This window comes from Plasticicumulans lactativorans, assembly GCF_004341245.1.
GTDB classification, from domain to species: Bacteria; Pseudomonadota; Gammaproteobacteria; order Competibacterales; family Competibacteraceae; genus Plasticicumulans_A; species Plasticicumulans_A lactativorans.
In genome coordinates this window covers 111,625-211,464 of the sequence record NZ_SLWY01000007.1, presented here as the reverse complement: position 1 = coordinate 211,464, position 99,840 = coordinate 111,625, and the positions used below count along the sequence as shown (strand labels likewise).

The window sequence follows — 99,840 nt, the reverse complement described above, 5'->3', positions numbered from 1 at the left end:
CCACATGGACCAGCACTTCGGGCCACAGCGCCAGTTGCTCGACTCGGTCAAGGGGGTGGGGCCCGTGACCATCCTCACGCTGACCGCCATGCTGCTGGAGCTCGGGCAGCTCGGGCGCCGGCAGATCGCCAAGCTCGTGGGCGTTGCGCCGCTGGCCAACGACTCGGGCAAGCGGCGGGGCAGGCGGCTGACCTGGGGCGGGCGGGCCCAGATTCGTTCGGTACTCTACATGGCCGCCCTCGTGGCGATGCGGCACAACCCGGTGATCCGCGCGTTCTACGAGCGACTGATCGCCGTCGGCAAGCCCAAGAAGGTTGCCATCGTGGCCTGCATGCGCAAGCTGCTCACGATCCTCAATGCGATGCTGCGGGATCAGACAACTTGGAATGCCGCGCGCCACATCAACTTGGCCATCAGCGCTTGACTTCGAAGACAGTTGCTCTCCCTGAGGGAGAGGGGTTGAAGGTGACCGGCGGGGCGGTCGTGGGACGGTGGTCGGCCGCGCCAGTCACCGGACACAGTTCGCCGGTGCGCGCGGTGGGGGCGCTCCTATATCGTGTCGGTGGTCGGGGTGCGCCGTGGCGTGCCGCCGGCCGCACGCGTCGCCGCCACCGAGAAAGCCCATGTCACCGGGTGCCCGCTACACCGAACTGCCTGCCACCCACCGTTCGCACCTGCAGAACGTGCGCGCGCTGCTGCCCTACCTGTGGGCCTTCCGCGGGCAGGTGGCGCTCGCGCTCGGCTGCCTGCTCGCGGCCAAGTTCGCCACCGTGGGCGTGCCGCTGCTGCTGAAGGCGATCGTCGATGCGCTCGCCGCGCGCCCGGGCGGGCAGGCGCTGCTGCCGGTGGCGCTGCTCGCCGGCTACGGCGCGCTGAAGCTCGCGGCGACGCTGTTCAACGAGTTGCGCGACGCGCTGTTCGCGCGCGTGCGCTACCGGGCGATCCGCCGCATCACGCTGCTGACGCTCGAACACCTGCACCGGCTGAGCCTGCGCTTCCACCTCGAACGCAAGACCGGCGCGATCGCGCGCGACCTGCAGCGCGGCTCGCAGTCGCTGTCGACGCTGCTGAACTACCTGGTGTTCTCGATCCTGCCGGCGCTGGTGGAGCTGGCGCTGGTGTGCGGGGTGCTGCTCGGCGCCTACGACCCGGTGTTCGTCGGCGTGATCCTCGGCAGCATCGTCGCCTACGTGGCGTTCACGCTGGCGGTGACCAACTGGCGCATCGACTACCGCCACGACATGAACCGGCTGGAGTCGCAGGCGCAGAACGAGGCGGTCGACGGCCTGATCAACTACGAGACGGTGAAGTACTTCGGCAACGAGCGCCTGGAGCTCGAACGCTGCGACACCACGCTGGCCGGCTGGGAGCGCGCCTCGGTCGACTCGCAGGGCTCGCTCGCGCTGCTCAACTTCGGCCAGGGTGCGATCATCGCGCTGGCGGTGACGCTGATCATGTTCGTCGCCGCCGGGCAGGTGGTGGACGGGCGGCTGAGCCTCGGCGACCTGGTGCTGGTCAACGCCTTCCTGCTGCAGTTGTTCATCCCGCTGAACTTCCTCGGCGTGGTCTACCGGATGATCCGCTACGCGCTGGCCGACATGGACCAGCTGGTGCGCCTGCTCGGCGAGCGCGCCGAGATCACCGACGCCGCCGATGCGCGCGCGCTGGCGGTGCGCGCCGGCGAGGTGCGCTTCGAGGCGGTGGACTTCGCCTACACCGCCGACCGGCCGATCCTGCACGGCGTCGACTTCGTGATCCCGCCGGGGCGCAAGCTCGCCGTGGTGGGGGCGAGCGGGGCGGGCAAGAGCACGCTGGCGCGACTGCTGTTCCGCTTCTACGACGTGCAGCGCGGGCGCATCCTGATCGACGGCCAGGACGTCCGCCACGTCACCCAGGCCAGCCTGCGCGCGGCGATCGGCATCGTTCCGCAGGACACGGTGCTGTTCAACGAGACGCTGGAGTACAACCTGCGCTACGCCCGCCCCGAGGCGAGCCGCGCCGAGATCGAGGCCGCGGCGCGCGCGGCGCAGCTCGACGGCTTCATCGCCAGCCTGCCGCAGGGCTACGACACCGTGGTCGGTGAGCGCGGCCTCAAGCTCTCCGGCGGCGAGAAGCAGCGCGTGGCGATCGCCCGCGCGATCCTCAAGCGCCCGCGCATCCTGGTGTTCGACGAGGCCACCTCGAGCCTCGACTCGCGCTCCGAGCAGGCCATCCTCGCCGCGCTGAAGGACGTCGCGCGCGGCCACACCGCGCTGGTGATCGCGCACCGGCTGTCGACCGTGGTCGACGCCGACGAGATCCTGGTGATGGCGCAGGGGCGCATCGTCGAGCGCGGCACCCACGCCGCGCTGCTCGCGCTGGGCGGGCAGTACGCCGAGCTGTGGGCGCTGCAGCAGCGCGAGCGGCGCACCGGCGCGGCCGCCTGAAGCCCCCTGCCGGGCATTTCCACCCCTAGCGGCGCTGCCGGCGGTGCGGCCGGGCGCCGCGGAGTCTTCCATGCGATTGCGTTTGTCCGCGTACTACTTCCTGGCGCTGGCCGCCTCGGGGATCTTCACCGCGTTCTGGCCGCTGTACCTGCAGTCGCGCGGCTTCGGCGTCGGCGGCATCGGCCTGCTGGTCGGCCTGGCCACCGGCACGCGCGTGGTGGTGCCGAGCCTGTGGGGCTGGGTGGCGGACCGCAGCGGCCGCCACATGGGCGTGGTGCGGGTGGCCGGGGCGATCGCCGTGCTGATCTTCCCGGCGGTGATGCTGAGCGCCGCCGGCCCCGGCGGGCTGACGCTCGCGAGCTTCCTGTTCATGGTCTGCTCGCCGGGGACGCTGTCGCAGGTCGAGGTGACCACGCTCGGCCACATGGGCGCCGACACCGGCGGCTACGGGCGCGTGCGCCTGTGGGGCTCGCTCGGCTTCATCGCCGCGGTCAGCGGGCTCGCGCCGCTGGTCGAGCACTTCGGCGTGCAGATCGTGCCGGCACTGCTCGCCGCGCTGCTGCTGTGCGTGTGGCTGACGAGCCTGGGCATCGCCGAGGCGCCGCACGCCGCCGCCGCTGCCGCCGCGCCGGGCGGGGGGCTCGGCGAGGTGCTGCGCCGGCCCGAGGTGCTCGCGATCCTCGGCGTGACCTGCGCGATGCAGCTGGCGCACGGGCCGTACTCGACCTTCTACACCATCTACCTGCGCGAGCACGGCTACGGCGCGACGGCGATCGGCGCGCTGTGGGGGCTCGCCGTGGTCGCCGAGATCTGCGCCTTCCTGCTGGTGCCGACGCTGTGGCGGCGCTACACCGCGCGCGAACTGCTGCTCGGCGCGATCGCGCTGTCGGTGCTGCGCTGGCTGCTGATCGCCGGCGCCGCGGAGCACCCGCTGGTGCTGATGGCGGCGCAGACGCTGCACGCGGCGAGCTTCGGCGTCTGCCACACGGTGGCGATCCAGCTGGTGCTGCGCTGGTTCGGGCCGCGCCACGCCGGGCAGGGGCAGGCGCTCTACGCCAGCGCCGGCGGCGGCCTCGGCACCGCGCTCGGCGCCGGGCTCGCCGGCCTGCTGTGGCCGCGCTTCGGCGGTGCGAGCACCTTCGTGCTGGCGAGCGCGGTGACCGCGCTCGCCTGGGTGGCGGCGCAGCGCTGGGTGCGCGGGCCGGGCGCCGAACGGCCGTTGTCGCGCGCCTGAGCACGCGGTCGTCGCGTCCGCCGCGGGGGGCTACCATGGCCGCTCCCGCCGTCCGCCTGGAGGACCGCCCACCGATGTCCAGGGTCTTCGCTTCCATTCCCGTGCCGGAGCGCCTCGCCCACGACCCCGCCGCCGAAGCCGAGGCGGCGGCGGAGCGCCGCCGCAGGCGCCTGCTGTTCGCCGCGGTGTTCGTCGTCGGCAGCGTCGTCGGCCTCGCCTACACCTTCGCGCGCCCGGCGCAGTACCGCAGCGAGGCCACGCTGCGCGTCGACGCCAGCACCACGGCCCCGGCCGGCGCCGACGGCGCGGAGCGCGCGGCGGCGGTCGAGCGCGAACTGCTGAGCGACCACGAGTTGCTGAAGACGGTGCTCGAGCGCGTCGGCAGCGGCCCCGGCGTGCCCGCCTCGGTGGTCGCGCTCGGCGAGGCGCTGAGCGTGCAGCGCGTCGAGGACACCGGGCTGCTGCGCCTCGCCGCGGTCGGCGACGATCCGCGGCGGCTGGCGCGGCTGGTCAACACCTGGCTCGACGTCTACCGCGAGCGCCAGGTCGCCAGCCGCGACGCCGAGGCCGCCGCCGCCGACGGCGAGCTGCAGCGCCAGCTCGCGGCGCTGGAGCAGCAGGTCACCGAGCGGCGTGCGGCGCTCGAACGCTTCCGCGAGGCCAACGACATCAGCTCGCTGCAGCGCGACGAGAACCAGGTGCTGGCGCGGCTCAAGGGCCTCAACGAGGCCCTCGCCAAGGCCACCCAGACGAGCGTCGACGCCCGCGCCAGGCTCGGCGCGGTCCGCGACGCCGAGGCGCGCGGCCAGCCGCTGGTGCGCGAGCAGGACCGCGCCACGCTGGCGACGCTGCAGCGGCAGGCGGGCACGCTGCGCGCGCAGGTCGAGACCTACCGCAACAAGTACACGCCGCAGTACATCGCGATCAATCCGGAGATGGCGCACGCGGTGCGCGACCTCGACGAGGTCGAGAAAGAGATCCGCCGCCTCACCCAGAGCAGCGCGCAGGCGCAACTGATCGAGGCCGAGCAGAACCTGGCCGCCGCCCGCGCCGCCGAGGCCGACCTGCAGGCGCAGATCGGCGCGCAGAAGACGACCGTCGCGCGCTTCTCGGCGCGCTTCGCCGAGCACGAGGCGCTGCAGAAGGAGCTGGAGCAGCTGGAGACGCTGCTGCGCGACACGCGCACCCGGCTGGCGCAGGCGCAGGTCGACCGCGACGGGCGCTTCGCCCGCGTCGGCATCGTCAGCCGCGCGTTCGTGCCGGATGCGCCGTTCTACCCGCACTACGGCCGCGACGCGGTGCTCAGCGTCGTCGCCGCCGCGCTGCTCGGGCTGCTCGCGGTGGCACTGCGCAGGCTGTTCGTCGCCCCCCCGGCGCCGGCGCCGACGACGCTGACCCAGCTCATCGCCGTCGCCGCGCCGGGTGCAGGCATGCTGCCGCTCCCCGGCGCGACCGCCGCCGCCGCGCTGCCGGCAGCCCCCGACCTCCCGCGCCTCGGCCAGGCGCTGCCGCGCGAGCTGACGCTGCTCGAAGTCCGTGCGCTGCTCGATGCCGCCGACGAGCCGACGCGCTGGCTGGTCATGCTGCCGTTCTGCGGGCTGAGCCGCGACGAGGTGGCGTCGCTGAGCTGGCAGCACCTCGACCTCGACGCCGGCCGCGTGCGCGTACCGGGGCGCGGCGAACGCGTGCTGGCGCTGCCGGCGCTGCTCGCCACGGCGTTGCGCGCCGCCGCCGGGCCCGCCGCGGCACCGCTGTGGGCCGACGCCGACGGCCAGCCGCTCGACGCCGCCGAGCTGGAGGCGATGCTCGCCTGCGCGGTGTGCGACGCCGGGCTGTCGCGCCCGGCGGAGATCGGCCTCGACGCGCTGCACCACAGCTACCTCGCCTTCCTGGTGCGCCAGGGGCTGCGGCTGTCGGAGCTGCGCAGGCTGGTCGGGGCGACCTCGAGCGCCCGCCTCGCCGGCTACGGCGTGCTGTCGCCGCCGATGCCGGGGCTCGCGCTGGAGCAGATCGACACCACCTACCCGGCACTGCGCCCGCCGGCGCTGCCGGCGGCGTGAAGGGCGGCGGCGGCTTCAGGCCACGCTGCGCACGGCGCGGCGCAGGCGGTGGCGCAGGTAGGCGCCGGCGGCCCACAGCGCGAGCCACGGCAGCGCCGTCGCCAGCGCCCAGCCGACGGCGAGCTCGAGCGCCCAGGGGCTGCGCGCGCCGTCGCGCCAGGCCCAGGCGTTGCCGACGTAGCCGGCGGCGAGGCTCGCGGCGCGCGCGTTGTACAGCAGCCGTTCGCGCAGCACGCGCAGGCTGTCCACCCAGTCGGCGAGCTTGTCGCGGTGGGCGGCCCAGGCGGCGGCGAGGGTGTCGCGCTCGTCGGCGTCGAGCCGCACCGGTTGCCGCGGGGTGTGCGGGCCGGGTGCGGCGGCGGGGTCGGTGTAGCGGCCGACGCTGGTGATGACGTCGCCGTCGGGCTGCACCAGGGTGTGCACGCACAGGCACGGGTGGCCGGCGGGCGGGGCGTCGACGACGAGGTGGCGCCGGCTGGCGCCGTCGCGCTCGCACAGCGCGAAGGTGACGAGGGCGTGGCCGCCGTGGCGGTAGAAGCCGAGCCAGTCGCGGACCCGCCAGCGCAGCGGCGCCCGCTCCCGCGCTGCGCTCACGGCTGGCGGGCCCTGGTCTCCACCCGCCCGGCGAGGGCGCCGAAGAAGCTCACCACGGTGTCGATCAGGCCGGTCCACATGCGGATCGCGGTCTTGGTGGAGTCCTCGTGCACCTGCAGCAGGAAGGTGTCGCTGGCGTGCGCCTTGCTGATGCGCGTGAGCACGTCGCCGTCGAGCTGGATCACCGTCTGCGCGACGACCTCCTCGGTGCCGAGGTCCCAGATCTTGCGCAGCTCGATCATCTCGCGGTAGCCGAGGTCGAGCGCGGCGGCCTTGCCGGTGGCGGCGCCGGCGTGGCCGAGGATGTCGAGGACCTGGGTGCAGCTGCGGTGCACGCGGCGCAGCCGGCGCGCGGCCTCCAGCGGCTCGACCGGGCGGTCGCGCCGCAGCCACTCGCGCGCGGCGGTGCCGTCGGCGCCGATGGCGCGCCGGGCGAGCTGATGCAGGGTCTGGAAGTCGCCGATCAGCGCGTCGACGTCGAGTTCGCCGTCGCTGGCGAAGTCGAACCCGCCGTTGCCGTGCCGTGCCGCGGTGTTGCAGGTGAGCGCGGCGAGCGGTTCGTCGACCGCCCCTGCGTCCAGCAGCGTGCGCAGCTCGCGCTCGTAGCCGTCGATGATGTCGCGCAGCGCGGTCGGCACCGGCGGCATCTTCAGCGCCGTCATGTGCTCCTTGAGCACGGTGTTGATTTCCAGCGTGGTCAGGTCGCGGGCGATCTCGTACAGCGCCTCGTGCGCACGGCTCATCGTCCGCGCCTCACTGCGGCTCGCCGCCGCCGCCCGCCGGGGCGCTGCCGGGCGTGCCGGAGCGGCCGAGCTCGAGCAGGCGCGCCAGCGCGTCGAGGTTGTGCTGGATGATGGCGTGGCCGCGCTGCTCGCGCTCGGCGTGGAAGTCGCGCAGTTCCTTGCGGTTGTCGGCGAGGAACTCGGCCGGGATCACCGTGGTGACGTCGCCCTGCACCAGGTCGATGCGGGTCAGCATCGCGTCGGCGTCCGCCTCGATCGGCGGCCGGTAGCCGTCGCCGTGCTCGTTGGGCACGGGCCTGCCGACGACGGTGGCGATCTCGAGCGTCACCAGGCGGTCGAGCTTCTCGGCGATTTTGCCGAGCAGGTCGTTGCGGCGCATGCCGATGGGGTCCGGCAGCAGGCGCGGCGCCAGCGCGTCGAGCAGGCGCTGGCGGCGTTCGGGGTCGGTTTCCTGCTTCGCCTGTTCGAGCTGCGCGGCGAGCGCCGCGAGGGCGGCCTCGAGTTCCTGTTCGCTTGCCATGTCGACGTCTCCCCTGCGGGTGTGGTGGTGCCGCGGTTCAGGTTTCCGCCGGCGGGGCCGGCGGCAGCGCGCGCGGCCGCCGGCCCTGGTCGAGCGCGACGAAGGCGAAGGTGGCCTGGGTGACCTTGATGCGGTCCTCGCCGTCACGCGAGCGGCGCCAGGCCTCGACGTGGATGCGCATCGAGGTGCGGCCGGTTTCGATCACGTGGGCGTACAGCGTCACCTCGTCGCCGACGTACACCGGGCTCAGGAAGTTGATGCGGTCGACCGATACGGTGACGCAGCGGCCGCGCGCGCGGCGGGCGGCGACGTTGCCGGCGGCGAGGTCCATCTGCGCCATGATCCAGCCGCCGAAGATGTCGCCGGCGGGATTGGCGTCGGCCGGCATGGCGATGGTGCGGATCGCCGGTTCGCCGTGGGGCAGGGGGTCGGAATCGGGCATGGGCAACCTCTCGGGACAGGGGGCGGCGGCGGCGGGGGGCACGCCTTACAGTTTGAGCGGGATCACCACCATCTGCCTGCCGGCGAGGTGCAGGCGGCGCTGCATGGCGAGCGCGGTCTGGTTGTGCAGCCAGGGCGCGAACCATTCGTCCTCGGGCAGGATCAGCTTGGCGGCGAAGCACACGCTGTTGGGGAATTCGTCCATCGTCGCCAGCGCGAGCTTTTCGAGCTCGTCGACCGGGTCGGGGCCGTAGGCGGCGCGCGCGACTGCCGGCATGCCCTGGCGCCGGCAGACGCGGATGAAGTAGTGCAGCGAGTTCTCGATGCGGTACTTCAGCGACCTCAGCGCGCCCTGGCCGAAGAAGCTCTTCGAGTCCACCTCGCCGACGTTGAGGAACACGAAGTTGCGGAAGTGGCCGGGGAACATCCGCAGCACCCACAACAGCGTGTGCATGCCGACGCCGCGGTTCTTGCCGATCAGGAAGATCGCGGTGGGGGCGTCGGGGTCGAGCGGCTGGGCCGCGGTGGCGCTCTCGTCGTCGTCCTCGGGGCCGAGCGCGGGGCCGAGCGCGGCGTCGATCTTCGCCAGCTCGGTGCGCACCTTCTCGTAGTGGCGGCGCACCAGCGCGCACAACGCGATCACCGCGCTGGTGATCAGCACGGTGAGCCAGCCGCCCTCGGTGAACTTCTCGACCAGGGTCACGGCGAGGATGCCGGCGGTGACGCAGAAGCCGAGCCCCGCCAGCAGCAGCCGCGACTTCCAGCGCGCCTCGTCGAGGCGGTTGCGCCACCAGTGCCGCACCAGCCCGGCGAGCGACAGCGAGAAGGTCAGGAACACGTTGATGCTGTACAGCACCACCAGCACCGACACGTCGCCGTTGGTCCACAGCAGGATGCCGAGCGCGGCGACGCCCATCAGCAGCACGCCGTTCTGCGTCACCAGGCGCGCCGACAGGCTGCGGAAGTGGCGCGGCACCCAGGAGTCGACGGCCATGTTGGCGAGCACCGCCGGCCCGCCGAGGAAGCCGGTGTTGGCCGCCACCACCAGCAGCCCGGCCTCGAGCGCGAGCACGACGATCAGCGTCAGGTGCTCGACCACGGTGTCGCCGATGTGCCAGCTGGAGATGATCGCCTGGAACACCACGGCGTTCAGCGTCTGGCCCTCGATGTAGCGGGCGTCCCACAGCAGGTAGAGCAGGATGATGCCGCCGGCGGTGAACGACAGCGACAGCGCCATGTACACCATCGTGTACTGGCCGGTCTTCACGCGCGGCTCGGCGAGCATGTTGACGTTGTTCGACACCGCCTCCAGGCCGGTGTAGGTGCCGCCGCCGAGCGAGTAGGCCTTGAGGAACAGCGCCGCCACCGGTACCCAGCCCCACAGGTGGGTCAGCTCGCGGGTCTCGTGGATCGCGTCGCCGAAGATCTTCGGCAGCGCATCGCCGTGCGACCACACGCCGTAGAGGATCAGCCCGGCGTGGGTCAGGAAGAAGCCGAGGAAGATCGGCAGCAGCACCTTCACCGATTCCTTCATGCCGCGCAGGTTGAGCACGATCAGCAGCGCGACCATCGCCAGCGTGGTCACCAGCTTGAGCGGGTGCAGGCCGAGCGGCAGCAGGCTGAACAGCGCATCGGCGCTCGCCGCCACCGAGATCGCGATGGTCAGCGCGTAGTCGACCAGCAGCGCCGCGCCCGACACCAGCCCGGCGCGCCGCCCGAGCAGTTGCGTGGCGACCTTGTAGCCGCCGCCGCCGGAGGGGAAGAGCTCGATCACCTGGTTGTAGCCGAGCGAGATCACGAACACCGTGACCGCGGTGGCGAGCGCGAGGTAGAGCGCGAGCTGGGTGTGCGTGCCGAGCGCGAGGAAGGCCTCGGCCGGGCCGTAGCAGGCCGACGACAGGCCGTCGGCGCCGAGCCCCACCCAGGCGAGGAAGGCGACCAGCGCGAGGTTGTGGTGGGCCTCGGGATGCAGGGCGTCGCGGGGGGCGCCGATCACCAGTTGTCGGATTCTTTTTATGCTGGGCATCTGCATCTGGCGGGGTGTCGACGGGAACGGCGGCCGTCGGAAGGCGCGCATTCTTGGGGCCGCGGCGATGGCGCGCAACGTCCCCGTGCCGCCCAAGCATAGCCGCGTGCCGCCGGCGTGCCGCCCGCGGCCTACACTCGGCGCATCGCCGTCCACCATCGGAGCCCGAGTCATGCCCCATGCCCGCGCCTGGGTCGATGCCGCCGTGCGCACCATCGAAGCCGATTTCCGCCGCTCGGCCGACACCCACCTGATCCACGTCGAGCTGCCGTTCCCCGGCATCCGGCTGTACCTGAAGGACGAATCGACCCACCCCACCGGCAGCCTCAAGCACCGGCTGGCGCGCTCGCTGTTCCTCTACGCGCTGTGCAACGGCTGGATCGGCGAGTCCACCACGGTGGTCGAGGCCTCCTCGGGCAGCACCGCGATTTCCGAGGCCTACTTCGCGCGCCTGCTCGGGCTGCCGTTCATCACCGTGGTGCCGGCCACCACGCAGGAGGAGAAGATCGCGCAGATCGCCTTCCACGGCGGGCGCTGCCAGCTCGTCGCCGACGGCCAGGCGATCTCCGCCGAGGCGGTGCGCCTCGCCGCGCAGTGCGGCGGGCACTTCATGGACCAGTTCACCTATGCCGAGCGCGCCACCGACTGGCGCGGCAACAACAACATCGCCGAGAGCATCCTCGGCCAGATGCGCGACGAGCCCGACCCGGTACCGCGCTGGATCGTGATGAGCGCCGGCACCGGCGGCACCTCGGCGACGCTCGGGCGCTTCATCCGCTACCGCCGCCTCGCCACCCGGCTCTGCGTGGTCGACCCCGAATACTCGGTGTTCCACGCCTTCTACCGCAGCGGCGACCGCACGCTGCTCGCCGCGCGCGGCTCGCGCATCGAGGGCATCGGCCGGCCGCGCGTGGAGCCCTCGTTCATCCCCGGCGTGATCGACCGCATGCTGAGCGTGCCCGACGCCGCCTCGCTCGCCGCGATCCGCTTCCTCGAACGGTTGCTCGGGCGCAAGTGCGGCGGTTCCACCGGCACCAACCTGATCGGCGCGGTCTGCCTGATCGCCGGGATGCTCGAACGCGGCGAAACCGGCAGCGTGGTGACGCTGATCTGCGACGGCGGCGAGCGCTACCTGAACACCTACTACGACGACGCCTGGCTCGCCGCGCAGGGGCTCGACCTCGCCCCCTGGCTCGCGCGGCTGACGGCGTTCTGGGCCTCGGGCCGCTTCGATCTCGCTGAGGACTGAGGCGGGCGCGCCCGCGCGCCGCCGCCTGGCCCGACCCCCTCGCAACCCCGGAGATGCCCATGAACGTGTTGTTCTACAGTGCCGGCGGCGACCGGCCGGCGGAGTGGGAGGCGGCGCTGCGCGCGCACCTGCCGGAGCTGGTGTTCCGCGTCTGGACGCCCGACGCCGCGCCGTTCGCCGCCGACTACGTGCTGGCGTGGCAGCCGCCGGCGGCGCTGTTCGCCGGGCAGACGCGGCTGCGCGCGGTGTTCAACCTCGGCGCCGGGGTCGATGCCGTGCTCGCCGCCGACACCCTGCCGGCGCATGTGCCGCTGATCCGCCTCGAGGATGCCGGCATGGGCCAGCAGATGCTGGAGTACGTCGCCCACGCGGTGCTGCGCCGCTACCGCCGCTTCGACGTCTACGAGGAGCAGGCGCGCCGGCGCGAGTGGTGTCCGCACGCGCTGGTGGCGCGGCCGACGCTCGGCGTGCTCGGCCTCGGCGTGCTCGGCCGCGCGGTCGCCCGCGGCATGCACGCGCTCGGCTTCACGGTGCGCGGCTGGAGCCGCTCGGCGCAGGCGCTCGACGGCATCGCCTGCTACGCCGGCGCGGCGGAGCTCGACACCTTCCTCGCCGGCAGCCAGGTGCTGGTGTGCCTGCTGCCGCTGACCGCCGACACCGCCGGCATCCTCGGCCGCGACACCTTCGCCCGGCTGCCGCGCGGGGCCTACCTGATCAACCTCGCCCGCGGCGGCCACCTGGTGGAAAACGACCTGCTCGAAGCCCTCGCCACCGGGCAGCTCGCCGGCGCCTGCCTCGACGTGTTCGCGCGCGAGCCGCTGCCGCCGCAGCACGCCTTCTGGACCCACCCGCGCATCAGCGTCACGCCGCACGTCAGCGCGCTGACGCTGCTCCCCGACGCGGCGCGCCAGATCGCCGCGAAGCTGCGCGCGCTGGAGGCCGGCGAGACGGTCGGCGGCGTGGTCGACCGCGCGCGCGGCTACTGAGTGCGCTACGCCGCCGGCCTCGCCCACCTCGCCGCGGTCGACGCCGACTTCGCGCGCGTGCTGCCGCGGCTCGGCGAGCTGCCCGAGCGGCGCCTGCCGACAGGGCTGCCGGGGCTGCTGCGGGTGATCGTCGGCCAGCAGGTGTCGGTGCACGCGGCGCGCGCGATCTGGGAGCGGCTGCAGGCGCGGGTGGCGGCGCCGGCCGATGCCTGCGCCTGGCTCGCGCTCGACCCCGGGGCGCTGCGCGACTGCGGGCTGTCGCGGCAGAAGGTCGCGAGCGTCACCGCGGTGGCGCAGGCGGTGGCGGGCGGCGCGCTCGACCTCGACGCGCTCGCCGCGGCGCCCGACGACGATGCCGTCGCGGCGCTGGTCGTGCTGCGCGGCGTCGGCCGCTGGACCGCCGAGAACTACCTGATCTTCGCGCTCGACCGGCCCGACCTGTGGCCGGCGCACGACCTCGCGCTCGCCGAGGCGGTGCGCCGCCTCAGGCGCCTGCCCGAGCGCCCCGGCTGGCGTGCGCTCGATGCGCAGGCCGAGGCATGGCGGCCGTGGCGCGGCGTGGCCGCGCGCGCGCTGTGGCGCTACTACGCGCTGTCGGCGCAGCCGGGGTGGGAGGCGCTGTGAGCGCTCCCGCTCACAGCGCGTCGGCGAAGTAGCGGCGCAGGTACTCGTCGAAGGGCAGGGTGTCGGCGGCTTCGAGCGCCGCCTGCTCGGCGAGCGAGCGCCGCGCGAGTTCGGCGTAGGCCGCCTCCTGCGCGTCCGCCAGCGGCCGCGCGCGCAGCGTCGCGGCGTGGGCGTCGGAGCAGTGGCGGACGAAGCCGACGAAGCCGGTGGCGTGCTCGCGCATCCACGCCAGCACGCGCGCCGACGGCGTGCGCGCCGGGTCGGCGACGCGCGCGCGCATCTCGGCGAGCGCGGCGGCGTAGGGGGCGTCGCCGCGCCCGGCGTCGAGCGCCTCGCACAGCGGCGCCAGGGTGTCGAGGATCTCGCCGGCCCAGGTGGCGAGCGCCACCGGCCGGCCCGCGCGCACCAGCTCGAGCGCCGGGTCGCGGCCGCCGAGCGCCACGCGTTCGAGGTTGCCGTTGTTGGCGTAGTCCTCGTCGGCGTCGAGCAGCGGGCTGTCGGCGAGCGCGCAGCCGAGCAGCAGCGCTTCGAGGAAGCGCAGCGCCGGCGCCGACACGCCGATCGGCTCGAACGGGTCGAGATCGAGCGAGCGCAGTTCCACGTAGGCCACGCCGCGGTCGCGCAGCGCGTGCACCGGCTTCTCGTTGCCGCGCGGCGGCTGCTTGGGCCGCATCGTGCTGTAGTACTCGTTCTCGATCTGCAGGATGTTGGCGTTGAGCTGGCGCCAGTCGCCGGCGACCTGGATGCCGATCGCCTGGTATTCGGGGCAGGGCGTGGTCACCGCGCGCTCGAGGCTGCTGACGTAGGTGTCGAGGCTCGAATAGCTCACGTGCGTGCCGCAGCGCTTGCTCTTGCGGTTCTGGTAGCCGATGCCGCTCATGCGCAGCGAGGTCGCGAACGGCCGGTAGGCGGTGTCGGCGTCGTAGCGCTCGAGCGGCGCCGGCTTGCCGGCGAGGAAGGAGCTGCACACCGCCGGCGAGGCGCCGAACAGGTAGGGCACCAGCCAGCCCACCCGCTGCAGGTTGCGGATCAGCCGGAAGTAGCCGGCGCTGGCGTAGTCGCGCGGTGCGAGCGGGCTGCCCTCGAGCTCGCGCAGCAGCGGCCACAGCGGCTCGGGCAGCGAGAAGTTGAAGTGCACGCCGGCGATCACCTGCATCAGCTTGCCGTAGCGGTAGCCGAGGCCGCGGCGGTAGACGTGCTTCATGAAGCCGGGGTTGGAGCGGCCGTACCAGCCGATCGGGATGCTCGCCTCGCCGTCCAGCACGCAGGGCATGCTGTTCGCCCACAGCACCTCGGCATCGGGCAGGTGGCGCAGGGTGTAGCGGTGGATCGCGTCGAGCTCGTCCAGGCAGGTTTCGAGCGCTGGCGCCGGCGCGGTGACGAATTCGAGCAGGGCCTCGGAGTAGTCGGTGGTGATGCTCGGGTGGGTGAGCGCGGCGCCGAGCGCCGGCGGATGCGGAGTGCGCGCGATGTGGCTGCGCGGCGTCACCCGCAGGGTTTCCTTTTCCAGGCCCTTGAGGCCGCCCTGCAGGATCTGGGGGTCGGCGGCGGCGAGCAGCCGCTGCAGGCGCGTGACGGATGAGGGATGCACGGCACGGGATCTCGCTGGTGGCTGGCGGCGCCCGCGCCGCGGGCGCCCGACCGCGCCGATGATAGACGATGCGCGCGCCTGCTCCGGTGCCTCGCCGGTGCATGGCCGCCAGGCGCCGTGGAGGCACCCGCCGCGGGGCCGCGCCGGCGCGGCCCTTGCTTGCGACCGGGACTACACGAAGGCTACAATCCGCGCGCCTTGCGCCTGATTCGCTTGGAATTTTTCACCTTTCGAAAGCGTTTCCGGCGCTCGAACGTCTCCCACCGTTGCGGAATGTATCGACCATGAGCCAAGCAGAGCAGGATCGGATTTTGCAGGACTGGAAGGGCCGCCAGGAACTCGCCGAGGAAATGCTGCCGGTGATCGGCAAGCTGTATCGCGATCGCGGCATCGTGCTGCTGGTGTACGGTCGTCCCATCGTCAACTGCTCGACCATCGAGATCATCAAGGCGCACCGCTACGTGCGCCAGCACGAGGGCGTCGAGCTCTCGGTGCACGACAGCGCGCGGGTGCTGCGCGCGCTCGCCGGCATGGACCTCTGCCCGGCGCGCATCGACCTCGGCAAGCTCACCCTCGGCTACCAGCGCGAGGGCGGTGGCCGGCCGCTCGCCGACTACCTCGCCGAGAAGCTCGCCGAGGTGGTCGGCGACAACCCGCAGAAGGCGCTGACGCCGAAGGACGTGGTGCTGTTCGGCTTCGGCCGCATCGGCCGCCTGCTCGCGCGGCTGCTGGTGGAGCGCGCCGGCGCCGGCAACAAGCTGCGGCTGCGCGCGATCATCGTGCGCAAGGGCAAGGGGGCGGACCTCGAAAAGCGCGCCAGCCTGCTGCGGCGTGACTCCGTGCACGGCCCGTTCAACGGCAGCATCACCGTCGACGCGGCGAACAACGCGATCATCGCCAACGGCACCTTCATCAAGGTGATCTACGCCGACAAGCCGGGCACCGTCGACCTCACCGAGTACGACATCCACGACGCGCTGGTCGTCGACAACACCGGCAAGTGGTCCGACCTCGACGGCCTGAGCCAGCACCTGCAGAGCCAGGGCGCGAAGAAGGTGCTGCTGACCGCGCCGAGCAAGGGCGAGGGCATCAAGAACATCGTCTACGGCGTCAACCACACCGACATCGGCGACGACGACCGCGTGGTCTCGGCCGCCTCGTGCACCACCAACGCGATCACCCCGGTGCTCAAGGCGCTCAACGACCGCTACGGCATCGAGAACGGCCACGTCGAGACGGTGCACTCGTACACCAACGACCAGAACCTGATCGACAACTACCACGGCTCGGAGCGCCGCGGCCGTGCCGCGCCGCTGAACATGGTGATCACCTCGACCGGCGCGGCCAAGGCGGTCGCCAAGGCGCTGCCCGAGCTCAAGGGCAAGCTGACCGGCAACGCGATCCGCGTGCCGACGCCCAACGTGTCGATGGCGATCCTGTCGCTCAACCTGAAGAGCGAGGTCACCAAGGAGGGCCTCAACGCCTTCCTGCGCGAGACCGCGCTGTACTCGCCGCTGGCGCAACAGATCGACTACACCGCGTCGACCGAGATCGCCTCGACCGACATCGTCGGCTCGCGCCACGCCGGCGTGGTCGACTCGCAGGCCACCATCGCCGCCGACCGGCGCTGCGTGCTGTACGTGTGGTACGACAACGAGTTCGGCTACAGCACCCAGGTGGTGCGGGTGATGCAGGAGATGGTCGGCATCCGCCTGCCGTCGCTGCCGCACTGAGTTTCGCGTCGCCGTGCGACGGGCCGGCCCTCGGGCCGGCCCTTTTTTTGTCCGCGCGCCGCGCTCAGTGCGCGTAGACCCAGCGCAGCAGCGCGTCCTGCGCGTTGCGGGCGGCGAGCGCGTCGAGGCGCGGGCGGTTCTGCAGGCACACCAGCACGAAGCGCCGCCCGCTGCGCGCCTGCACGTAGCCGGCGAGCGCGCGCACGCCGTCGACGGTGCCGGTCTTCAGGTGCGCGCGGCCGCTGAGGGCGTCGTCGCGCAGGCGTCCGCGCGCGGTGCCGTCGACGCCGAGCAGCGCGAGCGAGGCGACGAACTCGGGCATCGCCGGGTGCTGCCACGCGGCCTCGAGCAGGCGGCCGACGGTCAGCGCGCTGACGCGGGTCTCGCGGGCGAGACCGGAGCCGTTGTCGAGCACCAGCCCCGCGGTGGGCACGCCGTTCGCCTGCAGGCTGGCGAGCACCGCGGCGCGGCCCTTGGCGAGCGTGCCGGGGGCGCCGCCGAGTTCGGCGCCGAGCGTCAGCAGCAGCATGCGCGCCATCACGTTGTTGCTGAACTTGTTCAGCGGGCGCACCACCTCGGCGAGGGTCGGCGACGGGTGGCGGTAGAACGGCTCGGCCCCGGCCGGTGCGCGCCCGCTGCGCACCCCGCCGGCGAAGTGCCCGCCGGCGCCCTCCCACAGCGCCTGGAACACCGCGCGGGTGTGCTCGGCGGCGGGCAGCAGCACGCGGTTGAGGCTGGCCTCGCCGCAGCTCGCGGCGTAGTCGCCGCTGACCGTCACGTGGCCGGCGTCGAGCTGCACCGCCGGCGGGCGCGGCGTCTCGCGGCACGGGCCGGGCAGCACGTGCAGGCGGTTGTCGACCGCCACGCCGGCGAGCGGCGGGCGCAGGTCCACGGCGACGCCGCCCGCGCTCGGCAGCAGCGTCACCGCGGTGGCCTGGAAGTTGAACAGCGTCGCCGCCGGCGCGACGTTGTAGGCGCGCTCCGGGCGCCCGTCGAAGGCGCCGGGGTCTTCGGCCGCCACCGCGAAGTAGCGGTTGTCGATCACCAGGTCGCCGCCGATGTCGCGCAGGCCGCGGCTCTGCAGCGCCCGCACCAGCAGCCACAGGCGCTCCTCGACCAGCCAGGGGTCGCCGTGGCCGGCGATGATCAGGTCGCCGTCGAGGCGCCCGTCGTGCAGCGGCCCGCCCAGGTAGACGTCGGTGGACCAGGTGTGGCCGGGGCCGAGGCGGTCGAGCGCGGCGAAGGTGGTCAGCAGCTTGATCACCGAGGCCGGGTGCAGCGGGGTGTCGGTGCCGATCGCGACCAGCGGCTCGGCGGCGCCGAGTTCGCGCACGTACACGCCGAGCCCCTGCGCCGCGGGTTCGTCCTGCGCCAGCGCGGCCAGCAGCGCCGGTGGCAGCGGCGCGTCGGCCGCCGGCGCCGCCGGCACCAGCAGCCAGGTGGCGAGGAGCAGCGCGAGCGCCCTCACGGTGCGGCCCCGGCGTCGGCGGCGAGCGCGGCGAGCACGTGCGCGGCGGCGAACAGCCCGAAGGTCGCCGTCACCGCCACCGCCGAGCCCAGGCCCGCGCAGCTGAGCCCGCCGCCGGCCCGCGCGTCCGGTGGCAGCTGCAGCGGCGCGTCGGCGTAGACGCAGGGCACGCCGAAGCGCCGGCGCGGGTCGCGTGGAAAGCCGTGCTCCTTGCGCAGCCGCTGGCGCACCTTGGCGAGCAGCGGGTCCTGCGCGGTGCGGGCGAGGTCGGCGACGCGCACGCAGCCGGGGTCGGTGCGCCCGCCGGCGCCGCCGACCGTCACCAGCGCCAGCCCCTGCCGCCGGCAGTGGGCGATCAGCGCGACCTTGGCGCGCACGTGGTCGATGGCGTCGACGACGTGGTCGAAGCCGCCGGCGAGCAGCGCGGCGCAGTTGTCGGGGTCGATGAAGTCGTCGACCGGCGTCACCGCGCAGGCGGGGTTGATCGCCTGCACCCGGGCGCCCATCGCCTGCACCTTGGCCTGGCCGAGGGTGGCGTCGAGCGCGTGCACCTGGCGGTTGACGTTGCTCTCGGCGACGTGGTCGAGGTCGATCAGCGTGAGCCGGCCGACGCCCGAGCGTGCCAGCGCCTCCACCGCCCAGGAGCCGACGCCGCCGATGCCGATCACGCACACGTGTGCGCGGGCGAAGCGCGCCGCGGCGGCGGCGCCGTAGAGGCGGGCGATGCCGCCGAAGCGGCGCTCGGGGTCGGCGGGCGGTGCGGGGGCGGGCAGGGCGTCGGGCATGGCCCGACACCTTACGGCAGCGCCCCGGCGGCGCCAAGACGTTGCGCCGGCCCGCCCGCGGCAGGAAGATCGCGCACCTTTCCGCATAGCCGCGAGCCCGCGCCATGACCGACCGTTACGCCGTGATGGGCAACCCGATCGCCCACAGCAAGTCCCCGCGGATCCACGCGCTGTTCGCCGCGCAGACCGGGCAGGACCTGGTCTACGAGGCGATCCTCGTCGAGCCCGGCGGCTTCGCCGCCGCCGCCGACGCCTTCCGCGCCGCCGGCGGGCGCGGCCTCAACATCACCGTGCCGTTCAAGCAGGACGCCTGGGTCTACGCCGACCGTCTGAGCGCACGCGCCGAGCGCGCCGGCGCGGTCAACACGCTGGTGTTCGGCACCGACGACGTGCTCGGCGACAACACCGACGGGCTCGGCCTGGTCAACGACCTCGAGCGCAACCTCGGCTGCAGCATCGCCGAGCGGCGGGTGCTGGTGCTCGGCGCCGGCGGGGCGGTGCGCGGCGTGCTGCAGCCGCTGCTGGCGGCGGCGCCGGCGAGCCTGACGATCGCCAACCGCACCGCGGCGACCGCGGCCGAGCTGGCGCTGATGTTCGGTGACCTCGGCCGCGTCTACGGCGGTGGCCTCGACATCCTCGACGGCAAGCGCTTCGACCTGGTGATCAACGCCACCGCCGCCGGCCTCACCGACGAGGTGCCGCCGCTGCCCGACGACCTGCTCGCCGACGGCGCCTGGTGCTACGACATGGTGTACGGCGACCGCCCCACGGCCTTCGTGCGCTGGGCGCACGCGCACGGCGCGGCGCACGCGGTGGACGGGCTCGGCATGCTGGTCGAGCAGGCCGCGGGGTCGTTCCGGCTGTGGCGGGGGGTGGAGCCCGCGACCGCGCCGGTGCTGGCGGCGCTGCGCGCGGGCTGAAACGGCAGGGTGCGCCCGCCCGTTGCCGGGCGGGCGCCGGCGCTCACTCCTGGATCGCCTGTTCGTATTCCTCGCGCGTCAGGTAGCCCTTGGCGCCGGCGTGGCGGTTGAAGGTGCCGGTGAGGATGCCCATGTCCTTCGCTTCCGGGCGCTCGATGCGGCCGTTGTGGTTGCGGTCGGCCCACTCGAAGCTCAGGTCCGGTGCCTCGGGTGCGCGTTCCTGCTTGGTCACGCTGGTCTGCTCGCCGCCGCCGGGCAGCGGCGTGACGGTGATCACGGTCTCGGTCACCGCCAGCACGGGGGCGGCGGCGCTGCTCAGCGCGGCGATCAGGACGGCCTTCGTCAGCGTCTTCAGTGCCATGATGCTTCTCCTTCAGTTACGTGGCATGACGCCACTTCACAGGACTTTTTCGACCTGCCCGCGCGCGTTTTGGTTCAGGCACGGGTCCGGCACCGGCGCGACGGGAATAAGTCGCGCCCCCTTGTGTAGACGAACGGCGACGCGCGTGGCGCGAGCCGGGCGGCGGGAGGGGCCGATGGACGACAGACTTCGACGAGGCGCGGATGGCGGTGGGGGGCGGCGATGAGCCGCGAATTCGGCGCTGCGCTGGTGGCCGAGATCCCGCGCCTGCGCCGCTACGCGCGCGCACTGACCGGCGATGCCGCGCGCGCCGACGATCTGGTGCAGGACTGCCTCGAACGCGCCTGGTCGCGGCTGCACCTGTTCCGTGCCGGCAGCGCGCTGCGCCCGTGGCTGTTCAGCATCCTGCACAACCTGCATGCGAACGCCGCGCGCGCCTTCAGCCGCACGCCGCCGGGCGTCGACCTCGACCCCGACGCGCTCGGCGAGGCGGTCGCCCCCGCGCACGACGTGCAGATCGAGCTCGGCGAGCTCGAGCGGGCGCTGCACCGCCTGCCCGAGGAGCAGCGCGCGGTGCTGTTGCTGGTGGGGCTGGAGCAGCTCAGCTACCAGGAGGCCGCCGAGGTGCTCGGGGTGCCGATCGGCACCGTGATGTCGCGGCTGTCGCGGGCGCGCGAGCGCCTGCGCGGGCTGCTGGGCGGGGTCGAAGGGCCGCGCCTGAGGAGGGTGAAATGAACCGCCGGCCGGTTTCCGAGGCCGATCTGCACGCCTGGCTCGACGGCGAACTGCCGCCGGCGCGGCGCCTGGAGGTGGATGCCTGGCTCGCCGAGCAGCCCGAGGCTGCCGCGCGCCTGCGCGCCTACGCCGAGATCGACCACGGCCTGCACGTGCTTTACGACGACGTGCTCGCCGAGCCCGTGCCCGCGCGCCTGCGCGCCGCGGCCACCGCCGCGCCGCCGCGCCGCCGCGCCGCCGGCTGGGCGCGTGCCGCGGCGGCGGCCGGCTGGCTGCTGCTCGGCGGCGTGGCCGGCTGGAGCGGGCACACCTGGATCGGCCCCGACGGCATCGGTGGCGTGAGCGAGCTCGAAGTCGCCCACGAGGCGCTGGCGGCACACGTGGTCTACGTGCCCGAGGTGCGCCACCCGGTGGAGGTCGAGGCCGCGCAGGGCGCGCACCTGGCGGCGTGGCTGTCGAAGCGCATGGGTCACCCGATCCGCCCGCCGGCGCTCGAGGTGCTCGGCTTCCAGTTGCTCGGCGGCCGCCTGCTGCCCGACGGCAGCGGCCAGCCCGCCGCGCAGTTCATGTACCAGGACGCGACCGGGCACCGGCTCACGCTGTACGTCACGCGCTGCGACGACGTGCGCGAGACGGCGTTCCGCTTCACCAGCCGCGACGGCCTCGATGCCTTCTACTGGGCCGACGGCGTGCTCAACTACGCGCTGGTCGGCGACATCGGTCGCGAGGCGCTGGAGGGCGCGGCGCACGAGGTGTACCGGCAGCTCGAACTGTAGGCGCGGCCACCTCATCACGGCGGCCGGCGCTCCACCCGCCACCACGGAGCGCACCCCGAAAGCCCCCGCCGGCGTTACCGACGGGGGCTTTCGATTGGGGCGGGGGCGTGGCCGACGGGGCCGCCAACGCCGGTGCGGGGGATCAGTGCCTGGGGTTGCGTCGCGTCGCGCAGGGCCTCGCCCTCGGCAACGCGGCCGCGCGCTTCGGCGAGGTCGTGGGCGTCGTCGGCGCCACGCGGGGCTTCGCCCTCGGCAATGCGGCCGCGCGCCTCGGCGAGGTCGCGGGGGCTGTCGGCGCCGCGCGGGGCTTCGCCTTCGGCGTCGCGGCCGCGCGCTTCGCCGACGTGTTCGCCGCCGCTGCGGCCATGCCCGCCGGCGCCTTCGCCACCGTCTCCGCTCCTGCCACTGCTGCCGTCGCCGCCCCGGCCGCTGCCGCCTTCGCCACCGCTCTTGCCGCTGCCGCCGCTGCCCTTGCCGCCGCCACCGCCCGAACCACCGCCGCCGCCTCCACCCCCCTTGCCGCCGCCCTCCTTGGCGAGTGCGCTGCCGTAGTCGAGATGCAGCGGATCGAGCTTCAGCGCGAGCGGCGCGGCGAGCAGCGCGGCGCCGATCAGGCCGGTGAGGACGAACAGGCGGTGACGACGAACGGGTAGCGACGAGTGCATGGCGAGACTCCTGGTGAGCGCAAGGCCCCGACGGGGCCGGGGGATAGGGGGGCGTGCTGCGGCGCGCCGTGGCCCGGTGCGAGGCGGGAGATCACGGGCGGTTCGGGCCGCCTCTCGTCGATCTCTACACCGGGGCGTGCGCCCTATTCCGCCGCGCCGTTCAGCCGGCGCGGTGCTGCTCCTTCAGCCGCACGTAGTTCTCGGCGGAGTAGGCGAGGAACTCGCGCTCGCGCTCGCTCAGCGGGCGCATCCGCTGCGCCGGGCTGCCGACGTACAGGTAGCCGCCCTCGAGGTGCTTGCCGGGGCCGACCACGCTGCCGGCGCCGAGCATCACGTGGCGGTCGAGCACGGCGCCGTCCATCACGATCGCCCCCATGCCGATCAGGCAGAAGTCGCCGATGGTGCAGGCGTGCAGCATCGCCTGGTGGCCGATGGTGACGTCGTGGCCGATGCGCGTCGGCAGCCCGCCGGGGCAGAAGCGGCTGTCGTGGGTCACGTGGATCACGGTGCCGTCCTGGACGTTGCTGCGTGCACCAATGTGGATCGACTGCACGTCGCCGCGCACCACGCACAACGGCCAGATCGAGGCGTCTGCACCGATCTCGACCGCGCCGATCACCACCGCGGTGGCGTCGACGTAGGCACTGGCGGCGATTTGCGGGGCGTGGCCGGCGAAGGGACGGATCGGCATGGGTAGGTTCCTCGGGCAGCGGGCTGGCGGCATCGATTCTGCATCAAGAACCGACCGGTGCCGGCGGGCCCGGCCGTTCGCGTTGTCCGGTCGGCAGGATTTCGTTATTTTCGGCAATGATCGGCACAGAAAACATTTATCTGATCAATCGATAGACAGCGCTACCGCAGGAGAACCCATGAGCGAACGCACGGGCCGCAAGATCCGCCGCATGCTGGTCGCCAATCGCAGCGAGATCGCCATCCGTGCGATGCGCGCGGCGGCGGAACTCGGCATCACCACCATCGCGATCTACTCCGAGGAGGACCGCTTCGCGCTGCACCGCTTCAAGGCCGACGAGAGCTACCGCGTCGGCCAGGGGCAGAAGCCGATCGCGGCCTACCTCGACATCGCCGACATCCTGCGGGTGGCGAAGGAAGCCCATGCCGACGCCATCCACCCCGGCTACGGCTTCCTCTCGGAGAATCCCGACTTCGCCGAGGCCTGCGCGCGCGAGGGCATCACCTTCATCGGCCCGTCGCCCGACGTGATGCGCACGCTCGGCAACAAGGTCGCCGCGCGCAACATGGCGGTGAGCGCCGGCGTGCCGGTGATGCCGGCGACCGGCCCGCTGCCCGACGACCTCGACGAGGTCAAAAAGATGGCCGCGGCGATCGGCTACCCGTTCATGCTCAAGGCGAGCTGGGGGGGCGGCGGGCGCGGCATGCGCGTGATCGAGTCCGAGGCCGACCTGGCGGGCAACATCGAGGTGGCGCGGCGCGAGGCCAAGGCCGCCTTCGGCAACGACGAGGTCTACCTCGAAAAGCTGGTGCGCCGCGCGCGCCACGTCGAGGTGCAGGTGCTGGGCGACCGCCACGGCAACGTCGTGCACCTGTTCGAGCGCGACTGCACGGTGCAGCGGCGCAACCAGAAGGTGGTCGAGCGCGCGCCGGCGCCCTACCTCGATGCCGCCACCCGCGCCGAGCTGTGTGAGTCGGCGCTGCGCCTGGCCCGCGCCGTGGGCTACTCGGCCGCCGGCACCGTCGAGTTCCTGATGGACGCCGACACCGGCCGGTTCTACTTCATCGAGGTCAACCCGCGCATCCAGGTCGAGCACACCGTCACCGAGCAGGTCACCGGCATCGACCTGATCAAGGCGCAGATCCGCGTCTGCGAGGGCGCGGCGATCGGTACCCCGGAGAGCGGCGTGCCGGCGCAGGCCGACATCCGCCTGAACGGCCACGCGCTGCAGGCGCGCGTGACCACCGAGGACCCGGAGAACGGCTTCACCCCCGACTACGGGCGCATCACCGCCTACCGCAGCGCCGCCGGCTTCGGCATCCGCCTCGACGGCGGCACCGCGTACTCGGGCGCGGTGATCACGCCGTACTACGACTCGCTGCTGGTCAAGGTCACCGCCTCGGGCGCGAGCCCCGACGAGGCGATCCGGCGCATGGACCGCGCGCTGCGCGAGTTCCGCATCCGCGGGCTGTCGACCAACCTCGCCTTCCTCGAAAACGTCATCAACCACCCGCAGTTCCGCGACGGCAGCTACATCACCCGCTTCATCGACGAGACCCCGGAGCTGTTCCACTTCGCCCGCCGCCGCGACCGCGCGACGCGGCTGCTGCGCTTCATCGGCGAGGTCACCGTCAACGGCAACCCCGAGGTCGAGGGCCGCGCCGCCGCCGAGAGCCGCCAGCCGGCGCCGCTGCCGTCGGCGCTCGCCGGCGCGCCGCGCCCGGGCAGCCGCGACCGCCTGCTCGAACTCGGCCCGGCGGCCTTCGCGCAGTGGATGCGCGCCGAGCAGCGCGTGCTGCTCACCGACACCACGATGCGCGACGCCCACCAGTCGCTGCTCGCCACGCGCATGCGCTCGGCCGACATGTGGGCGATCGCCCCGCACTACGCGGCGCTGCTGCCGGAGCTGTTCTCGCTCGAATGCTGGGGCGGGGCGACCTTCGACGTCGCCATGCGCTTCCTGCGCGAGGACCCGTGGGAGCGCCTCGGCGTGCTGCGCGCGAAGATCCCCAACATCCTGTTCCAGATGCTGCTGCGCGGCGCCAACGCGGTCGGCTACACCAGCTACCCCGACAACGTCGTGCGCCACTTCGTGAAGACCGCGGCCGAGGCCGGCATGGACGTGTTCCGCGTGTTCGACTCGCTGAACTGGGTCGAGAACATGCGCGTGGCGATGGACGCCGTGTGCGAGAACGGCAAGCTCTGCGAGGCGACCATCTGCTACACCGGCGACATGCTCACGCCGGGGCCGAACAAGTACGACCTCGCCTACTACGTGAAGATGGCCAAGGCGCTCGAGGCCGCCGGCGCGCACACGCTGGCGATCAAGGACATGGCCGGCGTCGCCCGCCCGGCGGCGATCCGCAGGCTGGTGACGACGCTGCGCGAGGAGGTCGGCCTGCCGCTGCACTTCCACACCCACGACACCTCGGGCATCGCCGCGGCCAGCGTGCTCGCCGCAGTCGAGGCCGGCTGCGACGCCGTCGACGGCGCGATGGACGCGATGAGCGGGCTGACCTCGCAGCCCAACCTCGGCTCGATCGTCGCCGCGATCGCCGACACCGAGCGCGACCCCGGCATCGACCGCGGCGCGCTGCGCGCGATCTCGCACTACTGGGAGGGCGTGCGGCGCTTCTACACCGGCTTCGAGAGCGACATCCGCGCCGGCACCAGCGACGTCTACCGCCACGCCATGCCCGGCGGCCAGTACACCAACCTGCGCGAGCAGGCGCGCTCGCTCGGCATCGACCACCGCTGGCCCGAGGTCGCCGAAGCCTACGCCCAGGTCAACGAGCTGTTCGGCGACATCGTCAAGGTCACGCCCACCTCCAAGGTGGTCGGCGACATGGCGCTGATGATGGTCACGCAGGGCCTGAAGCCCGCCGACGTCACCGACCCCGAGCGCGAGATCGCCTTCCCCGAGTCGGTGGTGCAGCTCTTCCACGGCGACCTCGGCCAGCCGCCGGGCGGCTTCCCGCCGGAGCTGTCGAAGAAGGTGCTGCAGGGCGGCAGCCCGCTCAGCGTGCGCCCCGGCGCCGATCTGCCGCCGGCCGACCTCGAGGCCGTGCGCGCCGAGGCCACGGCCAAGAGCGGCCGCGAGATCGCCGAGACCGACCTCGCCTCCTACCTGATGTACCCGAAGGTGTTCACCGACTACGCCAAGGGTCGCAGCCAGTACGGCAACCTCAGCGTGCTGCCGACGCCGGTGTTCTTCTACGGCATGGAGCGCGGCAGCGAGATCGCCGTCGACATCGACCAGGGCAAGACCCTGGTGATCCGCTACCTCGCCGTCAGCGAGCCCGACGACGAGGGCTGCCGCAAGGTGTTCTTCGAACTGAACGGCCAGCAGCGCACCGTGCGCGTGGTGCAGAAGGGGATGGAGTCGAAGCTCAAGGTCCATCTCAAGGCCGAGGACGGCAACCCTCACCATGTCGCCGCGCCGATGCCCGGGCTGGTGGTCAGCGTCGCGGTGCGCCCGGGGCTCAAGGTCGAGCGCGGCGATGCGCTGCTGTCGATCGAGGCGATGAAGATGGAGACCGTGATCCGCGCCGAGCGCGCCGGCACCGTCAAGGACGTCCACGTCGCCGTCGGCAGCCAGGTCGACGCCAAGGACCTGATGGTGGTGCTGAGCTAGGCACCGCCGCAGGCCGCGGGGTAGCGCAAGGCCGCGCCGGGGGGCAACCCGGCGCGGCCTTGCCGTTTGCGGGCCCCTGGTGGTCACCCGTCGGCTACCTTGTGCGGAGCGTCGCCGCAGGCGGCGCCGAGGGTCCGGCCCGGCCGCTGCCGCCGCAGCGCGCAGGCCGTTCCGCACCCGCCCGAAACCCCCAGCGGAGCGCCGGCATGCTCTACTCGATGAACCAGATCGCGCTGTACCTCAACCTGGCCAGCGGCCGCATCAAGAAGGACGGTGGCCGGCTCACCTACCTGACCGACACCGACTCGCCGGTGCTGGCGGCGACGGCCGGCGACGGACAGGAGACGCAGATCCTGTTCGTCCGCGACGCGCTGTGGATCGCCAACAACGACGATCAGGACTCCCTGCTGCAGCAGGAACTGCTGAACAAGCTCGGCATCAAGACGCCGGAGCAACTGGTCCAGCACGTCGAGACCTACCAGGGCCGGGTGTTCGCGCGGATCAAGATCAAGGGCGCCTACGAGTACGCGGAGCCGGACTCGCCCGGCAAGCTGGCGCTGTTCGAGCTGGCCTCGCGCAACGAGAAGGGCGAGCCGCAGGCGGTGGCCTACCCGGCGCCGATCACGGTCTTCCCGAAGGCGGTCGCCAACCCCAAGTACACGCTGGTCGAGCCCGACGGCGACGGCACCAAGCCGCCGGTGGCGGGCATCGTCTTCGTCGTCGGCAACTACGCGGGGGCCAACACCGGCGTCAACGAGCACGCCGAGCAGAAGCTGCTGGCGGCGCTGCTGCACGTGCCCGACAGCATCACCGGCACGCTGCCGCTGTACGGCTGCAAGCGCCAGTGCGCGGTGTGCGAGGGCGTGTTCAAGAAGGCCATCCCGCGTCTGAAGAGCCGCAGCCGCTACCTCAACTGCACCGCCCACGACGACCGCACGGTGGAGCACTACCAGCAGCAGGCCCACCCGTCGAACATCAAGGCGCTCGACGTCGACAAGTACTTCCCCGCCTGAGCGCCCCGCGGCGCTCAGGCCCAGCGCGCCCCGTCCGCGAACGCCTCGCGCAGGAAGTCGACGAACACGCGGATCGCCAGGAACGCCTGGCGGTGCTGCGGGTACACCGCCCACACCGCCTCGGGCGGCGGCGCGTAGGCGTCGAGCACCGTCACCAGCGCACCGGCGCGCAGCGCCGGGCCGACGATGAAGGTCGGCAGCAGGGCGATGCCGAGGCCGGCGATCGCGGCGTCGCGGGCGAGTTCGCCGTTGTTCACGCGCAGCCGGCCGGAGACCGCGACCGGCCACGGCGCGCCGTCGCGCGCATAGACCCACTCGACGCTGCGGCCGTGGCCGTAGGGCAGGCAGTCGTGCGCGCGCAGCGCGTCCGGGGTCGCCGGCGCGCCACGGCGGCGCAGGTAGTCGGGGCTGCAGCAGCTCACCAGCGGCGCCGGGGCGATGCGCCGGGCGACCAGCGCCGAGTCGCGCAGCGTGCCGATGCGGATCGCCATGTCGTAGCCCTCGCCGACCAGGTCGACCAGGCGGTCGTTGAGGTCCAGCTCCAGCCGCACCTCCGGGCAGCGGGCGAGGAAGTCCGGCACCACGCCGCCGAGGTGCAGCGTGCCGAACGACATCGGCGCGGACACCCGCAGCGTGCCGCGCGGGCTGCTGCTGCCGCTGCCGACGACGTGCTCGGCCTCGCTGACGGCTTCGAGGATCTGCGTCGCCCGCGCGTGGTACTCGTGGCCGAGCGCGGTGACGCTGAGCCGGCGCGTGGTGCGGATCAAGAGGCGCACGCCCAGGCGCGCTTCGAGCGCCATCAGCCGGCGGCTGACGAACTGCTTCGACAGCCCCAGGCGCTCGGCGGCCGCGGTGAAGCTGCCGGCGTCGACGGTGGCGACGAAGAGCTGCATGTCTTCGAGTGCGCTCATTGTCTCTCCCGGGTGGACGATGTGACGCATTCTGGCCGATTTATGCGAAGGATGTACCCGCGTAGAGTGCACCCATCGGCAAGGCACCGGCAGCACCGGCCCGCCCGCACCGGCAACCCGATCACGCGACTCACGAGGACCTGCCCATGAACACCACGACCGCCCCGTCCCCCCTGCTCACCGCCATCGTCCCGGCCAGCGGCCGTGCGCTGCTCGGCGCCCTGTTCCTGGTCAGCGGCGTCGGCAAGCTCGCCGCGCCGGCCGCCACCCAGGCCTACATCGCCGCCGCCGGCCTGCCCTTCCCGCTGCTCGCCTACCTCGGCGCGCTGGCGGTCGAGATCGGGCTCGCGCTGGCGCTGGTGCTCGGCTACCGCACGCGCACGGTCGCCGCGCTGATGGCCGCGTTCACGCTGGTCACCGCGTTCGCCTTCCACTTCAACCCCGCCGACCAGGGGCAGGTGATCCACTTCCTGAAGAACCTGGCGATCACCGGCGGGCTGCTGCAGGTCACCGCCTTCGGCGGCGGTGCGCTGAGCCTCGACGCGTGGCTCGGCCGCCGCGGCGATGCCGTCGGCGCAAAGGCCTGAACCCCCACCCGCGGGCGGCCGACGCAGCGGCCGCCCGCCCGACCGGAGCACGAACATGATCGAATTGCGCAAGGCATCCGACCGCGGCGTGGCCGAGCACGGCTGGCTCAGCTCCCGCCACACCTTCTCGTTCGGTGGTTACGACGATCCGCGCGAGCGCGGCTTTTCCGACCTGCGGGTCATCAACGACGACCGCGTCGCCCCGGGGCAGGGCTTCGGCCTGCATCCGCACCGCGACATGGAGATCTTCTCCTACGTGCTCGACGGTGCGCTGGAGCACCGCGACACGCTCGGCAACGGTTCGGTGATCCGCCCCGGCGACGTGCAGATGATCAGCGCCGGCAGCGGCATCGCGCACAGCGAGTTCAACCCCTCGGCGCAGGCGCCGGTGCACTTCCTGCAGATCTGGATCATCCCGGCGGTGCGCGGTATCGCCCCGCAGTACCAGCAGGCGCACTTCGGCGCCGAGCGCAAGCGCGGGCGGCTGCAGCCCATCGTCTCGGCCGATGGCCGCGAGGGGTCGCTGCGCCTGCACCAGGATGCGACCGTCTACGCCGGCTTGTTTGCGGGAGACGAAACGGCGAGATTGACGCTCGCCGCAGGACGGATCGCCTACATTCATCTGGCCCGCGGCAGCCTGCAGGTGAACGGTGTCGAACTGCACGCCGGCGACGGCCTCAAGCTGCGCGACGTGTCGGAGCTGCACGTCGCCGCCGGCCGCGACGCCGAGGTGCTGGTGTTCGACCTGCGCGCCGACACCGCGCGGCACTGACGTCGTGTCCACCCTGCGCCGCCTCGCCCGTCACCGCCTGCGGGCGGGCGGCGCAGCCCGTCAACCCTGCCTTTCGTCCCGGAGTCCGCCGCGTGCGGCTCCACCCGACCTCGAGGAGCATCGCGATGAACATCCTGTACACCACCGAAGCCACCGCCACCGGCGGCCGCACCGGCTCCGCCCGCACCGCCGACGGCGCCTTCGCCGTCACGCTAGTTACGCCGAAGGAGCTGGGCGGCCCCGGCGGCGCCGGCAACAACCCCGAGCAACTGTTCGCCGCCGGCTACTCGGCCTGCTTCCTCGGCGCGGTCAAGTTCGTTGCCGCGCAGCAGAAGGTGAAGATCGCCGACGACAGCACCGTCACCGCGACGGTCGGCATCGGCCCGCGCGACGACGGCACGGGCTTCGGCCTCGACGTCGCGCTGGCGGTCAGCCTGCCCGGCCTCGACCGCGAAACCGCCGAGGCCGTCGTCGCCCAGGCCCACATCGTCTGCCCGTACTCCCACGCCACCCGCAACAGCCTCGACGTGCGGCTGAGCGTGAAGTAAGCGCCGCCCTGAGCCCCTCTCTCCCATTGGGAGAGGGGAGGAGACGGCAGCGATCGGGCGTCTCCGCGCGCCTGCCCCGACGGAGTACGTTGAACCCCTCTCCCGCTGGGAGAGGGGAAGGGGTGAGGGTGCTTCCCACCGTCACCCCACCCGATGGCGCGCGCCACCCGACGGCCGACGCAGAACACCCTCACCCCCGGCCCCTCTCCCCGAGGGAGAGGGGAATCAGGACGCCCGCCGGCGGCGGTGCGCGAGCGAGGGCACGATGGCATCCCGCGATTCCGACGCCGCGCGCTACCGCGCGAACCTGCAGGGCGAGATCGACAGCGCCGCGCTGTACCGGGCGATGGCGACGGCGGCCGACGATGCCGCGCAGGCCGAGCTGTACCGCAAGCTGGCGGCGGTCGAGGAGGCGCACGCGGCGTTCTGGCGCCGGCGGCTCGCCGGGCTCGGCGCGAGCGCCGGTGAGCCGCGACCGGGCTGGCGCACGCGCGTGCTGATCGCGCTGGCGCGCCGCTTCGGCGCCGACCTGGTGCTGCCGGCGGCGCGCTCGCTGGAGGCGATGGACCAGACCAGCTACGACCACCAGCCGGAGAGCGCCGGCACCGTGATGCCGGCGCAGGAGCGCTCGCACGTGCGCCTGCTCGGCCAGCTCGCGCGCCGGCCGCGGCCGGGCTGGAGCGGCGCGGCCTACGCGCGGCTCGAAGGCCGTCACGGCGCCGGCGGCGGCAATGCGCTGCGCGCCGCGGTGCTCGGCGCCAACGACGGCCTGGTGTCGACGCTGAGCCTGGTGATGGGGGTCGCCGGCGCCAACGCGGACTCGCGCACCATCCTGCTCACCGGCGTCGCCGGTCTGCTCGCCGGCGCCTGCTCGATGGCGATGGGGGAGTGGATCTCGGTGCAGAGCGCGCGCGAGCTCTACGAGCGCCAGCTCGCCGCCGAGGCCGAGGAGCTCCAGCAGGTGCCGCAGGAGGAGCGCGCCGAGCTGGAGCTGATCTACCGCAGCAAGGGCTTCACCGCCGACGAGGCGCGCACCATCGCCGAGCGCGTGATGGCCGACCCCGACACCGCGCTGGCGATGCTCGCGCGCGAGGAACTCGGCATCGACCCCGACGACCGCGGCGGCTCGCCGTGGGCCGCGGCGACGGCGTCGTTCCTCGTCTTCGTCGTCGGTGCGGCGCTGCCGGTGCTGCCCTTCGCCTGGCTCGACGGCGCGCGCGCGGTGCAGGCCAGCGCCGCCGCCGGCGCCGCCGGGCTGTTCCTGATCGGCGCGGCGATCACGCTGTTCACCGGCCGCCACGCGGCGTGGTCGGGGCTGCGCCAACTGCTGATCGGCCTCGCCGCGGCGGGGGTCACCTGGGTGGCGGGGCGGCTGTTCGGCGTCGCGCTCGGCGGCTGAGCCGCGCGCTCAGTGCATGCCTTCGAGCATGTCGAGCAGCAACTGGTCGGCGGCGTCGATGCGGATCATGCCGAGGCGCGGGAATTCGAGGTCGAGGATCACGTACAGGCTCAGCGACAGGATCGTCGCGAAGGCGAGCGAATGCAGCAGGCTGCGCTTCCTGCTCGCCGCCATGTCGTAGCCGACCAGCAGCGCGGCGATGCAGCTGAGCCCGGCGAGCAGCACGAAGATCGGTATCGGCGGGTGGTTGCGGGTCGCCGCCCAGCGCGTGGTGGTGATGTCGAACATCTCGTTCAGCGCCGGCAGCAGCAGGATCGCCGCCGGTGCCGGGGTGTCCGGCCGGCGGCAGGCCGCCATCGCCTGGCCCCAGATCGCGTTCTGCAGCGCCGCGCTCTCGGTCAGTTTGGCCTGCGTCGCCGCCTGGTCGGCGGCGCTGCGGAACACCGCCGCGCGCAGCTCCACGTAGCGGCGGAACAGCGCGCGCAGGTCCGCCTGCGCGTCGCCCGGCAGCAGGTCCAGGCGCAGGTAGGCGGTGCCGATCGCGTTGGTCTCCTGCGTGATCAGGTGCCGGCGCTCCTCGAAGCGCGTCGCCGCGCCGGAGAAGGTGAACGCGATCAGCAGGCCCAGCAGGCCGAACACCGCGCCTTCGGCGGTGCCGACGCCCTGCGCGAGCCCGTCCGGGTCGTGCGCCAGGCGCACGCGGCCGAGGCGCCGGCCGACTTCCAGGCAGACCAGCATGCCGAGCAGCACGCCCGCGGCGGCCAGGGATGCGTACAGGGTGAGATTCGTCATCTGCAGACCTCGCGTGCCTCGGAGTCGGCGGCCGTGCCGGATGTGCGTCGCGACGGCCGTGCCGCTAACCATAGGCAGCGGCGCCCGTGGCGCAATGCCGCGCGCCCCGCAGGCCGGCACGCGGTCGCCCGGCGTTCGCCGGCCCGGCGGAGGTACGCCCGGAGCCTCGCGGGAAACCGCTTCGGCGCAGGAGGGCATGTCCGTTATCCGTTCTGCACGGATGAATCTGACGGGACGGCTCGAATCAACGCTGCGAATGTGGCAATGCGGCCTTCGGCGGGTACAGGGGAAATCGGGCCTTCGCCCACGGCGTTCCGGGAGGCGGCGCGGAATTGACGGCGGGCCAATAGCGCCCAGGCGTCCCTGAAAAACATCCGCGCCGACTCATTCTGGTGCGGCGCCGACACTTCTCGGAGCGGTGGCGGGGTTCTGGGGGACTGCGCCGATGCTTTATGCATTGGCGAAGCATTTCCCGGCATCTCCGTCGCTGTTTTTTTCACCGGCGCCGATGTTCCGAATACCTTTGCGGATATCCGGACGGCCCGGTCCGATGCTTTTTGGTGCAGTGTCGGTTCCCCGAATATCGGCGCCGGTGCCGCGAATCCGAATGTGCACCGAGCGGATGCGCGCGCCGGTGCATGTTGGTGCCGCGTGGACCCTGCGGCATTCCCCGTCGGGTTTTCGACCCCCGGTTGCCCTGTCCTGGACATCGCCGGCGACCGCGGCCGGGCCGCGCCGATAACCATGGCCCTTGCCAAGGGTCGGGCGAATGGCGATTACATCCATCGGTACGGCAATGGCGCCATTCGATTCCACCGGTTCGATCCAGCATTCATCATTTGTACTGCTGCATCATGGGGATGCGCGTCGCTCCCGATCGTTGCAGGGGGCCATTGGTCCGTGGCAGCGGGGGGCACGTGTTAGCATGAGCCTCCATTGATGCAACGCGGCACGAGGCGGGTTCGAATGAATATCAGGGTGGGATATGAACTGATCTACGATTGTCCGCAACCGACGCCGATGATTCTGACGCTGAACATCCATTACACGCGGGTATCGGATATCCGCATTCCCGATCATATCGTCACCGATCCGGCGCTTCCGATCACGGCCTATCGCGACGGTTTCGGCAACTGGTGTTCGCGGATCGTGGCACCGGCGGGGCGTTTGCGGATTTCCACCCATGCGCTGGTGCACGATTCCGGCAAACCCGACGCGGTGGTGCCCACGGCGCAGGAACACCGGGTCCAGGACCTGCCGGCGGAAACACTGGTGTACCTGCTGGGCAGCCGCTACTGCGAAACCGACCGGATGTCGCAGATCGCCTGGGACCGTTTCGGCAAGGTGCCGCCGGGCTGGTCGCGGGTGCAGGCGATCTGCGACTTCGTGCACCAGCACATCACCTTCGGCTACGAGCACGCACGGCCGACCAAATCGGCGTTCGAGGCGTATTACGAGAAGGTCGGGGTGTGCCGCGATTACGCGCACCTCGCCATCACCCTCTGCCGCTGCATGAACATCCCGGCGCGCTACTGCACCGGCTATCTCGGCGACATCGGCATGCCGCCGCCGTACGGCCCGATGGATTTCGCCGGCTGGTTCGAGGCCTACCTGGGCGGCCAGTGGTACACCTTCGACGCCCGCAACAACGTGCCGCGCATCGGGCGGGTGCTGATCGCGCAGGGGCGCGATGCCGCCGACGTCCCGCTCAGCAACGCGTTCGGCGTGAACACCCTGGTGGGCTTCAAGGTGTGGACCGACGAGGTGCCCGAGCCTTACGTGCCCAGCTGATGCCGTCGCCGGCGCGGTGCGCCGGGCTCAGGGCTCGCCGGCCTCGCGCGCCTCGCGGAGCGCCGCGGCGGTGCGATCGAGCCCGATCGGGTGCAGCGGCGCGAGGGCGGCGAGGCGGGCCCCGAGGCCGCGTGCGGACAGCGCCAGCGCGCGCCCGCGCCCGGCGAACACGATGCGGTTGTCCGAATCCTCGGCGGCGACCGCCAGCACGGCGCCGTCGAAGCTGCGGCGGATGCGCGCGAGGTAGGCCGGGTGGCGGGCGTCGCCGGTGCTCAGGTTGACCACCAGCAGGCCGTCGTCGGCCAGTGCGGCGTGGCAGTCGTCATAGAAGTGCTGGCTGCACAGCTGCGCCGGCTGGCCGGCGAGGTCGAAGCCGTCGACCAGCAGCACGTCGAAGGCCTCGGCTGCCCCCCGCACGAAGTCGGCGCCGTCCACGCACAGCACGCGCAGGCGCGCGTCGTCGTCGGGGACGTGGAACTGCCGGCGCAGCGCGATCACCTCCGGGCTGATCTCGGCGACGCTGAGCGCGGCGCCGGGCAGGTGGCGGTGGCAGTACTTGACCAGCGAGCCGCCGCCGAGGCCGATCAGCGCGATCCGCGCCGGCTGCGGCTTGAACAGCAGGAAGCCCATCATCGTGCGGGTGTAGCCGAGCACCAGGCGGTCGGGCGCCGCCGGGTCCATGCGGCTCTGCACGGTGCCGATCTGGAAGTGCAGCGACAGCGCCGCGTCCTCGCGGTAGACGAACGGCGTCTCCGAGGGGGCGTGGCCGAGGATGTCGTCGAAGCGGTCGAACTGCGGGGTCATCGCCTGCGCCTGCCGTGCCGCTGCGTGCCCCACCGCGGGGCGCGCGCAGCGGCGCCGGCCTCCATTGTGGCAGGCTGGCGCGGCCGCCGTCGCCGGGTTCGCGCATGAACCGCTGCCGTCTGGCATGGTCCATGCCACGCGCAGCGTGTGCGTGCCTGCCCGGTCGGGCGCGATCGTCACCACACCTTCCAGGAAGAGGTCATGGATCAGTCTTACGGTCTTTCCGCGCCGCTTGGCGGCGCGACCACGGCTGCTGCCGCTGCCCCGTGGCGGCGGGCCTGCGCCACCGCGCTGCTCGCCGCCACGCTGGCGCTGCTGCTCGGCGAGGCGCTGTGGCGCGACGGCCTCATCGCCGCGCTCGCCTGGGTCGGGCGCGCGCCGCTCGCCGCCGCGGTCAACCTCGCGCTCGCGCTCGGCATCGTGCTGCTCACCATCGGCGCGTGCGGCCGCTGGCTGGGCGCGGCGCTCGGCGCCGGCGGCCTCGTCGCCTACGCGCTGATCAACCGGCACAAGGCCGACCTGCTCGGGGTGCCGGTCACCGGCTCCGACTTCCGCCTCGCCGGCCAGTACGTCGACACGCTGCGCATCCTGATGGGCGAGTGGCGCGGGCTGTGGTGGCCGCTGGTCGCACTGGCCGGGCTCGGCGCCGTGGCGCTGTACCGGCGCCTGCCGCGCGAGCGGCTGCCGCAGCGGCTCGCCGCCGCCGCCGCCGGCCTCGCGCTGCTGGCGCCGGTGCTCGGCTCCAACGGCCTCGGCGCCTACGGGCTGCGCCCGACCTGGTTCAGCGAGGCGCTGACCGCGCACGGCCTGCGCTACGTCGGCTGGGACCTGCGCCAGAACGTCACCGACAACGGCCAGCTGCTGGCGATCGTCTGGAACGTCGAGCAGTCGCTGGTGGTGGCGCCGCGCGGCTACCGCCCGGAGCGGGTCGCCGCGCTGTACGCGCAGCCGGTGGCCGCCGCGGCGCCGGCGACGCGCCCCGACGTCGTCGTGGTGATGAGCGAGGCGTGGTGGGACGCCGCGCGGCTGGCCGGCGACGCCGCCGCGCCCTTCGCCTGGACCGGGCTCGCGCCGCCGCCGGGCACCTACCTCGGCGAGGCGGTGTCGCCGGCGGTCGGCGGGCTCACCTGCAACGCCGAGTTCGAGTTCCTCACCGGCAACTCGATGGCGCTGCTGCCCGAGGGCGCGATCCCCTACGTCGACTACGTGCTGGCGCCGACCTTCTCGCTGGCGCGCCACCTGCGCACGCTCGGCTACGAGACCATCGCCGTGCACCCGTTCGAGCGCCACTTCTGGAAGCGCGACGAGGTCTACCGGCACTTCGGCTTCGACCGCTATGTCGCGCTCGACGACTTCGTCGACCCCGAGCACGCCGGCTACTTCGTCGCCGACCGCGAGCTGGTGCGGCGCATCCTCGCCGAGCTCGGCCCCGGCGACGGCCGGCCGCGCTTCGTGTTCGCGGTGTCGATGCAGAACCACCTGCCGTTCGCCGCTGACAAGTACCCCGAGGCCGTCTACGCCGGGCTCGGGCCGCTGCCGCCGGGCCTCGGCGACGACAGCCGCGAGGCGGTGCGCGCGCACATGGTCGGTGCGCGCGATGCCTGGCAGGGCTTCGTGGCGCTGGCCGAGGCGCTGCGCGCGCGCGGCCAGCCGGCGCTGCTGGTGCAGTTCGGCGACCACCTGCCCGGCTTCGACCGCGTCTACGTCGAGGCGGGCTACGTCGGCAGCCGCGATCCGCGCGACTGGAGCCCGGCCGAGCGCCTGCGCATGCACGCGACGCCGCTCGCGGTGTGGGCGAGCCACGTCGACGCGCGCACGCGGCTCGAACTGCAGGGGCCGACCAGCCTCGCCTTCGTCGGCACGCACTTGCTGCACGGCTTCGGCCTCGACGCCGGGCGGCCGTGGCTGCGCGCCGGCCTCGAACGCGCGCGCGCCCACCCGGTGCTGCTGCGCGGCCTGGTGCCGGCGGGCGACGACACCGCGCTCGCCGCCGAGCTGCGCGACTGGCAGTGGATGCAGCACGACGGCCTGTTCGGCACCCGCCGCAACCTGCCGCCCGAGGTCTACCTGAGCGACACCGAGGAGCCCCCGACGGCGGCCGACGCACCCCTCGCCACCGCCACCGACGCCGAGGAGACCTGAGCGCCGCGGGCGGGGAGGAGGGTTCTCCTCCGCCGGGAGAGGGGGTGAGGGCTTCTTCCCGACGCCGCTTCCCGTCGTCACCCCTCAATCCTGCCCGCGGCTGGCCATGAACTCGGCGAGCACGCGGCCGGTGTGCGAGGTGGCGGCGGCGGCGATCACCGCGTCGGGGGGGCCCTGGACGACGATGCGGCCGCCGTCGTCGCCGCCCTCGGGGCCGAGGTCGACGATCCAGTCGGCCTCGGCGATCAGGTCGAGGTTGTGCTCGATCAGCACCACGGTGTTGCCGGCGTCGACCAGGCGGTGCAGCACGCGGATCAGCTTGTCGACGTCGACCATGTGCAGGCCGACGGTGGGCTCGTCGAGCACGTAGAAGGTGTGCGGCGCCACGCGGGCGCCGCGCGCGCCCGGCGCCGCCGGGACGGCCCGCACCTTGGCGAGTTCGGTGACGAGCTTGATGCGCTGCGCCTCGCCGCCGCTCAGCGTCGGGCTCGGCTGGCCGAGCGTCAGGTAGCCCAGGCCGACGTCGGCGAGCAGGCGCAGCGCGTGGTGCAGCGACGGGTGCGCGGCGAAGAACTCCACCGCCTCGTCGACGCTCATCGCCAGCACCTCGCCGATGCTGCGCCCGCGCAGCCGCGCCTCGCGCGTCTCCTGGTTGAAGCGCGCGCCGCCGCAGACCTCGCAGGGCAGCTTGACGTCGGGCAGGAAGCTCATCTCCACGCGCACCACGCCCTGGCCCTCGCACACCGGGCAGCGCCCGCCGGCGGTGTTGAAGCTGAAGCGCCCGGGCCCCCAGCCGCGCACGCGCGCCTCCTGGGTGTCGGCGAACAGCCTGCGGATCGCGTCCCAGAAGCCGACGTAGGTCGCCGGGCAGGAGCGCGGCGTCTTGCCGATCGGCGTCTGGTCGACTTCGAGCACGCGGTCGACCGCCTCCCAGCCGCTCATCGAGCGGCAGCCGTGCAGCCGCGGCGCCACCACCGCGGCGCTTTCCACCGGCGCGCGGCGGCGCCGGCCGGTCGCCGCGGGTTCCGCGGCACGGTCGGCGGCACGGCGCGCGCGGCCGGCTTCGCGACCGCCGGCGACCTGCGCCAGCAGGTTGGCGTGCAGCACCTCGCGCGCGAGCGTGGACTTGCCCGAGCCCGACACCCCGGTGACCACGCTCAGTCGCCCGAGCGGCACGCGCAGGTCGACATCGCGCAGGTTGTGCAGCGCGGCGCCGCGGATCTCGATGGCGGGGTCGTAGCGCCCCACCGCGCGGCGCGGCTGCAGGGGGTGGCGCAGCGGCGCGGCCAGGCAGCGGCCGGTGACCGAGGCCGGGTTGGCGGCGAGCTCGGCGGCGCTGCCGGTCGCCACCACCTCGCCGCCGAGGCGCCCGGCGCCGGGGCCGAGGTCGATCACGTGGTGGGCGCGGCGGATGGTGTCCTCGTCGTGCTCGACCACCAGCAGCGTGTTGCCCTTGGCTTCGAGCGCCTCGAGCACGTCGAGCAGGATGCGGTTGTCGCGCGGGTGCAGGCCGATGGTCGGCTCGTCGAGCACGTAGGCCACGCCCTGCAGGTTGCTGCCGAGCTGCGCGGCGAGGCGGATGCGCTGCGCCTCGCCGCCCGACAGCGTCGGCGCGGCACGCGCGAGCGTCAGGTAGCCGAGCCCGACGCGTTCGAGGAAGGCGAGCCGCGTGCGCACCTCGTCGACGATGTCGCGGGCGATCGCCGCCTCGCGGGCATCGAGCGCGAGTGTGTCGAAGAACGCCGCCACCGCGCGCACCGGCCGCGCGGTGAGCTGGCCGAGCGACAGCCCGCCCAGGCGCACCGCGCGCGCCACCGGGTTCAGCCGCTCGCCGTGGCAGCCGGCGCAGGGCGCGGCGGCGCCGCGGCCGTCGAGCCAGTCGTCGAGCACGCGGTCGATGGCCTCCTCGCTGACGCGCTCGTCGCGCACGAAGCCGGCGATCGACACGCCGGTGCCCTGGCAGTCGAGGCACCAGCCGTGCCGGGAGTTGAACGAGAACAGCCGCGGGTCGAGTTCGGGGAAACTGGTGCCGCACTGCGGGCAGGCGCGCCGGGTCGAGTACACCGCCAGCGCGCCGGCGGCGTCGAGCACGTGCACCACGCCCTTGCCGTGTTCGAGCGCCGCGGCGAGGTGGCCGCGCAGCTCGGCCTCGTGCGCGGGGTCGACCGCGAGCGCTTCCGCCACCGGCAGCTCCAGCGTGTGCTCGCGGAAGCGGTCGAGCCGCGGCCACGGCGAGGTCGGCAGCCACTCGCCGTCGACCCGCAGCCGCGCGTAGCCCTTGCCCCTGGCCCAGCGCGCGAGCTCGGTGTAGAGGCCCTTGCGGTTCAGCACCAGCGGCGCCAGCAGCGTGATCGCGCGGCCGCGGTGCGCGCGCAGCAGTTGCGCGGCGATCGCGTCCTCGCTCTGCGGGGCGATCGGCACGCCGCAGCCCGGGCAGTGCTGGGTGCCGAGCGTCATCCAGGCCAGGCGCAGGAAGTGGTAGATCTCGGTGGCCGTCGCCACCGTGCTCTTGTGCCCGCCGCGGCTCATGCGCTGCTCGATCGCCACCGTCGGCGGGATGCCCTGGATCGCATCGACGTCGGGCCGCGCCGCCGGCTGCACGAACTGGCGCGCGTAGGCGTTCAGCGATTCCAGGTAACGCCGCTGGCCCTCGTTGAAGACGATGTCGAAGGCGAGCGTGCTCTTGCCGCTGCCCGACGGCCCGGTGATCACCGTGAAGCCACCGTGCGGGATGTCGACGCTGACGTTCTTCAGGTTGTGCTCGCGCGCATGGAGGATGCGGATCGCCGTCGGCGCCGCAGGCTCCGGCCCGCCGCCGGCCTCGACCTGCCCGACGAAGGCCGCATACCCCGCGGACACCTCGGCGACGCCCGCGGCGGCGGCGGCGGCGCGCAGCGCCGTGGTGGCCAGGTGGGTCATGTCGGTGCGGTATTCGGCGAGGGCGCGGCCGGTGTGCGAGGCGGGGCAGGCGATGACCTCGGCCGGCGTGCCGGCGCAGACCAGCTCGCCGCCGGCGTCGCCGCCCTCGGGGCCGAGGTCGATGATCCAGTCGGCGGCGCCGATCACGTCGAGGTTGTGCTCGATCACCAGCAGCGAGTGCCCGGCGTCGAGCAGCGTGGCGAAGGCGCGCAGCAGCCGGGCGATGTCGTCGAAGTGCAGGCCGGTGGTGGGCTCGTCGAAGATGAACAGCGTGCCCGCCGCGGTGGCCGCGGCGGCGTCGGCGGCGGGCTTGCGGCTGCGCCGGCGTGCCGCCTGCGCGGCTTCGCTGAGGTGGCCGGCGAGCTTGAGGCGCTGCGCCTCGCCGCCCGACAGCGTCGGCACCGGCTGGCCGAGGCGCACGTACTCCAGCCCGACCTCGGCGAGCGGGGCGAGGGCGCGCGCCACCTCGGCGCCGCCCTGCAGCGGGGCGAAGAAGGCGAGCGCCTCGCTGACGGTGAGGTCGAGCACGTCGGCGATCGAGTGCCCGGCGACGGTGGCTTCGAGCACCTCGGCGCGGTAGCGGCGGCCGTCGCAGTCCGGGCAGCGCAGGTAGACGTCGCTGAGGAACTGCATCTCGACGTGCTCGAAGCCCGAGCCCGCGCACGCCGGGCAGCGCCCGGTGCCGGCGTTGAAGCTGAAGGTGCCGGCGGTGTAGCCGCGCTCCTGCGCCGCCGGCGTGGCGGCGAACAGCTTGCGGATGGCGTCGAAGGCGCCGACGCAGCTCGCCGGGTTGGAGCGCGAGCTCTTGCCGATCGGCGACTGGTCGACCAGCACCACGGCGCCGAGCGCCGCGTCGCCGGCGAGCCCGGCGTGGGCGCCGGCGGCCTCGACCGGCTGGCCCTTGCGCTTGGCCAGCGCCGGGTACAGCACGTCCTGCACCAGCGTCGACTTGCCCGAGCCGGAGACGCCGGTCACCACCACCAGGCGGCCGAGCGGGATGGCGACGTCCACGCCCTTCAGGTTGTGCTCGGCGGCGCCGCGCAGTTCGAGCCGCGGCGTCGCCGCCGTCACCGCGCGCGGCTGCAGGTGCGCGGCGACCGTGCGGCGGCCGAGCAGGTAGTCGGCGGTCAGCGAGTCGCGCGCCCGCGCGAGCCGCAGCGGGGCGCCGTCGAACACCACGCGCCCGCCGCGCTCGCCGGGGCCGGGGCCGATATCGAGCAGGCGGTCGGCGGCGAGCATGATCGCCGGGTCGTGCTCGACCACCACCAGCGTGTTGCCCTGCGCGCGCAGGCGCCGCATCACCGCGATCACCCGGTGCATGTCACGCGGGTGCAGGCCGATCGAGGGTTCGTCGAGCACGAACAGGGTGTTGACCAGCGAGGTGCCGAGCGCGGTGGTGAGGTTGATGCGCTGCACCTCGCCGCCGGACAGCGTGCGGCTCTGGCGGTCGAGCGTCAGGTAGCCGAGGCCGACCTCGCCGAGGAAGCCGAGGCGCGCGCGCACCTCGGCCAGCACCAGGTCGCTGGCCTCGTCGAGCGCGCCCGGCAGGTGCAGCTCCGCGAAGAACGCCCGCAGCCGCGCGATCGGCGCGAGCATCAGGTCGTGGATCGTCAGCCCGTCGAGCCGCGCCAGCGTGGCGCGGTCGTAGCCGAAGCTCCTGGCGTGGAAGCGCGCCGCCGGGGCGAGCACGCGCGCGGCGTCGGCGGCGCTGCCGAGGCGGAAGTCGAGCGCCTCGGGCTTCAGCCGCGCCCCCTCGCAGGCCGCGCAGGGGGTGTAGGCGCGGTACTTCGAGAGCAGCACGCGGATGTGCATCTTGTACGCCTTGCTCTCCAGCCACTCGAAGAAGCGGCGCACGCCGTACCAGTGCTTGCCGCTCGATGCCTCCCACGAGCGGAACGCCGGGTCGCCGTCGAGCACCCAGCCGCGGTCGGCCTCGGTCATCTCCCGCCACGGCACGTCGAGCGGCAGGCCGCGACGCGTGCCGTACTTGACCAGGTCGTCCTGGCACTCCCTGAAGCTCTCGGTCTGGAACGGCTTGATCGCGCCGCCGTCGAGCGTGCGCCCCGCGTCGGGGATCACCAGCCCGTAGTCGACGCCGATCACGCGGCCGAAGCCGCGGCAGGTCTCGCAGGCGCCGATCGGCGAGTTGAACGAGAAGGTGCTCGGCAGTGGCTCGGCGTAGCTGCGCTCGCAGTCCGGGCAGTGCAGCCCGGTCGAGTAGCGCCACGCCGGCGCCGGCGCGTCGGCGTCGAGCACATGCACGTCGACGCGCCCGCGGCCGCGCAGCAGCGCGGCTTCGAGCGCCTCGACGATGCGCGCGCGCTCGGCGCCGCCGAGGCGCAGGCGGTCCTGCACCACGTGCAGCACGCCGGGGGCGCGCGCGTGCACGCGGGTGTAGCCCTGCGCGTGCAGGAAGCCCTCGATCTCGGCCTCGCTGAAGTTGTCGGGCACCGCCAGCGGGAAGGTGATCGCCACCCGCGGGTCGCCGGCCGCCGCCGCGCGCCCGGCGAGGTCGGCGACGATGCTGTCGGGCGAGTCGCGCACCACCGGCCGCCCGCAGCCGGCGCAGTGCAGCCGCGCCGCGCGCGCGAACAGGAGCTTCAGGTGGTCGTTCAGCTCGGTCATCGTGCCGACCGTGGAGCGCGAGGTGCGCACCGGGTTGGTCTGGTCGATCGCGATCGCAGGCGGGATGCCCTCGATGCGCCCCACCGCCGGCTTGTCCATGCGGTCGAGGAACTGCCGAGCGTAGGGGCTGAAGGTCTCGACGTAGCGCCGCTGGCCCTCGGCATAGAGGGTGTCGAACACCAGCGAGCTCTTGCCCGAACCCGACACCCCGGTGACCACGGTCAGTCGCCCGAGCGGGAAGTCCACGTCGAGATCGCGCAGGTTGTTCTGGTGCGCGCCGCGGATGCGGATCGCGGCCGGGGCGGGAGCGTCGGAATCGGTCATGGCGGGGCGCAGGCGTCGGCGGAAGCACCGCGCAGTGTGCCACGCGGCAGCCGGCCTGCGGCCGGCGCAGCGAGTGCAGCGCGAGGCGGGGCGCTGCCGGCCGCCCCGCCGTCCCACCCGGGCTACGGGCCCGCGCCGGCCGGCCGCTGCAGCAGCGCGTAGCCCAGGCGGGCGAGGCCGGCACCGAACAGCACGGCGCCGACCAGGGTGACCGCGTTGCCCGTCGGGCCCTCGCTGAAGATCACCGCCCCGGCCCAGAACACCGGCGCGCCGAGCGCCATCGGCAGTGCGGCCCCGCGCAGCGGGGTCGACAGCCGCCCGAGCGCCACGCCCAGCAGCACGAAGCCGAGCGAGAAGGTGATGACGGTGAGGAAGAACAGCATCCGGAACGTCACCACCGGCAGCTCGGGGGAGGTTTCCTCGACCTGCACGATCAGGTCTGGCGCGTGCACCGCCAGGAACGGCACGATGAACGCATCCCACGCCGCGATCGGCAGCGACAGCGCCACGCTCAGCAAGGCGACCGTCCACGCCAGCACGCCGAAACGCCCCGCCGCGGCGCGCAGCATCGGCCCAAGCCCCTGCAGCCCGAACAGCATCAGCAGGTACGACACGAGCCACGCCACATGCACCGGCGCCCAGGCCGGGTTCTGCGCGCCCACCGGGTTGTTCGGCGGGTGGAAGAACATGAACGTCCCGAACAGCAGACCGGCCAGCAGCAACAGCGATCCGCTCCAGCGCGTCGACATGGCATGCACCTCTTCTCTCGCGACACCGCCGTGCAAGTATGGGCGGGGTTGGGCGGGTGGTGGCGAGGGGGGAGGAGGCGCCGAGACGCGGTCGGTGTCGGGCAGTGTTAGTCTTACCGTTAGTCTTACCGGAGGATCGACCATGACCGACGTTCTCGTCACCCGGCTGTCGTCGAAGGGCCAGCTCGTGATTCCCCAGACGGTACGCGAGCGGCTGGGCTGGTCGGCCGGGCTCGAACTCGAAATCGAGGTGGCCGAGCAGGGCGTGACGATCCGCCCGCACCGCGCGCCGGCCCGGCACGGCATCGATCGCCTGCGCGGCTCCATCCGCTACGCCGGGCCGCCACTGAGCGACGCCGAACTGCAGGCGCCGGTGACGCTGGATGAGGCCGAGGATCGATGATCGCCATCGATACCAACGTACTGGTGCGCTTCGTCGTCGACGACGACCACGAACAGGCCGATCGTGCCGAAGCACTGCTGCGCGCCAACCAGGTGCTGATCCCGCGCACGGTCCTGCTCGAAAGCGAATGGGTGCTGCGCTCGCGCTACCGCTGCGGGCGCGAGGCCATCGGCGCGCTGCTCGAAATGCTGCTGTCCACCGAGAACCTCGTCGTGGAAGCCGCCGACCAGGTCGAGCAGGCGCTCCGCTGGTACCGCCTCGGCGCCGATTTTGCCGACGCGCTACACCTCGCCGCCTGCGGCACGGCGACGATGCACACCTTCGACAAGAGTTTCTGCGAGGCTGCGGTGCGGGCGGGTGTGGCGCCGCCGGTAAATGTCATCGGGGTGGGGGAGAGATGAGGTAGGGCAATGACCTTGTCTGATCCCCCGCGTTGGCGCCACCGCCAGTTGGCCCTTCGCACAAGCCGGACCACCATCCGCAGTGATGTTACGACGACAGGGAGCAAGCCCTGATGACCACCGAGAACGCCGAATTCGAACCGGACTGCCAGCCGACGATCGACGAGGTGTATCGCCGGGTCGGGCGGAACCTGTTGCTCTACCAGGGGATCGAGCATCTGCAGAAGGATCTGGTGAGCAATGCGCGGTTGGAAGGAACGTCCACCACGCTGCGAACCAACCGGCAGCGCCGGAGCGAGTCCGTTGGCAAACTGACCATGGGACAAGTGGTTGGCAAATTCAGCGAGGACGTGCTGACGGATGCCTGCCCGATTCCTGCGCCGGCACAAGTCGACGAAGCGTTCTTCATGTCCCGTTTCACGATTGCCACGGATGACGACGATGTTCGCAAACGACTTGACGCCGAGATGCGGGACGTCCTGCAGGCGCGCAACGAACTCGTCCATCACTTCCTGCAGCGCCACGACCAGTTGTCCGAAGACGGCATCCGCACGGCGCTCGCGTGGCTCGACGCACAGTACCGCCGGGCCTTCCCGGTATGGGAGTGGCTGCACTCGATGGGCAGATCCATGTGCGAATTGAAAAAGCGATACGTAGACTTCCTGGCATCGCCAGCGGGCGAGGCGTGGTTCGAGTTGGAGTGTTTGAGGGGTAGTCGCCTCGTGGCGCTGCTGCGCGACTGTGCGGTGCGCGCCGCGCGCAAGGACGGCTGGACTGATTTGGCAACCGCCGGGCACTACATCAGGCACACCGATCCAGAGGAACTCGAGAATCTGACCGAGCGCTACGGCCATCGCACGCTGAAAAAGCTGCTGCTGGCGACCGGGCTCTTCGACGTGGCGGACGAGCCCATGCCCAAGGGCGGAACGCGAACGATCTATCGCGTCAGGCACGAGGCAGCGCCGTGCGGGGATGGCGTACTGCTCGAACTGATAACCGATGGCCAGTGCGGACAGGAGGGGGTGCCAACCCCTCCCGGTAGCGATGGGGAAGCGTCGATCCGCTGAATCTGGTGAGAACTTCCCTGTATTTTTCGTAGTACCCTCTACCCACCTGTATTTTTCGTAGCACCCTCTACCCATGTTGCAATGGTTGCTACTGATTCTGTCGCTGCCGACCGAGAACGCGACGGTGCGGATGCGCGCGTGGCGTGCGCTGAAGGCCGCGGGGGCGGCGGTGTTGCGCGACGGGGTGTACCTGTTGCCGGACCGCGCACCGTGCCGGGCGACGCTGGAGGGGGTGGCAGCGCAGGTGCAGGCGGCCGGTGGCGGCCGGGCCTGGCTGCTGCGGGCCGAGGCCGATGCGGCGGAGGACCTGCGCGGGCTGTTCGACCGCGGCGCGGACTATGCGGCGCTGCTCGATGGCATCGGCGTGGCGCAGGCGGCGCTGCCGGCCGGCGGCGCGGCCGAGGGGCTGCGGCAGGCGCGGCGGCTGCGCAAGGCGTTCGCCGGGCTGGGCGAGATCGACTTCTTCCCCGGCGAGGCGCGGCGGCAGGTCGACGCGGCGCTGCAGGCGCTGGAAGCCGCGGCGCGGCGGGCACAGGCGCCGGACGAGCCGCAGGCGCACGCGGGCGCGGTGCCGGCGTGCGCCGCGGCGGACTACCGCGGCCGCGTCTGGGCGACGCGCCGCCGGCCGTGGGTGGACCGGCTGGCGAGCGCGTGGCTGATCCGCCGCTGCATCGACCCGGACGCGCGCTTCCTGTGGCTGGCCGCGCCGGCGGACTGCCCGCCGCACGCGGTGGGCTTCGATTTCGACGGTGCCGCCTTCAGCCACGTCGGTGCGCGGGTGACCTTCGAGACCCTGCTGGCGAGCTTCGCGCTCGCCGATCCCGCGCTCGCGCGCATCGCGGCGCTGGTGCATTACCTCGACGTCGGCGGCGTGCCGCCGGCCGAGGCGAGCGGGGTGGAGCGCGTGCTGCTGGGCCTGCGCGAAACCGTCGACGATGACGACCGACTGTTGCAGGCGGCCTGCGGCGTGTTCGATGCGCTGCTCGCGGCCTTCGAAAAGGAGCCCCGATGAGCGAACCCGTCCCCATCACCGCCGACGCTGCCGCGGAACGCCCGCCGGCGCCGGTCGGTTTCGCCGAGGCGCTGCGCTTCTGGCTCGTGCTCGGCTTCATCAGCTTCGGCGGGCCGGCGGGGCAGATCGCGATCATGCACCAGGAGCTGGTGGAGCGGCGGCGCTGGATCTCCGAGCGGCGTTTCCTGCACGCGCTCAACTACTGCATGGTGCTGCCGGGGCCCGAGGCGCAGCAGCTCGCGACCTACATCGGCTGGCTGCTGCACCGCACCTGGGGCGGCGTGGTCGCCGGCGTGCTGTTCGTGCTGCCGTCGCTGTTCATCCTGATCGTGCTGGCGTGGGTGTACCTCGCCTTCGGCGAGCAGCCGCTGGTGGCGGGGCTGTTCTACGGCATCAAGCCGGCGGTGACGGCGATCGTCGTCCACGCCGCGCACCGCATCGGCTCGCGCGCGCTGAAGAACGGCGCGATGTGGGCGATCGCCGCCGCGGCCTTCGTCGCGATCTTCGCGCTGCAGGTGCCGTTCCCGGCGATCGTGGCGACGGCGGCGCTGGTCGGCTACGTCGGCGGGCGCGTGGCGCCGGAGCGCTTCCGTACCGGCGGCGGGCACGGCGGCGCGCGCATCGGCTACGGCCCGGCGCTGATCGACGACGACACCCCGACGCCGGCGCACGCGCGCTTCCGCTGGCGCGGGCTCGCGGGCGTGCTCGTCGTCGGCGCGGCGCTGTGGTGCGTGCCGATGGCGCTGCTCACCGCGCTCTACGGCTGGCACGGCACGCTGACGCAGATGGGCTGGTTCTTCACCAAGGCGGCGCTGCTGACCTTCGGCGGCGCCTACGCGGTGCTGCCCTACGTGTACCAGGGGGCGGTCGGCCACTACGGCTGGGCGACGCCGACGCAGATGATCGACGGCCTCGCGCTCGGCGAGACCACGCCGGGGCCGCTGATCATGGTGGTGGCCTTCGTCGGCTTCGTCGGCGGCTACGTGCAGGCGGTGTTCGGCCCCGACAAGCTGTTCCTCGCCGGCGCGGTGGCGGCGACGCTGGTGACCTGGTTCACCTTCCTGCCGTCGTTCCTGTTCATCCTCGCCGGCGGGCCGCTGGTGGAGTCGACCCACGACGACCTCGCCTTCACCGCGCCGCTGACCGCGATCACCGCGGCGGTCGTCGGCGTCATCGTCAACCTCGCGCTGTTCTTCGGCTACCACGTGCTGTGGCCGGCGGGCTTCGGCGGGCGCTTCGAGTGGCCGGCGGCGCTGATCGCCGTCGCCGCCGCGGTGGCGCTGTTCCGCTACAAGCGCAAGGTCACCGAGGTGATCCCCGCCTGCGCGCTGCTCGGGCTCGTGTTCAGGAGCGTGCTGTGATGAGCGTACCGATGACGCCCGCCGAACTGCGGGCATGGCAGACGGGTGCGGTGGCGCACGTGGTGTTCGACGTGCGCCGCAGCGCCACACGTGATCGCGATCCGGTGCGCATCCCCGGCGCGCGCTGGCGCGATCCCGGGGCGGTCGCCGCATGGGGTGCCGAGGTCGAGGCGGCGCTGCCGGTCGTCGTCTACTGCGTGCACGGCCACGAGGTCAGCCAGGGCGTGGCCCGGGCGCTGCGCGAGCGCGGCTGCGACGCCCGCTTCCTGCAAGGCGGGCTGGAAGCGTGGAAGGTCCTCGGTTTCGCCACCGTGCCGCTGGAGGAGATGCCGTCATGAAGTGGATCACCCGCGAGCGCCCGAAGATCGACCGCATCGCCTGCCCGTGGCTGATCGCGCGCTTCATCGATGCCGAATCGGAGTTCCTGTTCGTGCCGGCGGGCGAGGTGCTGCGCCGGGCTGCCGAGACCGGTGCGACGCCCTACGACATCCCCGGCGTGGCGCTGTCGCACGTCGGCGAGCGGTGCAGCTTCGACGCCTTCCTCGACGCGTACGGCCTCGACGATCCGGCACTGCAGCAGCTCGCGGCGATCGTGCGCGGCGCCGACACCGCGCGCCTCGACCTCACGCCGCAGTCGGCCGGCCTGTACGCGCTCTCGCTCGGCCTGTCGCAGCTGTTCGCCGACGATCACGCGATGCTCGGCCACGGCCTGGTGATGTACGACGCGCTCTACGCCTGGTGCCGGCACTGCCAGGCCGAAACGCACGACTGGCCGCCGGCGATGCCCTGACGCCGCGCCTGCGGCATGCTGTCGGCCCCCACCCGCCCCGAGGAGGCACCGATGCAGCGAACGGCACGCACCACCCCCCTGGCAGGCACCGCGGCGCTGCTGCTCGTGGCTGGCACGGCGGCCGCGCAGACGGACTGGCTCGCGCTGTGCAGCAAGTGCCTGAACCCGTCGATCGTCTCGAAGTCGGGCATCGGCACCGCCAACGCGGTCGCCGAGGCGCGGATCAGCCGCCAGGACGCCGAAGGCTGGTGCGCCAACTGGGCGCCGGGGCAGAACCTCGCCGCCTGCGTGCGCGAACAGCTCGCCACCGAGGAGGCGCGCCGCACCTACCGCGCCAGCGCCGACTGCACGCGCGGGCGCATCACCGCGATCGACGGCAGCCCCTACACGCTTGCCGGCACCTGGAGCAGCGACGTCGGCAAGGGCCGCAGCAAGTGGCGCGACGCCAGCGGCCGCATCGTCGGCCAGGACAACGCCAGCAACGGCCTGGCGATCGCGCAGCAGTGGGAGGTGCTGTGCCCCGGTGGCACGCGTGCCACCCCGGCGCCCGCGCCGCGCGTGACCACCCCGGCCCCCGCGCCGCGGGCGGCGCCGGGCGGCGTGTTCGCGGTCGGCCAGGCGGTCGACGCCCGCTACGGCGGCGCCTGGGTGCGCGGCCGGGTGATCCGCATCCACCCCGGCGCGGGCCAGGTCGAGTACGAGATCCGCCTCGACAACGGCCAGCGCGGGATCGTCCCGGCGCAGATGCTGCGCCCGGCCGGCGGCTGAGCGGCCCCGGCCCCATTCCGCAGGAGGATTCGATGCACACCGTGAGCCTGCCGTCCGGCGAACGCGTGCCGGCCCTCGGCCAGGGCACCTGGATGCTCGGCGAGGACCCGGCGCGGCGCGCCGAGGAGATCGCCGCGCTACAGGAGGGGATCGAGCGCGGCGCGACGCTGATCGACACCGCCGAGATGTACGGCGAGGGCGCCTCCGAGGAACTGATCGCCGAGGCCATCGCCGGGCGGCGCGAGCAGGTGTTCCTGGTCAGCAAGGTCTACCCGCACAACGCCTCGCGCCGCGCCACGGTGGCGGCGTGCGAGCGCAGCCTGGCGCGGCTCGGCACCGACCGCCTCGACCTCTACCTGCTGCACTGGCGCGGCAGCGTGCCGCTCGCCGAGACCGTCGAGGCGCTCGAACGCCTGCAGGCGGCGGGCAAGATCCGCCACTGGGGCGTCAGCAACCTCGACCCCGACGACATGGACGAGCTGGTCGCGGTGCCCGGCGGAGCGGCGGTGGCGACCGACCAGGTGCTCTACAACCTCGGGCGGCGCGGCATCGAGTGGGACCTGCTGCCGTGGCTGCGCGCGCGCGGCATCCCGCTGATGGCGTATTCGCCGATCGAGCAGAACCGCCTGCTGCGCAACGCCGGCCTCGCCGGCTTCGCCCGCCGCCACGGCATGACGCCGGCGCAGGCCGCGCTCGCCTGGTTGCTCGGCAACGACGACGTCATCGTCATCCCGCGCGCCGGGCGGCGCGAGCACCTGCGCGACAACCTCGGCGCGCTCGAACACCCGCTGAGCGCCGGGCAGCGCGCCGAGCTCGACCAGCTGTTCCCGCCGCCGCGCGGCCCGCGCCCGCTCGACATGCTCTGAGCCTGCCGCCCGCCCGCGTGGCCGGCGCGCGGGCGGGCTGCTTTACTTCGCGGCGTGCCGGCCCACTCCCGAGCGTGACGCATGGAACCGCCCGCCCCCGCGACATCGGCCACCGGCCTGCGCCGGCTGGCCTCCACGCGCTTCTGGCGTTCACGCCAGGGCCTGTGCTTCGCGCTCGGCGTGCTGCTGCTGGTACTCGCCAGCGTGCTGGCGCTGCGCCAGCCACCGCATCCGGATGCCTGGCGCGTGGTGCAGGCCGTCACCAGCCTGGACTGGTGGCGCTACCCGCTCGAACGCAACGCCTTCAGGCGCCTGCCGGCGATCCCGGCGACCCTCACCGGCGTGCACGTGGCCGATGACGGCCGGGTATGGATCGTCACCACGGACGGCGAGATCCTCCACCGCAGCGACGCCGTCGGCGGCTGGGTGCGGCAGTGGCCGCCGCCGCCCGCCACCCCCGTGCGCACGCCGGGGCTCGGCCTGCCGGCCGCGCAGGCGCAGCAGGTCGCGCCGCCGCGCGTGCCCGCCGGCAACGCCCTGCCCGAGGCCGGCAACGCACCGCCGCGGCAGCAGCCGACGCCGCAGCAGGCCGTGCAGCAGCAGGCGCCGCAGAACATCCAGCAGCAAATTAAACAACAGGTACAGACGCCCGCCCCGCCGCAGGAGATGAACAAGGCGGCGGCGCCACCCGAGCCACCACCCGTGCCGCCGACCGAGCCGCCACCCGCGCCGCCGACCGGCGTGCCCGCGCTGCACGCGGTGTTCTTCCTGCCCGACGGCCGCAGCGGCTGGGCGGTGGGCGACGGCGGCACCATCGTCGCCACCGCGGACGGCGGTGCGAGCTGGCGGGCGCAGGCGAGCGGCACGCCGGTGGGGCTGCGCTCGGTGCACTTCGTCGACGCCCGCCACGGCTGGGCGGTGGGGCTCGAAGGCACGATCGTCGCGACCGCGGACGGCGGTGCGAGCTGGCGGGCGCAGACGGGCGGCACGCCGGTGGGGTTGCGCGCGGTGCACTTCGTCGATGCCCGTCGCGGCTGGGCGGTGGGGGGCGGCGGCACGATCGTCGCGACCGCCGACGGCGGCGCGAGCTGGCGGGCGCAGGCGAGCGGCAGTGCGGTGGCGCTCTACGCCGTCGGTTTCACCGCCGACGGTCGCTACGGCTGGGCGACGGGGAACGGCGGCACGGTCGTCGCGACCGCCGACGGCGGCGCGAGCTGGCAGGCGCAGGCGAGCGGCACCGCGGACTGGCTGCTGGCCGTGCACGTCGCCGCCGACGGTCGCCACGTCTGGGCGGTGGGCAACGGCGGCACCCTGATCGCGACCACCGACGGCGGCGCCACCTGGCGCGCGCAGGCGAGCGGCACGCCGTCGGACCTGCTGGCCGTGGGGTTCGCCGCCGACGGTCGTCGCGGCTGGGCGGTGGGGAGCGGCGGCACCGTCCTCGCGACCGAGGACGGCGGTGCCCGCTGGCTGGAGCAGACCAGCCCCGACTTCCACCGCGCGCACGCCGCGGCCGACGGACGCCATGTCTGGGTGGTGGGCACCCGCGGCAGCATCCTCACGAGCGCCGACGGCGGCGCGAGCTGGCAGCCGCAGGCGAGCGGCACGCGGGCGCACCTCGGCGCGGTGCGCTTCCTCGCCGGCGAGCGCCGCGGCTGGATCGTCGGCGCCGCCGGCACGCTGCTCGCCAGCGACGACGGCGGCGCGAGCTGGCGTGCGCAGGCGAGCGGTACCGAGCACGACCTGCTGGCGCTCCACCTCGCCGCCGACGGCCGCCGCGGCTGGGCGGTCGGGCGCGAGGGCGTGATCGTTGCGAGCGCCGACGGCGGCGCGAGCTGGCAGCCGCAGGCGAGCGGCACCACGGCCGCGCTCTACGACGTCCACTTCGCCGCCGACGACCGCCGCGGCTGGGCGGCGGGTGACGGCGGCACGCTGCTCGCGACCGCCGACGGCGGCGCGAGCTGGCGCGCGCGGGCGAGCGGCACGCGGGCCGACCTCGGCGCGGTGCAGTTCGCCGCCGACGGCCTCCATGGCTGGGTGGCCGGCGCCGAGGGCACGCTGCTCGCCAGCGACGACGGCGGCGTGAGCTGGCGCGCGCAGGCGAGCGGCACGCAGGTCGACCTGGTGGCGGTGCACGTCGACGCCGACGGCCGCCACGGCTGGGCGATGGGCGAGGCCGGCACGATCCTCGCGACCGACGACGGCGGGGCGAGCTGGCGGCCGCAGGCGAGTGGCAGCGCGCGCTTCCTCTACTGGCCGGCCTTCGCCGATGCCCGTCGCGGCTGGGTGCCGGGCGTCGCCGGCACGCTGCTCGCCACCGACGACGGCGGCGCCACCTGGCGCGGCGGCGAGCTGAACGCCGACGCGGCGCTGCGCGACTGGCCGGCCTACGCGCGCTACCCGGCGCCCTGGCTGTACCTGTGCTGGGCGGCGGGCATCGGCCTGCTGCTGGTGGCCGGCGGCCGCCCCGCGGCCGAGTACGCACCGGCGCCCTCGGTGGCCGATGCGCCGGCCTCCGACAAGCCGCTCGAACCCGGCGAGGCCGACGTGCTCGCCTTCGGCGCGCTGGCGCAGGGGCTCGCGCTGTTCCTGCGCAACGAGCACACCACGCCGCCGCTGACGCTCGCCATCACCGGCAACTGGGGCACCGGCAAGAGTTCGCTGATGAACCTGCTGCGCGGCGAACTCGGGCGCTACGGGGTGCGCGCGGTGTGGTTCAACGCCTGGCACCACCAGAAGGAGGAGCACCTGCTCGCCGCGCTGGTCGACGGCATCCGCCGCCAGGCCGTGCCGCCCGCGCTGAGCGCGGACGGGCTGCGCTTCCGCCTGCGCCTGATGCGCATCCGCTCCGGCCGGCACTGGCTGGGGGCGGCGCTGACGCTGCTGCTGGTGAGCTGGGCCGGTGCCTACTTCCTGCACGATTTCCCGCAGCGCTTCGTGCGCGCGCTGGACTTCGCCAGGGGGCTCGCGCCCACCTACGCGAGCGGCGGCGTGGTCGACGTGCTCGCCGCACTCGCCGGACGCATCGAGGGGTTCGCGGCCTTCGGCGCGGCGCTGGCCGGGCTGCAGGGGGTGATGAAGGCGGTGCGCGCGTTCGGCGTGAAGCCCGAGGCGCTGCTCGCCAGCGTCACCGACAAGGCCAGCGTGCGCGAGCTCGGCGCGCAGACGAGCTTCCGCTACCGCTTCCAGCAGGAGTTCCGCGAGGTCACGCAGGCGCTGGCACCGCGCACGATGCTGATCCTGATCGACGATCTCGACCGCTGCCAGCCGGCGCACGTGCTCGAGGTGCTGGAGGCCATCAACTTCCTGGTGTCGTCGGGCGACTGCTACGTCGTGCTCGGCATCGACCTGGAGAAGGTGCAGGCGTCGCTCGGGCTGGCGTTCCGCGAGCTGGCGCAGGAACTCGCCGAGCAGAGCGCGCCGGGCGCCACCCCCGCAGCCGCGGCGGTGCCGGTGGCGGCGGGCGGTGTGCTCACCCGGGCGTCCGGCGGCGCGAGTGCCGAGGACGAGGCGCGCGCCAAGCGCCGCCGCTACGCCAGCGACTACCTGAAGAAGCTGGTGAACATCGAGGTGCCGGTGCCGACGCTCGACCGCAGCCGGCCCGAGGCGAGCCGCGCGCTGCTGGCGCGCGCGCCGGGCGGCGACGGGGCGGCGGACGCGGCCGGGCAGGCGCGCGGCGAACGCCGGCTGCAATGGCTGCGCAGCGGCGTGCGCGCCGTCGCCTGGCTCACCTGCCTGGCGGGCGCCGCCACGGTCGGGCTGTGGCTGGCCGGGCACACGCCCGACCTGCCGCTGGCGCCGGCCCCCACGGCCACGCCGGCCGCCGGCACGGTCGCGACACCCACCGCCGCGCCGGCAACGGCCGCGGCGCCGGGGCGGAGCCGGGAGGTGCGCAGCGGCGGTTCGGTGCTGGGGCAGAGCGGCGCGGTGCCGCTGCTGCCGGTCGCCGGCACCGCGGGGGGGCTGCTCGTGCTCGGGCTGCTGATGGTGCTGCTGCGCCGGCCCGACATCGTGGTGCGCGATTCGCCGCGCTTCAGCGAGGCGCTCGACGTGTGGTACCGCTACCTGCTGCACGCGCGGCGGGTCAGCCCGCGCGAGCTGAAGCGCTACCAGAACAGGGTGCGCTACGTCGCGATGCGCCAGCGTCCGCCGCAGACCGACCCGGGAGGGGTCGAGCGCCTGCTGCGCGCGCTGCTGCACGCCCCCGCACCGACGCCAGCGGCCGGGAGCGAACTGCCCGAGCCGGTCCTGGTCGCGCTGGGCGCGGTGCAACTGGTCGCCCCGGAGCGCCTGCGGAACGACGGCGCCGGGCTCGCCGACGCGGCGGCCGTCGTCGCCGCGATCGCCGCAGCCGATCCGACCGAGGGCGGCGCCTACCTCGACGTCGTGCGTGAGCACCGCACGCGCTTCCCCGACCTGCCCTGGCCGCCGGGCGCCGAGGCGGTGCGCCGCTTCCTGCAGCTCAGCGAAGGCGTCGCGATCCGCTGAGCCGCCATGAATGCAAACGCCCCGCCCGGCGGCCTGCCGGGCGGGGCGTGGTCGAGCCGGGGCCGTCGGGGCCGTCGGGGCTCAGCGGTTGCCGTTGGGCTCGCGGTCGGCCGGGCGCGGCGCTGGCGCGCGATTGCCGTTGGCCTCGCCGCCGGCGCCGGCGCGACGCGGACCGCCCGTCGGGCGGACGACGTTGCCGTTGGCCTCGCCGCGCGGCTGCGCGCTGCGGCCGCTGCCGCTCTGCGGGCCGCGCCCGGCGCCGCTGCCGCCGGCGGGGCGCTGGCCGTTGCCGCCGGCGGGGCGGGCGCCGTTGCCGCTGGCAGGGCGGGCACCGTTGCCGCTGCGCGCTCCGCCGGGACGGGCGCCGTCGCCACGCGGGGCGCCGCTGCGCGCGGCGTCGGCGCGCGGCGGGCGGGCGCCGGGCTGGCTGCGGCCCTGCGCCGGGCGCTCGTTGACGAACAGGTGGCGGTTGCGGCCGTTCGGGATCGGCTCGGGCTTGATGCTCGGGTCGGGCTCGAAGCCGGGCACGATCTCCTTCGGCAGCGGGCGCTTGATCAGCCGCTCGATGTCGGCGAGCAGCTTGGCCTCGTCGACGCACACCAGCGACACCGCCTCGCCCTCGGCGCCGGCGCGGCCGGTGCGGCCGATGCGGTGCACGTAGTCCTCGGGCACGTTCGGCAGCTCGAAGTTGACCACGTGCGGCAGCTCGCTGATGTCGATGCCGCGCGCGGCGATGTCGGTCGCCACCAGCACCGGCAGGGTGCCGGCCTTGAACTCGGCGAGCGCCTTGGTGCGCGCGTTCTGGCTCTTGTTGCCATGGATCGCGAGCGCCGGGATGCCGCTCTTTTCGAGCTGCTCGGCGAGGCGGTTGGCGCCGTGCTTGGTGCGCGTGAACACCAGCACCTGGTGCCAGTCATGGGCCTTGATCAGGTGCGCGAGCAGTTCGCGTTTGCGCTCGCGGTCGACCAGGTGGACCTTCTGCGCGACGGTGTCGGCGGTGGCGTTGCGCCGCGCGACCTCGATCAGCGCCGGCGCGTTCAGCAGGCGGTCGGCGAGCGCCTTGATCTCGTCGGAGAAGGTGGCCGAGAACAGCAGGTTCTGGCGCTGCTTCGGCAGCAGCGCGAGCACCTTCTTGATGTCGTGGATGAAGCCCATGTCGAGCATGCGGTCGGCTTCGTCGAGCACCAGGATCTCGACGTGGCCGAGGTCGACCGAGCCCTGCTGGGCGTGGTCGAGCAGGCGCCCGGGGGTGGCGACGAGGATGTCGACGCGCCGCTTCAGGCGTTCGAGCTGCGGGTTCATGCCGACACCGCCGAACATCACCATCGAGCTGAGCTTCACGTGCTTGCCGTAGGTGCGCACGCTCTCCTCGACCTGCGCGGCGAGTTCGCGCGTGGGGGTGAGGACCAGCGCACGGATCGGCGCCTTGGCGCCCGGGTGCGTCGGGCGGTGGGTGGACAGACGCTGCAGGATCGGCAGCGTGAAGCCGGCGGTCTTGCCGGTGCCGGTCTGCGCGCCGGCGAGCAGGTCGCCGCCCGACAGCACCGCGGGGATGGCCTGGACCTGGATCGGCGTGGGAACGGTGTAGCCGTGTTCGGTGACGGCGCGGACGATGTCGTCGGACAGGCCGAGGGAAGCGAAGGACATTGAGGCTCCGGGAAAAGCGGTCGCGATTTCGCCTGTCGCCATGGCGGCGCCCGTCTCAGGCGGATACACAGGGGGTTGATGGACAAGGGCAGTGGCGCCGAGACCGGGGGGCGATGCTGCATGTGCACATGGTACGCGAGCGCCGCGCTCCGCGCCATGCGCACGTGCATTGGCGGTGCATCGCCATGCCGCTGGCCTGACCCTTGTTCACAGGCGCCGCGCGGCGCGCCGGGCACACTGCAGGCATCGGTCGTGCGTCTTCGCGCCCGCCGTTTTCCACCCGCGCTGCGGCTGCGGGCACTTCTCCCCCGAACAGAACCGTCGAGATCAAACGACCATGAACCGGAATGCCCTCGGATCCATTCTCGCCGGCGCCCTCGCCGTGCTGGCGACGTCGCAGGCGCAGGCCCTGCAGATCGCCTTCGAACCCCTGCCCGCCGGGCAGACCGTCGGCAGTCCCTCCATCTTCACCAGCGTGCCGGTGGTGACCTTCTCGGCTGCCGATGTCGGCAGTACCTACGGCGCGCTCTGGCACCTCACCCCTGCGCAGCAGGCGCAGGCGGGAGGTACGTCGTTGCCCGGCACGATCAGCGCCGAGGCCGATTTCACGCTGCGCTCCCTCACCGCCGACACCGCGGTGTTCGACGTCGCGATCCGCAACACCACCTCGACCGCGCTGCAGGCGTCGATCATGAGCATCGGCCTCGGCATCAGCCCGGATGCCCAGGGCAGCTACCTCGCGTCGGGTGGTTTCTTCGACGGCATCGTCGCCGGCAGCGATCCGCAGCAGACCTTCCCGGGTGGATTCAAGGGGATCGATGTCTGCCTCTATGCCGCCAACGGCTGCAGTGGCGGCAAGATCAAGGACGGGCTCGCCGCCGGCGGGCATGACACCCTGACGCTGAAGCTCCGCGGCGATTTCGACGCGAACGACGACGGCACGCCGGAGAACCTCGTGCTGTCGCTGTTCGCGATCAAGTTCCAGACCTCGGTGGGTTCGTTCGAGTTTCCGGACGACCCGCTGCTACCGTCGGTGCCCACCGAACTGCCCGAGCCCGGTGGGCTGGCGCTGCTCGGCATCGGCGCCCTCGCGCTGCGCGCCGTCCGCCGGCGCGCGGCCGTTCGCTGAGGGCGACGGTCGGCGGCCCCCATCGTCTCCCCGCTTGGCCGCCGTCTGCAGCCAGGCCAGCGTCTCGCGCCAGGTCCGTGCGACCCCCGGCACACCGGGCAGGCATCCGTTCGGGACAGCGAGGCGGCGAGGTCGTGGTGCGGGTCGCGATCGTGGCGTCGTGCCTTGTATGTGGGCCGGGTGGCCGATACGCTGTAAAGACAGGAGATGGCATTCCTCCTCGAACCGCCCTCGTGGCTGATGATGCCTACACGCGTTCCCGGATCGGGGAAGGTGTAGGCGTATCCTGAAGCCGCTTTCCGCCTCAGCCTGCCCACCCGCACCCGTCCGGCCCCGTCCCCCACCTCGACGAGGTCGCCATGGGGCTTTACGGATTTCTTGCCGTCGGCATCGGTGCCGCGAGCGGCGCCTGGCTGCGCTGGTGGCTGGGCCTGCAGCTCAACCCGCTGTTCCCGACCCTGCCGTTCGGCACGCTCGCCGCCAACCTGCTCGGCGGCTACCTGATGGGCCTGACCCTCGGCTTCTTCGAGCACTTCCAGGCGCTGCCGCCCGAGACCCGCCTGCTGGTCGCGACCGGCTTCCTCGGCGGTCTGACGACCTTTTCGACGTTTTCCGCCGAGATCGTCACGCTGATCCTGCGCCACGAGTTCGCCTGGGCGGCGGCGGCCGTCGCCGCCCACGTGCTCGGCTCGTTCGCGATGACCGCGCTCGGCATCTTCACCATCCGCGTCACCCTGTACGGGTGGCGGACCTGAGCCACCGTCCCGGAGGAATGCAACCGTGAGCGATCGACGCCTGAGTGGTACCCGCCTGACCTTTTACGTTCCGGAGAGCCGTCGTCTGCACGGCGTGCTCGCCTATGAGTGGCTGCTCGAGCGGGCGCTGAAGCTCGGCCTGCACGGCGGCTCGGCGTTCCGCGCCACCGCGGGCTTCGGTCGACGCCATCACCTGCACGAGGCGAGCTTCTTCGAACTGGCCGGCGACCTGCCGATGGCCATCGCCTTCGTGGTCGACGCCGAGGAGGAGGCCCGGCTCTGGGCGATGCTGCAGCACGAGCGCGTGTCGCTGTTCTACACCCGCGAGCCGGTGGAATACGGCGTGCTCAACGGCGACGGCGATTTCGCCTCCGGACCGCGTCCCTGACGTCGGCGGCCGGGGCACGGGGAGGTCGGCCCATGGGTGGTGATGACGACGGGCTGGTCAGCGGGCCTGCGCTGCTGCGCCGGCTGCAGCGTGAAGTCGGCAAGGCCGTGATCGGCCGGGAAGGGGCGCTGGAGCTGCTGTTGTGCGCCCTGCTGGCGGGCGGGCACGTGCTGCTCGAAGACGTGCCCGGTACCGGCAAGACGCTGATGGCCAAATCCTTCGCGCGGGTACTGGGGCTCGGCTTCAAGCGCATCCAGTTCACCCCGGACCTGCTGCCCGCGGATGTCACGGGTTCGCTGGTGTTCGATCAATCCCGTGCGGAGTTCGTGTTCCGCCCCGGCCCGCTCTTCAGCCAGGTGGTGCTGGTGGACGAGGTGAACCGGGCCACGCCGCGCACGCAGGCGGCGATGCTCGAAGCCATGGAGGAGCGGCAGGTCACCGTCGACGGGGTGACGCGCCCGCTGGAGCCGCCTTTCATCGTGCTGGCGACGCAGAACCCGGTGGAGTTCCAGGGCACCTTCCCGCTGCCCGAAGCGCAGCTCGACCGCTTCATGCTGCGCATCAGCCAGGGCTATCCGGACGAGGCCGAGGAGGCGCTGATCCTGGCGGGCGACGGCGGGGCGCCGGCGACGCTCGCGCCGGTGCTGGGCGTGGCGGAGCTGCGCAGCCTGGGGGCGCAGGTCGACGGGGTCCGCGTGGTCGACGACGTGCGCCGTTACCTGCTCGCACTGATCCGGGCGACCCGCACGCATGCGCAGATCGCGCTCGGTGCCAGCCCGCGCGCCGCCGTGGTGCTGCTGCGGGCCTGCCGCGCGCTCGCCTGCCTGCGCGGGCGCGATTACGTCGAGCCGGACGACATCAAGGACCTGCTCCTGCCGGTGCTGGAACACCGGATCGTCCTGGCCACCGAGGCGCGGCTGAAGGAGCGCTCGGTGCGCGCGCTGCTTACGGAGATCCTCGCGGCGACGCCGGTGCCGGTCGAGGCGGACGCGGTGCGGGGAGCGTCGCATGCTTGACGGGCTGTGGCTGGGGGCCTTGCTGCTGATCGACGCGACGGCGCTGTGGTTCCACGCCGAGCCGGTGACGTTCGCCAGCACCCTGGCCCTGCTGATCTCCGCGGCGATCGTGGTGACGCGCCGCTGGTGCCTGGCGGGCGTCGTCTACGAGCGGCACCTGTCGGCCCACCGGGCGCTGTTCGGCGAGCGCGTCGAACTGATCACCGAGGTGAGGAACCTCAAGCCGATCCCGCTCGCCTGGCTGCGCGTGTCGGACGACGTGCCCCCCACGCTGCCGATCGAGGGCGGCCTGCTCTACCCCGCCGGCAGCAGCCCGTTCCGCTCGCTGTACGGCCTGTTCGCGCTGTTGCCCTACGAGCGCGTGCGGCGTCGGATGCAGGTGCTCTGCCTGCATCGGGGCGAGCACCGTTTCGGCCCCGTCCTGCTGGAGTCGGGCGACTTCCTCGGCCTGGTGCGGCGCAGCCGGGTCCTGCCGCAGCACGAACGGCTGATCGTCACGCCGAAGTGCTTCCCGCTGGTGATCGAGCGGACGGGGCCACCGCCCAACCTCGGCCCGCGTCCGGCGCGCCACCCGTACCTCACCGATCCGATGAGCGTGATCGGGGCGCGCCACTACGTGGCGGGTGACCCCTATCGCATGATCGACTGGCGCGCGACGGCCCGTGCCGGCCGGCTGCAGGTGCGTCAGCTCGAACCGAGCCTGACGCCGGTCATGGACCTGGTGCTCGACGTCTCCCGGCGTGACTGGCGGGTGGGGTACGACGACCCCGACGAGGTGGAGTTCGCCATCAGCGTCGCCGTCTCGATCGCCGCCGCTGCCTTGCAGGCCGGCTGGAGCGTGGGGCTGCGCTGCAACGGCACGCTGGCGGAGGCGCCGCTGTCGGTGCTGCCGGCCGCTACGGCACGGCAACTGGCCCGGTTGACGTCGGCGCTGGCGCGTCTGGTCGCCGCCCCCGGGGTACGCATCGAAACCCTGCTGCGGCCGCCGCTGCCGTGCGGCAACGAGGCGCTGGTGCTCATCGTGACCGCGGCGCCGCGGGCGGAACTGGTGGCGGCGGCACGTGCGCTGGTCGGGCGCGCGCCGCTGCGGCTGGTCCACGTCGCCGCCGCCGATGCCGCCGCACCGGCGATCCCCGGCGTTGACGTCTGGCGCGCGACCTACGCGCCCCGCTGGTATGAACAGGATGCGCTGGTCCTGCGCGGGTGACGTCGTCGCCCCGGCCGGGCAGGTGCTGATGGAGGCCCTGTGCCTGCGCGCCGTGCTGATCGGCGCGATGACGTTCGCCGACGGCACCCTGCACGTCGCGCCGTCGCTGGGCGAGCTGGCGGGCCTCGGCATCGCCGTGGCCTGGGCGGGACGACTCGCCGCCGTGCTGCCCTGGCCCGACCGCTGGACGCGTGCCGTGCTGATGCCCCTGACCGGAGTCCTCGCGCTGGCCTGGCTGCACCACGTCCTCGCGCCGTCGGCGCCGTGGACGCCGGCGGCCTGGGTCGATCTGCTGACGCAGCCGACCCGGCTCGACCCGCAGCTGACGTACGCCGATCGCGTCGTCGGCTGGGGGCTGAGCGGCCTGATCTGGGTGCGCGGCCTGCGGATCGGCCTGCATCCGCTGAGCGCCGTCGAGCTGTCCTACTGGCTGCTGGGCAGCCTGGCGGTGTTGCTGGTGCTGGCGGTCGTGGCCGCGGTGCTGCCGGGGGGCCTGGCCGGAACCCTGGCGCCCACGCTCGGCCGGCTGACCACCGCCTACGTCGCGGTGGCACTGGTCGAAGTGGCGCTGGTGCACACCCAGACCGGCTATCGCTTCGCCGACGTGCGCCAGTCGGTGTCGGCGTCCTGGCTGCTGGGCGTGCTGCTGCCGATCGCGGCGACCTTCGGCATCGCCTTCCTCGTCACCCACGGCGTCGCCCCGGCGCTGCGCCTGGCCCTGCAGGGCGTGCTGCTGGCGCTGCAACTGCTGGCGTGGCTGGCGTTCCGGGTGCTGCAGGGACTGGCATACCTGCTGGCCTGGCTGCTCAGCTGGCTGCCCGAGGGTTCCCCCTTTTCGCCGCACGCGATGGAGCTGCCGGACTGGCTCGACGCGAGCGCGCCCACGCTCGGCGAACTGCCGACCGGCGAAGGCATGCACGTCCCGCCGTTGCTGGCCGCCAGCGTGTTCCTGCTGCTGTTCGGCATCGCGCTCTACTACCTGCTGCGTCCGCGGCCGCGCCGGGCGACCACGCCGGTCGCCGAGGACCGCAGCTCCCTGTGGTCCTGACGCCTGTTCGTGACCCAGGTGCGCCAACTGCTCGACCAGCTCGCGACGCGCCTGCGCCGGGCGCGACCCGCCCCGGCGCCCGGTCCCGATCCGGTGGTGACGGCGGGCGTGGTGGAGAACGACGTGCGGTCGCTGTATCGGCGGCTGTTGTTGCGGGCGGCGGCGCAGGGGATCCGGCGGCCGCTCTCGCGCACCCCGCGCGAACACGAACCCTACCTGGCGCAGGTGCCGGGCCTGCCCGCAGGCTTCGTCGCGCGGCTGACCCTGGCCTACCGCCGGGTGCGCTACGGCGAGGCGGCGGTCGACGCCACCGTGGTCGAGGACGCCCGCCGCGCCCTCACCACCGCCGCGCCCCCTGCCACGCCCCCGGCCGGCGACGAACGGCGCTGAGCCGCGCCGCCGGCCCCGCGCTCACGGCCGCTCGTCGACCACGCGCACGTGCACGCGCTTGCCGAGGGCGCAGAAGATCTCGTAGGGGCCGGCGATGTCGGTGACGCGCTCGGCGGGCAGGCCCTCGCCCCACATCGTCACCGAACTGCCGACACGCGCCCACGGGATCGCGGTGATGTCGACCGCGAGCATGTCCATCGCCACGCGCCCGACCAGCTGCGTCTCGCGCCGCTCGACCAGGATCGGCGTGCCCGAGGGGGCGTGGCGCGGGTAGCCGTCGGCGTAGCCGACCGCGACGATGCCGATGCGCATGCGCTCGCGGGCGCGGAAGGCCTCGCCGTAGCCCACCGGTTCGCCGGGGGCGAGCTCGCGCACGGCGATCAGCTCGCTGGTGAAGGTCATCACCGGGCGCAGGCCGTCGTCGGGCCCGTAGCGGTCGTCGCGCGGGGTGGCGCCGTACAGCACCAGGCCGGCGCGCACCCAGTCGAAGTGCGCCTGCGGCCAGTTGAGGATGGCGCCCGAGTTGGCGAGGCTGCGTTCGCGGCCGAGGCCGTCGGTGGCGGTGCGGAAGCGCTCGATCGCGGCCACGGTGCTCGGGCTCTCGGTCTGGTCGGCGCAGGCGAGGTGGCTGAACACCCGCACCTGCAGCACCGCCGGGCAGGCGTCGAGGCGCGCCACCAGCTCCTCGGCGCGGGCCGGGTCGAAGCCGAGCCGGTGCATGCCGGTGTCGAGCTTGAGCCACACCGACAGCGGGCGCGGCAGGCGCGCCGCCTCCAGCATGCGCAGTTGCTCCTCGCTGTGCACCGCCGGCCAGAACTCGCCGAGGGCGCAGAGTTCGAGCTCGTCGGCGCGGAACACGCCTTCGAGCAGCACGATGGGCCGGCGCGCGCCGGCGGCGCGCAGTTCCATCGCCTCCTCGATGCAGCTCACCGCGAGCGCGTCGGCGTCGGCGAAGGCCGGCAGCAGGCGCACCGCGCCGTGGCCGTAGGCATCGGCCTTCATCACCGCGATCACGCGGGTGTCGCCGACGTGGCTGCGGACCACGGCGAGGTTGTGGCGTGCCGCGGCCAGGTTGAACGTGACGGTACAGGGACGCATGGCTCTGGCCTCCGGGGCGCGCCGACGCGGGTGGAAAGGATTCAGACCGCCGCGGTGACGGCGATCTCGACGCGGAACGCGGGCGCGACCATGGCCGATTCGACCGTGGCGCGCGCCGGTGCGGCACCGGCGGGCAGCCAGGCCTCCCAGGCGGCGTTCATGCCGGCGAGGTCGTCCATGCTGCGCAGCCAGATGCTCGCGGTGAGCAGGCGGCTGCGGTCGCTGCCGACGCGCGCGAGCAGGCCGTCGATCAGCGCCAGCACCTCGCGTGTCTGCGCGCCGATGTCGCCATCCGGATCGTTGGCGAGCTGTCCGGAAAGATAGGCCACGCCGTTGTGGACGACGATCTCGCTCATCCGCGGGCCGACGTCGATGCGTTCGATGTTGCTCATGTTGTACTCCAGTGGGGTGTGGGACGGCGGGGGCGGTGCGCCCGCCGCCGCCGGGGTTTCAGCGGCCGTAGCGCGACAGTGCGAGATCGGCGGCGTCGATGTCGGGCGTGCGCCCGGAGATCAGGTCGGCGAGCAGCGCGGCCGAGCCGACCGACATGGTCCAGCCGAAGGTGCCGTGGCCGGTGTTCAGGTACAGCCCGCGCAGCCGCGTCGGGCCGATCACCGGCGTGCCGTCGGGCGTCATCGGCCGCAGGCCGCACCAGAAGCTGCCCTGCGCGGGGTCGCCGGCGCCGGGGAAGAGGTCCTGCAGCACGAACTCGACGGTGGCGCGGCGCTCGTCGCGCAGGCGCAGGTCGAAGCCGGTCAGCTCGGCGGTGCCGCCGACGCGGATGCGCCCGCCGAGGCGGGTGATCGCGGCCTTGTAGGTCTCGTCGATCAGGGTCGACACCGGCGCGCGCGCGGCGTCGGTGACCGGCACCGTGATCGAGTAGCCCTTGACCGGGAACACCGGCAGCTCCAGCCCGAGCGCGCGCAGCAGCGGCGTCGAGTAGCTGCCGGCGGCGACCACGTAGGCATCGCCGCTGACGCGCCCGGCGGCGGTGTCGACGCCGGTGACCGTATCGCCCGCGGTGGCCAGGCCGCGCACCTCGGTGTTGAAGCGGAACTCGACGCCCGCCGCGGCGGCGAGCTCGCTCAGGCGGTTGGTGAACAGGAAGCAGTCGCCGGTCTCGTCGGCCGGCATGTGCAGGCCGCCGACGATCTTGTCGGCGACCGCGGCGAGCGCGGGCTCGACGGCAATGCAGCCCTGGCGGTCGAGCAGCCGGTGCGGGATGCCCGCCTGCGCCATGCCGGCGAGGTCGCCGGCGGCGGCGTCCATCTGCTTCTGCGTGCGGTAGATCTCCAGCGTGCCGTGCTGCCCGTCGTCGTAGCGGATGCCGGTCTCGGCGCGCAGCTCGCCGAACTTGTCGCGCGAGTACATCGCCACGCGCAGCATCCGCGCCTTGTTGCGCTCGTAGGCGGCGGCGTTGCAGTTGGTGTACATGCGCCAGAGGAACTTGAGCTGCTCGGGGTCGAGCCGCGCGCGGATCACCAGCGGTGCGAAGCGCTGCGTCATCAGGCCGATCGACTTCAGCGGCATGCCGGGGCCCGCCCACGGCGCCGGCAGCGAGGGCGAGATCTGGCCGGCGTTGGCGAAGCTCGTTTCCAGCGCCGGGCCGGTCTGGCGGTCGAGCACCACCACCTCGTGGCCGGCACGGCTCAGGTAGTACGCGGTGGTCGTGCCGATGACCCCGCTGCCAATCACGACGACTCTCATCTGCAGGCGCTCCAGGTGCGTGGGGGCGGCGGGCGGCGCCGCCCCGCGGTAAGGCTCAGCCGGCGGCGTGGGCCAGTTCCAGCTTGGAATTACGGATGCTGTAGGCGAAGTAGAACAGCAGCGCGACCCCGACCCAGACCAGGAACAGCTCCAGCGTCTCGGCGGCGAGCCCGACGATCAGGTACAGGCAGAACACGGCGCTGAGCACCGGCGTGAGCGGGTACAGCGGCACGCTGAAACCGCGCTTGAGCCCGGGCTGCTTGCGGCGCAGCACCATCACGCCGACCGAGACGATGAAGAAGGCGACCAGCGTGCCCATGCTGGTCAGGTTGGCGAGCACGTCGAGCGGCACCAGACCGGCGAGCAGCGCGACGCCGAGGCCGACGATCAGGGTGTTCTGCGCCGGTACGCCGTTGCGGTTCACGCGGCAGAACAGCGGCGGGACCATGCCGTCCTTCGCCATCGCGTAGAGGATGCGGGTCTGCCCGTAGAGCACCACCAGCACCACGCTGAAGATCGAGATCATCGCCCCGGCCGAGAACATCAGCGCCGGCCAGTCCTGCCCGGTGACGCGGTGCAGGATCGCGGCGAGGCCGGCTTCCTGCCCGGTGAACTGCTCGGCGGGCTGGGCGCCGACGCCGGCGAGCGCGACCAGGATGTAGACCGTGGTCACCACCACCAGCGAGATCACGATCGCCAGCGGAATGTTGCGGCGCGGGTTCTCGACCTCCTCGCTGGCGGTGGAGACGGCATCGAAGCCGATGTACGAGAAGAAGATCGACGAGGCCGCGGCACCGACGCCGGCCATGCCGTGCGGCGCGAAGGGGGTCAGGTTGCGGCTGTCGAAGGCGCCGTAGGCGAGCACCACGAACAGCGCGAGGATGGCGAGCTTCACCAGCACCATCAGCGCGTTGGCGAGCGCCGATTCGTGCGCGCCGCGCAGCAGCAGCAGCGCGCACAGCAGCACCAGCACCATCGCCGGCACGTTGAGCACGCCGCCGTGGCCGGGCGGGCTGCTGATGCTCTCGGGCAGCGACCAGCCGAAGCCGCTGTGCAGCAGTTCGTTGAGGTACTGGCCCCAGCCCACCGCCACCGCGGCGACCGACACGCCGTATTCGAGCAGCAGGCACGAGGCGACGACGAAGGCCACCCCCTCGCCGAGGGTGGCGTAGGCGTAGGAGTACGAGCTGCCCGACACCGGGATCGCCGAGGCGAGCTCGGCGTAGCACAGCGCCGACAGCGCCGCGGTGATGCCGGCGAGGACGAAGGACAGCACCACCGCCGGGCCGGCCTTGGGCACCGCCTCGGTGAGGACGATGAAGATGCCGGTGCCGATCACCGAGCCGATGCCGAGCGCGACCAGCGGCCAGAGCCCGATCGAGCGCTTCAGGTGACCCTCGGAGCCCGGCTCGATGGCGTCGAGCAGCGGGTTGGCGAACTTCTTGATCCGGAACACGCGCTGCCACAGCGGCAGCCGGTTCTTGCCTGCGTTCATGGACGTTCTCCTCTCTCAACTCGTGGCGGTGATCCGCACACCTGCCGGTGGGCCTTGCGCTGGGGTGGCCCGTTTCTTTCGGCAAAAACCCGCCCGTCACGGGCGCCGGGGGCGCCCGCGTGCGGGTGGGGCAGGACGGGGGGCGCGGGGGGCGTCAGCGGTGGTGGCCGACGGCCCGCGGCGGGCGCGGGGTCAGCCGCGCGCGCCGGGCAGCACGCACAACATCTCGTAGAGCAGGTTGGCGCCGAGCAGCGAGGTGTTGCCGCTCGCGTCGTAGGGCGGCGAGACCTCGGTGAGGTCGCAGCCGACCAGGTCGAGGCCGTAGGCGCCGCGGATGATCTCCAGCGCCTGGATCACGGTCAGGCCGCCGACCTCGGGGGTGCCGGTGCCGGGGGCGAAGGACGGGTCGATGCCGTCGATGTCGAAGGACAGGTACACCGGCCCGCCGGCGAGCCGCTCGCGCACCTCGGCCATCAGCGGCGTGAGCGAGCGGTGCCAGCACTCCTCGACCTGCACCACGCGGAAGCCCTGCTCGCGCGACCAGTCGAAGTCGTCGTCGGAGTAGCCGGTGCCGCGCACGCCGATCTGCACCACGCGCCGGCAGTCGAGCAGCCCTTCCTCGACGGCGCGACGGAAGGTGGTGCCGTGGGCGATCTTCTCGCCGAACATCGTGTCGTTGATGTCGGTGTGCGCGTCGACGTGGATCAGGCCGACCGGGCCGTGCTTGCGCGCGATCGCGCGCAGGATCGGCAGCGTCATCGTGTGGTCGCCGCCGATGCCGAGCGGGATCACCGGGTTCGCCAGCAGGCGGTCGTAGGCCTCCTCGATCAGCCGCACGCTGTCGAGCAGGTTATAGGGGTTGATGGCGATGTCGCCGAGGTCCGCCACCTGCAGGTGGTCGAACGGCGCCGCGCCGGTGCCCATGTTGTAGGGACGCAGCAGCACCGATTCGGTACGGATCTGGCGCGGCCCGAAGCGCGTGCCGCTGCGGTTGGAGGTGCCGGTGTCGAGCGGGATGCCGACGAAGCAGGCGTCGAGCCCGCGGGTGTCGGCCGCCTGCGGCAGCCGCATCATCGTCGCGATGCCGCCGAAGCGGGGCATGTCGTTGCCGCCGAGCGGTTGGTTGAACGCCATCGTCGTGTTCCTCCTCGGAAGTGCCTGGACGGCAGCGTAGTGGCTGCGCCCCGCCCGAAAAATAACGGTTTCGCAACGCTGACTTCGCCGCCGGCGATGTGGTGGCGGCGCGGCTTGCGTGCATGCGCCGCGCTGGCCTATCTATGGCAGGTCGCGCCGCCGTGCGCGACGTCCACCTCCACGCCCGTGCCCCACCAGGGAGCGCACATGCTCAGGAACGTCAGCAACCTCGACCTGCAACTGCTGCGGATCTTCTCCGCCATCGTCGAATGCGGCGGCTTCTCCGCCGCCCAGGCCGAGCTGAACATGAGCCAGTCGACGATCAGCACCTACATCGCCACGCTGGAGACGCGCCTCGGCTACCGCCTGTGCGACCGCGGCCGCGCCGGCTTCCGCCTGACCGAGAAGGGCGAGCGGCTGCTCGAATCGATCCAGACGCTGTACAAGGCGCTCGACAGCTTCTGCGGCGACGCGCAGGCGCTGGCCGGGCGGCTGGTCGGTGAGCTCAAGGTCGGGCTGGTCGACCACCTGGCGACGCTGCCGGGCGCGCGCATCGCCGATGCGATCGCGCGCTTCTACACGCGCGACCAGGAGGTCAACTTCCGCTTCTTCGTCACCGCGCCGACCGAGCTCGAGCGCGGCGTGATCGACGGCCAGCTCGACATGGCGATCGCCTATTTCGGCCGCCGCCTGCCGAGCCTCGAGTACACCGAACTCTACGCCGAGCGCATCGTCATCTACTGCGGGCGGCGCCACCCGGTGTTCGCGCGCGACGACCCGGGCAAGGAGGAGATCGAGGCCTTCGACTGGGTCCGGCGCGGCTACATCCTGCCCGACACCCTGCTGCCGGTGCGCCCGACGCGCTTCAGCGCCACCGCCCACCACATGGAGGCGGTGATGCACTGCATCCTCGCCGGCACCCACCTCGGCTACCTGCCGGTGCACTGCGCCGAGCCGTGGGTGCAGCGCGGCGAGATGCGTGCGCTGGCACCGGAGGCGTTCGGCTACGAGGTCACCCACAGCCTGATCACCCCGGTCGGGCGCCCGCGCAGCGAGGCGCTCGACGCCTTCATCGGCGACCTGCTGAGGACCCACGGCGGGTGATGCCCTTCACTCCGCGGCAGGCCGACCGCCACGGCGGCCCGGTTCGCGGCCGATGCCAAGCCACTGTATGTGATCTATAAAAAAGGCAGTGCGTTCCGGGAGGAGCCTTGCCGTGGATGACGCTTCGGGCATGGAGCCGGATACCTATGCCTATGACGAGCTGGTATTCCGGCAGATGTTGGACGAGGTCTATCTGCTGCTGGACTTCATCTCCGGCCGGTCGGACCGATCGCTGGCGGCGCTGGCCGGTATCCGTATTCCGACCGAATCGGCCGTAGCGGGCGCGGAGGAGGCGCCGAGCACGCTGGACGAGGTGATCGCCCATATCTCCACGCTGCGTTTTCCACCGAAGCAGTATGCGGCGCTGACGCCGAGGAATGCGGCGTTCCTGATCCTGGTGAAGGATCGCTTGAATCGCATCGCGGGCCCGGCGAACGGCATGACCATCACCTACACGGCGATGGTGGTCGGTTCGCAGCCGGCTCCGGAGGCTTTCGAGACCCGGCACGCGGGACGCACCGGACCGCGGATGTCGCTCGCCTTCGGCGCTTATCCGGGGCTGATCAACTCGGCTAAAAAGCTGCGCTGGATCATCTGGGCCGGCATCTGGCTGCTGTTGCTGCTGACGTGCGTGACCGCCTACACCTCGGGTGTCGTCGCGTTCGGTCGCTCGACGCTGCAGCATATCGAGGAGGTCAAGCAGGAACTGAACGATCTGGCCGGGGTGATCGGCAACATCGAAACGACACAGGGAGCGCGTGAGTCGCCGTCGGCGGTGGGGGCGAGCGGGTCGAGAACGCCGTTTTACCGTTTGTGCGACCGGCCGAAACTGCTCGCCGCCGCACCTCCAGGCGATCTGATGCCGGTCGACGTGTTCGACAACCCGGTCGAACGCCAGCTGTGCGACCGCTGGCGCGATATCGACCATAGGCAGACGCTGGCGTACCAGAATCTCGACCGTTTCGAGCGGGGGGTGCTGTATGTGTACGAATTGCCCGAGGTCGCCGTACGGGGACTGCGGCGCACATTCGGCAGCGAGTCGGCAAAGGGCGAGGAGAGGTTTGACATCGGCGAGCAGTGGGTCGGCGCGATCCTGGCGTCCCTGAGCAACTATGTGCTGCCGATGTGCTTCACGCTGCTGGGCACCGGCGTGTCGATCGTGCGCGACATATACGGCAAGGTTCATGAGCACACCTTGTCGCCGCGCGACCTGCCATTGTCATTCGGGCGGTTCGCCTTGGGCATGGTGGCGGGAGCCGCGATCGGGCTGTTTTACAGCCCGTCGCAAGTGGCCGCGGCGGCCAGCAGTGGCTTGAGCGGCTCGATCGTCTTGTCTGCGCAGGGCTTGGCGTTTCTGGCGGGGTACGGTGTCGACAGCGTTTTCCGCGTCTTCGACGCGATGCTGCGCCGGCTGGAACGCGCTGCCCAGCCGGCGCCGCTTAATGGCACTGCATCGCCTGCCATTGCCGGCGGGTCGAAGGCGGGAAATGCGCCGGTCGCTGATCGGAGCTAGTGCCGCCTGCCCAAGGGAAGCCCTGAGCGATTCCCGTGGCCACGCGGCGGCATGCCGATCCCGCCGGCGCGAACGCTTCGCTGCAGCGCGTCAAGCCGCGCTTCCCTGGCGACAGCGGGTGATGGACTTCACCTCGAGGTAGGCCGACAGCCCCCAGGGGCCCAGCTCGCGGCCGATGCCGCTGCGCTTGGGGCCGCCCCACGAGGTCTCGACGAACACCACCTGCGAACTGTTGATCCACACGTGGCCGGCTTCGAGCGCCTCGGCCACGCGCTGGGCGCGCGCCGGGTCGGCGCTGAGCACGGTCGCGGCGAGGCCGAAGTCGCTGTCGTTGGCGAGCGCCAGCGCTTCCGCCTCGGTGTCGAAGCCGCGCGTGCACAGCACCGGGCCGAAGATCTCCTCGCGCCACAGCGGGCTCGTGGTCGGCACCTCGGCGTAGATCGTCGGCGCGACGAACCAGCCGCTGCCGGCCGCCGGCAGCGCGTGCCCGCCGGCGACGCAGGCGAGGCCCTCGGCGGCGGCGCGGGCGAAGGTGTCGAGCACCTTGCGGTACTGCGCCGCGGTGCTCAGCGGCCCCATCCGCGTGGCGGCGTCGGCCGGGTCGCCGACCGCGAGCGCGCGGGTGGCGGCGGCCAGGCGCTCCAGCAGCGGCGCGGCGATGGTGCGCTGCACCAGGAGTCGCGAGGTCGCCGAGCACATCTGCCCGGCGTTCCAGAAGATGCCGTCCATGATCCAGCGCGTCGCCGCGTCGAGGTCGACGTCGTCGAAGACCACGATCGGCGACTTGCCACCGAGCTCCAGCCCCACCGCGGTGCAGTTCGCCGCCGCCGCCTGCATCACCCGCGCGCCGACCGCGTTGCTGCCGGTGAACGACACCTTGGCGACCGCCGGGTCGGTGGTCAGCGCCGCGCCGGCCTCGGGACCGCCGGGCACGATGTTGAGCACGCCCGCGGGCAGGCCGATCTCCGCGGCGATGGCGCCGTAGGCGAGCTCGACCAGCGGGGTGAACTCCGAGGGCTTGAGCACCACGCAGCAGCCGGCCGCGAGCGCTGGCGCGAGCTTCCAGGCGCTGGTCACCAGCGGGAAGTTCCACGGCACGATCAGCGCCACCACGCCGGCCGGTTCGAGCCGGGTGACGGCGCTGAAGTCCGCCGCCGGCAGCGCCACCGGCGCGTTCTGGCGCGCGTCGAGCTGCTCGGCGAGCCCGGCGTAGTAGTTGAAGCTGGCGATGGCGTCGCCGAGGTCGATCTCGGCCTCGGTGCGCGGCTTGCCCGAGTTCTGCATCTGCAGCGCCAGCAGTTCCTCGCGCCGCCGCTCCAGCCCGGCGGCGAAACCGCGCAGCCAGGTGGCGCGCCGGCGGCCGTCGGTGTGGCGGAAGTCGCGGAAGGCGCGCTTCGCGGCGGCCACCGCGCGCGCCATGTCGGCTGCCCCGCCCGCGGCCACGCGGGCGAGCGGCGCGGCAGTGGCGGGGTTGAACACCGTCAGCGTGGCGCCGTCTGCGGCATCGGCCCAGGCGCCGTCGATGAAGAGTTGCGTGTGCATGCGGTCGGTCTCCGGTGCGTCCGCGGTTCCCGCGGGGGAGGGGCTGCCGTCACGCGGCGCCGTGCAGGAACGGCGCGGCCTCGTCCACCTCGACCAGCGTCGGCACCGTGCGCGCCGCCGCGGCGCGCAGCGCCGCGCGCAGCCCGGCCCACGAGTCGACGCGCTCGGCGGCGCAGCCGAAGCCGCGGGCGAGGGTCTGGAAGTCGGGTGTGTACAGCTCGACGCCGATCGGCGTGATCGCGCGGTCGACCATGTAGCGGCGGATCTCGCCGTAGCCGGCGTTGTTCCACAGCAGCACGACGACCGGGATGTTCGCCTCCACTGCGGCGGTCAGCTCGGGCAGCGTGAACTGCACGCCGCCGTCGCCGACCAGCGCCACCACCGGGCGCGCACCGGCGCCGAGCTTGGCGCCGAGCGCCGCCGGCAGGCCGTAGCCGAGCGTGCCGTAGCCGGTCGAGGCGTTGAACCAGCTGCGCGGCTGCTCGGCGTCGTAGACGTGGTTGCCGCCGTACACCGGCTGGGTCGAGTCGCCGACGAAGATCACCCCCGGCAGCTCCGCGCGGATGGTGTCGAGCAGCGTGCGCTGCGCGCGCTGCAGCGGGCTCCAGCCGGCTTCGAGGCGTTCGCGCACCGCGGCGGCGCGCCGCGCGCCGGCGCCGTCGGCGGCGGCAACGGGGTTGTCGGCGCCGAGCGCGGCGTTGAGCGCCTCGACCGCGAGCCCCGCATCGCTGGTGATGGCGAGGCGCGGCGGGTGGTTGCGCACCAGCTGCTCGGGGTCGAGGTCGACGCGGATCAGCGCGCCGCCGATGCGGAAGCCGCCGTCGAACACCACGTCGTAGTCGGTTTCGCCGAGCTCGGTGCCGAGCGCGAGCACCACGTCGGCAGCGGCGACCAGTTCGCGCACCGGCGGAAGCGACTGGTTCGAGCCCAGGTTCAGCGGGTGAGCGGGCGGCAGCACGCCCTTGGCGTTGATGGTGAGCGCGGTCGGCGCATCGAGGCGTGCCACCAGGCGCTGCACCGCGTCGGCGGCATCGCAGGCACCGCCGCCGACCAGCACCACCGGCGCGCGCGCCGCGGCGAGCAGTTGCGCGGCCTCGGCGATCGCGCGCGGGCAGGGGCCGGGGCGGCTCGGCGCCGCCGCCGGGGTGCGGCGCAGGTGGTCGGCGGGCAGCACCAGCACGTCGATCGGGATCTCGATGTGCACCGGGCGCGGGCGGCCGCTGGCGAACAGCGCGAAGGCGCGGTCGAGCACCTGCGGCAGCTCGTCGGGGGTCTGCAGCGTGTGGCTGAACGCGGTGAGCCCGGCGAACAGCCCGCGCTGCGACGGCAGCTCGTGCAGGCGGCCGTCGCCCGAGCCCAGCTCGGCGCGGCGGTTGACGCTCGAGATCACCAGCATCGGCACCGAATCGGCGTAGGCCTGGCCCATCGCGGTGGCGATGTTGGTCATGCCCGGCCCTGTGATGATGAAGCACACGCCGGGCTTGCCGGTGGTGCGCGCGTAGCCGTCGGCCATGAAACCGGCGCCCTGCTCGTGGCGCGGCGTGACGTGGCGGATGCGGCTCGCGGCGAGGCCGCGGTACAGCTCGACCGTGTGCACGCCGGGAATGCCGAAGATGAACTCGACCCCGCGGGCTTCGAGCAGGGTGACCAACACTTCACCACAGGTGGCCATGACGTCTCCTCTCCTCACGAACGCAAAGTTGCCGGGCAGGGCGCCGGAGGGCGCGGCCGCGATGCCCCGCACCTTAAGGGCTCGCGCCGTCGGCGAACATCACGGATTGTCGAAGTCGGCTTGGGCGTCCGGGCATGTTCCGGGTGGCCGCTGCCCGCGTTCGCTACCATGCGGCGATCAGCCCCGGACCGTGGAGCCCGTCATGTCCCCCTGCCGACCCCCGCTGCCTGCCGCCGCCGCCGGAGCCCGGCGATGAGTGCGCTGGCGCTCGACGCGCGCGACCGCGCGCTGCTGGCGGGGGAGGGCGGCGCCGGGGCGCAGTTCGCGATGCGCATCGTCGTGCGCATGGCCGGGGTGCTCGGCGCGGCGCGCCTGCTCGACATCGCCTCGGCGCACATCGACAGCGCGCTGTACATCGGCCCGGCGACGCTCGCCTTCGCCGAGCGCCTGGTGGAACTCGGTGCCCGCGTCGCGGTGCCGGCCACGCTCAACGTCGGCGGCGTCGACGAGCAGCACTGGCGCGCCTGGGCGGTGCCGCCGGCGCACGCGGCGGCGGCGCGCCGGCAGATGGACGCCTACCGCGCCCTCGGCTGCACCCCGACGTGGACCTGCGCGCCCTATCACGAGGGCCACCGCCCGGCCTTCGGCGCGCAGGTGGCGGCGGGCGAGTCGAACGTGATCGTGTTCTTCAACTCGGTGCTGGGCGCGCGCACCGAGCGCTACCCCGACCTGCTCGACATCTGCTGCGCGATCACCGGCCGCGCGCCGGCCTTCGGCCTGCACCTCACCGCGGCGCGCGCCGGGCGCGTGCTGGTGCGGCTGGACGGGGTGGAGCCGGCGGTGCAGGCCGCCGACGATTTCTGGCCGGTGCTCGGCTTCTGGCTCGGCCGCGCGGTCGATGCGGCGGTGCCGGTGCTCGACGGGTTGGCGGTGCGGCCCGACGAGGAGGCGCTGAAGGCTCTGGGCGCGGCGGCGGCGGCGAGCGGCGCGGTCGGGCTGTTCCACGTGGTCGGCGTGACCCCCGAGGCGCCGACGCGCGACGCCGCCTTGCAGGGGCGGGCGCCGGCGCGCGTGCTCGCGCCCGACACCGCCGAGCTCGCCGCCGCGCGCGCCGAGCTCGGCGCTGCCGAGGGCGCGCCGCTCGACCTCGTCGTGCTCGGCAGCCCGCACCTGTCGTTCGCGGCGTTCGCGCGGCTGGCGGCGCTGCTCGACGGCCGCCGGCGCGCCGTGGGCACGCGCCTGCTGGTCACCACCAGCCGCGTGGTGCGCGAGCTCGCCGCCGCCGCCGGCCACCTCGCCGCGCTCGAAGCCTTCGGCGGCGAGGTGGTCGTCGACACCTGCATCCTGACCAGCCCGATGCTGCCGCCCGAGGTGAAGACGCTGATGAGCGATTCGGCCAAGTACGCCTACTACGCGCCGGGCCTGCTCGGCACCCGCGTGGCCTTCGGCGGGCTGGCGGACTGCGTCGCCTCGGCGGTGGCCGGGCGGGTGGTGCGCGGGGCCGACGCATGGCGGCGCTGATGCAGGGCCGGGTGCTGGCGGCGGGCAGCGCGCAGGGCGAGCTCCTCTACGCGGCCGAGCCGCTGTCGTTCTGGGGCGGCTACGACCCCGCCAGCGGCGAGGTCATCGACCGCCGCCACCCGCTGTCGGGCGCGATCGCCGCCGGGCGGGTGCTGGCGATCCCGGCGAGCCGCGGCTCCTCGACCACCGCCGCGGTGCTGCTCGAAGCGGTGCGCGCCGGCAGTGCGCCGGCGGCGATCCTGACCGCCGGCGTCGACACCTTCCTCGCGCTGGCCGCGATCGTCGCCGACGAGCTCTACGGCCGCGCGCTGCCGGTGGTGGCGCTGGCGCCGGCGGACTTCGCGCGGCTCGCCGGCGGCGGCCGGGTGCACGTCACCGCCGACGGCCGCGTGGCGTTCGACGACGCCGCACCGGCGTAAAGGCAGCGACACGCAGCGGAGGCGGGCCGGCTGCGCCCGGTTGGTGCGCGGGGCTAGACTGCGGGGTCCGCGCGCGCCGCGCGCCGCACCGTCCGCGGAGGCTCCCGATGCTCGGCATCCACGATTTCCCGATGTTCCTGGTCGCCTCGGTGATGCTCGCCGTGCTGCCGGGGCCCGACACGCTCTACGTGCTCGGCCGCACCATCAGCCACGGCCGTCGCGCCGGCCTGTGGTCGCTCGCCGGCATCGGCACCGGCTGCCTGGTGCACATCGGCGCCTCGGCGCTCGGGCTGTCGGCGCTGATCGCCGCCTCGCCGTTCGCCTTCGAACTGGTCAAGTCGGCCGGCGCGCTCTACCTCGCCTGGCTCGGCGTGCAGCTGCTGCGCGAGGCCTGGACGCGGCCGGCCGGCGCCGCGGCGGCGGGGAACGGCACGCGGCCGGACGAAGGCGCCGACCTGCGCCGGCTGTTCCGCCAGGGCATCGTCACCAACGTGCTGAACCCCAAGGTGGGGCTGTTCTTCATCTCGTTCCTGCCGCAGTTCATCGATCCGGCGCGCTCGTCGGTCGCCGGCTTCGTGGCGCTCGGGCTGACCTTCGTCGTCGTCGGCCTGCTGTGGATCCTGCTGCTGATGCACACCACCGACCTCGCCGCGCGGCAGTGGCGTGGCCGCGACACGGTCAACCGCGCGCTCAAGGGCGGCACCGGCGCGCTGTTCGTCGGCCTCGCCGCCAAGCTCGCGCTGGATCGCTGACGGCGCCCGGCCGGGTCCGCCCGGCCTACCTCGACGTTTCCGCGGCGCGCGGCGGTGCGCGTCTGCTATCGTGGGATTTTTGTCGCCGCGCCTGCGAGACCCCCATGACCGTCGAAGCCCTGAATCCGCCCGGCATCGTGCCGCTCGACCACATCCTCCCCGACGAGCCCCTGCTGATGATGGGCGCCGGGCCGGTGCCGCTGCCGCAGCGCGTGGCCGCCGCCAACTCCATCGTCATCAACCACCTCGGCGAGACGATGAACCGCGTCATCGAGCAGGTGAAGACGATGGCGCGCTACGTGTTCCAGACCCGCTCGGGGCACGTGCTGGGGGTGGCCGGGCCGGGCTCGGCGGCGATGGAGATGGCGGTGTGCAACCTGATCGGTCGCGGCACGCCGGTGCTGTCGGTGGTCAACGGCTACTTCAGCCGGCGCCTGGCGGAGATGGCGACGCGCGTCGGCGGCGAGGTCAGCGTCGTGGCGATCGACGGCAACCGCTGCGCGACGCCCGAGGAGATCGCCCGGCACCTCGCCGGCGGCCGCTACGAGGTGCTGACGATCGTCCAGGGCGAGACCTCCAACACCGTCTGCAACAAGCGCCTGCAGGAGATCGCGCGCATCGCCCGCGCGCACGGCTGCCTGGTGGTGGTGGACGCCGTCTGCACGCTGAGCACGATGCCGCTCGACATGGACGGCTGGCAGATCGACGCCGTGATCACCGGCGGCCAGAAGGGCCTGTCGTCGATCCCCGGGGTGTCGCTGCTCGCCTTCTCCGATCTCGCCTGGGAGCGCATCTGCGCGCGCAGCGACGTGCCCGCGCACTGGTGCCTCGACGCCCGCCTCGCCGACCAGTTCTGGAACCAGAAGTCCTACCACTACACCGCGCCGGTGTCGGGCATCCTCGCGCTGCACGAGGCGCTGCGGCTGGTCTGCGAGGAGACCCTGACCGCGCGCTTCCTGCGCCATCGCCACTGCTCCGAGGCGCTGCAGGCGGCGATCGAGGCGATGGGGCTCGACCTGTTCGTGTCGGCCGATTCGCGGCTGAACTCGGTGATCGGCATCCGCGTGCCCGAGGGCGTGTCGGCCGACGCCGTGCGCACGCACATGTCGGGCGTGCACCGCGTGGAGATCTCCGGCGCCTTCGGCCACAACATCCTGCGCATCGGCCAGATGGGCGAGCAGAGCCGCGCCCACAACCTGTTCCGCACGCTGCACGCGTTCGGCTCCAGCATGCGCAGCTGCGGCGCCGTGCTCGACCTGCCCGGGGGCATGGCCGAGCTGGAGCGCCACCTGTCCGAGTCCACACGCTCGCGGGCGGCGCGCGTCGCGGAGGCCGCAGCGCTATGACGGCACAGTCCTTCAGCAGCCTCGGCCCCTGCATCGAGGCCTGCGCGACCGACGGCAGCCGCCTCGTCGTCACCACCTTCGGCGGCCAGGTGCTCGGCTGGAACACGCCCGACGGTCGCGAGCGGCTGTTCGTCAGCGCCACCGCGACCACCGCGGGCGGGCAGGCGATCCGCGGCGGCGTGCCGGTGTGCTGGCCGCAGTTCAGCGGCCAGGGCCCGCTGCCCAAGCACGGCCTGCTGCGCAACCGCGACTGGAGCGTGCTGACCAACGACATCGACGGCGACGGGCGCGCCCGCGTCGCGCTGCGCTGCGAGGCCGACGCCGTCACCCGCGCGCAGTGGCCGCACGCATTCGCCGCGACGCTGGTCGCCACGGTCGGCGGCGACACGCTCGAACTGGCGCTGACGGTGCGCAACACCGATGCCGCGCCGTTCAGCTTCACCACGGCGCTGCACGGCTACTGGCGCGTGGCGGAGCTCGCCGACGTCAGCCTGCACGGGCTCGAAGGCCACGCCTTCCGCGACTTCACCGGCACCGCCGGCGAGGCGGCCGGCGCGCCGTCGGCGGCGGCGCTGCGCTTCGGCCCGGAGACCGACCGCGTCTATGCCGACGCGCCGCAGCCGCTGACGCTCGACACCGGCCACGGGCGGCTCGCCTTCCTGCAGGCGGGCTTCACCGACACCGTGGTGTGGAACCCCGGCGCCGAACGCGCGGCGGCGATCGGCGATCTGGAGGTGGACGGCTGGCGGCGCTTCGTCTGCGTCGAGGCCGCGCGCATCGCGGTACCGGTCACCCTCGCGCCGGGCGCCGCGTGGACCGGCACGCAGACCGTGCGGGCGCTGGACTAGGCGCTCCACCCGCGGGGCCGGCCTGTGAACTGCCGGGGCGCGACGGTGGTCGGAATCGGGGTGACAGCCGGTCCGGCAGCGGCGTGAGGCCGGCGAGGGGGGGGTAATGCGTGCAGCGTACGAGGCGGGCGATCGCCCGCAGTCACGCGGGGAAGAGCTCGCGAACAGCGTCAGCCACGGCTTCGGACTGCTCGCCGCCGCCGTGGCGGCACCATTCCTCGTCGTCGCGGCGGTGGACCACGGCGATACCGCGTTCATCGTCGGCGCCAGCGTCTTCGCTGCGACCACGCTACTGCTGTACCTCACCTCCACCCTCTACCATGCCCTGCCGGTGGGCACGGCCAAGCGCGTGTTCCGGGTCATCGAGCACTCGGCGATCTACCTCCTGATCGCGGGCACCTACACGCCGTTCACGCTGGGCGCGTTGCGCGGCGCCTGGGGCTGGACCCTGTTCGGCCTCGTCTGGGGCATGGCTCTGGCCGGGGTGCTGCTCAAGGTGTTCGACCGGCTGTCCCATCCGCTGGTGTCCACCGGCCTCTACCTGGCGATGGGCTGGCTGATCGTGATCGCCGCCGATCCGCTGTATGCCCGCGTGCCGGCCGCGGGCCTGCTCTGGCTGGTCGCGGGAGGTCTGGCGTACACCGTCGGCGTCGCCTTCTTCATGACCGATGCGCGCCTGCGCTACGGCCATTTCGTCTGGCATCTGTTCGTGATGGCGGGGACCTCCTGCCATTACGTCGCCGTGCTCCTCTCCGCCGCCTGAGCCGTTCCCGCGCGGCGACGTGGCGGGCTGCGCCGGGAGCCCGACCGCTTCGACTCTCCCCCTGAATGACGCGAGGCCCGGCCGTCATGCGACGGCCGGGCCTCGCGGTGAATCGCGGCCTGCGGGGCTCAGGCCGGCTTTTCGGCGAGGTCCTTCACCGCCGGCAGGGCGACGCCCTCGCGGGCCTCCTCGACGCCGGTCAGCAGGCGCAGGCCGGCGCGGTAGCAGGCGCCGGCGCCGCCGGCGTCCTCCATCTGTTCGAGCACGTCGCCGAGTTCCTGGTAGGCGTCGGCCATCGGCTGCAGGCGGATGCTCTGCTCCAGGTACTGCTTCGCCTTCGGCAACTGGTGCGCGCGCGCCGCCAGGCGCCCGAGCGTCAGGTGCAGGTAGGCGTTGTCCTTCTGCGCGCCCAGCCAGGCCTCGGCGCTGGCGAGCTGGCCGGCGGCGTTGCCGCGGCCGAGCTGGCCGAAGGCGACGCACAGTGCATTGCTCCACTGCCGCGACAGCGCCTGCTTGAGGAGCTTCTCGGCGGCGTCGGCGGCGTTCAGGTCGCGCAGGAAGCCGCAGTAGTCGATCAGCAGGGCCTCGTTGGCGCGGACCGCCTTGGGGATCTGCCCCCACAGGGTCTGCAGCTCCGACAGCGTGCCCTTGCGCGCGACGAGGGCGAGGCGCTCGCGCGCCACCTGCAGCTGGCTATCGCGGTAACCGGCCTCGTCGAGCGCGCCGCGCTTGCGCAGTTCGGGCAGCAGGCGCAGCGCGTGCTCCCAGTCGCCGAGGCGGCTGGCGGCGTCGAGCTGCAGCTCCAGCACCCGCGGGCGGTTGGGGGTCAGCAGGTTGAGCTTGCGCAGCACCTCGGCGGCCTGCTCGGGCTGCTCCTCCTCGAGCAGCATCTCGGCGCGCGCGATGCCGACCACGGTGGCGGCCTCGCGTGGCAGCTTCTCGGCGGCGGCGAGGTAGCGGTCGCGGCGGTCGCGCGCGCCCAGGTGCTGCGCGGCGCGCGCGGCGCCGGCGAGGTACAGGCCGGGATCGGCGGCGATCGGCAGCGCCTTGGCGAAGGCCTGCTCGGCGGCCTGCCAGCGGCCTTCGGCCAGATCCCGCGAGCCCTTGGCGAGCAGGCGCTGGGCGCGGCGCTCGCGCCGACGCTTGCCGGCCTCGGCCAGCGTGCGCGGCATGCGCAGCAGCTGGCCGGTGTAGCGCACCAGCTTGTAGGTGACGAAGAAGCCGATGAGCAGGAACACGAGCAGCGCGGCGACGCTGGTCTCGATGGTCCAGTGGCCGACGGTGAGCAGCACGTAGCCGGCGTCCTCGCGCAGCAGCCAGGCGAGCCCCACCGCCGAGAACAGGGCGATGACGATACCGATCAGCCACTTCATTGCGCGGCCTCCCCGGCGCCGGGCACCGCGGGCTGCGCCGGTGACAGCGCCGAGCGCACCGGCTGGCGACGGGCCAGCACCTCGTCGAAGGTCTTGGCGGTCGCACCGAGGTCGGGCAGGTAGGGCACGAGCTGCGTCTGCGCCAGCGCGCGCACTTCCTCGGCCACGGCCTTGGTCTCGGCATCGTTGCCGTCGAAGTAGCGGTCGAGCCAGCCGAGCACGAGCTGCGCGGTCTCCTGGTACGACACCGCGTCGCCGCGCAGCAGCGACAGGCGCATCGCCTCCAGCTCCAGGCGCAGGTTCTGGTGCAGGAAGTAGGCTTCCTTCGGCGACATCAGCGGCGCGGCCTGCGCGCGGTCGTGGTGGATCACGACGATGTCTTTGATCTGGCTCCAGGCGGTTTCGGCGATGCGCTCGTACCACGGCGCCTCGCCGCCGGCGACCTCGTTCGCGATCTGCGGCCGCACCTTGTCCTTCAGCGTCTCGATCTGGATGTCGGGCTTGATCCTGAGCGCCTCGACGCGCTCCTCGAGCGCGATCAGGCGGCGGCCGAGCGCGGCGGTGTCGGGCAGCTTGACGCCGCGCACCGCGGCGATGTTCTCGGCGAGCATGCGCGACACCGAGGCGAAGGCGAGCTCGTTGACCGCGTTCAGGCGGGTCTCGGCGAGCTGCAGCGCCTGCAGCGCGCGGACCTGGTCGAGTTCGAGGTGCAGCTTGTGCTCGGCCACGCGCAGCAGGTAGCCGACCTCGGACAGCGCGAGCGCGTTGACGTCGCCGCGCGCGGCGGCGGTCTTGGCGGCGTCGACCTCGGCGAGCAGGCCGCGCTGGCCGAGCGAGAGCTGCTCGATGCGGTCGGAGGCTTCCTTGAGCGCCGCGCCCTGCGTCTGCTCGGTGGTGCCGAGCTTGCCTTCGAGTGCGCCCACCGCCTGCTGGCTGCTGGCGAGCTTGCCTTCGAGCGCCTTGATGCGGTCGCCGGCCTCGGTCTCGACCTTGGCGAGCGTGGCCTTCACGCGCGCCTCGATCTCGGCGTTGAAGCCCGCCGCCTGCTGGCGGGCCAGGTTCCACTGGTACAGCGAATAGCCGGCGCCGCCGGCGGCGACCAGCGCGACCACCAGCGCGAGCTTGCCGGCGCCGCCGCCGCCGGCCGGGCGTGGCGGCGGCGTGGGCGCGGCCTTCGGCGCTGCCGGCCCGGCGTCGGCGGGGCCGGCGGCCGGCGCGGGGCTGGCGGCGACGGTGGCCGGCAGGTCCGGCTCCGCCTCGGGTGGCGTGGTGGTGTCGCGCTGGTTGTCCGTCATTGCGGTCCCCGGGGTGTTATAGGTGTTTGGGTTGCCCGCCAGGCGAGGAGGGCGGCGACAATGGCTTCGTCCCCGGCCTCTCCGGCAAGCAGCGGTGGCGGGCGAAAGCCGAGTTCGCGGGCGAGCCGGGCGCCACGCGCGCCGACCACCAGCGGGCGCAAATCGCGCGCCGATTCTCGCCCAGCCGTGTCGAGCAGGGCAAAGAGATTCGCGAGGGCCTCGTTGCTGGTGGCAAGCACCACGTCGACGGCGCCCGCCCGCAGCCAGGCGTGCAGCGGCGCCGGGTCGGCGTCCGGCAGGGCGCGCCGGTAGGCGCAGGCCACGTGCACCTCAGCGCCGCGCGCGGCGAGGGTTGCGGCGAGCAGTTCACGCCCGCCCTCGCCCTTGATCAGCAGCACGCGCGTGCCGGCGCAGGTGGCGAGGGCCGGCAGCGCCAGCAGGTCCTCGCTGCGTTCGCCGTGCGCCGGCTGCAGGTCGACGGCGATGCCGGCGGCGGCGAGGGCGCGGGCGGTGCCCTTGCCGATCGCCGCGACGCGCACCCCCGCGGGCCAGCCGCCGTGCCCGGCACACCAGCGCGCCACCGCGGCGACGGCATTGGCGCTGGTGAACACGGCGAGGCTGCAGGCGGGCAGGCGGGCGAGCGCGGCGGCGAGCGCCGCCGGGTCGTGCGGCGGCAGGATGGCGAGCGTCGGAAAGCGCAGCGCCCGTCCGCCGGCGGCCTCGATGCGCCGGCACAGGCCCTCGGCCTGCGCCGCCGGGCGCGTGACCAGCACGCCGAGGCCGGCGAGATCGCTCACCCGCGTGCGTCCGTCGGGGCCGCGCGCCGGCTCATGGCGCGGCGGAGGCGCCGAACACCCGCGCCAGGATCGCCCGCGCGCCGCGCGCGAGCAGGTCCTCGGCGAGTGCGATGCCGAGCTGCTCGGCGTCGGCGGCCGGGCCGCGGATCTCGCCGCGGACCAGGGTCGAGCCGTCGGGCTCGCCGACCAGCCCGCGCAGCCAGAGCTGGTCGCCTTCGAGCAGCGCGTGCCCGGCGATGGGCACCTGGCAGCCGCCGTGCAGGCGCGTGTTGAGCGCGCGCTCGGCGCGCAGGCGCAGCTGCGTGTCGGGGTCGTCCAGCCCGGCGATCAGCGCGTGCACGCGTGCGTCGTCGCTGCGGCACTCGATGCCGATCGCCCCCTGGCCGATCGCCGGCAGGCTCACCTCGGGTTCGAGGCGGCAGGTGATGCGCGCGTGCAGCCCCAGGCGCTCGAGCCCGGCGACGGCGAGGATGATGGCGTCGAACTCGCCGGCGTCGAGCTTGCCGAGGCGCGAGTTGACGTTGCCGCGCAGGCTCGCGACGACCAGCTCCGGGTAGCGCGCGGCGAGCTGGCACTGCCGGCGCAGGCTCGACGTGCCCACCACGGCGCCGGCGGGGAGGGCGTCGGGGTGGGCGTGGCGGTTCGACACGAAGGCGTCGCGCGGGTCCTCGCGCGCCAGGATCACCGGCAGCGAGAGCCCGGCCGGGAATTCCACCGGCACGTCCTTCATCGAGTGCACGGCGAGGTCGGCGCTGCCGTCCAGCAGCGCGAGTTCGAGCTCCTTCACGAACAGCCCCTTGCCGCCGACCTTGGCGAGCGGGCTGTCGAGGATGCGGTCGCCCTTGGTGCTCATGCCCAGCAGCTCGACCTCGAGCCCCGGATGCAGCGCGCGCAGCCGCGCGGCGACGTGCTCGGCCTGCCACAGGGCGAGCGGGCTCTTGCGGGTGGCGATGCGCAGGCGGGGTGGGCTCATGGCGGGGCGGCGAACGGCACGGGAGGGCGGGGAGAGTAGCCGACGCCCGCCGCGGGTGTCATCCATCGGGGTCAAGGCGCTGCCGCGGCCGCCGTGGCAGCGGGACCGGCGCGCCGGCTGCTAGACTGCGCACGCCTGTACATCGCCTGCCGTACTCCATGTCCGAAGTCCCGAGCTCATGCCGTGCCCTGCAGGGCGGCCCGCGGTTCGACCGCGCCTGGCTCGCCCCCCGCCACTGGGGGGGCTGGACCGCTGCCGCCTGCGCCTGGCTGCTGTGGCGCCTGCCGCGGCGCGTGCGCGACGGGCTCGCCGCGGCGCTGGCCCCGCTCGCCTGGCGCCTCGCCAAGCGGCAGCGGCGCATTGCCGACATCAACCTCGCGGTGTGCTTCCCCGAGCTCGACGCGGCGGCGCGCGCGGCGCTGATCCGCCGGCATTTCCGGCTGGCGCTGCGCATCGTCATGGACTACGGCCTCGCCTGGTTCGGCGACGAGGCCGCCATCCGCCGCGGCGTGCGGCTGCACGGCGAGGAGCACATCGCCGCGGCACAGGCGGCGGGGCGGCGGGTGATCGTGATGGCGGTGCACGCGCTCGCGCTCGACCTCGGCGTGTGCGCCTTCGGCGTGCGTCACCGCGCGCTCGGCCCCTACAAGGCGCTGGAGAACCCGGTCATCGACTGGCTGATCGCGCGTGGCCGCACCCGCTTCAAGGGCACGGTGTTCGAGCGCGACGAGGGCATCCGCCCGGTGGTGCGCGGGTTCCGCGACGGGCAGATCCTGTTCTACCTCGCCGACGAGGACCTCGGCCCCGACAGCGCGGTGTTCGTGCCGTTCTTCGCGCTGCGCAAGGCCACGCTGAACACCCTCGGGCGGCTGGCGAAGCTCGGCGACGCCGTGGTGCTGCCGTCGATCACGCGGCTCGCCGCCGACGGCCGCTACGACTGCCACCTGCTGGCGCCGCTCGCCGACTTCCCGAGCGGCGACGTCGAGCGCGACGCGCGGGCGATGAACGCCGCCGTCGAGGCGCTGGTGCGGCCCGATCCCGCGCAGTACATGTGGACGCTGCGCCTGTTCAAGACGCGCCCGCCCGGCGAGCCGAGCCTGTACCGGCGCGCCGCGCCCACCCCGGAGGAGTGAACGATGCCTTGCCCGTCCGTCCGTCGCGCCGTCGCGCGCCTCGCCGCCGCCGGCCTGCTCGGTGCCCTCGCCGGCTGCGCCACGACGCCCACGGACGACGCCTACGCCGGCCCGCGCCCCGGCGTGCTGACCGGCAGCGTCGGCTACCGCCAGCGCATCGTGCTCAGCCCCGAGGCGCAACTGGTGGTGCGCATCGTCGAGACCGCGCGCGACGGTGCCGCCGCCGGCATGGTGGTCGAGCGGCGCTACCCGCACCCCGGCCAGGTGCCGATCCGCTTCGAGCTGCGCTACGACCCGCCCGGCGTCGACGCGCGCCGCCGCTACCAGGTCCAGGCGCGCATCGAGGACCGCGGCCGCACGCTGTTCGCCAACCACCTCGCCTACCCGGTGCTGACCCAGGGCGCGCCGCAGCACGTCGACATGATCCTCGACGTGGCGCGCGCCGGGCAGCCGTGACGCCGCCCGCCGCCGGCGTCGTCCCCCAGCCCCAGCCGCGAGGGCACGCCTCATGCTCGTGATGCACCTGTCCGAGACGCCGCTGGTCGGTGCCCCGCTGCGCCTGTGCCGGGCGTTGCGCCTGCACGCGGGCGTCGAGGCCCGCCTGGCGGTACTCAAGCCGTATGCGCACGGTTACGGGAAGATGCGCTTCAGCCAGGATCTCGAGTGGGAGGTGCACCGCGACACGATCATCGACCTGGTCGAGCGCTGTGACGTGCTCCACCTCCACAATTTCATCGACCTCGACTACCAGGGCTTCGCCCCGATCGAACTGCGGCGCCTGTGGCGGCAGGGCAAGCCGATGGTGCGGCACTTCCATTCCACGCCGCAGGCCATCGCCCGCTACATGGAGTGCACGGTCGACGACGTGTTCGCCTGCCCGATCCCGAAGCTGGTGATCGGGCAGTACCCGGCCCGTTTCTATCCACAGGCCCGGCTGGTGCCGAATGTCGTCTTTCCCGTCGCAGAAGCGGTGTCGCGCGGTGTCGACGGGCCGCTGCGCATCGGCTATGCGCCGAGCGTCTTCAATTCGGCGCGGCAGTCGCGCTGGGACACCAAGGGCTACCCGGAAACCGTCAAGATGCTGCGCACGCTGCAGCGCCGGGCGCACCGCGCCGGCGTGCCGCTCGAGATCGACATCATCGAGCAGGTGCCGCACGCCGAGTGCCTGCGTCGCAAGGCGCGCTGCCACCTGTTCGTCGACGACCTGGTCACCGGCAGCTACCACCTGAATACGCTGGAGGCGCTGGTCGAGGGCACGGCGACGCTATGTCACATCGATGGCTGCGTGCAGGGGAGCCTGATGGATCTGACCGGGCGCAGCGACTTCCCGGCGCTCGACGTGCGCCTCGAGGATGCGGCCGAAGTCCTGCTCGAACTCGCCCGTGCCCCCGCGCTGGTCGCCGCGCTCGGGCAGCAATCGGCGGCGTGGATGGCGGAGCACTGGTCGCCGGAGCGCATGGCCGGGCACTTCATCGCCGCCTACCACGAGGTGATGGAGCGGCCGGGGCAGGCGTTCACGCCGCGCTTCGATGCGCTCGACGACGCTGCGCGCTGGCGCCGCGTGGAGCTGCCGGACCTGCTCTGGCGGCAGCGTCATGCGCGCTGGCCCGCGCTGCCGCCGCAGTGGTACCTGCGTCTGCGCTACCGCGCCGGACAACTGCTGCGGGCGCTCGGCCTGCACCCGCACGCGTGAGGGTGGGCTTCGGCCATGCGTCGTGCCCTGTACCTGAGCAGCGTCTTCGAGCCCGACTTCACGCTGGCGGTAGGGGGCAATTTCTGGCGCATGCGCCTGTTCCTCGATGCCCTGCGCAGGTGCTTCGACGCCGTCGACGTGCTCTGCTTCGCCAGTCCGAAGCATGACCTCGCGCCGGCCAGCATCGCCGCGGTGCAGGCGTCGATGCACGCCGCCTGGGGCGAGGGGCTGACGCTGTCGGTGGCGCCGCGCGCGCCGGAGCCCGCCTACGCCACCGCATGGGAAGCCTACGGTGCGCCGGCGCTCGACCTGTTCCAGCAGATGCCGTACGCCCTGCTCGCCGGTGCCGCCCAGCTCGAGGCGGTACGCGCCGCGCTGGCGCGGCGGCCGGCCTGCGTGGTGGCGCGGCGCCTGCCGATGGCGGCGCTGTTCGAGCGCGCCGCGCCATCGGCGCGCCCGCCGCTGCTGTTCGACGTCGACGACATCGAGCACCTGGTGCTCGCGCGCAGCATCGCCGCGCCGCCGCACTGGCCGTCCAAGTGCCTGCAGTACCTGCGCCTGCCGGCGGTCGTCGGTGCCGAGGTGCGCGGGCTGCGCCGCGCGGCGGCGAGCTTCGTGTGCTCCGAGCTCGACCGCCGGCGGCTCGCGCGCTGGCCGGGCGGCGAGCGCGTGCAGGTGGTGTCGAACGCCGTGCCGCTCGCCGCGGCGACCAGCCCGCCGAGCGACCCGCAGGCGCCGACGCTGCTGCTGCTCGGCAACCTCGGTTACGCCCCGAACGCCGCGGCGGCCGAGCGCCTGGTCGCGGGCATCTGGCCGCGGGTGCGCGCGCGGCTGCCGCACGCCACGCTGGTGATCGCCGGCAACGGCGCCGATCCGCAGTGCGCCCGCGCCTGGGCGCAGGTGCGGGGGGTCGAGGTGACCGGTTTCGTCGCCGATCTCGATGCGCTGTACGCGCGCAGCACCGTGGTCTGCTGCCCGCTGACGGTGGGGGGCGGCACGCGGGTGAAGCTGATCGAGGCGGCCGGCTACGGCAAGGCGATGGTGGCGACCGCCATCGGTGCCGAGGGGCTGGCGTTCCGCGACGGCCACGACATCGTGATCGCCGACGACGATGCCGCCTTCGCCGACGCCTGCGTCGCGCTGCTCGGCGATGCGGGGCGCCGCGCGCGCCTCGGCCGGACCGCCCGCGCCACCGCCGAGCGCGAGTACGACCGCGAGGCCATCGTCGCGCGCCTGGCCGGGCAGATCGAGCACGCGCTCGCCACCCGCTGAGGGGCCGCGCGGGGCCGGGAGTGCTCGCTATACTGCCGCCCCACGACAACCGGGCCGCCGCGGAGCCGCGCATGACTCAGACCAACCAGCAGTGGGGCGGACGCTTCACCGAATCCACCGACGCGTTCGTGCAGGCGTTCACCGCCTCGGTGTCGTTCGACCGGCGCATGTACCGCCAGGACATCGCCGGGTCGCTCGCCCACGCCACCATGCTGCACGAGGCCGGCGTGCTGTCGGCAGCCGATCACGCCGCGATCGTGCAGGGACTGGAGGCGATCCGCGACGAGATCGAGCGCGGCGAGTTCGACTGGTCGGTGGCGCTCGAGGACGTGCACATGAACATCGAGGCGCGCCTGACCGCGCGCATCGGCGACGCCGGCAAGCGCCTGCACACCGGGCGCTCGCGCAACGACCAGGTGGCGACCGACATCCGCCTGTACCTGCGCGACGCGATCGACGCGATCCTGGCCGAACTCAGGCGCCTGCAGGGCGGGCTGGTCGACCTCGCCGAGCGCGAGGCCGACACCATCATGCCGGGCTTCACCCACCTGCAGGTGGCGCAGCCGGTGACCTTCGGCCACCACCTGCTGGCGTGGTTCGAGCAGCTCAAGCGCGACAGCGGGCGCCTGCGTGACTGCCGCGCGCGCCTGAACCTCTGCCCGCTCGGCGCCGCCGCGCTCGCCGGCACCACCTACCCGATCGACCGCCAGCGCAGCGCCGAGCTGCTCGGCTTCAGCGGCCCCACCGAGAACTCGCTCGACTCGGTCAGCGACCGTGACTTCGCCATCGAGCTGTGCGCCGCGGGCGCGCTGCTGATGACGCACCTGTCGCGCTTCAGCGAGGAGCTGGTGCTGTGGGCGAGCGCGCAGTTCGGCTTCGTCGACATTCCCGACCGCTTCTGCACCGGCAGCTCGATCATGCCGCAGAAGAAGAACCCCGACGTGCCCGAGCTCGTCCGCGGCAAGGCCGGGCGCGTCAACGGTCACCTGGTGGCGCTGCTGACGCTGATGAAGGGCCAGCCGCTCGCCTACAACAAGGACAACCAGGAGGACAAGGAGCCGCTGTTCGACACCGTCGACACCCTGCTCGGGTCGCTGCGCGCCTTCGCCGACATGGTGCCGGCGCTCAGGGCCCGCCCGGAGCGCATGCGTGCCGCGGCCAGGCAGGGCTTCGCCACCGCGACCGACCTCGCCGACTACCTGGTGCGCAAGGGGGTGGCGTTCCGCGACGCCCACGAGATCGTCGGCAAGGCCGTGCGCCTCGGCGTCGACAGCGGTCGCGACCTCGCCGAGATGACGCTCGACGAGCTGCGCGGCTTCAGCGCGGTGATCGAGGCCGACGTGTTCGCCTGCCTGACGCTGGAAGGTTCGGTGGCCGCGCGCGATCACTACGGCGCCACCGCGCCGGCTCAGGTGCGCGCCGCCGTGGCGCGGGCGAGGGCGTGGCTGGCGACGGACTGAGCGGCGCGCCCCGCGGCAGCGACGACGGGGCGTTGCGCCGTTCGCGCGTGCACGATAATCCTTGTTCAGGAGCGGATCGCGGGTGCATTGCCCCGCGCCGGATTCCGCCGAGGCGCCCCGATGCTCGATCCGCACACGCTGATGTTCGTGATGCTGCTGAACTGCCTGCTGATGGCAGCGTCGCTGGCGGCCCTCACGCTGCGCAAACCCTGGCCGGGGCTGCAGCCGTGGTGCGTGTCGCTGTTCGTGCAGGGCATCGGCTGGCTGCTGATGCTGATCGCCTTCTCGCTCGCGATCGACAACCTGTTCGGCGCCGGCACGGTGCTGCTGGTCGCGGGCATGGTGCTGCAGGTGCATGCGGTCGATCGCTTCGGCGGCCACGATACCCAGTGGACGGCGCCGCTCGCGGTGGCCGCGACGGTGGCCGTGGCCTACGCGTACCCGGGCCTGTCGGCGCCGCTGCGCATGGGGGTCGCGGTGTGCGGCTTCACCGTGCTGCGGCTGCTGGCCCTGCGCAGCCTGCTGCACATCCACGACCTGCGCGGCTCGCGGGTGCTGCGGCTGATGGTGATCGTCCTCGGCCTGTCGGTGGTGGTGCTCGGCGCGCGCGCCGTCGAGCTGCTCTCCGGCAGCTTCGGTGCCGAGCCGATCGCGAGCCCGATGCTGCGCACGATCTACGAGGTGCTGGCCTTCTCCGTCGGCTACGCGGTGGTGGTGGTGACGACCTTCGGCCTGCTGCTGCTGCACCGCGAACGCGCCGACGCCGAGCTGCGCCAGCTCGCCGAGCGCGATTCGCTGACCGGGCTGCTCAACCGCCGCACCTTCCTGCAGCTCGCCGGGCGGCGCGTGCAGCGCGCGCGCAACGACGGCGAGGCGCTGACGCTGATGATCCTCGACCTCGATCACTTCAAGCGCATCAACGACCAGTTCGGCCATCCGGCCGGCGACCGCGTGCTCTGCGATTTCGCCGAGGTCATGCTCAACAGCCTGCGCCGCAACGACCTGGTCGGGCGCTTCGGCGGCGAGGAGTTCGCGGTCCTGCTGATGGGGGTGGACCTCTCCGGCGGGCTGGTGCTGTCGGAGCGGCTGCGCACCGCCACCGAACGGCGCTGGGTCGAACCCGAGGGCATCCGCTACACGGTGAGCATCGGGCTCGCCGAGCTCGATCCGTACGAGACCTCCGGCCTCACCAGCCTGATCAGCCGTGCCGACCGCGCGCTGTACCGCGCCAAGGGCGAGGGGCGCAACCGCAGCGCGCTGAGCCCGATCGGCGCCGGCTGAGGCCGGCGCGCCGGCCTCAGTTGCAGTGGGCCTGGACGTCGCGCAGCGCCTGATCGCGGCGCGCGTTCATCTCGCGCTGGCGGCCCACGGCGAAGCCCTGCGGCGCGCTCGCGCGCAGGTCGCGCTCGGCGATGGTGAGCCGGCTGCGGGCCTGGGCGCACGGCGAATCCAGGCCCTCCGCCGGCGTGTCGGTGTCGAGCGCGGGATCGCGCGGCGGCGGCGGCAGGTCGCCGGGCTGCAACTGCAGATTGGGGTCCAGGCCCGCGGGCTCGGCGGCGTGGACGGCCGGCAGCAGCGCGAGGCACAGGCCGAGGACGAGGGTGGGGAGGCGGGGCGACATCGGGACTCTCCGGACGGGTGCGGGGGATCGCGCCGACCTTAGCCGAAGGCCACCGCCCCCACCACTGCCGCGCGCGGCGCCGAAGGGCTGCGGGTGCCGCCGCGCCGCGGGCAACGCCGGCGTCGCCCGCGGGGCTACCGGGGGGACGATTTCGGTTACCCTTGCCGTTTCGCTATCGGGGGGTCCGCCGCTTGCCGTCCACTGCGCCCGTCCTGCCCGCGGCCCTGCGGGCGTGCCTGCCCGTGGCCTTCGGCTACGTCCCGCTCGGCGTGGCCTTCGGCCTGCTGCTGGTCGACAGCGGGCAGCCGTGGTGGCTCGCCCCGCTGATGGGGGCGGTCGTCTACGCCGGGTCGGCGCAGTTCCTCGCCATCGGCCTGCTCGCGGCGCACGCGCCGCTGCCCGACATCTTCATCGCCACACTGCTGCTCAACCTGCGCCACGTGTTCTTCGGCTTCTCGATGCTGGCGCGCGTCCCCGCGCGCGGCTGGCGGCGGCTGTACCTGATCTTCGGGCTCACCGACGAGACCTGGTCGCTGCTGAGCGCCGCCGCGCCGCCCGCCGGCGTGCGGCGCGACGCCTACGACCTCGCCGTCACCGCGCTCGACCATGCCGCCTGGGTGGGCGGCTGCACCCTCGGCGCGGTCGCCGGGGGCGTGCTCGACGTCGACACGCGCGGGCTCGATTTCGCCCTCACCGCACTGTTCCTGGTGCTCGCCGTGGAGCAGTGGCACGCGCTGCACGAACCCTGGCCGTTCCTGCTGGCGGCGGCGGCCGGGCTGCTGGCGCTCGCGCTGGCGCCGCCCGCGCAGTTCCTACTGGTGGCGCTGGCCTTCACGCTGAGCGGGCTGCTCGCCGTCCGCAGGCTGCGCGGATGGACGCCGGCTACCTGATCGGCGCGGTCGCCGTGATGGCGGTCGCGACCTTCCTGACCCGCGCGGCGCCGTTCTGGCTGCTGCGCGGCCAGGCCGAGCGCGCCTGGCTGCGCTATCTCGGCCGTTACCTGCCGGCCGCGGTCCTCACCGTGCTGGTGTTCTACTGCCTGCGCGGCGTCGCCCCCGTCGCGCCCCGCTACGGCCTGCCGGAAGCCGCCGGGGTGCTGGCGACGGTCGTGCTGCACCGCTGGCGGCGGCAGGCGCTGCTGTCGATCGGCGGCGGCACCGCGGTGCACATCGCGCTGCTGCACGGACTGGGCGGGGCCTGAGGTCCAGCATGCAGTTGCGAATGGACGACCTGCGCGCCTGGTTCGACCCCTTCACGCTCGAACGGGGGCGGGCGCTGCAGCGCACCCACGGGGTGCTCGACTTCAGCCTCGGCAGCGACGGGCAGACGGCGATCGGCGAGGTGCGCGGCCAGGTCGAGGAACGCTACCGCGCGTTTGCCCGCATCGAGCGCGATCACGACGGGCAGGCCACCTTGCACGATGGCTGTTCGTGCTACCTCGGCGGGCGCTGCAAGCACGTCGTCGCGCTGTTGCTGCAGCTGCTCGCCAGCGGCACCGACAGCCGCGCCCCGGCGGCGGGCGGCGCGCCGTCGCGCTCGGCCGCGGTCGAGGGCTGGCTGCGCAAGCTCGGCGTGGCGACCCTGCCGGTGCTCGGCGTCGACACCGAGGCCGGCTTCGCCGAGCACGTGCTCTACCTGCTCGACCATGACGAGCAGGCGGTGACGGTGCGCAGCGTGGTCGCGCGGCGGCTGAAGAAGGGCGGCTACGGCCGCCCGCGCGCCTACGACCCGCGCACCGTGCTGCAGTACGGCCAGGCGGCGTTCCTCGCCGCGCAGGATCGCGTGCTGCTGCGCGAACTCGCGCTCGCCGGCGACGTCGACGCCGAGCCCGCCAGCGGCCCGGTGCGCGTGCTGGCCGGCGAGAGCGGCAGCGCGCTGCTCGAACGCCTGCTCGCCACCGGCCGCTGCCACTGGCGCAACGAGGCCGGCGCGGCGCTGGCGCTGGGTGAGGTGCGTCCGGCCGAGCCGCGCTGGTCGGTCGACGACCACGGCCAGTCGCGGCTCGTGCTGGTGGCGACGCCGCCGGCGGCCGCAGTGCTGGCGCTGGCGCCGCCGTGGTACGTCGACGCCGCCGCCTGCGGCCCGCTCGACACCGGCCTCGAACCGCGCCTCGCCGAAGCCCTCGCGGCGAGCCCGCTGCTCGCCCCGGAGGAGCTCGGGCCGGTGTGGGACTGGCTCGCGCGCCACCTGCCGGGGCAGCGCCTGCCGTCGCCGCCGGCGCTCGACGTCGAGCGCGTCGACGACTACCGGCCGCAGCCGCGGCTCACGCTGTACACCTGCGAAGTCGCCGCGGCCCCCGCCGCCGTCGGCCGGGGGCTGCGCGCGCCGCTGCAGGTCGACGGCCTGCGGCTCGAATTCGTCTACGGCGACAACGTGCTCGGCCGCGACGATCCCGCCACCGTGATCAGCCAGCGCGAGGCCGGCAAGGTGCGGCGCCTGGTCCGCGCCGGCGCCTTCGAGCACGACTGCCTGGCGCGGCTGGAGCGCGCCGACTTCGTCCCGGTGCGCGACCTGCCGGGGGGCGAGCGCCTGCCGCGCGAGTGCCGGCGCGACTTCGGCCAGCGCCAGTCCGACGCCTGGGTGGATTTCGTCATGGACGAGGTGCCGCAGCTGCGCGCCGAAGGCTGGGACGTGCGCATCGAGCCGGGCTTCCGCTTCCATCTGGTCGAGGCCGGCGAGTGGTACGCCGAACTCGACGAGGGCGGCCAGGACTGGTTCGGGCTCGCGCTCGGTGTCGAGGTCGACGGCCAGCCGGTCAACCTGCTGCCCTGCCTGGTCGAGCTGATCGCCGCGCTGCCCGGCGGTTCGGCACGCGGCTGGCTCGAAGGCCTGGGGGCGACGCGCAAGGTGATGGTGCCGCTGCCCGGCGGGCGCCTGCTGCCGGTGCCGGCGGAGCGCATCCGCGGCGTGCTGGCGGTGCTGATCGAGCTCTACGACAGCGAGGGCCTGAACCTGCGCGGCGAGTTCGTGCTGCCGCGCAGCCAGGTGAGCCGGCTCGACGAGCTCGAAGCCGCGCTCGGCGGCCCGCGCCGGCTGGTCTGGCGCGGCGGCGAGCGGCTGCGCGCCCTCGCCGCGCGCCTGCGCAGCGGGCCGCAGCCGGTGGCGCTGCCGGAGGGCTTCCACGCGCAGTTGCGGCCCTACCAGCAGGAGGGGCTGGCGTGGCTGCAGTTCCTGCGCGAGGCCGGCGTCGGCGGCGTGCTCGCCGATGACATGGGCCTCGGCAAGACGGTGCAGGCGCTCGCCCACCTGCAGGCCGAGAAGCGTGCCGGGCGGCTCGATCTGCCCTGCCTGATCGTGTCGCCGACCAGCCTGCTCGCCAACTGGCGCGACGAGGCCGCGCGCTTCGCCCCGGAGCTGCGCGTGCTCGGGCTGCGCGGCCCCGAGCGCGCCGCCGACTTCGCCCGCATCGGTGCGCACGACCTGGTGCTGACCACCTACGCGCTGCTGCCGCGCGACCGCGAGGTGCTGGCGGCGCAGCGCTGGCACCTGCTGATCCTCGACGAGGCGCAGGCGATCAAGAACCCGCTGGCGCAGGCCGGCATCGTCGTGCGCGGGCTCGACGCCCGCCACCGCCTGTGCCTGACCGGCACGCCGATGGAGAACCACCTCGGCGAGCTGTGGAGCCTGTTCGACTTCCTGATGCCGGGCTTCCTCGGCGACGCGCGCCAGTTCCAGCGCCTGTTCCGCAAGCCGATCGAGAACCACGGCGACGCCGAGCGGTGCGAGCGCCTGCGCCGGCGCGTGGCGCCGTTCATGCTGCGCCGGACCAAGGACCAGGTGGCGCTCGACCTGCCGCCGAAGACCGAGGTCGACCTCGCCGTGGAGCTGGCCGGCCCGCAGCGCGACCTCTACGAGAGCATCCGCCTTGCGCTGCAGGCGCGGGTGCGCGCCGAGATCGCCGCCAAGGGCCTGGCGCGCAGCCACATCGTGATCCTCGACGCGCTGCTCAAGCTGCGCCAGGTGTGCTGCGACCCGCGGCTGGTGAAGCTCGAAACCGCGCGCCAGGCGAAGGTGTCGGCCAAGCTCGACATGCTGATGGAGATGCTCCCCGAGCTGGTCGAGGAGGGGCGGCGCATCCTGGTGTTCTCGCAGTTCACGACCATGCTCGGGCTGATCGAGAAGGCGCTCGACAAGGTCCCGCTGCGCTACGTCAAGCTCACCGGCAGCACCGAGGACCGCGAGGCCCCGGTGCGCAGCTTCCAGGCCGGCGAGGCGCCGATCTTCCTGATCAGCCTCAAGGCCGGTGGCACCGGCCTCAACCTCACCGCCGCCGACACCGTGATCCACTACGACCCGTGGTGGAACCCCGCGGTCGAGGACCAGGCCACCGATCGCGCCCACCGCATCGGCCAGGACAAGCCGGTGTTCGTCTACCGCCTGTTCACCGAAGGCACGGTCGAGGAAAAGATCCGCGCGCTGCAGGCGCGCAAGCGCCTGCTGGTCGACGGCGTGCTGCGTGAGGGCCACGGGGCCGGCGTGCCGTGGACCGACGCCGAGCTCGAGGACCTCTTCGCCCCGCTCGCCTGAGCACCGCCGGCGATGGAGGACGCGCGCGGGCGAGCCCGCATCCACGCTTCTCCGTCGGTGGAATGGACGAGTCCATGCTTGGCGAGCGTTTGACGGGCGAATCAGTCGCCGCCACTCGCCCTGAGCCGTCGCCACCTGCAGCGGAGCGAGCCGTCACAAAGACTCGGCGGGTCGCCGGATCGCGACCCGCCAAGCTCGTTTTCCCTCAGCCTGCGTTCGGCGCCACCCGGTACTGGTCGAGGTAGCGCTGGATTTCCTGGCGCATGAAGCGGCTGGAGTCCTCGGCGCGCTCCTCCCAGGCGAACACGCAGGCCGACAGCACGCCGTCGAAGCCCACCTCGGCGAGCGTGGCGAAGAACACGTCCCAGTCGATCTCGCCCTGGCCGATGTCCAGGTGCTGGTGCACGCGGATCTGCGTCGAGCCCGGCGGGTTGACGATGTAGCGCAGTTGGCTGCTCTTCTTGTGGTTGAAGGTGTCGGCCACGCGCACGTGCGCCAGCACCGGCGCGGCCTCGCGGATCATCGCCGCCAGGTCGTCGCCGTAGTAGAAGGTGTGCGGCGCGATGTAGCTGAGCTTCAGCGCCGGGGAGCCGATGTTCTTGACGAGGTCGGCGGCCGGCTGCAACTGCTCCACCCAGTCCTCGGGGTGCGGCTCCACCGACAGCGTGAGGCCCTCGCGCTCGAAGATCGGCAGCAGTTCGTCCATCGAGCGGAACCAGGCCGCCTCGCACAGCTCCGGGGTGTTCGCCCCCGGGCGCTCGCCCACCGAGCGCTCGGGCGAGGCGCCGCGGCCGAACTCGCTGATCATCAGCCGACAGTCCATCTCCACCGAGACTTCGATGGCTTTCTTCCAGCAGCGCACCGCCCACTGGCGCTCGTCCTCGAAGGGGCTGGCCCAGCGGTACATCGGCTGCAGCGTGGCGAGGCCCACGCCGTGGTCCGTCAGGGCGCGCTTGAAGGCGGCCATGCGCTCTTTCGTCGCGCGCGGCATGACCCACCAGTCGAGGAAGTCCGCGCGCGGGGACAGCTCGATGTGCTCGTAGCCGAGCTCGGCCGTCGCCCGGCACAGCTCGGGCAGCGACAGGTGGCGGATCATGTAGGGGTCGAGGGCGATCTTCATGGCGGGGACTCCTCAGGTCATTCGGGGCACGCTCAACGTGCGCTGCAGTCGTAGATGGCCGGTCGCCCGGCGATCGGCATCGGTCCGGCTTTGCGCGTCGCGCGCGAGAACAGGGCCTGCGCCGCGGCCATCCTGCCGCGGCGCAGGCGCGGCATCACTTCTTGAGGAATTCCTTGTAGTTGTCCTTGGTGACCAGTTCGAACGGAATCCACACAAAGGCGTCGGCCTTCTCTCCCTTGGCAACCTTGACGGCGGTTTCCACGGCGCCTTTGCCCTGGCCTCTGGCGTCCTGGAAAACGGTGATGTCCAGGTTGCCCTTTTGCATTTCGATGAGCGCGTCCTGAGTGGCGTCGATACCGGCGATGACCAGCTTCTTCGGATCCTTGCCGGCCTGCTGGAGCGCCATGATCGCGCCGATGGCCATTTCGTCGTTGTTCGCGACGACGGCGTCCATCTCCACGCCGGAAACCAGCCAGTTGTTCATCAGGTTGATCGCATCGATGCGCTGGAATTTGGCGGCCTGCTTCTCGACGATCTTCATGTCCGGATACTGGGCCACGACCTTCTCCACCCCCTCGGTACGCAGACGGGTAGCCGCATCACCAAGCTCGCCCATCATGACGACGACCTTGCCCTTGCCGTTCAGTAAGCGGGCAACCGCCTCACCCTCCAGCTTTCCCGACACGTTCTCGTCGGAGCCCACGTAGTGGACGCCCTTGGGAAGCGTCTCCTCCTGGGGCTTGCGATTGACGTACACCAAGGGAATGCCGGCCGCGGTGGCAAACTTCGTCAAATTGGGCGTCGATGCGGTATCGACGGGGTTGATGATGATCGCGCTGACCTTCTGGGCGGTGAAGTTCTGGATGTGATTGAGCTGCTTGACGATGTCGCCCTGGGCGTCCTCGAACTGAATCTTGACCCCCAGCTCTTTCGCCCGCTCCATCATGGCCTCGCGGACATTGGTGAGGAAAAGATCGTCGAAATAGGCCATGGAAACTCCGATGGTGGTCTCGGCCATCGCCGAGCTCATCATGATGACCGAAGCCGTGAATACCATGATCAGGCGTTTCATGTTCTGCTCTCCTCCAATGGGCGCCCGGTTCGTCCGGGCTCTTGGCTTTTTCAATCCATCCCCCGGCATGCCGGGGGAATGCATCGTTCAGGCTCTCATTGCCGAGCCGGTGTGTGCGCGTCGTTACAGGCTGATGGTCTGTTTCAACGCATCGATCGATGTCCGGACGCCGGCCTCGACGGACATCGTCAGGTCTTCCATTTCCAGCGAAACCCAGCCGTTGTAGCCCGCCATCCGCGCCACCGAGAAGAATTCCTTCCACCACTGCAGGTCCTTGCCGCAGCCGACAGCGACGTAATTCCAGGTCCGGTTCTCGCAGTCGGTCACCGGCTTGGTTTCCAGCAGACCATTGACATCACAGAGGCCGCGTTCGATACGGGCATCCTTGCCATGGATGTGGTAGATCGCGCCTTTCAAAGCCCGGGCGGAGGCGATCGGGTCGGCGCCCATCACCATCAGGTGCGACGGGTCGAGGTTGATGCCGATGATCGGGTCGACCGCATTGCGCAGACGCCAGAGGGTTTCGGGGTTGTAGACCAACTGGCACGGGAATTCTTCGATCGCGATCTGTTCGACGCCATGCGCCTTGGCGTGCCTGGCGAAGTCCTTCCACCACGGAATCGCGACTTCATTCCATTGGTATTCCAGTGCCGGCGCCATGTAGTCCGGCCACGATACCGTCGAGGTGATCCAGTTCGGCGTCTTGTCGCCGGGAGCGCCTGCAGGACAGCCGGACATCATGACGATCTTCTTGACGCCCAGCTTCCCGGCCAGGACGACCGTGTCGTAAGTCGTTTTCGTATGCTTCTCGCCCATTTCACCCGGGCAGAGCGGGTTGCCGGAGCAGTTCAGTGCGGCGATTTCCAGGTCGCGCCTGATCAGTTCAGTCTGGAAAGCGGCCAGCTTGGCGGGATCGGCCAGCAACTGGGCAGTCGGCACATGCGGGCAGGCGCCCCACCCGCCGGCGGTCATCTCCACGCCCTCGACGCCGAGGGATTTGACCTTGTCGAGCATTTCCGTGTAGGGCAGGTTGCCGTACACATCGGTACAGATGGCTAATTTCATCATGGTCTCCTGCAGATGGTCCGGTTTGGTTCTTGCTTTCGTCAGTTGAAATCGACCCACACGCCACCGGCATTCGCCGACTTGACGCAGTTCTGGACCCAGCGGATACCTTCGATACCGGCATCGATATCCGGATAGACCAGGTTTTTCAGGGTGGCCTCATCGCCACGGTTCTTGGCATCGATGGCGATCGCAAACTTGAGGTAGATGTTGGCCCAAGATTCGATCAGACCCTCGGCATGCAGGGCGCCCAGACGTTCGTCAGCATTGCAGGCGTCATAGAGATAGGGCATGGCGCGGATCATTTTCTGGATCGGCTGGCCCTGGACTTCATAAAGCAATTCGTTCGGCTGGTGATCGCTGAATTCGATGCTGGCCTTGGAGCCGATGATGCGGATGCGGTGTCCATTCATGCAGCCGGCATTGACCGAGGAGGCCCACAGGCGACCCACGGCACCGTTTTCGTAGCGGATCAGGACATAGGCGTTGTCTTCGAGCGGTGCGCGGCTGGGGATGAAACTCTGGCGATCGCACAGCACCTGCCTGACCTTGAGCTGGGGGCAGATCAGTTCAGACATGTAGAACGTATGGGTCGACAGGTCGCCGAGAACAAAGGACGGGCCGGCGATCTTCGGGTCGACCCGCCACTTCTGACCTTCACTGATCTTGTCGCCGACGTCGGTCGCATTGAATCCATGGGTGTACTGCAATTCGACCATGCGGATCTCGCCGAGATCGCCATTGGCAACCATCTCGCGCATCTGGAGCATCAACTGGCTGCCGGAGAAGCCGTAGGTCACGCCGACGATCTTGTTCCTGGCTTCGGCCAGGGCCTTGATCTCCTCGCCCTGGGCCACTTCGAAGAACAGGGGCTTTTCGCAGATCACATGCAGTCCGGCGTTGAGCGCAGCCTTGGTGATCTCGTAGTGCGTGCTGTTCGGCGTGGCGACCGTAACGACTTCGATGCCGTCAGGACGCTTGGCTTCCTCACGGAACATGGTCTGGTAATCGGGGTAGCAGCGATCGGGATCGACGCCGAGGTTGGTGCCGAAGTCCTTGCCGCGGGCGGCATCGATATCGAAAGCACCGGCAACCAACTGGAAGGCGGTGTTATCGCGCATGGCACCCTGACGGTGCTTGTAGCCAACGTT

General features: G+C 72.8%; 87 protein-coding genes and 1 riboswitch (1 of these 88 only partly in view). Of the genes, 53 read left to right on the top strand and 34 right to left on the bottom strand.

Annotation, left to right across the window (positions count from 1 at the left end; all coding sequences use genetic code 11):
- From EV699_RS07805 to EV699_RS07790, 4 genes are all read left to right on the top strand, one after another.
- The coding region (locus EV699_RS07805; RefSeq protein WP_132541089.1) for a transposase at window positions 1-424 on the top strand (424 nt) is incomplete at its 5' end.
- 199 nt (window positions 425-623) lie between these two features.
- Window positions 624-2,426 carry an ABCB family ABC transporter ATP-binding protein/permease gene (locus tag EV699_RS07800; RefSeq protein WP_132541086.1) on the top strand — a complete coding sequence of 601 codons (1,803 nt, stop codon included), beginning with the start codon at window positions 624-626 and terminating at the stop codon, window positions 2,424-2,426.
- 70 nt (window positions 2,427-2,496) lie between these two features.
- Entirely contained in the window at window positions 2,497-3,660 is a 1,164-nt protein-coding gene (locus EV699_RS07795) for an MFS transporter (RefSeq protein WP_132541083.1), read from the top strand.
- Window positions 3,661-3,734: 74 nt separating this feature from the next.
- Entirely contained in the window at window positions 3,735-5,720 is a 1,986-nt protein-coding gene (locus tag EV699_RS07790) for a hypothetical protein (protein ID WP_165904074.1), read from the top strand.
- 15 nt (window positions 5,721-5,735) lie between these two features.
- Here the strand turns inward: EV699_RS07790 and EV699_RS07785 are convergent, their stop codons facing one another.
- The 5 genes from EV699_RS07785 to EV699_RS07765 are packed head-to-tail and all read right to left on the bottom strand — an operon-like array spanning window position 5,736 to window position 10,044.
- A complete protein-coding gene (locus EV699_RS07785; RefSeq protein ID WP_132541077.1) occupies window positions 5,736-6,314 on the bottom strand; it encodes a hypothetical protein in 579 nt (192 codons plus the stop codon).
- A complete protein-coding gene (locus tag EV699_RS07780; protein WP_132541074.1) occupies window positions 6,311-7,057 on the bottom strand; it encodes a hypothetical protein in 747 nt (248 codons plus the stop codon). Before EV699_RS07780 ends, EV699_RS07785 begins: the two co-directional genes overlap by 4 nt.
- Before the next feature lie 10 nt (window positions 7,058-7,067).
- Window positions 7,068-7,577 carry a hypothetical protein gene (locus EV699_RS07775; protein ID WP_132541071.1) on the bottom strand — a complete coding sequence of 170 codons (510 nt, stop codon included), beginning with the start codon at window positions 7,575-7,577 and terminating at the stop codon, window positions 7,068-7,070.
- Between the two features lie 37 nt (window positions 7,578-7,614).
- Window positions 7,615-8,019 (bottom strand): acyl-CoA thioesterase, encoded by a 405-nt coding sequence (locus EV699_RS07770; RefSeq protein WP_132541068.1) that lies wholly within the window; start codon window positions 8,017-8,019, stop codon window positions 7,615-7,617.
- 45 nt (window positions 8,020-8,064) lie between these two features.
- A complete protein-coding gene (locus EV699_RS07765; protein WP_132541065.1) occupies window positions 8,065-10,044 on the bottom strand; it encodes an APC family permease in 1,980 nt (659 codons plus the stop codon).
- A gap of 172 nt (window positions 10,045-10,216) precedes the next feature.
- Between EV699_RS07765 and EV699_RS07760 the strand changes: the two genes are divergently transcribed.
- The 3 genes from EV699_RS07760 to EV699_RS07750 are packed head-to-tail and all read left to right on the top strand — an operon-like array spanning window position 10,217 to window position 12,903.
- Window positions 10,217-11,293, top strand: a complete 1,077-nt coding sequence (locus tag EV699_RS07760; protein WP_132541062.1) for a PLP-dependent cysteine synthase family protein — start codon at window positions 10,217-10,219, stop codon at window positions 11,291-11,293.
- Between the two features lie 59 nt (window positions 11,294-11,352).
- The gene (locus EV699_RS07755; RefSeq protein WP_132541059.1) at window positions 11,353-12,279 is read left to right on the top strand and encodes a 2-hydroxyacid dehydrogenase; all 927 of its coding nucleotides are present in this window, start codon (window positions 11,353-11,355) and stop codon (window positions 12,277-12,279) included.
- Window positions 12,280-12,903 carry a DNA-3-methyladenine glycosylase family protein gene (locus EV699_RS07750; RefSeq protein WP_132541056.1) on the top strand — a complete coding sequence of 208 codons (624 nt, stop codon included), beginning with the start codon at window positions 12,280-12,282 and terminating at the stop codon, window positions 12,901-12,903.
- 10 nt (window positions 12,904-12,913) lie between these two features.
- On the opposite strand, the gene gshA is transcribed toward EV699_RS07750, so the two are convergent.
- Window positions 12,914-14,494: a glutamate--cysteine ligase gene (gene gshA / locus EV699_RS07745; protein WP_132541053.1), complete on the bottom strand. Its 1,581-nt coding sequence runs from the start codon at window positions 14,492-14,494 to the stop codon at window positions 12,914-12,916.
- 284 nt (window positions 14,495-14,778) lie between these two features.
- On the opposite strand from gshA, the gene EV699_RS07740 reads away from it, so the two are divergent.
- The gene (locus tag EV699_RS07740; RefSeq protein WP_132541050.1) at window positions 14,779-16,227 is read left to right on the top strand and encodes a glyceraldehyde-3-phosphate dehydrogenase; all 1,449 of its coding nucleotides are present in this window, start codon (window positions 14,779-14,781) and stop codon (window positions 16,225-16,227) included.
- A gap of 64 nt (window positions 16,228-16,291) precedes the next feature.
- Here the strand turns inward: EV699_RS07740 and dacB are convergent, their stop codons facing one another.
- The gene (gene dacB, locus EV699_RS07735; protein ID WP_165904073.1) at window positions 16,292-17,695 is read right to left on the bottom strand and encodes a D-alanyl-D-alanine carboxypeptidase/D-alanyl-D-alanine endopeptidase; all 1,404 of its coding nucleotides are present in this window, start codon (window positions 17,693-17,695) and stop codon (window positions 16,292-16,294) included.
- Window positions 17,692-18,480 (bottom strand): tRNA threonylcarbamoyladenosine dehydratase, encoded by a 789-nt coding sequence (locus tag EV699_RS19910; protein WP_165904072.1) that lies wholly within the window; start codon window positions 18,478-18,480, stop codon window positions 17,692-17,694. The genes dacB and EV699_RS19910 overlap by 4 nt, the downstream gene beginning before the upstream one ends.
- Window positions 18,481-18,584: 104 nt before the next feature.
- Between EV699_RS19910 and aroE the strand changes: the two genes are divergently transcribed.
- The gene (gene aroE / locus EV699_RS07730) at window positions 18,585-19,400 is read left to right on the top strand and encodes a shikimate dehydrogenase (RefSeq protein ID WP_132541044.1); all 816 of its coding nucleotides are present in this window, start codon (window positions 18,585-18,587) and stop codon (window positions 19,398-19,400) included.
- Between the two features lie 43 nt (window positions 19,401-19,443).
- Here the strand turns inward: aroE and EV699_RS07725 are convergent, their stop codons facing one another.
- A complete protein-coding gene (locus EV699_RS07725; protein WP_132541041.1) occupies window positions 19,444-19,761 on the bottom strand; it encodes a hypothetical protein in 318 nt (105 codons plus the stop codon).
- Window positions 19,762-19,983: 222 nt separating this feature from the next.
- On the opposite strand from EV699_RS07725, the gene EV699_RS07720 reads away from it, so the two are divergent.
- Entirely contained in the window at window positions 19,984-20,496 is a 513-nt protein-coding gene (locus EV699_RS07720; RefSeq protein WP_132541038.1) for a sigma-70 family RNA polymerase sigma factor, read from the top strand.
- Window positions 20,493-21,272 carry an anti-sigma factor family protein gene (locus EV699_RS07715; protein WP_132541035.1) on the top strand — a complete coding sequence of 260 codons (780 nt, stop codon included), beginning with the start codon at window positions 20,493-20,495 and terminating at the stop codon, window positions 21,270-21,272. Before EV699_RS07720 ends, EV699_RS07715 begins: the two co-directional genes overlap by 4 nt.
- A gap of 74 nt (window positions 21,273-21,346) precedes the next feature.
- Here EV699_RS07715 and EV699_RS07710 read toward each other — a convergent pair whose 3' ends face one another.
- Together EV699_RS07710 and EV699_RS07705 are read right to left on the bottom strand one after the other, a co-directional pair.
- A complete protein-coding gene (locus tag EV699_RS07710; protein ID WP_132541032.1) occupies window positions 21,347-21,937 on the bottom strand; it encodes a hypothetical protein in 591 nt (196 codons plus the stop codon).
- Between the two features lie 160 nt (window positions 21,938-22,097).
- Window positions 22,098-22,628, bottom strand: coding sequence for a gamma carbonic anhydrase family protein (locus EV699_RS07705; RefSeq protein ID WP_132541029.1), 531 nt, complete (start codon window positions 22,626-22,628; stop codon window positions 22,098-22,100).
- Between the two features lie 178 nt (window positions 22,629-22,806).
- On the opposite strand from EV699_RS07705, the gene EV699_RS07700 reads away from it, so the two are divergent.
- Window positions 22,807-26,262 carry a pyruvate carboxylase gene (locus EV699_RS07700; RefSeq protein WP_132541026.1) on the top strand — a complete coding sequence of 1,152 codons (3,456 nt, stop codon included), beginning with the start codon at window positions 22,807-22,809 and terminating at the stop codon, window positions 26,260-26,262.
- 206 nt (window positions 26,263-26,468) lie between these two features.
- The gene (locus EV699_RS07695) at window positions 26,469-27,275 is read left to right on the top strand and encodes a hypothetical protein (RefSeq protein WP_132541023.1); all 807 of its coding nucleotides are present in this window, start codon (window positions 26,469-26,471) and stop codon (window positions 27,273-27,275) included.
- Between the two features lie 14 nt (window positions 27,276-27,289).
- Here the strand turns inward: EV699_RS07695 and EV699_RS07690 are convergent, their stop codons facing one another.
- Window positions 27,290-28,186 (bottom strand): LysR family transcriptional regulator, encoded by an 897-nt coding sequence (locus EV699_RS07690; RefSeq protein ID WP_132541020.1) that lies wholly within the window; start codon window positions 28,184-28,186, stop codon window positions 27,290-27,292.
- Window positions 28,187-28,332: 146 nt separating this feature from the next.
- On the opposite strand from EV699_RS07690, the gene EV699_RS07685 reads away from it, so the two are divergent.
- The 4 genes from EV699_RS07685 to EV699_RS07670 all read left to right on the top strand — a co-directional run bounded on the left by EV699_RS07685 (window position 28,333) and on the right by EV699_RS07670 (window position 31,492).
- Window positions 28,333-28,773 (top strand): DoxX family protein, encoded by a 441-nt coding sequence (locus EV699_RS07685; protein WP_132541017.1) that lies wholly within the window; start codon window positions 28,333-28,335, stop codon window positions 28,771-28,773.
- Window positions 28,774-28,828: 55 nt separating this feature from the next.
- Window positions 28,829-29,545: a pirin family protein gene (locus EV699_RS07680; protein WP_132541014.1), complete on the top strand. Its 717-nt coding sequence runs from the start codon at window positions 28,829-28,831 to the stop codon at window positions 29,543-29,545.
- A gap of 125 nt (window positions 29,546-29,670) precedes the next feature.
- The gene (locus EV699_RS07675; protein ID WP_132541011.1) at window positions 29,671-30,093 is read left to right on the top strand and encodes an organic hydroperoxide resistance protein; all 423 of its coding nucleotides are present in this window, start codon (window positions 29,671-29,673) and stop codon (window positions 30,091-30,093) included.
- A gap of 265 nt (window positions 30,094-30,358) precedes the next feature.
- Window positions 30,359-31,492, top strand: coding sequence for a VIT1/CCC1 transporter family protein (locus EV699_RS07670; RefSeq protein WP_132541008.1), 1,134 nt, complete (start codon window positions 30,359-30,361; stop codon window positions 31,490-31,492).
- 9 nt (window positions 31,493-31,501) lie between these two features.
- Here the strand turns inward: EV699_RS07670 and EV699_RS07665 are convergent, their stop codons facing one another.
- Both EV699_RS07665 and EV699_RS07660 read right to left on the bottom strand, forming a co-directional pair.
- Complete coding sequence (locus EV699_RS07665; protein ID WP_132541005.1) at window positions 31,502-32,284, bottom strand: bestrophin-like domain; 783 nt, start codon at window positions 32,282-32,284, stop codon at window positions 31,502-31,504.
- A gap of 450 nt (window positions 32,285-32,734) precedes the next feature.
- On the bottom strand, window positions 32,735-33,100 hold the full coding sequence (locus tag EV699_RS07660; protein ID WP_132541002.1) for a hypothetical protein: 366 nt from the start codon (window positions 33,098-33,100) through the stop codon (window positions 32,735-32,737).
- A 150-nt stretch (window positions 33,101-33,250) separates the two neighbouring features.
- Between EV699_RS07660 and EV699_RS07655 the strand changes: the two genes are divergently transcribed.
- Window positions 33,251-34,075 (top strand): transglutaminase-like domain-containing protein, encoded by an 825-nt coding sequence (locus EV699_RS07655; RefSeq protein WP_132541116.1) that lies wholly within the window; start codon window positions 33,251-33,253, stop codon window positions 34,073-34,075.
- 27 nt (window positions 34,076-34,102) lie between these two features.
- On the opposite strand, the gene EV699_RS07650 is transcribed toward EV699_RS07655, so the two are convergent.
- The gene (locus EV699_RS07650) at window positions 34,103-34,879 is read right to left on the bottom strand and encodes a spermine/spermidine synthase domain-containing protein (protein ID WP_165904071.1); all 777 of its coding nucleotides are present in this window, start codon (window positions 34,877-34,879) and stop codon (window positions 34,103-34,105) included.
- Between the two features lie 201 nt (window positions 34,880-35,080).
- Between EV699_RS07650 and EV699_RS07645 the strand changes: the two genes are divergently transcribed.
- Window positions 35,081-37,021 carry an LTA synthase family protein gene (locus EV699_RS07645; RefSeq protein ID WP_132540996.1) on the top strand — a complete coding sequence of 647 codons (1,941 nt, stop codon included), beginning with the start codon at window positions 35,081-35,083 and terminating at the stop codon, window positions 37,019-37,021.
- An 84-nt stretch (window positions 37,022-37,105) separates the two neighbouring features.
- Here the strand turns inward: EV699_RS07645 and uvrA are convergent, their stop codons facing one another.
- Both uvrA and EV699_RS07635 read right to left on the bottom strand, forming a co-directional pair.
- Window positions 37,106-42,889, bottom strand: a complete 5,784-nt coding sequence (gene uvrA / locus EV699_RS07640) for an excinuclease ABC subunit UvrA (protein WP_132540993.1) — start codon at window positions 42,887-42,889, stop codon at window positions 37,106-37,108.
- A 122-nt stretch (window positions 42,890-43,011) separates the two neighbouring features.
- Complete coding sequence (locus EV699_RS07635) at window positions 43,012-43,638, bottom strand: hypothetical protein (RefSeq protein ID WP_243662592.1); 627 nt, start codon at window positions 43,636-43,638, stop codon at window positions 43,012-43,014.
- A 142-nt stretch (window positions 43,639-43,780) separates the two neighbouring features.
- Here EV699_RS07635 and EV699_RS07630 point away from each other — a divergent pair, with 142 nt between their 5' ends.
- The 10 genes from EV699_RS07630 (at window position 43,781) to EV699_RS07585 (ending at window position 54,794) form a co-directional block, all read left to right on the top strand.
- The gene (locus EV699_RS07630; RefSeq protein ID WP_132540990.1) at window positions 43,781-44,041 is read left to right on the top strand and encodes an AbrB/MazE/SpoVT family DNA-binding domain-containing protein; all 261 of its coding nucleotides are present in this window, start codon (window positions 43,781-43,783) and stop codon (window positions 44,039-44,041) included.
- On the top strand, window positions 44,038-44,442 hold the full coding sequence (locus EV699_RS07625; RefSeq protein ID WP_132540987.1) for a type II toxin-antitoxin system VapC family toxin: 405 nt from the start codon (window positions 44,038-44,040) through the stop codon (window positions 44,440-44,442). The genes EV699_RS07630 and EV699_RS07625 overlap by 4 nt, the downstream gene beginning before the upstream one ends.
- 113 nt (window positions 44,443-44,555) lie before the next feature.
- Window positions 44,556-45,509 (top strand): OST-HTH/LOTUS domain-containing protein, encoded by a 954-nt coding sequence (locus tag EV699_RS07620; protein WP_132540984.1) that lies wholly within the window; start codon window positions 44,556-44,558, stop codon window positions 45,507-45,509.
- Window positions 45,510-45,582: 73 nt separating this feature from the next.
- Window positions 45,583-46,521 (top strand): chromate resistance protein ChrB domain-containing protein, encoded by a 939-nt coding sequence (locus EV699_RS07615; protein ID WP_132540981.1) that lies wholly within the window; start codon window positions 45,583-45,585, stop codon window positions 46,519-46,521.
- Complete coding sequence (gene chrA, locus EV699_RS07610; protein ID WP_132540978.1) at window positions 46,518-47,882, top strand: chromate efflux transporter; 1,365 nt, start codon at window positions 46,518-46,520, stop codon at window positions 47,880-47,882. Before EV699_RS07615 ends, chrA begins: the two co-directional genes overlap by 4 nt.
- The gene (locus EV699_RS07605; RefSeq protein ID WP_132540975.1) at window positions 47,882-48,220 is read left to right on the top strand and encodes a rhodanese-like domain-containing protein; all 339 of its coding nucleotides are present in this window, start codon (window positions 47,882-47,884) and stop codon (window positions 48,218-48,220) included. Before chrA ends, EV699_RS07605 begins: the two co-directional genes overlap by 1 nt.
- A complete protein-coding gene (locus tag EV699_RS07600; protein WP_132540972.1) occupies window positions 48,217-48,672 on the top strand; it encodes a chromate resistance protein ChrB domain-containing protein in 456 nt (151 codons plus the stop codon). The genes EV699_RS07605 and EV699_RS07600 overlap by 4 nt, the downstream gene beginning before the upstream one ends.
- A gap of 51 nt (window positions 48,673-48,723) precedes the next feature.
- Window positions 48,724-49,440, top strand: coding sequence for a hypothetical protein (locus EV699_RS07595; protein ID WP_132540969.1), 717 nt, complete (start codon window positions 48,724-48,726; stop codon window positions 49,438-49,440).
- A 32-nt stretch (window positions 49,441-49,472) separates the two neighbouring features.
- Complete coding sequence (locus tag EV699_RS07590) at window positions 49,473-50,306, top strand: aldo/keto reductase (RefSeq protein ID WP_132540966.1); 834 nt, start codon at window positions 49,473-49,475, stop codon at window positions 50,304-50,306.
- Window positions 50,307-50,387: 81 nt separating this feature from the next.
- On the top strand, window positions 50,388-54,794 hold the full coding sequence (locus EV699_RS07585) for a YCF48-related protein (RefSeq protein WP_132540963.1): 4,407 nt from the start codon (window positions 50,388-50,390) through the stop codon (window positions 54,792-54,794).
- Between the two features lie 81 nt (window positions 54,795-54,875).
- On the opposite strand, the gene EV699_RS07580 is transcribed toward EV699_RS07585, so the two are convergent.
- Window positions 54,876-56,441 carry a DEAD/DEAH box helicase gene (locus EV699_RS07580; RefSeq protein WP_132540960.1) on the bottom strand — a complete coding sequence of 522 codons (1,566 nt, stop codon included), beginning with the start codon at window positions 56,439-56,441 and terminating at the stop codon, window positions 54,876-54,878.
- A 337-nt stretch (window positions 56,442-56,778) separates the two neighbouring features.
- On the opposite strand from EV699_RS07580, the gene EV699_RS07575 reads away from it, so the two are divergent.
- From EV699_RS07575 to EV699_RS07545, 7 genes are all read left to right on the top strand, one after another.
- The gene (locus tag EV699_RS07575) at window positions 56,779-57,570 is read left to right on the top strand and encodes a cistern family PEP-CTERM protein (protein WP_132540957.1); all 792 of its coding nucleotides are present in this window, start codon (window positions 56,779-56,781) and stop codon (window positions 57,568-57,570) included.
- Window positions 57,571-57,764: 194 nt separating this feature from the next.
- Window positions 57,765-57,827, top strand: a riboswitch (Fluoride riboswitch).
- Between the two features lie 102 nt (window positions 57,828-57,929).
- The gene (gene crcB, locus EV699_RS07570; protein WP_132540954.1) at window positions 57,930-58,325 is read left to right on the top strand and encodes a fluoride efflux transporter CrcB; all 396 of its coding nucleotides are present in this window, start codon (window positions 57,930-57,932) and stop codon (window positions 58,323-58,325) included.
- 25 nt (window positions 58,326-58,350) lie between these two features.
- The gene (locus EV699_RS07565; RefSeq protein ID WP_243662591.1) at window positions 58,351-58,713 is read left to right on the top strand and encodes a DUF190 domain-containing protein; all 363 of its coding nucleotides are present in this window, start codon (window positions 58,351-58,353) and stop codon (window positions 58,711-58,713) included.
- Window positions 58,714-58,745: 32 nt separating this feature from the next.
- Entirely contained in the window at window positions 58,746-59,729 is a 984-nt protein-coding gene (locus EV699_RS07560) for an AAA family ATPase (RefSeq protein ID WP_132540951.1), read from the top strand.
- On the top strand, window positions 59,722-60,936 hold the full coding sequence (locus tag EV699_RS07555; RefSeq protein WP_132540948.1) for a DUF58 domain-containing protein: 1,215 nt from the start codon (window positions 59,722-59,724) through the stop codon (window positions 60,934-60,936). Before EV699_RS07560 ends, EV699_RS07555 begins: the two co-directional genes overlap by 8 nt.
- Window positions 60,914-61,984, top strand: coding sequence for a hypothetical protein (locus EV699_RS19905; RefSeq protein ID WP_165904070.1), 1,071 nt, complete (start codon window positions 60,914-60,916; stop codon window positions 61,982-61,984). Before EV699_RS07555 ends, EV699_RS19905 begins: the two co-directional genes overlap by 23 nt.
- A 9-nt stretch (window positions 61,985-61,993) precedes the next feature.
- On the top strand, window positions 61,994-62,374 hold the full coding sequence (locus tag EV699_RS07545; protein ID WP_165904069.1) for a DUF4129 domain-containing protein: 381 nt from the start codon (window positions 61,994-61,996) through the stop codon (window positions 62,372-62,374).
- A 21-nt stretch (window positions 62,375-62,395) separates the two neighbouring features.
- On the opposite strand, the gene alr is transcribed toward EV699_RS07545, so the two are convergent.
- From alr to speB, 5 genes are all read right to left on the bottom strand, one after another.
- Window positions 62,396-63,472: an alanine racemase gene (gene alr, locus EV699_RS07540; protein ID WP_132540942.1), complete on the bottom strand. Its 1,077-nt coding sequence runs from the start codon at window positions 63,470-63,472 to the stop codon at window positions 62,396-62,398.
- A 41-nt stretch (window positions 63,473-63,513) separates the two neighbouring features.
- Entirely contained in the window at window positions 63,514-63,864 is a 351-nt protein-coding gene (locus tag EV699_RS07535) for a RidA family protein (protein WP_132540939.1), read from the bottom strand.
- A gap of 58 nt (window positions 63,865-63,922) precedes the next feature.
- The gene (locus tag EV699_RS07530) at window positions 63,923-65,179 is read right to left on the bottom strand and encodes a D-amino acid dehydrogenase (protein WP_132540936.1); all 1,257 of its coding nucleotides are present in this window, start codon (window positions 65,177-65,179) and stop codon (window positions 63,923-63,925) included.
- A gap of 55 nt (window positions 65,180-65,234) precedes the next feature.
- Complete coding sequence (locus tag EV699_RS07525; protein ID WP_132540933.1) at window positions 65,235-66,674, bottom strand: APC family permease; 1,440 nt, start codon at window positions 66,672-66,674, stop codon at window positions 65,235-65,237.
- A 192-nt stretch (window positions 66,675-66,866) separates the two neighbouring features.
- Entirely contained in the window at window positions 66,867-67,808 is a 942-nt protein-coding gene (gene speB / locus EV699_RS07520) for an agmatinase (RefSeq protein WP_132540930.1), read from the bottom strand.
- A 207-nt stretch (window positions 67,809-68,015) separates the two neighbouring features.
- On the opposite strand from speB, the gene EV699_RS07515 reads away from it, so the two are divergent.
- Both EV699_RS07515 and EV699_RS07510 read left to right on the top strand, forming a co-directional pair.
- On the top strand, window positions 68,016-68,912 hold the full coding sequence (locus tag EV699_RS07515; protein WP_132540927.1) for a LysR family transcriptional regulator: 897 nt from the start codon (window positions 68,016-68,018) through the stop codon (window positions 68,910-68,912).
- 112 nt (window positions 68,913-69,024) lie between these two features.
- The gene (locus EV699_RS07510) at window positions 69,025-70,425 is read left to right on the top strand and encodes a hypothetical protein (protein ID WP_132540924.1); all 1,401 of its coding nucleotides are present in this window, start codon (window positions 69,025-69,027) and stop codon (window positions 70,423-70,425) included.
- A 90-nt stretch (window positions 70,426-70,515) separates the two neighbouring features.
- Here EV699_RS07510 and EV699_RS07505 read toward each other — a convergent pair whose 3' ends face one another.
- The gene (locus EV699_RS07505; RefSeq protein ID WP_132540921.1) at window positions 70,516-71,967 is read right to left on the bottom strand and encodes an aldehyde dehydrogenase family protein; all 1,452 of its coding nucleotides are present in this window, start codon (window positions 71,965-71,967) and stop codon (window positions 70,516-70,518) included.
- A gap of 49 nt (window positions 71,968-72,016) precedes the next feature.
- Window positions 72,017-73,639 (bottom strand): 5-guanidino-2-oxopentanoate decarboxylase, encoded by a 1,623-nt coding sequence (locus EV699_RS07500; protein WP_132540918.1) that lies wholly within the window; start codon window positions 73,637-73,639, stop codon window positions 72,017-72,019.
- Window positions 73,640-73,891: 252 nt separating this feature from the next.
- On the opposite strand from EV699_RS07500, the gene EV699_RS07495 reads away from it, so the two are divergent.
- From EV699_RS07495 to trhA, 6 genes are all read left to right on the top strand, one after another.
- On the top strand, window positions 73,892-75,160 hold the full coding sequence (locus tag EV699_RS07495) for an aconitase X catalytic domain-containing protein (protein WP_132540915.1): 1,269 nt from the start codon (window positions 73,892-73,894) through the stop codon (window positions 75,158-75,160).
- Window positions 75,148-75,579 carry an aconitase X swivel domain-containing protein gene (locus EV699_RS07490; protein ID WP_132540912.1) on the top strand — a complete coding sequence of 144 codons (432 nt, stop codon included), beginning with the start codon at window positions 75,148-75,150 and terminating at the stop codon, window positions 75,577-75,579. The genes EV699_RS07495 and EV699_RS07490 overlap by 13 nt, the downstream gene beginning before the upstream one ends.
- A 107-nt stretch (window positions 75,580-75,686) precedes the next feature.
- Window positions 75,687-76,331 (top strand): LysE family translocator, encoded by a 645-nt coding sequence (locus tag EV699_RS07485; protein ID WP_132540909.1) that lies wholly within the window; start codon window positions 75,687-75,689, stop codon window positions 76,329-76,331.
- A 104-nt stretch (window positions 76,332-76,435) separates the two neighbouring features.
- Complete coding sequence (locus tag EV699_RS07480) at window positions 76,436-77,677, top strand: pyridoxal-phosphate-dependent aminotransferase family protein (RefSeq protein WP_132540906.1); 1,242 nt, start codon at window positions 76,436-76,438, stop codon at window positions 77,675-77,677.
- On the top strand, window positions 77,674-78,525 hold the full coding sequence (locus EV699_RS07475) for a D-hexose-6-phosphate mutarotase (protein ID WP_132540903.1): 852 nt from the start codon (window positions 77,674-77,676) through the stop codon (window positions 78,523-78,525). The genes EV699_RS07480 and EV699_RS07475 overlap by 4 nt, the downstream gene beginning before the upstream one ends.
- Window positions 78,526-78,631: 106 nt before the next feature.
- Window positions 78,632-79,288 carry a PAQR family membrane homeostasis protein TrhA gene (gene trhA / locus EV699_RS07470; protein WP_132540900.1) on the top strand — a complete coding sequence of 219 codons (657 nt, stop codon included), beginning with the start codon at window positions 78,632-78,634 and terminating at the stop codon, window positions 79,286-79,288.
- 128 nt (window positions 79,289-79,416) lie between these two features.
- On the opposite strand, the gene EV699_RS07465 is transcribed toward trhA, so the two are convergent.
- From EV699_RS07465 to hemC, 4 genes are read right to left on the bottom strand one after another with little or no spacing between them, the layout of a single operon-like run.
- The gene (locus EV699_RS07465; protein WP_132540897.1) at window positions 79,417-80,661 is read right to left on the bottom strand and encodes a heme biosynthesis HemY N-terminal domain-containing protein; all 1,245 of its coding nucleotides are present in this window, start codon (window positions 80,659-80,661) and stop codon (window positions 79,417-79,419) included.
- The gene (locus EV699_RS07460) at window positions 80,658-81,956 is read right to left on the bottom strand and encodes a uroporphyrinogen-III C-methyltransferase (protein WP_132540894.1); all 1,299 of its coding nucleotides are present in this window, start codon (window positions 81,954-81,956) and stop codon (window positions 80,658-80,660) included. Before EV699_RS07460 ends, EV699_RS07465 begins: the two co-directional genes overlap by 4 nt.
- A complete protein-coding gene (locus tag EV699_RS07455) occupies window positions 81,953-82,753 on the bottom strand; it encodes a uroporphyrinogen-III synthase (RefSeq protein ID WP_132540891.1) in 801 nt (266 codons plus the stop codon). Before EV699_RS07455 ends, EV699_RS07460 begins: the two co-directional genes overlap by 4 nt.
- A 31-nt stretch (window positions 82,754-82,784) precedes the next feature.
- Window positions 82,785-83,726, bottom strand: a complete 942-nt coding sequence (hemC, locus tag EV699_RS07450; RefSeq protein WP_132540888.1) for a hydroxymethylbilane synthase — start codon at window positions 83,724-83,726, stop codon at window positions 82,785-82,787.
- 158 nt (window positions 83,727-83,884) lie between these two features.
- Between hemC and EV699_RS07445 the strand changes: the two genes are divergently transcribed.
- The 6 genes from EV699_RS07445 (at window position 83,885) to EV699_RS07420 (ending at window position 90,565) form a co-directional block, all read left to right on the top strand.
- Window positions 83,885-84,859: an LpxL/LpxP family acyltransferase gene (locus tag EV699_RS07445; protein WP_132540885.1), complete on the top strand. Its 975-nt coding sequence runs from the start codon at window positions 83,885-83,887 to the stop codon at window positions 84,857-84,859.
- Window positions 84,860-84,862: 3 nt separating this feature from the next.
- Window positions 84,863-85,315, top strand: coding sequence for a YbaY family lipoprotein (locus tag EV699_RS07440; protein WP_132540882.1), 453 nt, complete (start codon window positions 84,863-84,865; stop codon window positions 85,313-85,315).
- Between the two features lie 52 nt (window positions 85,316-85,367).
- Entirely contained in the window at window positions 85,368-86,552 is a 1,185-nt protein-coding gene (locus tag EV699_RS07435) for a glycosyltransferase (protein ID WP_132540879.1), read from the top strand.
- A 15-nt stretch (window positions 86,553-86,567) separates the two neighbouring features.
- Window positions 86,568-87,824 carry a glycosyltransferase family 4 protein gene (locus EV699_RS07430; protein ID WP_132540876.1) on the top strand — a complete coding sequence of 419 codons (1,257 nt, stop codon included), beginning with the start codon at window positions 86,568-86,570 and terminating at the stop codon, window positions 87,822-87,824.
- Window positions 87,825-87,895: 71 nt separating this feature from the next.
- The gene (argH, locus tag EV699_RS07425; RefSeq protein ID WP_132540873.1) at window positions 87,896-89,284 is read left to right on the top strand and encodes an argininosuccinate lyase; all 1,389 of its coding nucleotides are present in this window, start codon (window positions 87,896-87,898) and stop codon (window positions 89,282-89,284) included.
- Between the two features lie 120 nt (window positions 89,285-89,404).
- Complete coding sequence (locus EV699_RS07420; protein ID WP_132540870.1) at window positions 89,405-90,565, top strand: GGDEF domain-containing protein; 1,161 nt, start codon at window positions 89,405-89,407, stop codon at window positions 90,563-90,565.
- A gap of 16 nt (window positions 90,566-90,581) precedes the next feature.
- Here EV699_RS07420 and EV699_RS07415 read toward each other — a convergent pair whose 3' ends face one another.
- Window positions 90,582-90,905, bottom strand: a complete 324-nt coding sequence (locus EV699_RS07415; RefSeq protein WP_132540867.1) for a hypothetical protein — start codon at window positions 90,903-90,905, stop codon at window positions 90,582-90,584.
- Window positions 90,906-91,147: 242 nt separating this feature from the next.
- Between EV699_RS07415 and EV699_RS07410 the strand changes: the two genes are divergently transcribed.
- From EV699_RS07410 to EV699_RS07400, 3 genes are read left to right on the top strand one after another with little or no spacing between them, the layout of a single operon-like run.
- Window positions 91,148-91,795, top strand: coding sequence for an AzlC family ABC transporter permease (locus EV699_RS07410; RefSeq protein WP_243662590.1), 648 nt, complete (start codon window positions 91,148-91,150; stop codon window positions 91,793-91,795).
- Complete coding sequence (locus EV699_RS07405) at window positions 91,777-92,106, top strand: branched-chain amino acid transporter permease (RefSeq protein WP_132540861.1); 330 nt, start codon at window positions 91,777-91,779, stop codon at window positions 92,104-92,106. The genes EV699_RS07410 and EV699_RS07405 overlap by 19 nt, the downstream gene beginning before the upstream one ends.
- Before the next feature lie 8 nt (window positions 92,107-92,114).
- The gene (locus EV699_RS07400; protein WP_132540858.1) at window positions 92,115-95,432 is read left to right on the top strand and encodes a DEAD/DEAH box helicase; all 3,318 of its coding nucleotides are present in this window, start codon (window positions 92,115-92,117) and stop codon (window positions 95,430-95,432) included.
- Between the two features lie 205 nt (window positions 95,433-95,637).
- On the opposite strand, the gene EV699_RS07395 is transcribed toward EV699_RS07400, so the two are convergent.
- The 4 genes from EV699_RS07395 to EV699_RS07380 form a co-directional block, all read right to left on the bottom strand.
- On the bottom strand, window positions 95,638-96,552 hold the full coding sequence (locus EV699_RS07395; protein ID WP_132540855.1) for a sugar phosphate isomerase/epimerase family protein: 915 nt from the start codon (window positions 96,550-96,552) through the stop codon (window positions 95,638-95,640).
- A 154-nt stretch (window positions 96,553-96,706) separates the two neighbouring features.
- Window positions 96,707-97,624 carry a sugar ABC transporter substrate-binding protein gene (locus EV699_RS07390; RefSeq protein WP_132540852.1) on the bottom strand — a complete coding sequence of 306 codons (918 nt, stop codon included), beginning with the start codon at window positions 97,622-97,624 and terminating at the stop codon, window positions 96,707-96,709.
- A gap of 123 nt (window positions 97,625-97,747) precedes the next feature.
- The gene (locus tag EV699_RS07385; protein WP_132540849.1) at window positions 97,748-98,689 is read right to left on the bottom strand and encodes a sugar phosphate isomerase/epimerase family protein; all 942 of its coding nucleotides are present in this window, start codon (window positions 98,687-98,689) and stop codon (window positions 97,748-97,750) included.
- Window positions 98,690-98,730: 41 nt separating this feature from the next.
- On the bottom strand, window positions 98,731-99,840 hold the 3' portion of the coding sequence (locus EV699_RS07380; RefSeq protein WP_132541107.1) for a Gfo/Idh/MocA family protein. 69 nt of this gene lie beyond the right edge of the window; the window shows 1,110 of its 1,179 coding nt (coding positions 70-1,179); its start codon lies off the right edge, out of view — the gene reads right to left on this strand; the stop codon is at window positions 98,731-98,733.

Coding starts and splice junctions, on each gene's coding strand:
- EV699_RS07440 (WP_132540882.1), top strand. CDS start 84,863: ATGCCTTGCCCGTCCGTCCGTCGCGCCGTCGCGCGCCTCGCCGCCGCC.
- EV699_RS07675 (WP_132541011.1), top strand. CDS start 29,671: ATGAACATCCTGTACACCACCGAAGCCACCGCCACCGGCGGCCGCACC.
- EV699_RS07695 (WP_132541023.1), top strand. CDS start 26,469: ATGCTCTACTCGATGAACCAGATCGCGCTGTACCTCAACCTGGCCAGC.
- EV699_RS07715 (WP_132541035.1), top strand. CDS start 20,493: ATGAACCGCCGGCCGGTTTCCGAGGCCGATCTGCACGCCTGGCTCGAC.
- EV699_RS07795 (WP_132541083.1), top strand. CDS start 2,497: ATGCGATTGCGTTTGTCCGCGTACTACTTCCTGGCGCTGGCCGCCTCG.
- trhA (WP_132540900.1), top strand. CDS start 78,632: ATGCGTGCAGCGTACGAGGCGGGCGATCGCCCGCAGTCACGCGGGGAA.
- EV699_RS07655 (WP_132541116.1), top strand. CDS start 33,251: ATGAATATCAGGGTGGGATATGAACTGATCTACGATTGTCCGCAACCG.
- crcB (WP_132540954.1), top strand. CDS start 57,930: ATGGGGCTTTACGGATTTCTTGCCGTCGGCATCGGTGCCGCGAGCGGC.
- EV699_RS07765 (WP_132541065.1), bottom strand. CDS start 10,044: ATGCCCAGCATAAAAAGAATCCGACAACTGGTGATCGGCGCCCCCCGC.
- EV699_RS07515 (WP_132540927.1), top strand. CDS start 68,016: ATGCTCAGGAACGTCAGCAACCTCGACCTGCAACTGCTGCGGATCTTC.
- EV699_RS07595 (WP_132540969.1), top strand. CDS start 48,724: ATGCAGCGAACGGCACGCACCACCCCCCTGGCAGGCACCGCGGCGCTG.
- alr (WP_132540942.1), bottom strand. CDS start 63,472: ATGCGTCCCTGTACCGTCACGTTCAACCTGGCCGCGGCACGCCACAAC.
- EV699_RS07775 (WP_132541071.1), bottom strand. CDS start 7,577: ATGGCAAGCGAACAGGAACTCGAGGCCGCCCTCGCGGCGCTCGCCGCG.
- EV699_RS07685 (WP_132541017.1), top strand. CDS start 28,333: ATGAACACCACGACCGCCCCGTCCCCCCTGCTCACCGCCATCGTCCCG.
- EV699_RS07490 (WP_132540912.1), top strand. CDS start 75,148: ATGGCGGCGCTGATGCAGGGCCGGGTGCTGGCGGCGGGCAGCGCGCAG.
- EV699_RS07710 (WP_132541032.1), bottom strand. CDS start 21,937: ATGCACTCGTCGCTACCCGTTCGTCGTCACCGCCTGTTCGTCCTCACC.
- EV699_RS07530 (WP_132540936.1), bottom strand. CDS start 65,179: ATGAGAGTCGTCGTGATTGGCAGCGGGGTCATCGGCACGACCACCGCG.
- EV699_RS07680 (WP_132541014.1), top strand. CDS start 28,829: ATGATCGAATTGCGCAAGGCATCCGACCGCGGCGTGGCCGAGCACGGC.
- hemC (WP_132540888.1), bottom strand. CDS start 83,726: ATGAGCCCACCCCGCCTGCGCATCGCCACCCGCAAGAGCCCGCTCGCC.
- EV699_RS07625 (WP_132540987.1), top strand. CDS start 44,038: ATGATCGCCATCGATACCAACGTACTGGTGCGCTTCGTCGTCGACGAC.
- EV699_RS07645 (WP_132540996.1), top strand. CDS start 35,081: ATGGATCAGTCTTACGGTCTTTCCGCGCCGCTTGGCGGCGCGACCACG.
- EV699_RS07615 (WP_132540981.1), top strand. CDS start 45,583: ATGTTGCAATGGTTGCTACTGATTCTGTCGCTGCCGACCGAGAACGCG.
- EV699_RS07535 (WP_132540939.1), bottom strand. CDS start 63,864: ATGAGCAACATCGAACGCATCGACGTCGGCCCGCGGATGAGCGAGATC.
- speB (WP_132540930.1), bottom strand. CDS start 67,808: ATGGCGTTCAACCAACCGCTCGGCGGCAACGACATGCCCCGCTTCGGC.
- EV699_RS07485 (WP_132540909.1), top strand. CDS start 75,687: ATGCTCGGCATCCACGATTTCCCGATGTTCCTGGTCGCCTCGGTGATG.
- EV699_RS07585 (WP_132540963.1), top strand. CDS start 50,388: ATGGAACCGCCCGCCCCCGCGACATCGGCCACCGGCCTGCGCCGGCTG.
- EV699_RS07445 (WP_132540885.1), top strand. CDS start 83,885: ATGTCCGAAGTCCCGAGCTCATGCCGTGCCCTGCAGGGCGGCCCGCGG.
- EV699_RS07395 (WP_132540855.1), bottom strand. CDS start 96,552: ATGAAGATCGCCCTCGACCCCTACATGATCCGCCACCTGTCGCTGCCC.
- EV699_RS19905 (WP_165904070.1), top strand. CDS start 60,914: ATGCGCTGGTCCTGCGCGGGTGACGTCGTCGCCCCGGCCGGGCAGGTG.
- EV699_RS07770 (WP_132541068.1), bottom strand. CDS start 8,019: ATGCCCGATTCCGACCCCCTGCCCCACGGCGAACCGGCGATCCGCACC.
- EV699_RS07480 (WP_132540906.1), top strand. CDS start 76,436: ATGACCGTCGAAGCCCTGAATCCGCCCGGCATCGTGCCGCTCGACCAC.
- EV699_RS07600 (WP_132540972.1), top strand. CDS start 48,217: ATGAAGTGGATCACCCGCGAGCGCCCGAAGATCGACCGCATCGCCTGC.
- EV699_RS07665 (WP_132541005.1), bottom strand. CDS start 32,284: ATGACGAATCTCACCCTGTACGCATCCCTGGCCGCCGCGGGCGTGCTG.
- EV699_RS07505 (WP_132540921.1), bottom strand. CDS start 71,967: ATGCACACGCAACTCTTCATCGACGGCGCCTGGGCCGATGCCGCAGAC.
- uvrA (WP_132540993.1), bottom strand. CDS start 42,889: ATGACCGATTCCGACGCTCCCGCCCCGGCCGCGATCCGCATCCGCGGC.
- EV699_RS07780 (WP_132541074.1), bottom strand. CDS start 7,057: ATGAGCCGTGCGCACGAGGCGCTGTACGAGATCGCCCGCGACCTGACC.
- EV699_RS07415 (WP_132540867.1), bottom strand. CDS start 90,905: ATGTCGCCCCGCCTCCCCACCCTCGTCCTCGGCCTGTGCCTCGCGCTG.
- EV699_RS07650 (WP_165904071.1), bottom strand. CDS start 34,879: ATGACCCCGCAGTTCGACCGCTTCGACGACATCCTCGGCCACGCCCCC.
- EV699_RS07700 (WP_132541026.1), top strand. CDS start 22,807: ATGAGCGAACGCACGGGCCGCAAGATCCGCCGCATGCTGGTCGCCAAT.
- EV699_RS07555 (WP_132540948.1), top strand. CDS start 59,722: ATGCTTGACGGGCTGTGGCTGGGGGCCTTGCTGCTGATCGACGCGACG.
- chrA (WP_132540978.1), top strand. CDS start 46,518: ATGAGCGAACCCGTCCCCATCACCGCCGACGCTGCCGCGGAACGCCCG.
- EV699_RS07500 (WP_132540918.1), bottom strand. CDS start 73,639: ATGGCCACCTGTGGTGAAGTGTTGGTCACCCTGCTCGAAGCCCGCGGG.
- EV699_RS07420 (WP_132540870.1), top strand. CDS start 89,405: ATGCTCGATCCGCACACGCTGATGTTCGTGATGCTGCTGAACTGCCTG.
- EV699_RS07740 (WP_132541050.1), top strand. CDS start 14,779: ATGAGCCAAGCAGAGCAGGATCGGATTTTGCAGGACTGGAAGGGCCGC.
- argH (WP_132540873.1), top strand. CDS start 87,896: ATGACTCAGACCAACCAGCAGTGGGGCGGACGCTTCACCGAATCCACC.
- EV699_RS07725 (WP_132541041.1), bottom strand. CDS start 19,761: ATGGCACTGAAGACGCTGACGAAGGCCGTCCTGATCGCCGCGCTGAGC.
- EV699_RS07475 (WP_132540903.1), top strand. CDS start 77,674: ATGACGGCACAGTCCTTCAGCAGCCTCGGCCCCTGCATCGAGGCCTGC.
- EV699_RS07385 (WP_132540849.1), bottom strand. CDS start 98,689: ATGAAATTAGCCATCTGTACCGATGTGTACGGCAACCTGCCCTACACG.
- EV699_RS07760 (WP_132541062.1), top strand. CDS start 10,217: ATGCCCCATGCCCGCGCCTGGGTCGATGCCGCCGTGCGCACCATCGAA.
- EV699_RS07605 (WP_132540975.1), top strand. CDS start 47,882: ATGAGCGTACCGATGACGCCCGCCGAACTGCGGGCATGGCAGACGGGT.
- EV699_RS07435 (WP_132540879.1), top strand. CDS start 85,368: ATGCTCGTGATGCACCTGTCCGAGACGCCGCTGGTCGGTGCCCCGCTG.
- EV699_RS07800 (WP_132541086.1), top strand. CDS start 624: ATGTCACCGGGTGCCCGCTACACCGAACTGCCTGCCACCCACCGTTCG.
- EV699_RS07580 (WP_132540960.1), bottom strand. CDS start 56,441: ATGTCCTTCGCTTCCCTCGGCCTGTCCGACGACATCGTCCGCGCCGTC.
- EV699_RS07560 (WP_132540951.1), top strand. CDS start 58,746: ATGGGTGGTGATGACGACGGGCTGGTCAGCGGGCCTGCGCTGCTGCGC.
- EV699_RS07705 (WP_132541029.1), bottom strand. CDS start 22,628: ATGCCGATCCGTCCCTTCGCCGGCCACGCCCCGCAAATCGCCGCCAGT.
- EV699_RS07630 (WP_132540990.1), top strand. CDS start 43,781: ATGACCGACGTTCTCGTCACCCGGCTGTCGTCGAAGGGCCAGCTCGTG.
- EV699_RS07635 (WP_243662592.1), bottom strand. CDS start 43,638: ATGTCGACGCGCTGGAGCGGATCGCTGTTGCTGCTGGCCGGTCTGCTG.
- EV699_RS07460 (WP_132540894.1), bottom strand. CDS start 81,956: ATGACGGACAACCAGCGCGACACCACCACGCCACCCGAGGCGGAGCCG.
- EV699_RS07590 (WP_132540966.1), top strand. CDS start 49,473: ATGCACACCGTGAGCCTGCCGTCCGGCGAACGCGTGCCGGCCCTCGGC.
- EV699_RS07670 (WP_132541008.1), top strand. CDS start 30,359: ATGGCATCCCGCGATTCCGACGCCGCGCGCTACCGCGCGAACCTGCAG.
- EV699_RS07400 (WP_132540858.1), top strand. CDS start 92,115: ATGCAGTTGCGAATGGACGACCTGCGCGCCTGGTTCGACCCCTTCACG.
- EV699_RS07575 (WP_132540957.1), top strand. CDS start 56,779: ATGAACCGGAATGCCCTCGGATCCATTCTCGCCGGCGCCCTCGCCGTG.
- EV699_RS07755 (WP_132541059.1), top strand. CDS start 11,353: ATGAACGTGTTGTTCTACAGTGCCGGCGGCGACCGGCCGGCGGAGTGG.
- EV699_RS07525 (WP_132540933.1), bottom strand. CDS start 66,674: ATGAACGCAGGCAAGAACCGGCTGCCGCTGTGGCAGCGCGTGTTCCGG.
- EV699_RS07430 (WP_132540876.1), top strand. CDS start 86,568: ATGCGTCGTGCCCTGTACCTGAGCAGCGTCTTCGAGCCCGACTTCACG.
- EV699_RS07690 (WP_132541020.1), bottom strand. CDS start 28,186: ATGAGCGCACTCGAAGACATGCAGCTCTTCGTCGCCACCGTCGACGCC.
- EV699_RS07390 (WP_132540852.1), bottom strand. CDS start 97,624: ATGAAACGCCTGATCATGGTATTCACGGCTTCGGTCATCATGATGAGC.
- aroE (WP_132541044.1), top strand. CDS start 18,585: ATGACCGACCGTTACGCCGTGATGGGCAACCCGATCGCCCACAGCAAG.
- EV699_RS07495 (WP_132540915.1), top strand. CDS start 73,892: ATGAGTGCGCTGGCGCTCGACGCGCGCGACCGCGCGCTGCTGGCGGGG.
- EV699_RS07720 (WP_132541038.1), top strand. CDS start 19,984: ATGAGCCGCGAATTCGGCGCTGCGCTGGTGGCCGAGATCCCGCGCCTG.
- EV699_RS07405 (WP_132540861.1), top strand. CDS start 91,777: ATGGACGCCGGCTACCTGATCGGCGCGGTCGCCGTGATGGCGGTCGCG.
- EV699_RS19910 (WP_165904072.1), bottom strand. CDS start 18,480: ATGCCCGACGCCCTGCCCGCCCCCGCACCGCCCGCCGACCCCGAGCGC.
- EV699_RS07620 (WP_132540984.1), top strand. CDS start 44,556: ATGACCACCGAGAACGCCGAATTCGAACCGGACTGCCAGCCGACGATC.
- EV699_RS07465 (WP_132540897.1), bottom strand. CDS start 80,661: ATGAAGTGGCTGATCGGTATCGTCATCGCCCTGTTCTCGGCGGTGGGG.
- EV699_RS07790 (WP_165904074.1), top strand. CDS start 3,735: ATGTCCAGGGTCTTCGCTTCCATTCCCGTGCCGGAGCGCCTCGCCCAC.